Origin of the sequence: Limisphaera sp. 4302-co (assembly GCF_049537155.1) — a bacterium.
Taxonomy (GTDB): domain Bacteria; phylum Verrucomicrobiota; class Verrucomicrobiia; order Limisphaerales; family Limisphaeraceae; genus Limisphaera.
This window is the reverse complement of sequence record NZ_JBMVQZ010000002.1, coordinates 57,672-173,014: the sequence shown is the minus strand read 5'-3', so window position 1 is coordinate 173,014 and position 115,343 is coordinate 57,672. Positions and strand designations below refer to the sequence as shown.

76 protein-coding genes, 3 tRNA genes and 1 pseudogene (1 of these 80 only partly in view) are annotated in these 115,343 nt (G+C 65.7%); 24 read left to right on the top strand and 56 right to left on the bottom strand.

Annotated features, from left to right (window positions below; translation table 11 throughout):
- The first annotated feature begins 539 nt into the window (after positions 1-539).
- Positions 540-1,400 (top strand): STING domain-containing protein, encoded by an 861-nt coding sequence (locus tag ACPDIX_RS03010; RefSeq protein WP_423430295.1) that lies wholly within the window; start codon positions 540-542, stop codon positions 1,398-1,400.
- 174 nt (positions 1,401-1,574) lie between these two features.
- Here ACPDIX_RS03010 and ACPDIX_RS03005 read toward each other — a convergent pair whose 3' ends face one another.
- The 18 genes from ACPDIX_RS03005 to ACPDIX_RS02920 form a co-directional block, all read right to left on the bottom strand.
- A complete protein-coding gene (locus tag ACPDIX_RS03005) occupies positions 1,575-3,227 on the bottom strand; it encodes an aminotransferase class V-fold PLP-dependent enzyme (RefSeq protein ID WP_423430294.1) in 1,653 nt (550 codons plus the stop codon).
- A gap of 9 nt (positions 3,228-3,236) precedes the next feature.
- Positions 3,237-3,884, bottom strand: a complete 648-nt coding sequence (locus ACPDIX_RS03000) for a glycerol-3-phosphate acyltransferase (RefSeq protein WP_423430293.1) — start codon at positions 3,882-3,884, stop codon at positions 3,237-3,239.
- 692 nt (positions 3,885-4,576) lie between these two features.
- Entirely contained in the window at positions 4,577-6,772 is a 2,196-nt protein-coding gene (gene fusA, locus ACPDIX_RS02995) for an elongation factor G (RefSeq protein WP_423430292.1), read from the bottom strand.
- A 69-nt stretch (positions 6,773-6,841) separates the two neighbouring features.
- Positions 6,842-7,315 carry a 30S ribosomal protein S7 gene (gene rpsG / locus ACPDIX_RS02990; RefSeq protein WP_423430291.1) on the bottom strand — a complete coding sequence of 158 codons (474 nt, stop codon included), beginning with the start codon at positions 7,313-7,315 and terminating at the stop codon, positions 6,842-6,844.
- A 38-nt stretch (positions 7,316-7,353) separates the two neighbouring features.
- A complete protein-coding gene (gene rpsL, locus ACPDIX_RS02985; protein ID WP_423430290.1) occupies positions 7,354-7,746 on the bottom strand; it encodes a 30S ribosomal protein S12 in 393 nt (130 codons plus the stop codon).
- Between the two features lie 91 nt (positions 7,747-7,837).
- Positions 7,838-12,052: a DNA-directed RNA polymerase subunit beta' gene (gene rpoC, locus ACPDIX_RS02980; protein WP_423430289.1), complete on the bottom strand. Its 4,215-nt coding sequence runs from the start codon at positions 12,050-12,052 to the stop codon at positions 7,838-7,840.
- 57 nt (positions 12,053-12,109) lie between these two features.
- On the bottom strand, positions 12,110-16,003 hold the full coding sequence (gene rpoB / locus ACPDIX_RS02975; protein WP_423430288.1) for a DNA-directed RNA polymerase subunit beta: 3,894 nt from the start codon (positions 16,001-16,003) through the stop codon (positions 12,110-12,112).
- Positions 16,004-16,236: 233 nt separating this feature from the next.
- On the bottom strand, positions 16,237-16,629 hold the full coding sequence (gene rplL / locus ACPDIX_RS02970; protein ID WP_423430287.1) for a 50S ribosomal protein L7/L12: 393 nt from the start codon (positions 16,627-16,629) through the stop codon (positions 16,237-16,239).
- Positions 16,630-16,770: 141 nt separating this feature from the next.
- On the bottom strand, positions 16,771-17,301 hold the full coding sequence (gene rplJ / locus ACPDIX_RS02965) for a 50S ribosomal protein L10 (protein WP_423430286.1): 531 nt from the start codon (positions 17,299-17,301) through the stop codon (positions 16,771-16,773).
- Positions 17,302-17,347: 46 nt separating this feature from the next.
- Positions 17,348-18,055, bottom strand: a complete 708-nt coding sequence (rplA, locus tag ACPDIX_RS02960) for a 50S ribosomal protein L1 (RefSeq protein WP_423430285.1) — start codon at positions 18,053-18,055, stop codon at positions 17,348-17,350.
- 58 nt (positions 18,056-18,113) lie between these two features.
- Positions 18,114-18,539: a 50S ribosomal protein L11 gene (rplK, locus tag ACPDIX_RS02955; protein WP_423430284.1), complete on the bottom strand. Its 426-nt coding sequence runs from the start codon at positions 18,537-18,539 to the stop codon at positions 18,114-18,116.
- A 70-nt stretch (positions 18,540-18,609) separates the two neighbouring features.
- Positions 18,610-19,164: a transcription termination/antitermination protein NusG gene (gene nusG, locus ACPDIX_RS02950; protein WP_423430283.1), complete on the bottom strand. Its 555-nt coding sequence runs from the start codon at positions 19,162-19,164 to the stop codon at positions 18,610-18,612.
- Positions 19,165-19,170: 6 nt separating this feature from the next.
- Positions 19,171-19,431 (bottom strand): preprotein translocase subunit SecE, encoded by a 261-nt coding sequence (gene secE, locus ACPDIX_RS02945; protein ID WP_423430282.1) that lies wholly within the window; start codon positions 19,429-19,431, stop codon positions 19,171-19,173.
- A 12-nt stretch (positions 19,432-19,443) separates the two neighbouring features.
- Positions 19,444-19,533 (bottom strand) — tRNA-Ser (locus tag ACPDIX_RS02940).
- Between the two features lie 11 nt (positions 19,534-19,544).
- A tRNA-Trp gene (locus ACPDIX_RS02935) sits at positions 19,545-19,620 on the bottom strand.
- A gap of 70 nt (positions 19,621-19,690) precedes the next feature.
- A complete protein-coding gene (gene tuf, locus ACPDIX_RS02930) occupies positions 19,691-20,896 on the bottom strand; it encodes an elongation factor Tu (RefSeq protein WP_423430281.1) in 1,206 nt (401 codons plus the stop codon).
- A 48-nt stretch (positions 20,897-20,944) separates the two neighbouring features.
- Positions 20,945-21,020: transfer RNA gene (locus tag ACPDIX_RS02925), tRNA-Thr, on the bottom strand.
- A 339-nt stretch (positions 21,021-21,359) separates the two neighbouring features.
- Entirely contained in the window at positions 21,360-22,052 is a 693-nt protein-coding gene (locus ACPDIX_RS02920; RefSeq protein WP_423430280.1) for a hypothetical protein, read from the bottom strand.
- 1,003 nt (positions 22,053-23,055) lie between these two features.
- Between ACPDIX_RS02920 and ACPDIX_RS02915 the strand changes: the two genes are divergently transcribed.
- On the top strand, positions 23,056-23,682 hold the full coding sequence (locus ACPDIX_RS02915; RefSeq protein WP_423430279.1) for a riboflavin synthase: 627 nt from the start codon (positions 23,056-23,058) through the stop codon (positions 23,680-23,682).
- Between the two features lie 899 nt (positions 23,683-24,581).
- On the opposite strand, the gene ACPDIX_RS02910 is transcribed toward ACPDIX_RS02915, so the two are convergent.
- Genes ACPDIX_RS02910 through ACPDIX_RS02890 form a run of 5 tightly spaced genes read right to left on the bottom strand, consistent with a single transcriptional unit; the run spans position 24,582 to position 32,021 of the window.
- Positions 24,582-27,869, bottom strand: coding sequence for a molybdopterin-dependent oxidoreductase (locus tag ACPDIX_RS02910; RefSeq protein ID WP_423430278.1), 3,288 nt, complete (start codon positions 27,867-27,869; stop codon positions 24,582-24,584).
- A gap of 7 nt (positions 27,870-27,876) precedes the next feature.
- Positions 27,877-29,118 (bottom strand): NrfD/PsrC family molybdoenzyme membrane anchor subunit, encoded by a 1,242-nt coding sequence (nrfD, locus tag ACPDIX_RS02905; protein WP_423430277.1) that lies wholly within the window; start codon positions 29,116-29,118, stop codon positions 27,877-27,879.
- An 11-nt stretch (positions 29,119-29,129) separates the two neighbouring features.
- Positions 29,130-30,050, bottom strand: a complete 921-nt coding sequence (locus tag ACPDIX_RS02900) for a 4Fe-4S dicluster domain-containing protein (protein ID WP_423430276.1) — start codon at positions 30,048-30,050, stop codon at positions 29,130-29,132.
- Between the two features lie 8 nt (positions 30,051-30,058).
- Positions 30,059-31,462 carry a putative porin gene (locus ACPDIX_RS02895; protein WP_423430275.1) on the bottom strand — a complete coding sequence of 468 codons (1,404 nt, stop codon included), beginning with the start codon at positions 31,460-31,462 and terminating at the stop codon, positions 30,059-30,061.
- A gap of 31 nt (positions 31,463-31,493) precedes the next feature.
- Complete coding sequence (locus ACPDIX_RS02890; RefSeq protein ID WP_423430274.1) at positions 31,494-32,021, bottom strand: RrF2 family transcriptional regulator; 528 nt, start codon at positions 32,019-32,021, stop codon at positions 31,494-31,496.
- 288 nt (positions 32,022-32,309) lie between these two features.
- Between ACPDIX_RS02890 and ACPDIX_RS02885 the strand changes: the two genes are divergently transcribed.
- On the top strand, positions 32,310-34,109 hold the full coding sequence (locus ACPDIX_RS02885) for an SLC13 family permease (protein ID WP_423430273.1): 1,800 nt from the start codon (positions 32,310-32,312) through the stop codon (positions 34,107-34,109).
- Between the two features lie 131 nt (positions 34,110-34,240).
- Here the strand turns inward: ACPDIX_RS02885 and ACPDIX_RS02880 are convergent, their stop codons facing one another.
- A complete protein-coding gene (locus tag ACPDIX_RS02880) occupies positions 34,241-35,473 on the bottom strand; it encodes a TlpA family protein disulfide reductase (protein WP_423430272.1) in 1,233 nt (410 codons plus the stop codon).
- A gap of 286 nt (positions 35,474-35,759) precedes the next feature.
- On the opposite strand from ACPDIX_RS02880, the gene glnD reads away from it, so the two are divergent.
- Positions 35,760-38,534, top strand: coding sequence for a [protein-PII] uridylyltransferase (gene glnD, locus ACPDIX_RS02875; RefSeq protein WP_423430271.1), 2,775 nt, complete (start codon positions 35,760-35,762; stop codon positions 38,532-38,534).
- 21 nt (positions 38,535-38,555) lie between these two features.
- On the opposite strand, the gene ACPDIX_RS02870 is transcribed toward glnD, so the two are convergent.
- The 4 genes from ACPDIX_RS02870 to corA are packed head-to-tail and all read right to left on the bottom strand — an operon-like array spanning position 38,556 to position 44,193.
- A complete protein-coding gene (locus ACPDIX_RS02870) occupies positions 38,556-40,421 on the bottom strand; it encodes an ArnT family glycosyltransferase (protein ID WP_423430270.1) in 1,866 nt (621 codons plus the stop codon).
- 4 nt (positions 40,422-40,425) lie between these two features.
- Positions 40,426-41,808, bottom strand: a complete 1,383-nt coding sequence (locus ACPDIX_RS02865; RefSeq protein ID WP_423430269.1) for a sigma-54-dependent transcriptional regulator — start codon at positions 41,806-41,808, stop codon at positions 40,426-40,428.
- 58 nt (positions 41,809-41,866) lie between these two features.
- Positions 41,867-43,144 (bottom strand): two-component system sensor histidine kinase NtrB, encoded by a 1,278-nt coding sequence (locus tag ACPDIX_RS02860; RefSeq protein ID WP_423430268.1) that lies wholly within the window; start codon positions 43,142-43,144, stop codon positions 41,867-41,869.
- Positions 43,145-43,194: 50 nt separating this feature from the next.
- Positions 43,195-44,193 carry a magnesium/cobalt transporter CorA gene (gene corA / locus ACPDIX_RS02855; protein ID WP_423430267.1) on the bottom strand — a complete coding sequence of 333 codons (999 nt, stop codon included), beginning with the start codon at positions 44,191-44,193 and terminating at the stop codon, positions 43,195-43,197.
- A gap of 187 nt (positions 44,194-44,380) precedes the next feature.
- Between corA and ACPDIX_RS02850 the strand changes: the two genes are divergently transcribed.
- On the top strand, positions 44,381-45,568 hold the full coding sequence (locus ACPDIX_RS02850) for a hypothetical protein (protein WP_423430266.1): 1,188 nt from the start codon (positions 44,381-44,383) through the stop codon (positions 45,566-45,568).
- 24 nt (positions 45,569-45,592) lie between these two features.
- Here ACPDIX_RS02850 and ACPDIX_RS02845 read toward each other — a convergent pair whose 3' ends face one another.
- Positions 45,593-46,159 (bottom strand): FHA domain-containing protein, encoded by a 567-nt coding sequence (locus tag ACPDIX_RS02845; RefSeq protein ID WP_423430265.1) that lies wholly within the window; start codon positions 46,157-46,159, stop codon positions 45,593-45,595.
- Positions 46,160-46,278: 119 nt separating this feature from the next.
- On the opposite strand from ACPDIX_RS02845, the gene ACPDIX_RS02840 reads away from it, so the two are divergent.
- The 4 genes from ACPDIX_RS02840 (at position 46,279) to ACPDIX_RS02825 (ending at position 49,870) form a co-directional block, all read left to right on the top strand.
- Positions 46,279-47,097 (top strand): sugar phosphate isomerase/epimerase family protein, encoded by an 819-nt coding sequence (locus tag ACPDIX_RS02840; protein WP_423430264.1) that lies wholly within the window; start codon positions 46,279-46,281, stop codon positions 47,095-47,097.
- 65 nt (positions 47,098-47,162) lie between these two features.
- A complete protein-coding gene (gene rpe / locus ACPDIX_RS02835) occupies positions 47,163-47,882 on the top strand; it encodes a ribulose-phosphate 3-epimerase (protein ID WP_423430263.1) in 720 nt (239 codons plus the stop codon).
- Positions 47,879-49,321 carry a phosphoglucomutase/phosphomannomutase family protein gene (locus ACPDIX_RS02830; protein ID WP_423430262.1) on the top strand — a complete coding sequence of 481 codons (1,443 nt, stop codon included), beginning with the start codon at positions 47,879-47,881 and terminating at the stop codon, positions 49,319-49,321. Before rpe ends, ACPDIX_RS02830 begins: the two co-directional genes overlap by 4 nt.
- 99 nt (positions 49,322-49,420) lie before the next feature.
- Positions 49,421-49,870: a hypothetical protein gene (locus ACPDIX_RS02825; protein ID WP_423430261.1), complete on the top strand. Its 450-nt coding sequence runs from the start codon at positions 49,421-49,423 to the stop codon at positions 49,868-49,870.
- Positions 49,871-49,948: 78 nt separating this feature from the next.
- Here the strand turns inward: ACPDIX_RS02825 and rsfS are convergent, their stop codons facing one another.
- The 4 genes from rsfS to ACPDIX_RS02805 form a co-directional block, all read right to left on the bottom strand.
- Positions 49,949-50,317: a ribosome silencing factor gene (gene rsfS, locus ACPDIX_RS02820; protein ID WP_423430260.1), complete on the bottom strand. Its 369-nt coding sequence runs from the start codon at positions 50,315-50,317 to the stop codon at positions 49,949-49,951.
- A gap of 28 nt (positions 50,318-50,345) precedes the next feature.
- Positions 50,346-50,960, bottom strand: a complete 615-nt coding sequence (gene nadD, locus ACPDIX_RS02815) for a nicotinate-nucleotide adenylyltransferase (protein WP_423430259.1) — start codon at positions 50,958-50,960, stop codon at positions 50,346-50,348.
- Positions 50,957-52,216 carry an acetylxylan esterase gene (locus ACPDIX_RS02810; protein WP_423430258.1) on the bottom strand — a complete coding sequence of 420 codons (1,260 nt, stop codon included), beginning with the start codon at positions 52,214-52,216 and terminating at the stop codon, positions 50,957-50,959. The genes nadD and ACPDIX_RS02810 overlap by 4 nt, the downstream gene beginning before the upstream one ends.
- A 132-nt stretch (positions 52,217-52,348) precedes the next feature.
- Positions 52,349-54,733 carry a carbon starvation protein A gene (locus tag ACPDIX_RS02805; RefSeq protein ID WP_423430257.1) on the bottom strand — a complete coding sequence of 795 codons (2,385 nt, stop codon included), beginning with the start codon at positions 54,731-54,733 and terminating at the stop codon, positions 52,349-52,351.
- Between the two features lie 504 nt (positions 54,734-55,237).
- On the opposite strand from ACPDIX_RS02805, the gene ACPDIX_RS02800 reads away from it, so the two are divergent.
- Positions 55,238-58,078, top strand: coding sequence for an immunoglobulin domain-containing protein (locus tag ACPDIX_RS02800; RefSeq protein ID WP_423430256.1), 2,841 nt, complete (start codon positions 55,238-55,240; stop codon positions 58,076-58,078).
- Positions 58,079-58,275: 197 nt separating this feature from the next.
- Here the strand turns inward: ACPDIX_RS02800 and ACPDIX_RS02795 are convergent, their stop codons facing one another.
- The gene (locus ACPDIX_RS02795) at positions 58,276-59,319 is read right to left on the bottom strand and encodes a hypothetical protein (RefSeq protein ID WP_423430255.1); all 1,044 of its coding nucleotides are present in this window, start codon (positions 59,317-59,319) and stop codon (positions 58,276-58,278) included.
- A 338-nt stretch (positions 59,320-59,657) separates the two neighbouring features.
- Here ACPDIX_RS02795 and ACPDIX_RS02790 point away from each other — a divergent pair, with 338 nt between their 5' ends.
- Positions 59,658-61,778 (top strand): prolyl oligopeptidase family serine peptidase, encoded by a 2,121-nt coding sequence (locus tag ACPDIX_RS02790; protein ID WP_423430254.1) that lies wholly within the window; start codon positions 59,658-59,660, stop codon positions 61,776-61,778.
- The gene (locus ACPDIX_RS02785) at positions 61,775-62,494 is read left to right on the top strand and encodes an HAD-IA family hydrolase (protein ID WP_423430253.1); all 720 of its coding nucleotides are present in this window, start codon (positions 61,775-61,777) and stop codon (positions 62,492-62,494) included. Before ACPDIX_RS02790 ends, ACPDIX_RS02785 begins: the two co-directional genes overlap by 4 nt.
- Positions 62,495-62,507: 13 nt before the next feature.
- On the opposite strand, the gene ACPDIX_RS02780 is transcribed toward ACPDIX_RS02785, so the two are convergent.
- From ACPDIX_RS02780 to ACPDIX_RS02770, 3 genes are read right to left on the bottom strand one after another with little or no spacing between them, the layout of a single operon-like run.
- Positions 62,508-63,485: a glycosyltransferase family 4 protein gene (locus ACPDIX_RS02780; protein WP_423430252.1), complete on the bottom strand. Its 978-nt coding sequence runs from the start codon at positions 63,483-63,485 to the stop codon at positions 62,508-62,510.
- Complete coding sequence (locus tag ACPDIX_RS02775) at positions 63,485-64,687, bottom strand: glycosyltransferase family 4 protein (protein WP_423430251.1); 1,203 nt, start codon at positions 64,685-64,687, stop codon at positions 63,485-63,487. The genes ACPDIX_RS02780 and ACPDIX_RS02775 overlap by 1 nt, the downstream gene beginning before the upstream one ends.
- 10 nt (positions 64,688-64,697) lie before the next feature.
- Complete coding sequence (locus tag ACPDIX_RS02770) at positions 64,698-67,592, bottom strand: tetratricopeptide repeat protein (RefSeq protein ID WP_423430250.1); 2,895 nt, start codon at positions 67,590-67,592, stop codon at positions 64,698-64,700.
- A 154-nt stretch (positions 67,593-67,746) separates the two neighbouring features.
- On the opposite strand from ACPDIX_RS02770, the gene ACPDIX_RS02765 reads away from it, so the two are divergent.
- From ACPDIX_RS02765 to fsa, 3 genes are all read left to right on the top strand, one after another.
- On the top strand, positions 67,747-68,400 hold the full coding sequence (locus tag ACPDIX_RS02765; RefSeq protein ID WP_423430249.1) for a phosphoribosylanthranilate isomerase: 654 nt from the start codon (positions 67,747-67,749) through the stop codon (positions 68,398-68,400).
- A gap of 31 nt (positions 68,401-68,431) precedes the next feature.
- Entirely contained in the window at positions 68,432-69,457 is a 1,026-nt protein-coding gene (locus tag ACPDIX_RS02760) for a class I SAM-dependent methyltransferase (protein ID WP_423430248.1), read from the top strand.
- A gap of 260 nt (positions 69,458-69,717) precedes the next feature.
- The gene (gene fsa / locus ACPDIX_RS02755) at positions 69,718-70,386 is read left to right on the top strand and encodes a fructose-6-phosphate aldolase (protein WP_423430247.1); all 669 of its coding nucleotides are present in this window, start codon (positions 69,718-69,720) and stop codon (positions 70,384-70,386) included.
- Between the two features lie 154 nt (positions 70,387-70,540).
- On the opposite strand, the gene ACPDIX_RS02750 is transcribed toward fsa, so the two are convergent.
- The 4 genes and pseudogenes from ACPDIX_RS02750 to rpoD form a co-directional block, all read right to left on the bottom strand.
- Entirely contained in the window at positions 70,541-71,776 is a 1,236-nt protein-coding gene (locus ACPDIX_RS02750; RefSeq protein ID WP_423430246.1) for a rhamnogalacturonan acetylesterase, read from the bottom strand.
- Between the two features lie 268 nt (positions 71,777-72,044).
- Entirely contained in the window at positions 72,045-73,823 is a 1,779-nt protein-coding gene (locus ACPDIX_RS02745) for an exo-alpha-sialidase (RefSeq protein ID WP_423430245.1), read from the bottom strand.
- Positions 73,824-74,188: 365 nt separating this feature from the next.
- Positions 74,189-74,683 (bottom strand): annotated as a pseudogene (locus ACPDIX_RS02740) (sulfatase family protein); the annotation flags it as partial.
- A gap of 246 nt (positions 74,684-74,929) precedes the next feature.
- Positions 74,930-76,555 (bottom strand): RNA polymerase sigma factor RpoD, encoded by a 1,626-nt coding sequence (rpoD, locus tag ACPDIX_RS02735; RefSeq protein WP_423430462.1) that lies wholly within the window; start codon positions 76,553-76,555, stop codon positions 74,930-74,932.
- Positions 76,556-77,252: 697 nt separating this feature from the next.
- On the opposite strand from rpoD, the gene ACPDIX_RS02730 reads away from it, so the two are divergent.
- Positions 77,253-78,674 (top strand): Gfo/Idh/MocA family oxidoreductase, encoded by a 1,422-nt coding sequence (locus tag ACPDIX_RS02730; RefSeq protein WP_423430244.1) that lies wholly within the window; start codon positions 77,253-77,255, stop codon positions 78,672-78,674.
- A gap of 80 nt (positions 78,675-78,754) precedes the next feature.
- Here ACPDIX_RS02730 and alaS read toward each other — a convergent pair whose 3' ends face one another.
- Positions 78,755-81,478: an alanine--tRNA ligase gene (alaS, locus tag ACPDIX_RS02725; protein ID WP_423430461.1), complete on the bottom strand. Its 2,724-nt coding sequence runs from the start codon at positions 81,476-81,478 to the stop codon at positions 78,755-78,757.
- 333 nt (positions 81,479-81,811) lie between these two features.
- Here alaS and ACPDIX_RS02720 point away from each other — a divergent pair, with 333 nt between their 5' ends.
- Positions 81,812-82,609: an NIPSNAP family protein gene (locus ACPDIX_RS02720; protein ID WP_423430243.1), complete on the top strand. Its 798-nt coding sequence runs from the start codon at positions 81,812-81,814 to the stop codon at positions 82,607-82,609.
- A 295-nt stretch (positions 82,610-82,904) separates the two neighbouring features.
- Here ACPDIX_RS02720 and ACPDIX_RS02715 read toward each other — a convergent pair whose 3' ends face one another.
- The 5 genes from ACPDIX_RS02715 to ACPDIX_RS02695 form a co-directional block, all read right to left on the bottom strand.
- Positions 82,905-83,795, bottom strand: coding sequence for a sugar phosphate isomerase/epimerase family protein (locus ACPDIX_RS02715; protein WP_423430242.1), 891 nt, complete (start codon positions 83,793-83,795; stop codon positions 82,905-82,907).
- Between the two features lie 13 nt (positions 83,796-83,808).
- Positions 83,809-85,212, bottom strand: coding sequence for a Gfo/Idh/MocA family protein (locus ACPDIX_RS02710; protein WP_423430241.1), 1,404 nt, complete (start codon positions 85,210-85,212; stop codon positions 83,809-83,811).
- A gap of 106 nt (positions 85,213-85,318) precedes the next feature.
- On the bottom strand, positions 85,319-87,511 hold the full coding sequence (locus tag ACPDIX_RS02705) for an alpha-L-arabinofuranosidase (RefSeq protein ID WP_423430240.1): 2,193 nt from the start codon (positions 87,509-87,511) through the stop codon (positions 85,319-85,321).
- Positions 87,512-87,690: 179 nt separating this feature from the next.
- A complete protein-coding gene (locus ACPDIX_RS02700) occupies positions 87,691-89,604 on the bottom strand; it encodes a hypothetical protein (protein WP_423430239.1) in 1,914 nt (637 codons plus the stop codon).
- A gap of 269 nt (positions 89,605-89,873) precedes the next feature.
- A complete protein-coding gene (locus ACPDIX_RS02695; RefSeq protein WP_423430238.1) occupies positions 89,874-91,256 on the bottom strand; it encodes an NAD-dependent succinate-semialdehyde dehydrogenase in 1,383 nt (460 codons plus the stop codon).
- A gap of 291 nt (positions 91,257-91,547) precedes the next feature.
- On the opposite strand from ACPDIX_RS02695, the gene ACPDIX_RS02690 reads away from it, so the two are divergent.
- Entirely contained in the window at positions 91,548-92,543 is a 996-nt protein-coding gene (locus ACPDIX_RS02690; RefSeq protein WP_423430237.1) for a PEP-CTERM sorting domain-containing protein, read from the top strand.
- Positions 92,544-92,643: 100 nt separating this feature from the next.
- Here ACPDIX_RS02690 and ACPDIX_RS02685 read toward each other — a convergent pair whose 3' ends face one another.
- Entirely contained in the window at positions 92,644-95,010 is a 2,367-nt protein-coding gene (locus tag ACPDIX_RS02685; RefSeq protein WP_423430236.1) for a DUF4962 domain-containing protein, read from the bottom strand.
- A gap of 125 nt (positions 95,011-95,135) precedes the next feature.
- Here ACPDIX_RS02685 and ACPDIX_RS02680 point away from each other — a divergent pair, with 125 nt between their 5' ends.
- Positions 95,136-96,359: a 4-hydroxy-3-methylbut-2-enyl diphosphate reductase gene (locus tag ACPDIX_RS02680; protein ID WP_423430235.1), complete on the top strand. Its 1,224-nt coding sequence runs from the start codon at positions 95,136-95,138 to the stop codon at positions 96,357-96,359.
- 36 nt (positions 96,360-96,395) lie between these two features.
- On the opposite strand, the gene ACPDIX_RS02675 is transcribed toward ACPDIX_RS02680, so the two are convergent.
- From ACPDIX_RS02675 to ACPDIX_RS02665, 3 genes are all read right to left on the bottom strand, one after another.
- Entirely contained in the window at positions 96,396-97,283 is an 888-nt protein-coding gene (locus ACPDIX_RS02675; protein WP_423430234.1) for a carbonic anhydrase, read from the bottom strand.
- A 104-nt stretch (positions 97,284-97,387) separates the two neighbouring features.
- Positions 97,388-97,807: a c-type cytochrome domain-containing protein gene (locus tag ACPDIX_RS02670; RefSeq protein WP_423430233.1), complete on the bottom strand. Its 420-nt coding sequence runs from the start codon at positions 97,805-97,807 to the stop codon at positions 97,388-97,390.
- 219 nt (positions 97,808-98,026) lie between these two features.
- Positions 98,027-99,319, bottom strand: a complete 1,293-nt coding sequence (locus ACPDIX_RS02665) for a class I SAM-dependent rRNA methyltransferase (RefSeq protein WP_423430232.1) — start codon at positions 99,317-99,319, stop codon at positions 98,027-98,029.
- A 250-nt stretch (positions 99,320-99,569) separates the two neighbouring features.
- Between ACPDIX_RS02665 and ACPDIX_RS02660 the strand changes: the two genes are divergently transcribed.
- Both ACPDIX_RS02660 and ACPDIX_RS02655 read left to right on the top strand, forming a co-directional pair.
- Complete coding sequence (locus tag ACPDIX_RS02660) at positions 99,570-100,523, top strand: alkaline phosphatase family protein (RefSeq protein ID WP_423430231.1); 954 nt, start codon at positions 99,570-99,572, stop codon at positions 100,521-100,523.
- A 441-nt stretch (positions 100,524-100,964) separates the two neighbouring features.
- Positions 100,965-104,900: an autotransporter-associated beta strand repeat-containing protein gene (locus ACPDIX_RS02655; protein ID WP_423430230.1), complete on the top strand. Its 3,936-nt coding sequence runs from the start codon at positions 100,965-100,967 to the stop codon at positions 104,898-104,900.
- A gap of 252 nt (positions 104,901-105,152) precedes the next feature.
- Here the strand turns inward: ACPDIX_RS02655 and ACPDIX_RS02650 are convergent, their stop codons facing one another.
- On the bottom strand, positions 105,153-106,436 hold the full coding sequence (locus ACPDIX_RS02650) for a TIGR02710 family CRISPR-associated CARF protein (RefSeq protein ID WP_423430229.1): 1,284 nt from the start codon (positions 106,434-106,436) through the stop codon (positions 105,153-105,155).
- Between the two features lie 129 nt (positions 106,437-106,565).
- Complete coding sequence (locus tag ACPDIX_RS02645) at positions 106,566-107,747, bottom strand: phosphotriesterase family protein (RefSeq protein WP_423430228.1); 1,182 nt, start codon at positions 107,745-107,747, stop codon at positions 106,566-106,568.
- Positions 107,748-107,877: 130 nt separating this feature from the next.
- Between ACPDIX_RS02645 and ACPDIX_RS02640 the strand changes: the two genes are divergently transcribed.
- The gene (locus ACPDIX_RS02640) at positions 107,878-109,359 is read left to right on the top strand and encodes a nicotinate phosphoribosyltransferase (protein WP_423430227.1); all 1,482 of its coding nucleotides are present in this window, start codon (positions 107,878-107,880) and stop codon (positions 109,357-109,359) included.
- 82 nt (positions 109,360-109,441) lie between these two features.
- A complete protein-coding gene (locus tag ACPDIX_RS02635; protein ID WP_423430226.1) occupies positions 109,442-110,302 on the top strand; it encodes an MqnA/MqnD/SBP family protein in 861 nt (286 codons plus the stop codon).
- A 175-nt stretch (positions 110,303-110,477) separates the two neighbouring features.
- Here ACPDIX_RS02635 and ACPDIX_RS02630 read toward each other — a convergent pair whose 3' ends face one another.
- From ACPDIX_RS02630 to ACPDIX_RS02620, 3 genes are all read right to left on the bottom strand, one after another.
- Entirely contained in the window at positions 110,478-111,392 is a 915-nt protein-coding gene (locus tag ACPDIX_RS02630) for a glycosyltransferase family 2 protein (RefSeq protein WP_423430225.1), read from the bottom strand.
- 422 nt (positions 111,393-111,814) lie between these two features.
- Positions 111,815-112,789, bottom strand: a complete 975-nt coding sequence (locus ACPDIX_RS02625; RefSeq protein WP_423430224.1) for a glycosyltransferase family 2 protein — start codon at positions 112,787-112,789, stop codon at positions 111,815-111,817.
- Positions 112,789-113,826 carry a class I SAM-dependent methyltransferase gene (locus tag ACPDIX_RS02620; protein ID WP_423430223.1) on the bottom strand — a complete coding sequence of 346 codons (1,038 nt, stop codon included), beginning with the start codon at positions 113,824-113,826 and terminating at the stop codon, positions 112,789-112,791. Before ACPDIX_RS02620 ends, ACPDIX_RS02625 begins: the two co-directional genes overlap by 1 nt.
- Before the next feature lie 253 nt (positions 113,827-114,079).
- On the opposite strand from ACPDIX_RS02620, the gene ACPDIX_RS02615 reads away from it, so the two are divergent.
- Positions 114,080-115,343: the beginning of a hypothetical protein gene (locus ACPDIX_RS02615; RefSeq protein ID WP_423430222.1), read on the top strand. Its footprint extends 1,427 nt past the window's final position; only the first 1,264 of its 2,691 coding nucleotides appear in the window; its start codon is at positions 114,080-114,082; its stop codon lies off the right edge, out of view.

Here is a 115,343-nt window from a genome sequence, read left to right as displayed (position 1 = left end):
GCCCGTGACGGTTCGGACGCCCGTACGTTCCACACCGCCAGGCTCCCGCGGCCACGGCAAGCCACCGGCACGCTCATCCGGGGACCGACTGCGCGGACCGGAGGAATTGCCGCTGTAAGTCATATTCCGCCTGCGGGTTGGCTGATGAGGTCCCGGAAAGGTTTGCACCTGCACCAAGAGAATGCCCTCCAGACCACGCACAGGACCGCGCCCGGTGCATCGACCTCCAGGACCATCCAGCGCTCTTCCGTTTTCTCTCCCGGTTCGTGTCCGCAGGCTAAAGCGAAGGGCCCACACCGACCGGACCTTCTCGCCTTCGAGCGCAGGAGGGGAAGCCTTCCGCAACGATCTCGCGGTGTCCGCAGCCCACTCCATTTTTCGTCTCGACAATTCGCTTGTGTGCGCGTTGGGTGGGGCCGGACGATGGGCAGGGATCCGTGGAAGGACCGCTCGGGCAGGTCCCCTGTGTTTCCCGCGGTCCGTGGAAAACGGGCGCGAGCCGCTCGCCGACACCGGACCCACGAACGAACCGGTGAATCATGAGCTCCATGCGTTTGGGTACATTCCTGCGTGCGGTTGACCGGGCCTGGCCGCGACCGGCCGTGGTGTGTCTGCTGCTGTCTTTTGCCGCGACGTCTTGGTGGCTGTGGGCGAGTGTGCAGGAGTCACGTCAGACCCACACATGGGGCTTTCTCGAACCCTTGGCCGCCATCCTTGGAGGCTTGGGCGCGTTTTTGCTGGCGATGGTTCTCGTGTGTCGGCGGATCCGGTCGGCTGCGGATGATGCCGATTCCTACGGCCTGGCCCGCGGGTTGGCCACCGGTTACTACTTCAACTTCCTCCGTCCTCTGGTGTGCGCGCTGCGGGATCTCAACCATCCCGTGCACCAGCAGATTCGCCAGGCCGGAGCCGGGGAAGTTGCGGGTGTGGTGGTGGGCATACCGAGGGAACCGGAGGATTTCGATGCAGAGCGGCAGGAGGCATTGCTCAAGGACGTGGTGAAACGTGGTGGCCATCCATTCGACTGCCGGGGCATCAGGATCGCTGTGGCTGGTCGGACGCGGGCCCTGACGGCGTGGCTGGCCGTGAGCCGGGAAACCGGGAGGGCGGTGGTGTTGGACATCCCCTCCACGCTGGCGGTGATCCCGGACTTTGCCCGCTTCGTGGCCGGACGGGACGGAGAAGGTGCGGAGAGCGGGGATGAGCACGTGGAGGAGGCTCGCAAGCGGCTGGTGGCCTGGGCGGAACGCGATCGGTTTCACGGGATTCTCGAGGAGTTTGAGGGAGTGGTCACCCGGGCGGGGGCCGCCGAAACCCGGCCCTGGGCGGCCACCTCACTCGTGCATGTCGTGCCGCTTCCCCGCATGCACCGGCGCATGGACGAGCTGGCGGGGCATTGACCGTGGGATCGGAGGTGGGCGCACGAGCCGGGCCGGCTGTGGCGTGTGCCCGGCCGGTGCAAACGCCCCGGGATTCCATTCTCTCCAGAGCAGGCCGGCGCCGGCGAAGGCGGCCTCCACCGTCCCCGGGGCAGGCCATTCCCGGGCATGCAGAGGGTGCGGGTGGTCCCGTTTCTACTCCAGCGCCGCGACCGGGCGCCGCGCACCGGTGCCGTGGAAGGCCACGCGTTTGAGTACGTTGACCATGGAGAAGACCTTTTCCCGGGCGCATTCGCCCATCAGGGCAATCTGGATCCAGTTGCGGCGCCGGAGGTACTCGCTGTTGTAGCTGAGGAGGAACCCGTTTTCTTCCATGCGCCGGCCCAGTTCGACAGAGGACAGCTCCGGTGGCAGGACAATTGTGACGACGGCGGGTGCGGCGATGGACTCGGGGGCCAGGAGTTGGAAACCGGCTTCACGGAGGCGCCGCCGCAGTTCGGCTCCCAGTTCGGCGACCTGGGCGAAGCGGCGTTCCCAATCTGCGTGGCGGATGGCCACGCGCAGCGCATGGAGCAGGTTGGAGCTGAAAGTGAACGGCACGCCGTCCTGGGCGGCGTAATAGCCCAGGTCAAGGTACCGCGGCAACCGATCCGGTGCGGGCCGCAGTTCATGGTGATGGAACACCATGGAGAGACCGGGGTAACTGCGGAGGCCTTTGCCGCTGGCGCCCGTGGCCAGGTAAACGCCGTGTAGGTCCACCGGCACGGTGCCGAGGGAGCTGATGCAGTCGGCACAAAGCTTCAGTCCGAACTCGGCGCAGACGGCCTTCAACGCGTTCAGGTCGTTCAAAACGCCGGTGGAGGTTTCGCAATGCACGGCCCAGACCCAACGCAGCTCCGGCGTGTGTTCGATCCGGCGCCGGACCTCTGCGAGGTCGAATGGCGCGCCCCATGCGACCTCGTAGACATCGAAATCCAACCCCCAACGCCGGGCATGGTCCACCAGTCGGGTCCCGAACTCGCCGTTGTTCAGGACCAGGCCGCGCCCGCCTTCCAGGGCCAACTGGCCGCCGACCGCGTCGTTGGCCAGTGTACCGGAGCCGACCAGGATCTGGCAGTGAGCGGCCCCGGTCATTTCGCACAGGCACTGGCGTGTGGCGTGGAAATCGCTCATGAAAACCGGGCTCCGATGCGATTCGGGCGATTGCTCGAAGGCCCGGCGCACCTCCCGGCGGACGGCCACCGGACCGGGCAGGAAATTCACGGCCGAGGGATGGAAGGAACGGGCCGGCGCACTGCGAAGAAACTCGCGCGCGCGGACCTCGAACGTTTCCAAGGTGATGTACATCGGCTGGAACTGGGCTTCACCGGACCCGACCAGCGGGCCGAACGGCACGAACCCGAGGTGCCGGTAGAGCTTCTGTTGCCGGGTGGTTCCGGAGATGATGGCCAGGTCGTAACCTTTCTCAATACCGTGCTGCCAGAGCAGCGCCAGCAGACCGGCCAGGATCTGACCGCCGCGGGTTCCGCGGTACTTCTTCTCGATGGCCAGCAGGCGCACCTCACAAATCCGCCGGCCAGGGGGCAGGTAGCTGTCCAGGTTGGGCAGCTTCTGGTCCAGTGAAAACGGCCGGTTGCCCCGGACGGCCAGCATGCCGGCCAGTTCCCGCCCGCACAGGCAGATCAGGTAGGTGTTCTCGTTGTGGAATTTGTCCACCAGGCGCTGGGAGGGGGACCGTTCATGCTGCGGGATCTCCTCGACAAAGGTCTTGTAGTTCAGCCGGTGAATGGCCTCGAATTCCCAATCCTCCGAGGCGAATTTGAACACCAGAGGTTCACGCTCTTGCATAGGTTCACCTCACGATTTGTCGGAGTTCACCGCCGGACGCGAACCCCAGCCCAACGCGTGCCATTCCTCCACCAGGTTTCGCCGGTGGGCATACAACACCAGTGCCGAGGCGACGGTCAGGACGCTGACATGATACGGCTCTTTGTCCAGAAACCAGGCCGCCATCGGCAACAGCGCGTAAGCGATCATGCCCGGCAGGATGGTACGGCGCAACAGAGCCCACGGCGGCAAAAAAAGCAGCGCCAATGCGCCCAACAGTTCCGGGTCATAAACCAACAGCCCGCCCAGCGATGTGGCCACCCCCTTGCCTCCGCGAAACCCGAGCTGCAGCGGCCAAAGATGGCCGGCCAGGACAGCCAGCAGGGCCAGCCCCTCCAGACGCGGATCACCGGTGCCGACCCGGGTGCCCCACACGGCGAGCACGCCCTTCAGCACGTCCCAGATCAACGTGGCCACGAAGCCCTTGGGGCCGAGGACGGTGCTGACGTTTCGCGCGCCCACACTGCCGCTGCCGACCCGGCGCATGTCCTGCCCGGTGGTCCACCTGACCAGGTAATAGCCGCCGGCCAGGCAGCCGAGGGCGTACGCCCCGGCAGCCACGAGCAACGCCTGTCCCCAGCCCTCTGGGCTCTCCAGCCACGATGCCAGCCCGTTCATAGACACACCCCTGCTGCAATCGTTGCCCCACGACGGCAGCCGGATCGTTTGCGTAACCACTGTAGCCGGGCCACCGGCGGGCTGTGAATCGAAAAATGGCCCGTCGGAACCCCCTCAAGTCCGGGCCGTCGAACCAGTTGGAACGCAAGCAGGGTGGAGCCGGCATCCGTGCTGGAGCCGGTGGGACCGTCCGACCGATTACCAGAGCACCCGACGAACCTCGACAACCAACCGCGACCAGCACGATGATGCCCGGGGAAACACCCGACCCGCAAAGGGAGCGATGCCTCTCGAACAGGGGCGACAAGGGGCGCTGTGCGGGAGGTGTCCCTTCCTGAGGACGAGCACCTGCGCAGTGTCAAGGAGTCCGGCCCATCACCCCTGCCCTTGCCGGCGGCCCGGGTGTAGGGTGCCCTCTCCAAGAGGGTACAAACTTGGTGCCGAAGCGCGTGTTCCATGGCCCTGAAGCTCCGGGGGGCCTTCACTCGCTGGCGAAGCACGACCGGGGGGCCGGAAACGCAGGCGCAGGCAGCCAGGAGGAGCTTGGGCACCCGGGGATCCTGTCTTCCGGGCGCAAACTGCCCGGCAACGGTGCCCGGTGACGGCGCGTCCCCCGCCCGGGCCGTAAAGCGGCGCGCGTCGAACAATGCGATCCGGCCGGAAAGGCCGGTCCTGCCGGCCGGATGACCGGGTCAGCTTCGGGCCGCGGGCCGGTCCTTGGTCATGTCGAGGATCTTCTCCAGGATCTGGGCCGGCACGGGTTCGAACCGGAGCGGTTCCATGGAGTAGGATGCGCGACCTTTGGAGAGTGACCGGATGGCCGTGGCATAGCCGAACATCTCGGCCAGGGGCACCTCGGCGGAGATGACCATGGCGGTGTCCTTGGCCTCAATGCCGGTGATGCGGCCACGGCGCCGGTTCAGGTCGCCCATGATGTCGCCCTGGTACTCGTCCGGGGTGGTGACCTCCACCTTCATGACCGGCTCCAGGATGATGACGTTGGCCTTCTTGCAGGCGTCTTTGAGGGCGAAGATGCCGGCCATTTTGAACGCCAGCTCGCTGGAGTCCACCTCGTGGTACGACCCGTCCACGATGGCGATCTTGAGGTCCACCAGCGGGTAACCGGCCAGCACACCGCCCTGGATGCCCTCGTTCAGGCCGTCAATGACCGCGGGGATGTACTCCTTGGGAATGACGCCGCCGACAATCTTGTTTTCGATCTCGATGCCTTTGCCGCGTTCGTTGGGTGCGACCTCGATGATGACGTGACCGTACTGCCCGCGGCCGCCCGTTTGGCGGATGAACTTGCCCTCGCCGGTGGCGGTCTGGGTGATGGTCTCGCGGTAGGCGATCTGGGGCGCACCGGCCACGGCCTCGACCTTGAACTCGCGGAAAAGCCGGTCGCGAATGATCTCCAGGTGCAACTCGCCCATGCCGGCGATGATCAGCTGGCCGGTCTCCTCGTTGGTGAAGACGCGGAAGGTCGGATCCTCCTCGGCCAGGCGCTGGAGGCCTTCCATGAGACGGTCCCGGTCGCCCTTGGTCTTGGGCTCGATGGCCATGCTGATGACCGGCTCCGGGAAGGTGGGCGGCTCGAGAATGATCTCGAACTTCTCGTCGCAGAGGGTGTCGCCGGTGGTAATGTTGCGCAGGCCAACCAGGGCCGCGATGTCGCCGGCGAACACCTTTTCCACGTCGATCCGTTTGTCGGCCTGCACCATCATGACGCGGCTGACGCGCTCGCGTTTGCCGGTGCGGGGGTTGTAAATGACGTCGCCCTTCTTGAGCTGGCCGCTGTACACGCGGAAGAACACCAGCTTGCCCACGTAGGGATCGCTCCAGAGTTTGAAGGCCAGGGAGCAGAACGGGCCGTGGTCGGTGGTCGGGACCTCGACCTTCTCCTCGGTGCCGGGTTTCCAGCCCACGGCCGGTGGAATGTCCAGGGGCGAGGGCAGGTAGTCCACGACGGCGTCGATCAGCGGTTGAACACCCCGTTTGCGGAAGGCGGACCCTGCAAGCACCGGGACGAATTCCAGCGCGCAGGTGAGCCGCCGGATGGCCCGCTTGAGGAGCTCGGGGGGAACGGGTTTGTCCTCGATGACCAGCTCGGCGACCTGGTCATCCTTGTTGGCGACGGCCTCGATGAGTTCCTTCAACGCCTGCCGGGCGCGTTCCTTTTCCTCGGCCGGGATTTCGGTGATCTCGAATTTCATCCCGAATTCATCCTCGGGATCGTAGATGAGGGCGCGCTGGTTGATGACGTCAATGACGCCGCGCAGGTTGTCCTCCTTGCCCAGCGGGAGGACCACGGGCCACGCGTAGGCGCCCAGGCGCCGCCGCATTTCGTCCACGGCCTTTTCGAAGTTGGCGCCCACGCGGTCCATCTTGTTGACGAAGGCGATGCGGGGGACGCGGTATTTGGTGGCCTGGCGCCAGACGGTTTCGGACTGGGGCTGCACGCCGGCCACGCCGCAGAAGACGGCGATGGCGCCGTCCAACACGCGCATGGAACGTTCGACCTCCGCGGTGAAATCCACGTGACCCGGTGTGTCAATGATGTTGATCCGGTGCCCGATGCCGGGGAACAGTTTCACCAGGCCGTCCTCCTTCTGGGTCCAGTAGCAGGTGGTGGCGGCGGAGGTGATGGTGATGCCCCGCTCGCGTTCCTGTTCCATCCAGTCGGTCACGGTGTTGCCGTCGTCCACATCGCCCATGCGATGGGTGATGCCCGTGTAGAAAAGGATGCGCTCGGTGGTGGTGGTTTTGCCGGCATCGATGTGCGCGGCAATGCCGATGTTGCGCGTCCGTTCCAAAGGGTACGGACGGTCCGGCGCGTTGACACGGGCTTCGGATGCAACGGTCTTATGGTTTTCCACAGTGGATTCCATGGCCATATGCGACAAGAAAAGCGCCCCGGAAGGCCGGCGAGGGCGACGGGGCGCGAATCAGAAACCTCGTTACCAGCGGAAGTGTGCGAAAGCCTTGTTGGCCTGGGCCATTTTGTGAACCTCGTCCCGTTTCCGGATGGCGCTGCCCTGGCCCTGGAAGGCGTCCAGAATCTCGGCAGCGAGCGCGTCCTTCATCGGGATCCCCTTGCGCGCGTCGGCAAAACCGACGATCCAGCGCAAGGCCAGGGAAAGTTGCCGGTCGGGCGGCACTTCCATGGGCACCTGGTAGGTGGCACCGCCGACGCGACGGGCCTTGGTCTCGATGCGCGGTTTGGCATTTTCCACCGCCCGCTGCAGGACCTCGAGGGGATCGGGGTTGCCGCTTTTCTCGGCCACTTTGTCGAGGGCGGCGTACACGATGCGCATGGCGAGACTCTTCTTGCCCCGGCGCATGACCGTGTTAACCAGCCGCATGACCAGCGGGCTGTTGTACCGGGGATCCGGTGGAATGGGACGTTTGATGGCTCGACGACGTCGGGACATGGACAGGATCTCCGTTCAGATTCCGGGCCTATGGGCGTTCAGGCAGCGGGTTTGGCTGTGGACTTGGGCCGTTTGACGCCGTACTTGGAGCGGCTGACGCGCCGTTTCTCCACGCCGGCGCAGTCCAGGACGCCGCGCACGATGTGGTAGCGCACGCCGGGCAGGTCCTTCACACGCCCGCCCCGCACCAGCACAATCGAGTGCTCCTGCAGGTTGTGCCCCTCGTCCGGGATGTAGGCGATGACCTCGTAGCCGTTGGTGAGCCGGACCTTGGCCACTTTGCGCATGGCCGAGTTCGGCTTCTTGGGCGTTCGGGTCATGACCTGAATGCAGACGCCGCGACGAAACGGCGCCCCCTGCAGGGCCGGCGCCTTGCTCTTGGCCTTCAGCCGTTTGCGGCCTTTGCGAACCAGTTGATTGATCGTCGGCATGTTAGCTCTTCCGTCGTGCCGGGCGCGGGCTAGCCATTCCGCGACCCGAAGGAAACACCATTTTGGTCAAGCTTCGTTTCCCTGACAACTCCTAATTCTCGTTTTCCGGGGCCGGTTGGGAGTCTCCGTCGCCGCCCGGCGCCGGATTCTGGCCGCTCTCACCCAGCAGTGCCTCCTCCAGGGCGTTCGGCTGGGAGGGACCGGCTTCCGCCTCGGGTTCCTCGGCCGGGGGCGCGGTTGGCCGGACGCGGACCTTGCGGTATTTCTCGAATCCGGTGCCGGCCGGGATGATGTGCCCCATGATCACGTTTTCCTTGAAACCGCGGAGGTAATCCACCTTGGAGCGTGTGGCGGCATCGGTCAGCACCCGGGTGGTGTCCTGGAAGGAGGCGGCACTGAGCCAGCTCTCGGTCTCCAGCGAGGCCTTGGTGATGCCGAGCAACACCGGCTGGGCCTCGGCCGGTTTGCCGCCCATCTTTTCCACCCGGGCGTTTTCCTCCTCGAACTCGATGCGGTCCACCTGTTCGCCCCAGAGGAACTGGGTGTCGCCGGGTTCGGTGATGCGCACCTTGCGCAGCATCTGTCGGACGATGATCTCGATGTGTTTGTCGTTGATGGTGACGCCCTGGAGCCGGTAGACCTCCTGGACCTCGTTGACGAGGTGCTCCTGCAGTTCCTGGGCGCCACAGACCTCCAGGATCTCGTGCGGATCGAGCGGGCCCTCGGTCAACTGCTGGCCCTTCTTCACCATGTCCCCCTTGAAGACAATGATGTGCTTCCCGATGGGGACGAGGTGCTCCTCGGTCAGGCCGGTCTTGGGATCCCGGATGATGATGCAGCGTTTGCCGCGGACGCTGGGTCCGAAGTCCACGATACCGTCGATCTTGGAGATCTCGGCCGCGTCCTTGGGCCGGCGCGCCTCGAACAGCTCGGCCACGCGCGGCAGACCGCCGGTGATGTCCTTGGTCTTGGCCTGTTTGCGCGGGGTCTTGGCCAGGAGCGAGCCGGCCACGATTTCGTCGCCCTCCTCGACCACGATGTGGGCCTCGGCCGGGATGCCGTAGCTGGCCACCACCTCGCCGGCATCGTCCAACACGAGGATCTGCGGATGGAGATCCTCCTTGTGCTCGATGACGACCATGGCCTGCTGGCCGGTGGTTTCGTCCACCTCGTAGCGCATGGTGACGCCCTCGATGATGTCGTGGAACTTCACCCGCCCGGCCTTTTCGGAGAGGATGGGCACGTTGTGCGGGTCCCACTGGGCGAGGGTGTCGCCCTTCTTCACCCGCCCGCCCGGCGGCACCATGATGACCGCGCCGATGACGATGTTGTGGGTTTCCAGCTCGCGCCCGGTCTCGTCCGTGACGGTGATGTACCCGTTCTTGTTGAGGACGATGTTGTTGCCGTCCTGGAGGGTGACGTACCGCAGGTCGTGGTAGTGCAGGATGCCGTCGGACTTGGCCTTGATGATCGGCTGTTTGAACGTACCGGCGGCCACGCCCCCGATGTGGAAGGTGCGCATGGTCAACTGGGTGCCGGGCTCGCCGATGGACTGGGCGGCGATGATGCCGACGGCCTCGCCCAGGCCGACCATGCGTCCGGTGGCAAGGTTCCGGCCGTAGCAGAGCTGGCAGAGACCGCGCTTGGTCTCGCAGGTGAGCGGGGAACGGATCTTGACCCGTTCGATGCCCATCTGCTCGATCATCTTGGCGCGGTCCTCGTCAATTTCCTCGTTGGCGCGAACGAGGAACTCCTTCGGATTGTTTGGATTGGGGACGTCCTCGGCGGCCACGCGTCCGATGATGCGTTCGGACAGGCGGACCACCTCGTCCTCGCCCTCGTAAATGGCCTGGACCCAGATGCCGTTGGTGGTGCCGCAGTCGGCCTCGCGGATGATGACGTCCTGGGCCACGTCCACCAGCTTCCGCGTCAGATAGCCGGAGTCGGCCGTCTTCAGTGCGGTGTCGGCCAATCCCTTGCGGGCGCCGTGGGTGGAGATGAAGTACTCCAGCACGGTGAGGCCCTCGCGGAAGTTGGAGAGAATGGGTTTCTCGATGATGTCGCCGCTGGGCTTGGCCATCAGCCCGCGCAGACCGGCCAGCTGGCGCACCTGCTGGCGATTGCCGCGCGCGCCCGAGTCCATCATGAGCCAGATGGGGTTGTACTCGCGTTTGCCCTGGTTGGCCTCCAGGGTTTTCATCAGCGCGGCGGTGATTTCGTCGGTGGCGTGCGTCCAGATGTCCACGATTTTGTTGTAGCGCTCGCCCGAGGTGATGATGCCGCGGCGGTGTTGTTTTTCGACCTCCCGGATCTGCCGGAGGGATTCTTCGATGAGTTTCTGCTTCTCCTTCGGCACGATCATGTCATCGATGCCGATGGAGACACCGGCCCGTGTGGCCTCGCGGAAGCCCAGCTCCTTGAGCTTGTCGAGTGCCACGATGGTTTTCTCGTGGCCGCAGACCTTGTAACAGTTCCAGATGATGTCGCCCAGTTCGTTTTTCCCGGCGACCTTGTTGAAGAACCCGAGTTCCTCGGGCCAGACCTCGCTGAAGATGACGCGGCCGACGGTGGTTTCGATGACCTTCTTGTCGGGCACGCCATAGACGGTCTGGCGGCCGTAGTCCGGGTTGGCCAGCCGGACCCGGTCGTGGGTGCGGAGGGCGCCCTCGTCATAGGCGAAGAGGACCTCCTCCTTGGACGCGAACAGCGGCAGTCGCTGATCGGGTTTGCGCGGGGTGCGCGGTTCGGCCGTGAGATAGAAGCAGCCGAGGGTGATGTCCTGCGTGGGGGTGATGATGGGTTTGCCGCTGGAGGGGCTGAAGATGTTCAGCGGCGACATCATCAGCAACCGGGCCTCCAGCTGGGCCTCGATGGAGAGCGGCACGTGCACGGCCATCTGGTCACCGTCGAAGTCGGCGTTGTAGGCGGTGCAGACCAGTGGATGGATGCGGATGGCCTCGCCCTCGATGAGGACCGGTTCGAACGCCTGGATGGAGAGCCGGTGCAGCGTGGGCGCGCGGTTCAAGAGGACGGGATGCCCCTTGGTGACCTCCTCGAGGATGTCCCACACCTCCTTGGTTTGGCGTTCGATGAGTTTCTTGGCCGAGCGGACGGTGTGGACGTAGCCCAGTTCCTTGAGCCGCCGGATGATGAACGGCTCGAAGAGAACGAGGGCCATTTTCTTGGGCAGGCCGCACTGGTGCAGCTTCAGTTCCGGTCCGATCACGATGACCGAGCGACCGGAGTAGTCCACGCGTTTGCCGAGGAGGTTTTGACGGAACCGGCCGCTCTTGCCCTTGAGCATGTCGGAGAGGGACTTGAGCGGGCGGTTGCCGGCGCCGGTGACGGGGCGACCGTGCCGGCCGTTGTCGAACAGGGCGTCCACGGCCTCCTGCAGCATGCGTTTTTCGTTCCGGATGATGACCTCGGGGGTCTTGAGCTGCAGGAGGTTTTTGAGCCGGTTGTTCCGGTTGATGACGCGGCGGTAGAGATCGTTCAGGTCCGAGGTGGCAAACCGGCCGCCCTCCAGGGGGACCAGAGGTCGCAGGTCGGGCGGGATGACCGGCAGCACCGTCAGCACCATCCACTCGGGTTTGACGTTGGCCTGGACGAATGCCTGCAGCAGTTTGATCCGTTTGGCCAGTTTTTTGCGGGTTTGTTTGCTGCGCGTTTCATTCATTTCCTGCTGCAGCTTCTCGATGAGCTTGGGCAGGTCCACGCGCGCCAGGGCGTCGCGGATGGCTTCGGCGCCCATCTTGGCGACGAAGGCGTCGGCTCCGTAGGTTTCCCTGGCCTCACGCAACTCCTGCTCGGTGAGGAGCTGGTTGGGCTGGAGCGGGGTCTGACCGGGGTCCACCACCAGGTAGTCCTCGTAATAGATGACCCGTTCCAGGTCGCGGGCGGTCATGTCGAGGACCAAGCCGATGCGGGAGGGCATGCACTTGAAGAACCAGATGTGGACGACCGGCACGGCCAGTTCGATATGGCCCATGCGTTCCCTGCGGACGCGGGCCAGGGTGACCTCCACGCCGCAACGGTCACAAACCACGCCCCGGTGTTTGATGCGCTTGTACTTGCCGCAGGAGCATTCCCAGTCCTTGACCGGACCGAAGATGCGCTCGCAGAACAGGCCGCCTTTCTCCGGTTTGAAAGTGCGGTAGTTGATGGTCTCCGGGTTTTTGACCTCGCCCTTGGACCAGGAACGGATGGTCTCGGGGGAGGCGATGGAAATGGAGACGTATTCGACCTGGTTGACCCTGTCCAGGCCGAGGAGTTCACGGGCGCTTTCTTTGCTGGTGCTGATCATAGGTTGCCAATCACGGTGCCAAAGCTGTGCTCAACGGTGACCGGTCGCAACGCCTGCTCAGAGTGCACTGAGGAGGCGCGCCGGTTCCGGCGGGGCCTCGGCCGGGCGGGCCATGCCCACCCGGACGTCCAGGCCGAGGGCCTGCATTTCTTTGACCAGGACGTTGAAGGACTCGGGGATGCCGGCCTCCAACACATTGTCGCCCTTGACGATGCTCTCGTACACGCGGGTCCGGCCCTGCACGTCGTCGGATTTGACCGTGAGCAATTCCTGGAGGGAATAGGCCGCGCCGTAGGCTTCCATGGCCCAGACCTCCATTTCGCCGAACCGCTGGCCGCCGTACTGGGCCTTGCCACCCAGGGGCTGTTGGGTGACCAGGGAGTACGGTCCCACCGCGCGGGCGTGGATTTTGTCGGCAACGAGGTGCCCCAGCTTCATCATGTAGATGTAGCCCACGACGACCTCCTGATCGAACGGTTCGCCGGTGCGGCCGTCGTAGAGGATGGCCTTGCCGGCCTCGTTGACCAGCACGGGTTGACCGGCGGCCTTTTGTTTTTCGCCGGCCTGGCGGAGATACTCGCGGATCTCCTTTTCCTTGATCCCGTCGAAGACGGGCGTGCTGAACCTGAGGCCCAGGACGTGGGCGGCCCAGCCCAGGTGGGTTTCCAACAGCTGACCCACGTTCATACGGGAGGGCACGCCCAGCGGATTGAGCACGATGTCCACCGGCGTACCGTCGGCCAGGAAGGGCATGTCCTCCTCCGGCACGATCTTGGCGATGACGCCCTTGTTGCCGTGCCGGCCGGCCATTTTGTCGCCCACGGAAAGTTTCCGTTTGGAGGCGATGTAAACCTTGACGGACTTGATGATGCCGGTGTCCCGGCCCTCGCCCGATTCGAGGCGTTCCATCTCCTCGTCATACTGCATCTGGAGATCATCGAACTTCTTTTTGTAGGCGCCGATGATCTCGTTGATTTTGTTGCGGATGGGCGAGGGATCGATCTCGATCCGGTCGTACACCTCGGCCAGTTTCCGCAGGAGCGTTTTGGTGATCTTGCGGTTGGCCGGGATGATGATCTCGCCGGTTTCGCTGTTGACGACGTCCAGCGGGATTTTTTCGCCGAGGAGGATGTTGCTGAGGGCCTCGGTGAGCTGTTCTTTCAGCTCGGTTTGTTTCTGTTTGTATTCCTCCTCGATCTGTTTGGCCTGTCTCTGACTGTCCTCGATCTGGGCCTCTTTTTCGCTGTCCTTTTTCGAGGAGACCTTGACGTCCATGACGATACCGTAGGTGCCCGAGGGCACGCGGAGGGAGGTGTCTTTGACGTCGGCGGCCTTTTCGCCAAAGATGGCACGCAGGAGGCGTTCCTCGGGGGCCAGTTCGGTCTCGGATTTCGGCGTGATCTTGCCGACGAGGATGTCGCCGGGCCGGACCTCGGCACCCACGCGGATGACACCGTCCGGGCCGAGGTTTTTGAGGGCGTCCTCACCCACGTTGGGGATGTCGCGGGTGATCTCCTCCGGGCCGAGTTTGGTGTCCCGGGCGCTGACCTCGAACTCCTCGATGTGGATGGAGGTGAAGATGTCGTCCTTGACGATGCGGGAGCTGATCAGGATGGCGTCCTCGAAGTTGTATCCGTTCCAAGGCATGAACGCCACGAGGACGTTCCGGCCCAGGGCCAGTTCACCGTTGTGCGTGCACGGACCGTCGGCCAGGACCTGGCCCTTCTTCACCGGGTCACCCACCCGGACCAGGATTTTCTGGTTGATGCAGGTGGCCGCGTTGGAGCGCATGAACTTCCGGATCGGGTAGATCCAGATGCCCTTGTCCGGGTCGTGTTTGAGTTTGCGGCGTCCCTCGGGCAGCTTGCCGTCCTTGGTGACGATGATCAGGTTGCCGTTGACGGCGGCCACGCGTCCGGATTCCTCGGCCACCACGACCGCCCGGGAATCGCGGGCCACGCGTTCCTCCATGCCGGTGGCCACGTAGGGTGCCTCGGTGACGATGAGCGGCACGGCCTGCCGCTGCATGTTCGAGCCCATCAACGCGCGGTTGGCGTCGTCGTGTTCCAGGAAGGGAATGAGACTGGCCGCCACCGAGACGAGCTGTTTGGGTGAGACGTCCATGTAGTCCACCCGCTCGGGCTCGACCTCGACGAAGTCGCCGCGGGCGCGGCAGAGGATGCGGTCCACGAGGAACCGTCCTTTTTCGTCCACGGGCGTGTTGGCCTGGGCGATGAGGAACTGCTCCTCCTGATCGGCGGTGAGGTACTCGATCTTGTCGGTGACCCGGCCTTTCTCGACCTTGCGATAGGGGGTCTCGAGGAACCCGAATTCGTTGACGCGGGCGTAGGTGGCCAGCGAGGCGATCAAGCCGATGTTCGGCCCTTCCGGCGTCTCGATCGGGCAGATGCGGCCGTAGTGCGACGGGTGGACGTCGCGGACTTCGAAGCCGGCCCGGTCACGGGACAATCCGCCGGGGCCGAGTGCGGACAGACGCCGCTTGTGGGTCAGTTCGGCCAGCGGGTTGATCTGGTCCATGAACTGACTCAACTGGCTGCGGCCGAAGAAGTCGCGTATGACGGCGGAGAGGGCCTTGGGATTGATGAGTTTTTGGGGCGTCATGGGTTCGACCGTTTGGTCGAACAGGGTCATGCGCTCCTTGACCAGGCGTTCGGTGCGGGCCAGGCCCACGCGGCACTGGTTGGCCAGCAGTTCGCCGACGGTGCGGACGCGCCGGCTGCCGAGGTGGTCAATGTCGTCCAAGGTCCCCTCGCCCTGACGGAGGCGCAGGAGGTACTTGGTGGCGGCGACCAGATCCTCCTTGGTGAGGATCCGGACGTCTCCGGTTTTGAGTCCGAGTTTCTGGTTGATCTTGTAGCGGCCCACGCGGCCCAGGTCATAGCGCTTGGGATCGAAGAACAGGCGCTTGATCAGCGCGCGGGCGTTGGCGGGCGTGGGGGGATCGCCCGGACGCAACCGGCGGTAGATGTCGCGGAGGGCTTCCTCCTCGTTGCGGGCCGGGTCCTTGCGGATGCATTTGATGATGATGGCCTCGTCCACCGAGGTGTCCACCACGCGGATGCGCTGGACGCCGACCTCGGCGATCTGTTTGAGGACGGCCTTGGAAAGCGGTTCGAAGGCACGGGCCACGATGAGGTTGTTGGACGGGTCCACCACGTCATGGATGAGGACCAGGTTGGCGAGGTCGTCCCGTTTCTCGGCCTCCTTGAGGGTGAGCTCCTGGATGTCATAGAAGAGGCGCAGGATTTCCTCGTCGGTCCCGCGCACCTTTTCGGCGCCTTCCCGGCCCTTGGCGGGTTCGCCGTCCAGGAAGCTGATGGCCCGGAAGAAGGTGGTGATGAGGAACTTTCGACGCCGCTTCTTGCGGTCCAGGTAGACGTAGAGAAGATCGTTGGTGTCGAACTGGGCCTCGTACCAGGAGCCCCGGTCGGGAATGATACGGTACGAGTGCAGCGTCTTGCCGTTGGGGTGCTGGGTGGCTTCGAAGACCAGGCCGGGTGAACGGTGCAACTGGCTGACCACGACGCGCTCTGCGCCGTTGATGACGAAGGAGCCCTGCGGGGTCATGAGCGGGATTTCGCCCATGAAGACCCGTTCTTCCTTGACGCTCTTGTTCTCTTCGCGGAGGCGGAAGGTGACGTAGAGCGGAGCCCCGTAGGTCAGGCCCTCGCGAAGGGCCTCCAGCCAGTCCATCTTCGGCTCGGTGATCTCGTACGAGACGAAGTCGAGGACGAACTTCCCGTCGTAGCTTTCGATGGGAAAGATCTCCTTGAAGACCGCCTGTAACCCCGCCAGTTTGCGTTTGTTGGGGGGCACGTCCTTCTGCAGGAACTCCTCGTAGGAGGTGATCTGCAGTTCGATGAGGTTCGGCGGCGCAATGACTTCCTTGATGCGGCCGAAGTTGATTCGTTCAGTTGCTCGCGCTGGCATGTTGTTTGTTGACCTCTTCCCGGGGCCGTTTCACGGACCCCCGGGTCCCACACCCACTTCACCCACAATGGCACGGGGACGGGAGCCCCGCCTCCCGCCCTCGGCCCCACCTGGCCCCGGACCGGGCAGGGTTCCATCCGATCCGGCTGTGACCCGGCGTTGCCGGGACCGAAAAGAGCGTAACCGGGCGGCGGTCCGGTCGGACCGCCGCCGGCTCAGCTGCAAAGGGCCGATTACTTGAGCTCGACCTTGGCACCGGCATCCTCGAGCTTCTTCTTGGCCGCCTCGGCCTCCTCCTTGGAGACCCCTTCCAATACGGGTTTCGGGGCCCCCTCGACGAGCGCCTTGGCGTCGGCCAGGCCCAGTCCGGCCTTGATCTCGCGGACGGCCTTGATGACGGGGATCTTCTTGTCCGCCGGCAGGGAGACCAGGACCACGTCGAAGGTGGTCTTGGCTTCCGCGGCCGGAGCGGCCGCACCGGCGGCAGCGCCGGCGGCCGGGGCCGCTACGGCGACCGGGGCCGCAGCGCTGACCCCCCACTTTTCTTCGAGTTTCTTCACCAGCTCAGCGGCCTCCAGGACCGTGAGCTTGCTCAGTTCTTCCACCAGGTTTGCGATGTCTGCCATGGTACCTCTCTTCTCGTCGCCACCCGTGGCCACAGGTGATTTCAGTTCACGGCCTGTGAACCGACGAGGGATGTTGGTTTGTGTCCGATCTCATGTTGCCCGGGTGTCCCAACGCCCGGGAAAACCGTCTGTCCGGCCCGTTCAGGATCCTGCTGCCTGGCCGCCTTCCTTGTCGACCCGGGCTTGAAGAACGCGGGCCAGTTGGGCGGCCGGGGTTTGGATGAGACGCACCAAACGCGCGGCCGGTTCCTGCAGCAGACCCAGCAACTGGGCGCGCAGGACATCCAACGGCGGCAGTTCGGCCAGCTCCTGTAGTTGGGCCGCGTCCAACTGCTGGTTGCCCAGTAAGCCGACATGTAACTTGGGCTTGTCAAATTCGGCGGCGAAGGTTTTCAGGACCTTGGCCGCGGCGCAGATGTCGCGCCGGCCGGTCACGGCCGCCAGCTGGCCGGTGAGGAGGTCGCCGAGGTCGCCCAGGCCGGCCTCGCGGGCGGCGATGCGGAAGATGGTGTTTTTAATCACGTGGAGCTCGGCCTCGGCACCGCGCAGGCGCCGGCGCAGCTCGGTCATGGCGGCCACGTTGAGGCCGGTGTAGTTGACGAGGATGACGTAGGGCGAATTCTGCAGCCGCTGCAGATATTCCTGGGTCAAAGCTTGTTTTTCCGGGCGCATAGGCTTGGCAACGCTTTCAACGATGGGATTCCTGGGTCATTCCGGTTCAGGCGGTGATTCCGAGGTCCCGGAGGTCGAGTCGGACCGACGGACTCATCGTGCTGCTGATGGCGCAACTGTGGATGTAACGTCCCCGAACGGACGCCGGTTTGGCCTTCACCACGGCATCGATGGCGGCGCGGGCATTTTCCTCGATCTGTTCGGGCGTAAAGCTCGTCTTGCCAATGGCCATGTGCAGGTTGGCGGTCTTGTCCACCTTGAACTCGACGCGACCGGCCTTGACCTCGCGCACCGCCCGGGCGGTGTCCTCGGTCACGGTGCCGGTCTTCGGATTGGGCATGAGCCCGCGCGGCCCCAGGATCTTGCCCAGCTTGCGCACCTCGGTCATGGCCTCGGGCGTGGCGATGGCCACGTCGAAATCGGTCCAGCCGTCCTGGCATTTTTTGATGTATTCTTCGAAGCCGACGTAATCGGCGCCGGCGGCCTTGGCCGCCTCGGCCGCTTCGCCGGGCTTGGCAAAGACCAGCACCCGGACCTTCTTGCCGGTGCCGTGCGGCAAGGAGACCGTGCCCCGGACCATCTGGTCCGATTGCCTGGGGTCCACGCCCAGACGGAAGGCCAGTTCGACCGTCTCCTCAAAGCGGGCGCGCGGGAATTTTTTCACGATCTCCACCGCCGCCTTGAGCGGATAGGTCTGTTTCGGATCAACCAGTTCGAGTGCCTTCAGGTAACGTTTGCTGTGTTTTTTGCCCATGGTTCGTGGTTGCGGTGCCGGCGGGTCCGCCAGAGGGGACCCTCCCGCGGATTCAGCTTCAGTCCACCACTTCGATGCCCATGCTGCGAGCCGTACCGGCGATCATCCGGTAGGCGGCTTCCTCGGAATTGGCGTTCAAATCCTTGGCCTTGATCTTGATGATTTCCATGATCTGCTGGCGGGTGACCTTGCCCACCTTCTCCTTGTTCGGGGCCTTGGATCCGACGGCGATGCCGGCGGCCTTTTTCAGGAGGGCCGAGGCCGGCGGGGACTTGGTGATGAAGGTGAACGACTTGTCCTGGTAGACGGTGATGACCACCGGAATGATCATGCCGGCCTGGTCCTTGGTGGCGGCGTTGAACTCCTTGCAGAATGCCATGATGTTCACGCCGTGCTGACCCAGGGCCGGGCCGACCGGCGGAGCCGGGTTGGCCTGACCGGCCGGAATCTGCAATTTGATGACCGCTGTGACTTTCTTTGCCATGTGTGAATTCCACTTGTGACGCCGGGCCCGTCTGCGCCGGTTGGTTCCGCAGACCGGACGCCGGTTCGTTTCAGGCCTTCTCCACCTGCCAGTATTCCAGTTCCACCGGTGTGTTGCGGCCGAAGATGTTGACCACCACCTTCAGCTTGCCGCGTTCCGGCTCGATTTCCTGGATCACCCCGCTGAAGTTCAGGAACGGGCCGTTGTTGATCTTGACCGTTTCCCCCACTTCAAAGTTGACCTTGGGCCGCTCGACTTCCTCGGAGGCAGAAATCTGGGCCTTGATCTGTTCGACCTCCTCGTCGGGCGTGGCCTCGGGCCGGTCGCCGCTTTCGCTGGCGAAACCGAGCACGCCGGGGGTTTCCTTGATGAAATAGTAGGGCCGGGGCAGCAACTGGTCCTGGTCATCAAAGAGCACCATCCGCACGAACACATAGCCCGGCCAGAGCTTGCGCATGGAGGTGATCTTCTTCTGGTTGCGCACCTCGACGACGCGTTCCTCGGGGACCATGACCTCGAGGATGTAATCGGTCAGTTCCTCGGTCTTGGCGCGCTTTTCGATGCTCTCCTTGACCTTTTTCTCCTGACCGGCCAGCGTGTGCAGGATGTACCAACGGGGTTGCATGCAGGCTCAGCCCATGATGTGCCGCGCGAACAGCGCAAAGATGAAATCCACCAGCGCGGTGAAGAACCCCAGCAGCAGGGTGGCCACCGTCACCACCACGGTCGAACCTTTCAGTTCGTCCCATGTGGGCCAGGTGCACTTGCGCAACTCTTCGCGCGTCTCTCTGAGGTAGTTGGCGAACCGGGCCACATAGCCGAGGTACCAAAGCACCCCGAACGCGATCCCGAGAATCGCCAGCCAGATCAGCGTTTTGACCAGGTCGTTCACAGCCTAGTTGTTTGGCGGAGAGGGAGGGATTCGAACCCCCGTCGGGCTTGCGCCCGAAGCGGTTTTCAAGACCGCCGCAATCAACCACTCTGCCACCTCTCCGGTAGCCGCGTTGGCAGGGCGGGAGGGACTCGAACCCCCAACCAACGGTTTTGGAGACCGCTGCTCTACCAATTGAGCTACCGCCCTCCCCGCGGGCTGTGCGGTCGGTCCCGGGGACCACGGCCCTCCGGCCGTTCACCCCCGATTCCGCACCGCCCTATTCGATGATCTCGGTCACCCGACCGGCGCCGATGGTGCGGCCGCCCTCGCGGATGGCGAAGCGTTGGCCGCGCTCCATCGCGATCGGCGCAATGACCTTGACCTCCAAATTCACATTGTCACCGGGCATGACCATTTCAACCTTCTCGCCCGTGAGCGAGCGGATGTCCCGCACGTCACCCGTGACGTCCGTGGTGCGGAAATAGAACTGCGGCCGGTAGTTGACGAAGAAGGGGGTGTGCCGACCGCCCTCTTCCTTGGACAGGACGTACACCTCCGCCCGGAAATGGGTGTGCGGGGTGATGGAGCCCGGCTTGGCCAGCACCATGCCGCGTTCCACCTCGTCCTTCTTGATGCCGCGCAGCAGCACACCGACGTTGTCGCCCGCAACCGCCTTGTCGAGGATCTTGCGGAACATTTCGATGTCGGTGGCCACCGTCTTACGGGTCTCCCGCAATCCCACGATCTCGACCTCCTGCATGCGCTCCAGGACGCCGCGCTCGACGCGGCCGGTGACGACGGTGCCGCGACCTTCGATGTTGAACACGTCCTCGATGCTCATGAGGAACGGCTTGTCGATCTCGCGCGTCGGCAGCGGGATGTACTCGTCAACGGCGTTGAGCAGTTCCTGAATGGACTTTTCACCCTCCGGATCGCCGGCCAGGGCCTTCTTGGCGCTGCCCCGGATGATGGGGGCGTTGTCACCGTCGAAGCCGTACTTTTTGAGGAGGTCCCGCAGCTCCATCTCGACCAGATCGAGCAGCTCGGGATCGTCCACCAGATCCACCTTGTTCAGGAAGACCACGATGGCCGGCACGCCCACTTGGCGAGCCAACAGGATGTGCTCGCGGGTCTGGGGCATGGGACCCTCGGCGGCGTCCACCACCAGGATGGCGCCGTCCATCTGGGCCGCACCGGTGATCATGTTCTTGATGTAGTCGGCATGACCCGGGCAGTCCACGTGCGCGTAGTGGCGCTTGTCACTCTCGTACTCGACGTGGGAGACGGCGATGGTAACCGTCTTGGTCTCGTCACGGACGGTACCGCCCTTGGTGATTTCGGCGTAGCTGATCGGCTTGGCCAGCCCCTTGCGGGCCTGCGTGGCCACGATGGCGGCCGTCAGTGTGGACTTGCCGTGGTCAATGTGACCGATGGTGCCGACGTTGACGTGCGGCTTCGTACGCTGAAATTGCTCTTTACCCATTGCGATGTTCCGTTGATTTGGCTCGTTTTCGTTGTTCTCGACGAAAGCTGGAGCCCATGACCAGGATCGAACTGGTGACCTCGTCCTTACCAAGGACGCGCTCTACCGACTGAGCTACATGGGCTTCCGACCCATCCCATCTCGTCGATGCAGGTCGGGCTGCAAAAAACGACAACAACCCGCCGCCCCCACCCTTCCGGTTGCCGGGGCCAAGGGGGCTGGCACGGTGTTCCTTTCTTTGCGGCCCAATGACCAAGGCCGTAAACTAGAGAGCAGCCCGCCGCCTGTCAACCGGCATTTTTGCGCCCCGGCTTCCCGGCGAAAAGTGGGCAAGACACTGTACAGAATCGTATGGGAATTGCAAGGGAGGACGCAAGGCCGGGCGCATGATGCGCCTGCCTACGGTTCCCGGCCGTTTCAGCCCTCGAAAAAGCCACGACGGCACGCCTGTGCCGGCCAACTGTCAAACCTGGGGAGGCAGACGCGAGGTGCGCGCCAGACGTTGGAAGACCTCGTAAAACTCTCCCGGGAAAAATGTGGCCATGCCCGGAGCGAAGCCACACGCACCGTTCCACATTTCGAAAAACGCCCTCAATTCGGCCTCCAAGAACGCAGGGTCCAACAACATCCGGGCCAGCTCAAGGGCCTCCTGCCGGTTCAACGGTTTTTCATCACTCTCGTCCTGCCAGTCGCCCGTGATGGTCTTCTCAATTGCGGATTCCAAATCGGCCCGCACTCGATCCCACGGCCGGCCGGGGAACTTTCGAATGCTGGCGCCCAAGCTTCGTGCATCGGGGAACTGCTGCAACAGTTCGGCGTGAAGGGGAACAACCTGCTCGGCCTTCAATACCGAGCTGGGCAGTAACAGGCTCGGGCAGCCGCCGGTGATCCACCGGAAGGAGGCGCGCACCAACGATTCGGCCTCCCATCGCCCGTGCACGAGTTCTCCGACCTCGTGGAACTCCTGCTCGACGGGGTGCAGCATGAGGCTGAGGACCTTGAGCCGCGCGCCGTTCCTTTTCCGCCCGGCCAGAACCACCGCACTCAGGGTGGGGCCGAAAGGATTCAGGATGCCCGCTGCCGACAACGTAAGCAAAGGTGTGGCGAGAACTTTTTCCCGGCTCCACGTTTTGGGAAACGGATGGATCTCAAGCATGTCGGAACGTCTCCTTTCTCCTCTGCCGGTAGCAGCCCCGGGGTGTTCAGACCTGCAACTGCCCCGACCTGCAGCTGTCGGTTTCGCAGCCGACCTCGGGCGCCGCTGCCAACGACCGGCAGCGCACAGCAGGATGTGTGCCATTTATCCGGCAGCCAGACTCAGCATAAGAAACGCCATGAAGTCCGGGACATGGTTCCCTGAAGGGTCCGCACCTGGCGGTCCTTGGGGGAGAATCGCCCCTTCGTGCGGGCAAGATGTGCGCTTTGTAAAACGGCTTGTTGCTCATCAAAGGGCGGCTCACGCGGGACGTGTCTCAAACCGAGGCAGACAAAGGGTTCCCGCCACCGCCACGCCGGCGCTGCCAAGCATGAAACAGCGGCGAGCAAGCGACCCCAGTCGCGAGCCGCCCCTCTTGGTGGAGTGCACGGTGGGCTGATGGCAACACCCGGCGTTTTCTCACCGCGAGGCCATCGGGAGCCGAATCCGGGGCAAGCGATCCATGCAGGGGGCTGGATCCTCCGGGGGAGCCGGCGCGGTGGAGGTGCGCTGTCCGGGAAAACCACGGTCGGTTCCGACGTCAACAGCAAACTCCCACCGGCAGCCGGCGATTCCGGGGTCTGCCGCCGTATCCAGATCCGGGTTTTCGGGTCACCAAAGCGGGTCCTTGTTGCCCGGACTGCGCACCGCCGATCGGAAAAGCCCGGAGCGAGGACCGTTCCGGTGGGGAGGGTAACAGGGTGGCATACCCGTGTGGTCTCGGGCCGTGTGGCGGGTGCGCCGCGCCACTGGCACCTCGGCGAGGATGCGCCAGATCGGGCCGCCGGTCCGGTTCCCGTCTCCCTTTCTCGGTTTGACCGCTGACGGCACAGGTTTGCGAACACGGGTATGAATCGCTTGTCTGGGAGACCAAGGGAACCCTCTGGAGGCACGGGTTGCCCGGCGCACCCCGGGAATGCGGCCGTGCTTGCGGGTGCTGGGTTCAACCCACCACCATACCCGCATGTTCACGGGCATCGTGGAGGAAGCGGGGGAAGTGGTGAGGATCGAACCGGGGGATGAGGCCATTCGGTTGACGATCCGGGCAGGAAAAACCGGCAAGGGGTTGAAGCCCGGCGGGAGCCTTGCGGTGAACGGTTGTTGTCTGACGGCGGTGCAGTTGCGGCGTCGCGGGGGCAGCACGCTCGTGCAGTTCGACCTGCTGCAGGAGACGTGGCGGCGGACCAATTTTCAGTTTTTGGAACCCGGAAGTCTGGTCAACCTGGAGCGGCCGTTGCGGGCCGGCGGCGAGTTCGGCGGGCATTTCGTAACCGGTCACATCGACGGCGTGGGCCGCATCACGCGGTGGGAAAGGGTCGGCCGGGATCACCTGCTGGACATCGCGGCGCCGCCGGAAGTGATGCGGTACATCGTCTTCAAGGGGTCGGTGGCCGTGGACGGGATCAGCCTCACGGTGGCCGGCGTGCAGCGCGGCGGGTTTCGGATCTGGATCATCCCTCACACTTTCGAGGTGACGAATCTGCGCAGCCGGCGGGTCGGCGATGCGGTGAATCTGGAGGCCGATCTGCTGGGCAAATACGTGGAAAAGTTCCTCCGGGCTCGTCGAGCGCGGGGCCGCTCCTCGCAGTAGGCGCGCGAGTGCCGCAGGCCCCCGGTTTCTCCGCGAAAGTCACAAGCCGGCGCGTGCCGTTTCTTCCGGACGGCGCGCCATTTGCCAGGGTGGACCAAAGCCACACCTTTTCCTGCAAGGGCTCCCGAAGCACCCATACGCAGGCCAGCGCGATCAATCCCATGACCAGACCGGCGTTCCATTTGAGACCCACTCGCGCCGAACCAAGGGAGAGACGACCGCCAATGGGCACGGCCCGAAAAACCATCCTGTCGTCTTTCATGGTCGGATGCAGCTGAGGCGGTGGGGAGCCGGGATTGTCCGCGGCGGGCGCTTGTACGGCCCCGGCCATCCGCATGACGCCGCCGGCGGCGGCAACCAGCCTGGGAGCCGGCACCTGCCCTGGATTTCGGCCGCTGTGGAGCAAGGTCTCCGGCCGGTGACCCGCAGGGGCACAGACCTGCGCACATCGGTCAAGCCCCGGGGATCGAAGGCTGGGCGCGCAACCGCACGGCTGCGCCGACCATTCCGCCGGTTACATCCGGGGGACTCGGACGTGGCACAAGCCTGTGGAGCGTGCCCTGCCTGCGCTTCCCGCGGCGGGCGCACACCCGACGGGACGGCTGCGCCGACTGCCGGACCCCGGACCCAGCGTGGCACGAACCGTGTCTCCGGTCTCCATGTTACGGACAGACACCTTTGCACACCGACCTCCACTGCTGGGAGGGACGGCGCGCCAACGTTATTCCGCGGGGGTGCAGGAAGGGCGAAAAGGCCCGCAGGCGAGACCCTCCGCTCCGCGCCGGCGGGTGCTTAAAGGAGGGCTGATGTCCACCGCCGGCACGGGCGCGCGCACCGAGGCAGGTTTGGAGCCCGAGGGCTCCAGGCGGGCGCGGCCGCCCTGGCGGGCGGTCGGAGGCTCAGGCGTGGGTCTCCCGCAAGAGGCGTCCGCGCAGGGGTGGAAGCGTGCCCGGCGGCATCTTCACCAGACGAACGGAGGTATCGTAGAAGCTGACGCTACCCCCCACCGGGTCCACCAAGCAGGTGTTCTTCAAGGCCGGGTCGGTCCACATGGCCGCGTTGGCGTGGATACCGGTGGCGCGTCGCGGATCGCCCGGGATGCGTTGCCCGTCAATCACCACGTCCACGGCGCCCGTGGCCCAGTGTCCCCAACCGAGAGCAAAGCTGACGACGCCGGGCCGTATGGTCTCGGTCAACTGCACACGTCCGATCATGGGTTTGCGGATCCCGTCCGCGATCGGCCAGATGCCCTCCGGGTTGGTGGCGCTGACGATCTTGACCGCGTCCCCGTCGCGCAGGCCGAGACGGCGGGCATCGCGCGGGTTGAGCAGGATGGAGTTCTCCGGCATGAGAGGCCGGAGCCAGTAGTTGGAGATGGTCCGGCTCTTGGTGGCGTTGATGACGCGGTGGGTGATGAGCTGCAGGTCGTGGCCCTGCTGCAGACCTTCCAAGGAGCGGCCGAGGTAATCCGTCACCGGCACGTAGGCAGCGTGGGGGATGTAGGGCTGGCCGGTGCCGCTGTGACGGTATTCGCCGGTTTTTTCCTGATAGAGGCAGAGCAGTTTGCCGTAGGGATTGGGCAGGCGGGGTGCAGCCTTGCTCATGGCGGATGCATCCTGGTAACGCCCGCCGCGGTTGAGGACATAGACCACCTTGGGCCACCATCGCTCGCCGGCGGCATCGCGCCAGCGTTCCGGATCGAAGACCATCCGCGGCAGATGGCGCCGCGCCTTCAGGAAAAGCTCCTGTTCGCGTGCGTCGGCGTCCGGCACGGCGTCCGAACCGTCGGGACGGGTTCCGGCGGCCAGGTTGGCCACGCAACGCAGGTAGAAGTGATCATAGTGGGTCAGGGGTGCGCCCGGCCCGAGGGCATCAGGTCCGAAAGCCGGCAGACCGAGCTTTTCCGCCAGGGCCATCAGAAGCGATTCCAGGCAAATGGGCATTTCCTGGCCGTAGACGCGGCAGGTCTCGGGGACGGGACTCATGACCGGTTGACGCACGGGCTGGACGGTCAGGTTCATGTTCGGGTGCGAGCCATGAAACTCCCAGCGTTCCAGGTAACTGAGGTCAGGGAAGATGTAATCGGCGTACACCGACGTCGTGCCGATGAGGATGTCGCTGGCGATGAAGAGGGGCAGTTTGTTTACGTCTCGCAAGATTTCGATGTTGGTGTGACCTGCTGGCAGGGCATAGGTAGGCGCACCCATGTACAGCAGCAATGCCTTGACCGGATACGGATAGGCATCCCCGATGCTGGGGATGATCTCTTCGTAGATGTCGCTGGCTAAAGGGTACCAGTTACGCCGGGCCGGGTAGCCCTCGAACAGCGTGGTCTGCTCGTAGGCGACTCCGTGGCGGATGATACTGACTCCGAACGCAGGGATGGCACCGGGTACAGCGGTCAGGTTGTAAGGCCCGCCGTTGGCGCCGTCGTAGGGGTAGGTGTTGAGGGCCGACATCCCGCCCTGCCAGTCGAAGTTCCCCAGAAGAGCGTTCACGGTGTACCAGGCGAGGACGTTGTAGAAACCGTTGGTGTGCTGTGCGACGCCGCGGTGCAGATCCACGGCCGCCTGTTTGCCATGCCGCACCAACTCCGCGACGACCTCTTCCACGTCGGCAGCATCGAGTTCGCAGATCCGGCACCACTCCTCAAAAGAGTGTCTGAAGGCCTCCTCCCGGATGATCTGGAGAGCAGATTTGACCCGCGTGCCATCCGGCAAGGTGGTATCTACGAAAAGGTCGCCACTCACAGCGTTGGCCGTGTCGTTGGGATCGAACGCAATGAAGCGATCGCCCTGACGGACGAGCAGGAACTTTTCCTCATACTCGACTTCACCCTTATCTGTGGTGACCCTGCGTTTTTCGGGCCGGGCCAGGCCGTGCTCGGCAGCTCGGACGAAGGCACCGGGATGATCGTCGTGGATTTCGACCAACCAGGTGGCGTTGGTCCAGGTGCTCTCGCCGGCGGCCTGGGCGGCGGCTTTGTTGGCTGCTGAGAGGAGTCGAGCATCGTAGGCGCCGTGCTCGATCATCCAGCGCAGGAAAGCCATGGCCAGCGCACCGTCGGTGCCCGGTTTGATGGGCAACCACTTCCATGCTTTGCTTGCCAGCTTGGAGAAACGGGGGTCCACCACCGCGATGCGGGTCTTGCCCTGGACAATATTCTCAGTGAGCCGGACACTGCGATTGGGCGGGCCGTAGTTGGCCTCGAACAAGTTGGCGCCCACAAAGAGAATGAAACGTGCATTCTCGGTGTCAGCCTGAAAATAGAACTTCTGGCCTCCGCCGAAGCTTCCGGCCTGATATTGCTCGCTCATGGCCTTGCAGGTGAAATAGAGCGAGCCCTGGCAGACGGTGGTGTGCCCGTGGAGATTGGTTGTGCCGAAAGCGGCACCGAACCGCTTGATGAATTCGCTGCGCCCACCCTTCAGCCGGCCCCAGGCAATGACAAACTGGTTGTTCCGCGGGCCCAGGTCGGGATGGTCCGGATCGATCAACAGGTTCAAATGGGCGGCGAATTTTTGTTTGAAAGCGGCCACTCGATCGGCTTTTTTCTTGTGATCTTTCTCCTTCCAGATGGCCTCCACTTCTGCGCGCATGGCCTTGGCCAGGTCCGGATCACGCAGGCTGAACAGGGCACGCAACCCCTCCACTTGCCGGTTTTCTTCCCCGGGCACGTGCGCGAAGAGCTTGCCACCCTCAACAATCTCCCGGACCGCCTGGTCAAAGTCGATGGTAATCCACTTGTTCTCGCCCCGTTTTCCGGCCCGTTTGAGGACCTTGCGGATCCGGTAGGGATCATAGGCGGTCTGCAGACCGGCCTGGCCCTTCGGACAAATGCTGCCGTCCACGTAGACCGCATCGAAGGGAGAAGCCGACCCGGGCAGGTGAGGAAACAACGTCCAGGGGTTGTAAGGGTTGCCGTCGATCTTGGTGACCACGCCGTTCTGCACCTTGACCTTGATACCGCAACCGGTGTTGCAGTTGAGGCACACGCTGTAGAGGCAGTTTTCGGGTTTGGCGAAGTCGTAGGGTGCATCCGGACGGTTGCTGCTGAGGATCCGTCCCTCGGCAGCCTCGGCGTTCATGGCGCGGGCCAACAGAGAGCCGCCCAGCAGGGCACCGGAGCGTCCCAGGAACTCACGCCGCGACAGACCGGAAGGTGAAGGAGAAACTGAAGCTTTCATGGTTTGGTCAAGCTGAGGGTTGAGCGGTCTTGGATCCGGGCAGCAGGGGCAGAAACCGGTAGCCCAGGTAGAAGATGGCACTGCCCATGGCCAGTACGAAAATGACCACCTGCCATTCGAAAAAGCTGGGTACGTACCAAAAAACGAGTCTGTGATCGGTGAAAGCGTTCTGGAGACCGCGCAGATGCGGATCGAGCAAGCCCGGGATCACGATGTTAAGCCGGACCGCCATGAAGGTGACGGCCACCAACAGGCCTGCCCAACCCACGGCCTTCGGCTGGTCGCCCCGAAAGGTGAGTAGCAGTCCGGGGATGACGCAGCCGAGGCCGACGTGGATGATCCAGAACACCCACCAGAAGGGACCGAACAAGACCCGCATGAGCAGGTCGTATTCGTGCCCCACGCCGTACCACATGGGCACGGAGAATTCGGCCCATTCCAACACCACGTCAAAGATGAGCAACCCGAGCACGGCACGGCCGACGTACGTGACCATTTGCCGATACTCGTCGTCGCGGTGCGGATAGAGCGCCGCGACCACGAATGCCATCAGTGCCCCGCCGGAAACCAGGGCCCCCGTCAGGAACAGAATGGGCATCAGGGGCGTGTGCCAGAACGGCCGGGCCGAAAGCGTACTGAACAAGGCGCCCACCCCGCCGTGGAACGCCACCGCCAGTGGCACGCCGACAATGGCCAACACCTTCAGCCAGTGCCGGCATCGGGCCTCCTCTTCCGGTGAGAGTGGTCCGCGGTGGAACGCCAGAAGTCTACCGATCACCCCTCGGAAGCCGGGCTCACTCTGCCACCGGCACAAATCGGCCCGCATGGCCAGCCACAGCTCCACCAGCATCACCAGCGTGTAGTAGGAGTACAGCCACACCATCCAGGCCATCATGGACCCAAAGTTGGGACTGGTGAAAATCCGCCAGGCTCGAAACATCTGGCCCAGGTCGAACCAGATGGAGGTCAGCGCCATGCAGAGGGTCACGATGGCGGTGAACAGGGCCAGCCGGCCGATTTTCTCGAGCTTTTTGACGCCGAAGACGTAGATCATCGAGGAAAGCAAGAACGAACCGGCCGACAGCCCGATGAAGTAAATGTAGGCCGCCACCCACAGACCCCAAATGATATAGCTGCCATAGTTTGCGTGGCGATGACCTTCCAAAAGGCGGGTCAGGAATCCGTGCGTTCCGATCACCGCCGCAGCCAGCCACAGCAACCAGAGAAAAGCGCGTGTGACAGGTTTCATACTCAGGGTCCTCAGATCAGGTAGACGACATTGGGTTTGGTTCCCTTCTCCTCCAGGAGCCGGACGGCATTGGGCCGCGCCGCCAGTTCACTGACCAGGCTGTCGGCGTCATTGGCGTCGCCGAAATACGTGGCCCGGCCGATGCAGGAGGTGACGCACTCGGGCAACATGCCCACCTCCAGCCGGTGGAGGCAGAAATGGCATTTGCGAGCGTTCCCCACCGGGGACTTGTGGCCCTGGCGTTTCCAGTTCTTGCCGTACTCATGATTCGGCTGCTGCTCATAGGGCTGCAGGGCCGGGGTCTCCTCCGTGTAAAACTCGCCCGCGTCCCGCGTACGCGCGTTGTAGGGGCAGGCGGTGATGCAGTAACCGCAGCCGATGCACTTGTCGTAATCGATCGCCACGATGCCGTCCGGCCGTTTCCAGGTGGCCTTGACCGGGCATACGGGTGTGCAGGGCGGTTGATCGCACTGCATGCAGGGACGGGGGGTGAAGCGCAGCGCCACGTTGGGGAATGTCCCGAGTTCCTCCGTGACGACGGGCCGGTAGACCACGCCCGGTGGCAGCTTGTTTTCGGCCACACAGGCGATGGTGCAGGCGTGACAACCGACGCATTTGCGGGTGTCGATCACCATGATCCAGTGGCGCTGTTCGACCGGCTTGGCCATGGCACGGGCCAACTCCCGCTGCATGCGCAGCAGGGGATCGCTGTCCCTGCTGACCGGGACGGTGGGCAACGGGGTCAGTTTTCGAACCGAGGCTTCCCCCCGTGGCTCGTTACTGATGCGTGTGCGCTTGGCGGAGACCAGGGCCGCCGCACCCACGGCGGCGGAGGCGCCCAGGATCGCCGCCGCCTTCAGGAAGGCTGCGCGATCAACGGCCTCTCCCTCGGGGCGCGTTTCTTTGGGAACAGGTTTTGTGGTCGCATTCATGAGTCCCCTTAGAACCGGAGGTTCAGGTCGGCTTGGAAAAGCTGATAGTCGTCGAGCCACGCGGTGCCGGAGGATCCGCCCAGGTCGCCGACCGCACCCGTCGGAAGGGCCTTTTCCTTCCGCTCGGCGCGCGCGTAGGTCAGCGAGAGGCTGAGGAAATCCGTGAAGGCGTAGCTGGCCTGCCATGCGACGCCCCGCAGGTTCAGACGGGAATCGAAAAGGTCGGAATCGAGGAGGTTCGGATCGAGCGCAAAAAGGCCGGTCTCCTTGTAGAGGACCCGAACACTCCAGCCGCCTTTTTTGCGGGCCGATCCCAGTTCCACACCGGCCAACCAGGCATGGATTTCGTCGTCGTAGGCCGACTGTCCGGCAGCCCGGGCACGATCCGACCCGCTGAAGTTCACCGCGAAATCGCCCAGGAGCCGTACCGGTACGACCCATCCCGACCAGGCCAGTTCAATGGGGGTCTCGAGGATGCAGAGGTCGTTGATGCCGGTGGAGTCGCCGGGGGTCAGACCGGTGAAGGGGGTCCGGAATGAATCGCCCGCCCCGGAATAGAAGGTAAGCAACGGCGCCACGGTAAGCTTCCAATCCTTGTGCGGCGTCCAACGGATGCCCACCTGTTGCCCGAGGAGGAACGCGTCCGACCAGGACACGCCGCTTCCGAACGGGTTGTCCGGGTTGGCATCGTCGTAAAGGAATTGACCGAAGGTGGCGAACCATTCCACGGACCCGTTCCGGTAACGAACGCTTTCACTGAGCCCTTCCGGGGTCAGGTCGTGGTCCCAAGCAAGCACGGTGGTGATGAAGGGATTGGCCTGGCGGCCTGCCGTCAGGGTGGCCCACTCACAGGGTGTCCATTGCATGTAGAGAAGCCCCAGGAACAAACGGTCCGATTCCTTGCCCCACGGACCGCTGTCATCGCCGAAGGTCACGTTGCTGCTGCGTCCACCGGGGCCGGTCTCGACCCGGAGACCGGCGCGCCAGTTCTCTCCCAGGTCGAGGTTCGCTCCCGCTTGCAGACGGTATCGCCAACGGTTGCGTTCCATGCGATCGTCTCCGGTCGCCAAACCGTCTTCCCCGCCGCGGTGCTCGAAGCGCAGGCGCAGGTCTCCGTAAAGATCCAGTTTTTCGACCCAGCTCCGCAGACCCACCCGGTCGGGTTCCTTCTCGGCTGCTTGAGCGTCGCCCAGACGGCGGCTCAGTTCCTGCCGGGTCTGGGCGGCCTCCTGGGCGGTGATCAGTCCCTTTTGCTCCAGCAGGTTCAGTAGCACCTCGGCTTCCGAGGGGCCGGAGGACGGCTGGGGCTGTTGCCCGCCGGCTCCACAGACACCCAGCCAGGCGGCCAGGAGGGCACAGCCAGACATGCAGGTCCAACGCCTACCGAATCGCAGGTTGCCGGTTTGTTTCATAATTCGCTTTTTCGGATTGTGTGGGTGATGGTCAGGCAATGGCTTTTCGTTTCCGCAAAAAGCCGGGACAGGCTTGGGAATCCGTGACGGCAAGATCGCGGTTCACCACCTGCGCCAGATCGCTCAAGCGCGTCCGGTCCAGGACAGCCAGCAACTCCGCCCGGGCCCTCGCCCAACAGTCGTGAACGGGGCAAAGTCTCAGACTCTCCACGGGGTTCAGTCCCAACAGACAGTCAGGCAGCCAATCCCGGCCCTCGACTGCCTCGATGATTTGGAGCAGCGTGATCTCCGCAGCCGGTCGAGCCAGAGAGAACCCGCCCTTTCGCCCACGGAGAGAACGGACCAGACCTGCCCGAGTGAGGTGTTGCACCACCTTGGCCAGGTAGAATCGCGGCAGGCCGGCGCACCGAGCCAGGTCGCTCACCTGGCGGACCTTGCAGCTCCCTCCCGCCAGGCAGACCATCGCGTGCAGAGCGTACCGCACCTTTTCACTGCCGCCGATCATGTCGTTCTGTCGCTCTTCGGTTGCAATACCGTCACAGTCCGGTGACGTCTGCATAAAGAAGACATCGCTGTCCTCTTTTTGACGATACATTTCTTGTCCATTGTTTTACTGCTGTTGCCCCATCGCTGGGCGTGCCTGTGCCGGTGGCCGGCACGGGACCACCCATGCCCGGTAGGGATGGAGGAAGGGGCGCTCTTGGGAAGAAGTGGCCGCCCGCGGCTGGACAACGCGCGGGTGCACCCCGCAGACTGGGGCGCGTGCCGGGAAGGCGCCCCTCGGGTGCGATGGATCCTTGCCGGGGGCGATGGCGAACAGGAACACCCACCACAGGCCCGCAGGCATATGAACGCCGAATACCTTGTGCTGCTGCTGATCCTGGCGGGTGCGTTGTATCTGTTTTGGACGCAGAAGATCCGGATGGATCTGACGGCGCTGCTGGTGATGCTGGCGCTGGTGATACCGTGGCCGCGTTCGGACGGCCGGTGGCAGGGGATTCTGACTCCTGCGGAGGGTTTCTCCGGGTTCGGCAGCGTGGCGGTGGTGATGGTGGCGGCGATGTTTGTGTTCGGGGCGGCCCTGGCGCGGACGGGTGCCACGGAGCGCTGGGGGTTGCGGCTGCTGCGTGCGTGTGCCGGCAGTGAGCTCGGGCTGCAGGCGGCCGTGCTGGTGGCCACGACGCTGGTCTCGATGTTCATCAACGACACCACGGTGGTGATCCTGTTCCTGCCGCTGATCCTGACGTTGTGCCGGGAACGGGGTTGGTCGCCTTCGCGGTTTTTGATGATCGCGGCTTACGGGTCGCTGCTGGGGGGGCAGTGGACGCTCATTGGCACGCGGAGCAACATCATCATCAGCGACATCCTCCGGCAACAGACCGGTACGGGCCTGGGTTTTTTTGATCTGACACCGGTGGCGGCGGTGGTGTTCGTGGCCTCCGGGACGGCACTGGTGCTGCTGGGGCGGCGTTTCCTGCCGGGCGAGAAACCGGGCGAAACGTTGGAAGACCGGCTGGCCCAGCATTATTTGACGGAGGTGATGGTCACACCTCGTTCCGGCCTGTTGGGACGGCCGATTCGCGAAGTGGTGGAGTCTCTGGGGAGGGAGGTTTCCTGGATGGGGGTGGTCCGCGGCCAGGAACGGCTGCCACCGGCCGACTGGCTGCATTTGCAGGCCGGGGATGTACTGATCTTGCAGGGGCCGGTGCCGGTGATCGGGGGGCTGTTGAAATCACGGGATTTTCAATTGCAGGAAGAACTGGCCCTGAACGACCGCACGCTCCGGAGCGTGGACCTGGTCACGGTGGAGGCCATTTTGGCGCCGCGTTCCAACTACGTGGGACGTACGCTGGAGGAAGTGGGGTTCACCAAGGAATACGGCTTCACCGTGCTGGGAATTGCACGACGGGGTCGGAGCCTGGAGGAACGCCCGGCGCAAACGCCGCTGACGGAGGGCGACTCACTCTTGTTGCTGGGTCACGTCACGGCCCTGCCGCGGCTGGCATCCAACCCCGACCTGATCGTGCTGGCGCAGCAGGAATTCGTGCCGTTCAACCGGTCCCGGGCCATCCTGACGCTGGGGCTTCTGGCAGGCGTGGTGGTGACCGCCGTCACGGGTTGGCTCAGCCCTGCGGTCTCGATTCCTCTGGCGGCGTTGATCGTCGTGCTGACCGATTGCGTGAAGGTTCGTGACCTTTACCACGTGGTGGACTGGCAGGCGGTGGTCACGGCGGCGGGGTTGATCCCGTTCGGGCTGGCGGTGGAGAAGACCGGCGCGGCACGGGACCTGGCGGAGTGGGCGGTGGCCTGCCTGCAGGGCTGGGGTCCGACAGCTCTGCTGGGGGGGCTGTGTCTGTTGGCGCTGGCGATGACCCATTTCGTGGACAATTCCGCCGTGGGCATCATGTTGGCTCCGGTGGCCTACAACGTGGCGGTCATCATGGGCGTGGACCCGAAACCGTTCATGGTGGGCATGGCCATCTGCATTTCAGCCTCGTTTTGCACACCGTTTGCCCATGAGAGCACCATCCTGGTGATGGGCCCCGGCCGCTATCGCTTCCGGCATTACCTCCAGGTGGGAGGCCTGTTGGCGGTGTTGACCTGGTTGCTGGCCACCTGGATCACGCCCCTGGTGTGGCCGTTCTGATGCCGGGGCCCGAGGCAGGAGCGAAAGGGCACCCGGTGCACCGGGTGCGGCAAGCCCGGCCGGCGGATGATCGCCCCGTCCCTGCGCATGGCGGCCGCGGGCATCCGGTCCCCGCAGCAGGAAGCAGGCGGTTATTTCCGAGCCGCCCGGTTGGTGGCCGCGGCTTCGTATCGCTGCAGGACCTCGTGCAGCATCTGGCGCAGGTCTTCGTCCCTGGTGGCGGCCACGGCCTTCTTCTGGTACTCGATGGCCTCGTCCACCTTGCCGGTGTCGAAGAGGGCGCGTGCGTAGGTGTCCAGGACCGAGGCGTTGGTGCCGCCCGAGGCGTCGAGGGCGGCCTTGGCCAGGTGCAGGGCCAGGTCCGTGTCCCGCTGCTGGATCCGCTCGTCGGTCAACAGGGTCCAGGCCCATTCGTTGAGCTCTTCGGCGGTGGCACCTTTCAACTCGCGCAATTGACGGGCCAGCTCGGGCAGGTCATTGGTGGGGCTCATCCCCGCTGCGGCCCGCGCGTAGCGGGTGAAGAGGCGGGCGTTGGCCATGCGTTGCTTGAAGGTGGCCACGTCGAAGTCTTTCGGGGCCAGTTCGGTCAGCCGCTTCTCCAATTTCGCCACGGTCCCCTCTGGGGCCTCCTGGGCGAGGGCCTGTTGGTATTCATTGAGGGCCATGCGGAATTGCAGGAGCTTGCGGATTTCCTCCGCGTTGAATTTGCGGTCCGGCAGGATGGGCCCCACCTCGGCGTCCAGGGTCTCCAGTTCCTTGCCGAGTGTGCCGGCCTTTTCGTCGTCCCCGGTCAGCACGGCCTGGGCAAAGGCCTCCAGTTTGGTCATGGCCTCGGCCTGTTTCCGCGCCCGTTCCAGGCTGAACTTGCCGGAGTGCAAATCCTGCAGGACTGTTTCCAAGCGGTCCATGGGATGGCCGTGCCAGACGATGCGGCCCTCCTTGTCCACGACGAAGGCATGGGGGATGGCGTCGACGCCGAAGGCGCCCATGTAGCCTTCGCCGGTCTTGTTGTCCTTGTCCACCGCGACGCGGTAATCCATCTGGTCGCCCATTCGTTCGACGTAACGGCGGACGGTGGCGACCTCCTCGTCGCTGATCCCGATGATCACGACGTCTTTGAACTTCTTCTGCAGTTCGGTCAGATGCGGGATGCTGACCCGGCAGGGGCCGCACCAGGTGGCCCAAAATTCGACGACGGCCACCTTCTTGCCCTTGAGATCCGCCAGCTTGACCGGTTCACCTTTCACCCATTCGGCAATCTGCAGTTCGGGGGCCGGATCCCCCAGCTGGGCTGCGCGGGCCGGCGGGGTGAGGGAATTGAGAGAGAAGACCGCAACAGCGGCCGCCAGGATGGAGACTTTCATCGGAAACGTGTTGGTTCGATTGTTTTCAGCAGTGGCGGACGGTACCGCCCGCTGAGAGTCATGTCAAATCCGCCGCATCGCCGGCCCGGTCAGCCGGCGGATCTTCCGTGCGCCGGCGGCAATCGGAAGGCGGTCCCGGACGGATGGGGCGGAACCCGGACGGCGCTGTGGGGTTTGGCGAGACCCGACCCGCCTTGCCTTGGCCGCCGGATCCCCGCAAAGTCCCATCGGGCAGCATCGGCGGGGAGGCAGCCCCAAACAGCCCGGCAGGGCTTGGAAGACGCGCATGGAAGATTGGTTGGAACAGATTGAAGCAGAGGCTGCTGTGCGACTGCGGTTGCCCGCCGGCCACACGGTGGCCCAGGAGCTGGGTCGTTTTCGGACCTTCCTCCGGCGCCAATCGCAACGGCTCCGGATGTGGCATCGGCGGGGTGGCGGCGGCCGCGAGGTTTGTCAGGCGCGCGCGCACCTGTTCGATGTGCTGCTGCGCCAGCTCTGGGAGGCCGCGCTGCAGAAGCGGCTGGGCGACGGACCGCCGGTGGCACCCGAAATCACGCTGATCGCGCTGGGCGGCTATGGCCGGGGCGAGCTGAACCCGTTCAGTGACCTGGACATCATGTTGCTGCACAACGGGGCGGTGGCCAAGGGCGGGACCCCTTCGGAGCAGCTCCAGGAACTGCTGGACGGGGTGTTGTATCCCCTCTGGGATCTGGGTTTGAAGGTGGCTCATGCGGTACGGACGCTGGAGGAGGCCATCGAGGCGGCCAACAGCGACATGCAATCCAAGACGTCCCTGCTGGAATCGCGGTGGATCATCGGGGATCTGGCCCTCTTTGACCGGTTCCAGCGTGCCCTTCAGCGCAAGGCCATCCGCGGAAAGGAACGGGCCTACATTGCGGCGCGTCTGGAGGATCAGGCTGCCCGCCGCGCCCGGTACGGCAACTCCCCGTGCATGCAGGAACCCAACCTCAAGAGTGGCTGCGGGGGGTTGCGGGACTATCAAAACCTGCTCTGGATGGCCCGGGTCAAATTCGGCGTGCGGTCTCTGGGCGAGCTGGAGGCCACCGGCCGACTGACGGCCGGCGAACGCAAGGCCCTGGAGCAGGCCTATGACTTTCTGCTGCGGGTGCGGACGGAGCTGCACTACCAACTGGGCCGCGCCGGGGACGTGCTGACCAAGAACCTCCAGCCGGCGGTGGCCCTCGCGCTCGGCTACGGCGACCGCTCGCCCAGCCGGCGCATCGAGCGCTTCATGCGCGACCTTTACTCGCACACGCGCAACATCCACCTCATCACCCGCACGCTGGAGGAACAATGGGCATTGGCGCCCTCGCCGGCGGCCCGGTTGCGGCGGTTGCGACCCCGTTGGTTGCGCGGTGAATCGCAGGAAACGGTCGTGGACGGGTTCGTTTTCGAGGATGGCCAGGTGCGGGCCACTTCGGAGTGGGTGTTCCAACAGCAGCCCCGGCGTTTGATGCGGGTCTTTCTTCACGCCCAACAACGCGGCTGTCGGTTGCACCCGGATCTGATCCGGCTCGTCCGCCAGCATCTCCGGTATGTCAACCGGCCGTTTCTGCACGATCCGCACGTCAGTGAGACTTTTCTGACCATCCTGGACCAGCGCGGGACCGTGGGGGCCACGCTCCGGGCGATGCACGAGGTGGGGTTGTTGGGCAAGTACATCCCGGAATTCGGCCGGTTGACCTGCATGGTTCAGCACGAGTTTTATCACCAGTACACGGCGGACGAACACACGCTGGTGTGCATCGAGGAACTGGACCGGGTCTGGCACGCTTCCGCCGCTCCGCACCGCGCCTATGCACCGCTGTTGCAACAATTGGAACGGCCCTGGCTGTTGTACCTGGCGCTGCTGCTGCACGACACGGGCCGGCACGGCGGTGAGGAATCCCACGCCGTGCAGAGTGCCCTGCTGGCCGGGCGGGTCGCCCGGCGACTCGGGCTGGACCGTCCGACCACACAAGCCCTGCAGCGGCTGGTCGAGCAGCATCTGTTGATGGCCACGGTCTCGCAACGCCGGGACCTGGATGATCCGGCCGTCATCCGGCGATTCGCCACCCAGGTGGGCGATCTACCGACCCTGCAGCGGCTGACCCTGTTGACGTTTGTGGACGCCCGGGCCACCAGCGGGGATCTTTGGAACGGTTTCAAGGACGCCCTGTTGCGGACGTTGTACGAAAAGACCGTGCCGCTGCTCACGGGCGACACCCAGTTCCGCCTGGCCGCGCAAAAACAAAGGGAAGTCCTGCTCGATCAGGTCCGCCCATTGCGGCCGGCCTTCCTCCACGAGGACGAGATCGCCGCCCATTTCCAGGGTCTGCCGGCCCGGTACTTCGAGATCCGCACCGCGCCCGAGATCGTGGAGGACCTGGAGCTCGTTCACCGTTTCCTGCGATTGCAAATCGGACCGGAGGAGCGCGCCCTGGAACCGGTGGTGGGCTGGCGGAACGACGTGGACCGCGGCTGTGCGGTTGTGAAGGTTTGCACCTGGGATCGCGAACGCCTCTTCAGCCTTATCACGGGCGCCTTCAGCGCGGCCGGACTCAACATCCTCGCGGCCCGGATCTTCACCCGGGCCGACGACATTGCGCTGGACACCTTCCATGTCACCGACGCCCGGACGGGCGGCCTGCCGGATCGGGAACAATGCCGGCAGTTCCAGGAGATCCTGAGCCGCCTGCTGCGCGGGGAGGAAGTGGAGCTCCGCACCCTGATTGCCCGGCACCGCAGGCTCCGTCCCCTCTATCAGGGTTACGAGGGCGAACCGATCCCCACCCAGGTGCGGTTCGACAACGAGACGTCAGACGCCTATACGCTGGTGGAGATCGAGACCGAGGACCGCGTGGGGCTGCTGTACGACATCACGCATTTGCTGGCCGAGGCGGAGTTGAACATTGCCTCGGCGGTGATCTGCACCGAACGCGGCGCGGCCATTGACACCTTCTCGGTCACGGACCGGCACGGGCAGAAATGGGCCGACACCGCCGCCCAGCAACGGCTGGCACGCCGGCTGAGGAAGCTGTTGGACGGTGGCGCCGGCTGAGGTTCGGCTGCTTCCCCCGTCTCAAGGGCCGGTCGAAGCGCCGCCCGAGGAGGTTTGGGCACCGGGTCGCCAGCGCGCCCAGTCTGCCAGGAACAACTGTTCGGGCAGGAACCCGTTGGGGGCCGCCCGCAACGGGCACCAGGGCGGCACGCTGCGACTGACCAGGGCGTCAATGATCAGGTTGGCCCAACTCCGTTCGCCGGCCCAGACCCAGTCGGTCAGGAACTTCGCGTTGGTGCTGCGGGGCGTCAGGTAGAGTGCGTTGATCGGCTTCAAATAATCGTTGATGGCGAAAAAGGTGTCCGGCGAGGACGCCTCTTGCGGTGGTGGAAGGAAATGCCGCGTCAGGAGCACCGCCTGGCGTTTTCCGTACCAGGCCACCGCCCAGGGCACGTCCGTCATCATGAGCTCGTTCGGTCGCAACCAGGCCGATGCCCGCTGGATGACCAGCGGATTGTAGGGAGGGTACGAGGTGCGGGTGGGCCGCGGAGGCAGGAAGACCAGCAGCATCGGCAGGCCCACCACGGTCACGAACAACCCCATCACCGTCAGCCGCAGCGAATAGAAGGGCAGCTCCAGCTGGTCCAGCAGCGTCAGGAAGAACGCCACGCCGTACATCACCACCAGCGGGGCGGCCAGCACCAGCAGGTTTTCCGTGTTGATCTCCGGCGTTTCGTCCGAGAGGTAGGTGCGCCCCAGCGCCTGTACCACCACCAACACCGGCAGACAAAGGACCACGAACCACCGGAGACGCTGCCGGGCCGGATGCAGGAACGGCACCAGCAACCCGGCCAGGAACAGTGCCGCCACCCAACTGCCGCCGAAGCGGAGGGCGTCCTGGGTCATGATCAGTTTCAGGTTTGCAAAAAACTTGTTCCAGAGCGGCGACAACGGCGCCACGCCCACCGGCACCTCGAAACGCGGCTGCAACGACCGGGCCAGGCGGTCGTCCGGCCACACGTAGGTACCGTCCAGCACCGTGTACGTGGCGGCTCCGAACGGCAGGCCGCTCCAGTACCAGTTGCGAATCAGCCAGGGCGTCATCACCAACACGAACACCGCCAGCGACACCAGTGCCGCCGGGCGCCGCCGCGGTCCGCCCACCCACCACACGTACAGCACCACCGGCACGATCAGCCACCCGAAGCCGTACTGCGTCAGGCAACCCAGGGCCACGATCAGCCCCGCCAGGGCCGCCCAACCGAACACCCGGCCGGCCCGCTCCGGCGACTCCCGACCCCCTTCCTCCAGCCGGACCAGGCAGATGGCCAGTGCCACGAACCAAACCCACAACAGGACGGTCGGAAGGCCCGACAGGGCAAACCGCCAGAAGACCTCCGAGACCACCAGCACCATCGCGGACAACCATGCCACCGAATGGTCGAACAATCGCCGGGCCAGCCAGAACACCATCCCCACCAGGGCGAAAAACAGCACCTGGCTGAACGCCACCACTGCCAGCTCCGGCGCGTAACGGAAGGGCGGTTCGGCCTGCACCTCCTCCGGCAGCGGCAGGACCTTGAACAAACCGGCCAGCAACACCGGCCAGACCGGCGGATTCACGATGTCCGGGTGTCCGGTGTACAGCCGCGCGTCGTCGCGGATGCCGCCCTCGATCACCGGGCCGCGGCCGTGCTGTTCGCTGGTGGTTTTGACCAGGTGGATGGTGACGGGCCGGATGCACAGGGTGGTGTAGCCACGGCCTTCGGCTAGGTTCCGCGCCAGCTGCGCCATGTCCATGGCCTCCGGTGCGTAAAAGTTCTTGAAGGCCCGCAGATTGTAGCCCACGGCGAGCACGGCCACGCCCAGCACTGCCAGGGCCACCCGCACGTACCGCAGGCCCGGTCCCTGCTCCAACTGGTGAATCAGATCCTGCAAGAATGGCATGGGTTCAGTCCTTCCGGGAATCCTCGATCTGGTACTGTTTGAGCTTGCGGTACAGGGTGCGCCGGCTGATCCCGATCTTGCGGGCCGCCAGGCTGCGGTTGCCGCCGGTTTCGCGGAGCGCGCGCAGGATCAGCTCCCTCTCCGCATCCTTCAAAGTGAGGTCGGCCGTGGGAAGAGCGGCCGGGGCGGGCGCCGGCACGGGCACCACCACCGCCTCCCGCACCGAGGCCGGCAGGTCGCGCAGGGTGATGCGGTCTCCGCGGCACAGCACGACCGCGTGCTCGATGGCGGTTCGCAGCTCGCGCACGTTGCCCGGCCAGGAGTACTTCAGCAGCGCCTCCATGGCGTCCACGGTGAAGTCGCGGACCGGTTTCTGGTTCTCGGCGGCGAACTCGCGCAGGAACCGGTGGGCCAGCAGCGGGATGTCCTCCCGGCGTTCCCGCAACGGGGGCAGCCGGATCTCCACCACACGCAGCCGGAAATAGAGGTCCTCGCGGAATTTTCCCTCGCGGACCATCCGGGCCAGGTCCTTGTTGGTGGCGGCGATCAGGCGGACGTCGGCGGTGAGGGTTTTGTTGGAACCCACGCGCTCGAACGTCCGCTCGCCCAGGAACCGGAGCAGTTTGATCTGCAGGGTGGCGTCAATCTCGCCGATCTCGTCCAGGAACAGCGTGCCGCCGTGGGCTTGTTCGAACCGCCCGATGCGCCGCTCGTGTGCGCCGGTGAAGGCGCCCTTTTCATGTCCGAACAGTTCGCTTTCCAGCAACGTGGGGGCCAGCGCGGCACAGTGCACGATGACCATCGGCATGCGGGCCCGCGGACTGAGCTGGTGGATGGCCCGTGCGAGGACCTCCTTGCCGGTGCCGCTTTCGCCCAGCAACAAGACCGTGGCGCGCGTCGGAGCCACCTGCCGGACGATGTCGAACACCTCCCTCATGGCGGGCGATTCGCCCACGAGATGCTCCAAGCCGTACCGCTGGTTGAGCTGCTGGTGCAACGCGACGTTTTCCGATTCCAGATTCCGCTGGCGCAGTGCGCGGTTGATGCGCATCTCCAGCTCTTCGATCTGCATCCGGCCCTTGGGGATGTAATCGTCCGCCCCCTGCTTCATCGCCTCCACGGCCAGTTCCTCCGAGCCGTAGGCGGTCATGAGGATGCAGACCGGGGGGCGCGAAAGGCTCTTGGCGCGGCGGATCAGCTTCATGCCGTCCTCCAGCGGGAGGCGGAAATCCGTCAGCAGCACGTCCACCGGCTCGCGTTCCAGCAGGTCCATGGCCGCGTGGGCGTCCTCGGCCACGTACACTTCGAACCGGTCCTCCAGGGCCGCCCGCAATCCCTCCCGGGTCGGCTTTTCGTCGTCCACGATCAACACCGTAGGCTTGTTCATCCCGCGCTGCTCAGAATGCGGATGGAGAGGGTTGCGGCACAAGCTCCGGCATGAGGGCCTACGCGGCGGAGGTGGCCTCCCCGGCCGGGGGCGTCTCCGCGGGGGGTTCCAGCAGGCGGGGGCGTCGCTCGTGCAGCGGCAACCAGATGCGGAAGGAGGTGCCGCGTCCCACGTGACTTTCGACCTCGATGCGCCCGCGGTGGGCCCGCACGATCCGTTGTACGATCATCAGTCCCAGGCCGGAACCCTTCTTCTTGGTGGTGAAGAAGGGCTCGAAAATCCGCTGCAACCGTTCCGGCGGGATGCCGCTGCCGGTGTCGCTGACCAGGACCCAGACCCCTTCCGAGTCCGAGCCGGTCTGCAGGGTGAGGGTGCCGCCGCGGGTCATGGCCTGCATCGCGTTTTTCACCAGGTTGACCAGCACCTGCTGCATCTGCGCCGGATCAAGCGGGGCTTCCGGGAGGGTGCGGGACAGTTGTACGCGCACGTTGATCCCGCGGTCTTCCAGTTCCGGTCGCAGCAGCTCCACCGTCCTGCGCACCACGTCGTTCAGTGAGGCGGGGCGGAGCTGGGGCGGCGTGGGCCGCAGCGCCTGCAGGAACTGGGTGACAATGTAGTCCAGGCGGTTCACCTCCCCGTGGGCCACCTGGAGGAACCGGTCCATCCGGTCCAGCACCGGGGCCACCTCCACCGCCAAAGCACCGGCCGCCCCGGCGGCCGGGGCCGGGGACGCCTCCGCGGGCGCCGGTGTTTGGAGGGCCTTTTTCAGTTTCCGGAGTTCGCGTTCGAGCAGTTGCAGATGGATGTGGAGGGCGTTGAGAGGATTGCCGATCTCGTGCGCCACGCTGGCCGCCAGCAAGGTCAGCGCCTGGAGACGCTCGCTCTCGATGGCTTCGAATGTCTGCTGGCGTGCCTCCGTGGCGTCATGCAGGATCAGGGCCACCCCGCTGCTTCCCGTCTGACGGCCGTCCAAGGGCGCGGCCAACAACCGCACGAAACGCGGCCGGGGATACTGGATTTCGAATTCCTGGCGGACGAAGCGGCGTCCGCCCGCGGTGTCGAGCCGGGCCAGTTGTTCCCAATCCACCTCCGGGACGCATTCGCTGACGTGGCGGCCTTCCACGTCCTCGCCCAGGCCCAGCATCCGGCGGGCGGCCTGGTTGAAGTAGAGGATGCGCCCCTGTTCGTCGGTGACGAGGATGCCGTCCTCGATGGTGTTGAAGAGCGTCTCCAGGAAGGATCGCTCCCGGGCCAGCCGCTGGACCACTGCCTGGAGACCTTCGGCGTCCAGCCGGCCGATCCGTCCCAGGACCTTGTCCAGAAAACCGGGTTTCACCGCTGCCACTGTGTGTTTTCTCCTCCAATTGTTGCGCCGGGCCCGTCCACTCAGAGCCAGCGCCGCCGTTTCATCCACCAGACCATCAGACCCGTGCTCACCACGGTGAGGCCGAATGCCCACAGGTAACCGTGGCGCCATTGGAACTCGGCGATGGACTCGAAATTCATTCCGTACCAGGTACCCACGATCATGACCGGGGTGGTCAGCACGGTGATCAGGGTCAGCACCTTGACCACCTCGGCCGTCTGGTTCGAGGACATGTTCAAATAGACCTGCAGGGTGCCGGTGAGTGAATCCGCGTATCCCTGGGCCAGTTCCGAGATGCGGAACAGCGCGTCATAGACGTCCCGAAAGTACGGCACCAGATGCGCCCGGATGAGCTTGAACTCTCCGCGGGCCAGCCGCGCCAGCACCTCCCGCTGCGGTCCGATGATCTGCCGCAGGTGCAACACCTCCTTCTTCACCTGGAGGATCTTGTTTAGCGTCTCCCGCGTGGGCCGTTGGAGTGCCTGTTGCTCCAGCTCGGCAATCTCCATGGCCAGTTCGTCCAAGGCCGGCTTGTAGTTGTCCACGATGCTGTCCAGCAGGTTGTAAGCCACCCGGTCCGGCGCCCGCGCGATCCCGCCGGTGCCGCGCACGGCCCGTTCCTCGGTGAGCTGGACGCTGCGGGCCGGGCCCTCGTGATAGGTCACCAGGAAGTTGCGGCCCAGAAAAAAGTTCAACTCCGTCGTGGCAAACACGCCGTCCTTGCGGCTGTAGTCCACCGCGTGAATCACCATGAAGAGGTAGGGCGGGAACAGGTCGCCCTCGCGGGGCTGGTACTCCTCGATCTTGGGCGACTCGCTCACCATCACGCAGTCCTCGATGGAGAGCGGGTGGAAATGAAACACGTCTTCCAACACCCGCTTGGTCTCTTCGGGTGTCGGATCCTCCAGGTCCACCCACAAAAACAGGTTCGTGTCGTTCAGCACGGTGGGCATGAGGAAGACCTCGATGTCCCGACTGTGCAACCGACCCTGGTTCGTGAACACGAGGGACCGAATCATGCGCCCTGCCCTTTCTTCACTGTGCCACGCTTTCGCAAGCACCCCAGTGTGCGAAGCGTCGCCCTTGCCTGGCAAGCGTGCGCGGGCGCGTCCCTCGGCATGGGGCTGTGCGCTTTCAGGCCCCATGGAAGAGCCGGCCGGACCGGTGCCGTTGCACGGTTGCCGGTTCCTGTGCTACGCTTGCCCCATGGCGTTCCAAATCGGTGACGCGGTCCAGCACGGGTTTGTGGACAACCGCCAAAAGGGCCGCGTCTTCGGCAAGATCTGGCTGCGCGGTCGCGCCCGCCCGTTGGTGCTGGAGTTGGCAGGCAATGCCCGACCCGACCTGGCCGGCCGCCGCGTCCATTTCCGCCGGAAGACCACGCCGTTGATCCTGCCGGCCAGCCCTTCCCTGTCCGATCGACAGTGTGGACGAGTGGGCGATCTGACCGCTTTGCGCCCCATCGAGGTCCCTGAAGTATCGCTGGAAACCCTGCTGGGCTGGCCGGAAGATGGCGAGCCCCCTCCGACGCAGGCCATCCCCTCCTTCTACCTTGAGTGGTTCACGCCCGAGCGGGGTCGCATCGTCCTGCAGGGCCTGGACTTCAGGTTGCGCCGCTCCCGTCCCGTGTGGCAACCCACCCCGGAGGAGGAAGCCGAACGGGTCCGGCAGGTCGAGTCTGCCTGGCAACAGTACCTGGCCGAGTGGGATTCGTTCATCGAACGGCTCGATCGCACGGTCAAGGATCCGGAGGAACCCTGGGACGAATACGACTACGAACGCTTCCTTCAGGTCTGCGAAGCGCGCGGCGAAAAGTACAACGAACTCATGGAAAAATACGGCGACTCCCCCGAGGGCCGCGCGCGGATCGCCGAGGCGATGGGCTGGGGTTTCGACGACGCCCTCCTGGAGGACGAAGAAGAAGACGAGGACGTCGAGCTTGCCGGGTTTCTGGAGGAACCGCCCGATCCCGATCCTGCCCGGGAGGGACATGACTGGGTACGTTCTCCTTCGGGCGAGATCTGGCATCCGGTGGAACAGCGCTGGTGGGAGCTGCTCCGGCGGGTGGAACAGACCTTTCAAGGGCGGATGGGCAAGAGCGGGTTTCTGGATCATCCGGAGGCGGTGGCCCTGCTGGTGCAGTTCCGGGCGACGGCCGGCCGACTGGGGGCCGCGTTGCGCGGGGTGGCCTGGGGTGAACCCGGGATGGAAGGGCCGCTGGTGGTGGCCTGCCTGAAACGTGCCCTGCACTCGCTGCACGAGACCCAGCGTTGTTTCCGCGCCGCCTGGGAGGCCACCGGCCTGCCCGCCGCCCAGGCGCAGCGCCTCCAACACGAGCTGTTCCTGATCCGCGAGAAGATCCTCCAACTGATGCAGGAATACCGCCGGCGTTGAATGCCCCCGGCCGGACCGTGGATCTCACTCACCCTGGAAGGGATGGCGCAGGGTCCGCTTCTTCAGCAGGCGATCCATCATCCCCTTGAGCAGGCCCCTGGCTCCGCCGGGCACCACCGTGAGGGGCACGCAATGCCCGCTGCAGACCGGGCACAACCGCAGGTACTGACCGCCCTGGCGCCGGATCAGATGCACGCAACTGCCGCAGAAGACGCGGTGGCACTGGGTGCATTCCATGCTGGCCGGGAAGGTCGGATGGATCGAACACATTGGCACCTGATCAGCCGGGGGCGGTTCCGGTGCCTCCCGCACCTCCATCCGCACGTCTCCCAGGCGCAGGACCTGGCCCTTGTGCAACTGCACCGGCTCGGTCCCCACGGGTGTGTCGTCCACAAACGTGCCATTGGCCGAGTCCAGGTCGCGGACCCACATCCCCTCGGGCCGCACTTCGATCTCGCAGTGGAAACGGGAAACGGTGGAATCGAACACCACGAAGTCGTTTGTGGAGGACCGTCCAAACCGGTGCACCCCTTCCTTCAAGGTCAGGACTTCGTCCCGGCCGTTCGGTCCTTTCACCACCAGTTTGGCCATGTTCGCACCGTCGGTCCCGCGGCCTGAACCGCGCTGAAGGGCTCTGTGCAAAGGATCATTAGCAGTTCATGACCGGCTTTCAACCTTGAAAACCGTGGCAACCCCCGGATCATGCGGGCGTGCGATTCGCCATCTGCAACGAGATCTACCAGGGTTGGAAACTCGAGGACGCATTCGAACACGCCGCCCGAACCGGTTATGACGGGGTGGAGCTGGCGCCCTTCACCCTGGCCGAGTCGGTGACCGACCTCGGTCCGGCCGATCGCCGGCGCATCCGGGACCTGGCGGCCCGCCACGGCCTGGCCGTGGTGGGCTTGCACTGGTTGCTGGTCAAGCCCGAGGGACTGCATCTGAACCATCCCGACGCGGCCATCCGGGAACGCACCGCCCGCTACTTCGTCGAGCTGGTCCGATGCTGTGCCGACCTGGGCGGCCGGATACTCGTCCTCGGTTCACCCAGGCAGCGGAGCCTCCTGCCCGGCGTTTCCCGTGAACAGGCCGAAGAATGGACACGCGCCACCCTGCGCGATGCCGTTCGCGCCGCCGAAGATCTCGAGGTGATCCTTTGCCTGGAACCGCTCTCCCCGGCGGAGACCAACTTTCTGAACACGGCCCGGGAGACCATCGCCTTCGTCCAAACCTTCCGGTCGCCGGCCTGCCGGATCATTCTCGACGTCAAGGCGATGTGTTCCGAACCGGAGCCCATCCCGGACATCATCCGCTCTGCCTGGCCGCATTTCGCCCATTTCCACGCCAACGATCGGAACCTCAAGGGCCCGGGGTTCGGCGACGTGGATTTCCGGCCGATCGCGGCCGCGCTGCATGCGGTGGGTTACAACGGCTTCGTCTCCGTGGAGGTGTTCAATTTCGACGAAGGGCCGGACCTGATCGCCCGCCGGAGCCTGGCCTACCTGCGCCAGACCTTTGGCATGGGTTGAACACCGGAGAATCGTCCGGTCCCGCCGTTGACGCCGGCCGGATCCTTCTCCCAAGTTGGATTCGCATGATCATTGCGCCGTCATTGCTGGCCGCCAATTACGGTCGCCTGGCCCGTGAGGTGACCCGGCACAAGGTGTCCGGAGCCGAATGGCTGCACCTGGACATCATGGACGGGCACTTCGTGCCCAATCTTTCGTTCGGACCGGGCATCGTGAAGGCGCTCCGGCCGCTGACGCGCACCTTTTTCGACGTCCACCTGATGTGCAGCAAACCCGAGGTGTTGCTGCCGCTGTTCGCCGACGCGGGCGCCGACCAGATCACCGTCCACGTGGAGCTGGGCGACCGGGTCAGTCATCTGCTGTGGAAGATTCGCAGCCTGGGGTTGAAGGTGGGCCTGGCCATCAACCCGCCCACCCAGCTCGCCACCGTGCGCCCCTTCCTGTCGCGGATCGACACCCTGCTGATCATGACCGTCAACCCGGGATTCGGTGGCCAGGAATTCATCGAAGAATGCCTGCCCAAAATCCAGCAGGCCCATGCCTGGCGCCTGACCGGCGCCCACGCTTTTCACATCGAGGTGGACGGCGGCATCAACGAACACACCGCCGCCGACTGCGCCCGGGCCGGCGCAGACGTCTTCGTGGCCGGCACCGCCCTGTTCGGCCGTCCCAATCTCAAGGCCGCCGTGGCCAAACTTCGCCGGGCCGTCCACCAAGCAGTGGCGCCGGCCCCGGTCCGGCCCTCGAGAGCACACAAGCCCGGCAAACTTCCCTCCCAGCGATGAGCGCATCAACTTCCCCCTCCACGCAAGCCATCCGGTTCGGCACGGACGGCTGGCGCGCGGTCATTGCCGAAGGCTTCACCTTCGAAAACGTCGCCCGGGTGGCCCAGGCGGCGGCCGATTACTGGCGCGACCACCCCACGCCCGGCCGCCAGAACCGGGTGGCCATCGGGTATGACCGGCGGTTCTTTTCCGACCGCTTTGCCGAGTGCGCCGCCGAGGTCTTTGCCGCCAACGAGTTCGAGGTCATACTCACGCCGGTGGCCACGCCCACACCGGCGGTCTCCCTGGCCGTGCGCGACCGCTCGTGCATCGGCGGCGTCATGATCACGGCCAGTCACAACCCCCCCATGTTCAACGGGTTCAAACTCAAGTCCCACTACGGCGGCTCCTCCGACCCGGAAACCTGCCAGGCTGTCGAGAAATACCTGGACCGCTCGCCCGTCCGGCGCATGCCCGCCGCGGAGGCCGCCGCCCAAGGCCGCCTGGACAAGCTCGATCTGCGCCCCGCTCACGCACGCGCCATCCGCAAGCTGGTGGATTTCGACCTGCTGGGAAGCGCCCGACTGCGCCTGGCCCATGACGCCCTCTTTGGCGCGGCGGCCGGCGCATTCGAAGACCTCCTGAAAAACACGCGCTGCAAGGTGACCTCGTTGCACACGGAACACGACGTCCTCTTCGGCGGACTCAGTCCCGAACCGATTCCACGCAACTACGGGCCGGCCATCGAGTTTCTCCGACGCCGTCCGCACGATCTCTGTCTGGTCAATGACGGAGACGCCGACCGCCTGGGCGCGCTGGACGGGCGCGGCCGGCCCCTGACCACCCACCAGGTCGTCTGCCTGATTCTTTATCATCTCCACGAAAACCGGGGTCTGACCGGGCGGGTGGTCAAAACCCTCACGCTCACCTCCATGGTGGACAAGATGTGCGCCGCCTGGGGGTTGCCGCTGCTCGAAACGGGCGTGGGCTTCAAATACATCTGCCCGGAGATGATCAAGGGCGACGTCCTGCTGGGTGCCGAGGAAAGCGGCGGCATCGGCCTGCCCGGCCACATTCCCGAGCGGGACGGCCTTGCCGCCGGGTTGGTGCTGCTGGAGCTGCTGGCCCGGACGGGCCGATCCGTGGGGCAACTGCTGCGCCAGTTGGAGCGCCGGTTCGGCCCCCACCGGTACGGCCGGCAGGACCTTCACCTCCCCCAGGACCGAACCGCCCGGTTGCTCGAAAAACTCCGCTCGCAACCCCCCGATCGGTTGGGCCGGACACCGGTGTCCGACATCAAGACCTTTGACGGCGTCAAGATCATCGCCAACAATGGCGCCTGGCTGATGCTGCGCGGCTCCGGCACGGAACCGGTCCTGCGCATCTACGCCGAGGCCGCCACCGAAAGCGAGGTGGAGCGGCTGCTCCGGCTGGGCCTGCGTTGGACCCGCCAGGTCTGAACGGGCGGGTTCCCGGCCGGGCGCGGCGGCCCCGGCAGAAACGAGTTTGACAAGCAGGGGCGGCCCTCGAAACCGTCCCGCGCAAGTCGTTTCAATTCTATGATCGCGAATTTGACCGAAGAACAACGCCAACAGGTGGCCCGTTGGTTGGCCGAAGGAGCCAAGCTTTCCGAGGTCCAAGATCGCCTGGCCAAGGAGTTCGGGCTACGCCTCACATACATGGAGGTCCGCCTCCTGGTGGACGATCTCAAACTCCAGGTCAAAGATCCGGAGCCCGAGCCCGACCAGGCGACCGCCCAGACCGCCCCCGCCGGCCAGCCCGGCCCGGGGACCAAGGGTGTGCAGGTCACCGTGGACGAGCTCACCAAACCCGGCGCGGTCCTCAGCGGCAAGGTCACCTTCAGCGACGGGCAAAAGGCCGAGTGGTACCTCGACCAGATGGGGCGCCTCGGTCTGGCCACCGAGAAACCCGGTTACCGCCCCTCAGCCGCGGATCTGCAGGAATTCCAACAGCAACTCGATCGGGAGCTCACCCGCTACGGATTCTGAACCGGGCCCGCTCGGGAAACAGTCTGGGGAAGAAGCCCGACCCGGCAGGCTCAATCCGGGCAGGGCGATCCCCGCCGGTCAGGAGGTCACCTTGCGGCGGCGGCGTGCCCCCACACGGGGCGCGTCCCCCCACAGCCCCTCCAGATCGTAGTGCGCCCGCACGTCGCTGCGCATCAGGTGCACCACCACGTCGAAATAATCCAAAACCACCCAGCCCGTTGCCTGGTGCCCGTCCACACCGAACGGGCGCACCCCGTGTTCCTGTTCGAGCTTTTCCGTGACCTCTTCCAGCACGGCGCGCAGATGCGGTTCACTCGTCGCCGAGGCGATGACGAAGTAATCCGCCACCGACGAGAGCTTGCGCATGTCCAGCACCACGATGTCTTCGGCCTTCTTGTTGTCCGCCAGTTTCCGACAGAGCAGGGCCAGTTTCTTGGAGTCCATCATTCGCCTCGAACCACGACTCGACGCACCGTTACGCTCCTCCTGCGTACAGGCACCGCAGCCGGATGGCTTCGGCCACCGCCGGCGGCACCAACCATTCGATGGATTTGCCCTGGCGCACCCGCGCCCGGATCAACGAGGACGACAAACCCACCGGAAATCCCGTGACGCTGACACCCCGGAAGGGTTCGGGAAACGCGGGAGGAGCCTCGCCCGGCCGCATCAACGCCACGAACGTCGCCCGGCGCGCCACTTCCGCGGCCTCACGCCAGCGCGGCAGGGTGGGGACATGGTCCGCCCCCACCAGGTAAAACAGTTGCGCGCCGGGATGACGCTGCGCGTACTGCCGCAACGTCTCCACGGTGTAGGAGATCCCGCCGCGGCGGACCTCGCAATCGTCCACCTCGAATTCCGGCCGCCCGGCCAATGCCAGCCGCAGCATCCGAACCCGTTCCTCGGCCGGTGCCACCGGCGGTTGCCCCGCCTTGAACGGCGATTGGGAGGCCGGAACGAACACCACACGGTCCAGTCCCAGTTCCTCCATCGCCGCCTGGGCCACCCACAAATGTCCCCAGTGCACGGGATCGAAACTGCCCCCGAACAGGCCCAACCGCAACCCCGCCGCACTGGAATCGTCCCGCTTCATCGCCCCCGCAGGTGCCGGTCGGCAAAGTCCAGGTACCTTTCCCAGTCCCACGCAGTCAGATCGTGCCGGCCCTCACGCACATGATAGCCAATGTAGCGGCCGACCGACCGCCCCACCGGTGGCCATTCCGTGACCCCCAGACCCTCCAACCCGTACAACCGGTACACCGGCTCCGCATGCACGCCCGCCAGGAATTCGCCCCGAGGATCCGCCCAGCGATCCTCCACCGCGCTGCCGATGTAAACCGGCCGCGGCGCCATCAGGGCGATCAGCTCGTGGGCGTCCACCGGCAGGTCGTCCTCCCGGTCGTCATAGCTCTTGTATCGCCCGCAGAACCAGTGCGGAAAACGCCGGTTCAAATCCGCAATCCGTTCGCCGTATCGACGCCGGGTCAGGGCCGCCCCGCCCTCGCCCGATTCGTTCGAAATCACGATGGCAAATCGACGATCCCGCGCCCCCGCCCACAGGGCCGTCTTGCCCAGGCGCGAATGCCCGATCAACACCACCCGCCGCGCATCCACGTCGCGGTCGCCTTCCAGGTAGTCCATCGCCCGGCTCAACCCCCAGGCCCAGGCCGCAATCGCACCCCATTCGTCCGGCCGAAACACGTGGTTCGTTCCATCGGGACTCAACGCCGCGCGCACCCCCAACTTCCAACCCTCCGGATGGTCCGGTTCCAGATCCCCACAATAGGCGGTCACCAGGCCGTAGCCGCGCTCCAGGATCCGTTCCACCGGCCATCGTGAGGCGGCCCATCCACGTGAGGCCGCCGTGGCACGATTGCTCACCACCGTGCCGGCGCGGTCGTTGGGCACCCATGCCGTGGTGATGCGGATGCCGGGATCCGGATGCACCGTGTGATTGCCCATGAAATTGAGCCCCAGGAAGACCGGCACCGGGCCGCGGCGCCCGCGCGGCAGGTACAACAAAAGGTCCATTTTCGGCCCACCGCGGTCGCCTCGCAGCCAGAGGGTCACCTCGCGGCGGGTTGCCCGGCCCCCCAGCGCGTAGGCGTCCTCGCCCGCCCGCTCGAACCACATTCCGGGCGGGGCCGTGGGCGCCCGTCCGTAAACATGCTCTTCGAACAACCAGAGCAGCTCCGGACGCCTCCGCCTTTCCCAGTCCCGGCGATTCCGCACGGGCGTGCCATCCTCGCAGATCAGCGGATCCGGCAACTTGTACGCCGGGACCTTCGACTCGTCATAGTTCGGTTCGGCACCGCTGACCCGGCCGGCCCACGCCACCATGACGAGCATGCCGGCAACTACCAACCGTCCGACGGGGCGGGTCGGGCCGCGACGATTTCCCCGCGAACGCCCGCTCCTCACCCGATCGCAGTGGGGAAGCCCTTGCCCGGCAACATCCCTTCTCATGCCCTCGCTCCAGCGTTAACAACAACGTCGCACGCCATGAAACCGTTCTTCCAACACCTGAAGGTACAACCTGGCCTCGGCAGGCCGACCCGACCTGGCATGCCCGCCGCAGCACCATCCTGCACAGGCAGCCCGGGACCGCGTTTCGGCTCGAGCCAGGGCGGCCTCGCCGGAGAGCTCCCGGCTCAACGCCAGCGCCAGCGCCGCCGCCCCGGCCACGCCGACCGGCAAACCGCCCGCGCGCTCGCGGGCCAGGTGAGCCTCCAGCCACACCGGCGCCGTCTCGTGCAGCACCGCGGCCTTGCGCCCCGTCCACAACCGCCACCATTCCCGCGCGCTCAGGCCCAACACCAGTCCCACCAGCGCCAGAAACATCCCGGCCACCACGGCGTCCAGCCGGTTGTTGAACTGCAGGACACGATTCGTACGCAACGCGCGTTCAGCCTCCTCCACCGCGCCGGCATCGCCGCGGGCCCGGGCCTCCGCCAGCGCAGCCTCCAGCTCAGGGACCCGCCCGGCCAACTCACGGGCCTGTGCCAGGAATCCAATGCGCGGGTCCGGATGCGCGATCTTTTGCAGACCGGCCGTGAAGGTCACCGCCACCAACCAGACCAGCGGGAGCAGCGTGACCAACGCCAGGGCAGGCCGGCCCGGACGTCGCACCGGCGTTTCATCCGGCGGTGCCGGATCGGGCTGCTCGCGCCGGCGCAGTTCCAACTTCAGGATGACCGTGGTTCCGAGGCAGAGCGCGATGGCCGCCAGCATCTGGTTGGCGATGCCAAACAACGGCCAAAGCGAATTGATGCCCCCCAGCGGATCCCGCACACCCTGGATCAGGAAATACCCCCACGCACCCACCATCAGGGAACTGACGAACAGGTTCGCCCCCAGGCTGCGCGTGTTGCCCAACGGCCGCCACAGATGGCCCAGGAAATCGTGCAGGATGTAGCGCGCCACCCGTGTCCCCGCGTCAATGGTCGTCAGAATGAAGAGCGCCTCGAACATGATGGCGAAGTGGTACCACAGATCGAGCCAACGCCGGCCCACCGCATGCGAAAAGATCTGGGCCATCCCCACGGCCAACGTCGCCGCCCCGCCGGTGCGCCCGAACAATGTGTGTTCGCCCACGGATTGCGCCAACTCCTCCATGTGCTCCACTGTCACGGGATAGCCCGCCGCCGTCACCCGGGCCGCCACCGCCGCGGGTTCACCCTTCATGTTCATCGAGAAATACACCCCGGGTTCCATCGTACAGGCCGCCACCATCGCCATGATGGCCACGAACGACTCCAGACACATCGCACCATACCCCACCGGCCGCGCATAACTTTCCCGAGTGATCAGCTTGGGCGTCGTCCCGCTGGAGATCAGGGAGTGGAAACCCGAAATCGCCCCGCACGCGATGGTGATGAAACAAAACGGGAACAACTTGCCCGCCACGACCGGACCGGTGCCGTCCACGAACGAGGTCACCGGCGGCAGTTTCAGATCCGGCAACACCACCAGAATCCCCAACGCCAACAACACGATCGTCCCCAGCTTCATGAACGTGCTGAGGTAATCCCGCGGCGCCAGCAGCAGCCACACCGGCAACACGCTGGCCAACAAACCGTAACCAATGATGGCCCAGGCCAGCGTCTCCCCGCTCAGCGTCAGCGCGCCCGAAAGCGTGGGGTGTTCGAACACCCACTTGCCGCCCCACACCGCCAGCAACAGCCCCGCCACACCCAGGACCGAAGCCTCCCGGACGCGGCCCACACGCCAAAACCTCAGGTACAGCCCCATGGCCATCGCCAGCGGAATCGTCGCCCCCACGGTGAACACCCCCCAGGGGCTTTCCGCCAGCGCCTTCACCACCACCAGCGCCAACACCGCCAGCAGAATCGTCAGAATCGCCAGAATCGCCACCAGCGCCACCAGCCCCGCCGGGCGGTTCAGCTCCTCCCGGACCATCTCGCCGAGCGACCGCCCTCCGCGCCGCATCGAACAAAACAGGATCACGAAATCCTGCACCGCACCCCCCAACACGCAGCCGATCAACAACCACAACGTCCCTGGCAGGTAACCGAACTGTGCCGCCAGCACCGGCCCCACCAGCGGACCCGGACCCGAAATGGCCGCGAAGTGATGGCCGAACACGATCCATTTGTGGGTGCGGACGTAGTCCTTTCCGTCCTCCATCACCTCCGCCGGCGTGGCCCGCCGGTCGTTCAGGGCCATGACGCGCGCCGCCACCCACTTGGAATAGAACCGGTACCCGAGTGCGTAAGAACAGACGGCCGCTATGAGGATGGTGGCTGCATTGACGGATTCACCTCGGGGCAGGGCCAATGAGACGTAAGCCGCAGCACCCGCCACCGCGACCAACACCCAGACCAACGCACGCCAACCACTTTTCATCACCGCCATCCCTTTTTCCATCAAACCCCGGCCAGCGTAAAGCCCGGAATGCCGCGGGCCGAACCGCTTCCGCGCCCGGACCGGCTCCCGGACACCCGGGCTGCAAGACTCCACCGGGGAACACGGCCCGTGCCTGCTCCAGGCGGGTGCACACGTACACATTTTTCAAACTGCCGTGCACAGAATCGGTGTGGCGGGTTTTTTCATCCCGGGTTATAAGGAACGCTGGCCACAAGACTCGCCATGACAAACGCTCTCCTCCACCTCCACTCACTCGCCGTCGGTCCTCACCCTCGTCCGGCGCGGCGCACGGGCACGGGGATGGCCTGCCAACTGCCGGGGCAGGGTTTGAATTTCTTTCTCCCCGCTTTCCCTAAAATGCGTGGCGGGCCGCAGACCAGCGAAGTGCAATCGTCGGAGCATCGCTCGTGCACCCCGGCCGTCCCCACGGGTTTCGAGTCCGCTGCCTCGGGAAGTCCCGGGAGCTCTCGCCCGGCCGTCCCCATGGGCGAGCGGGGCCCTTGCAAATGCCGCCGCGGCGCTGGGCTGTTCCTGATTTGCGCCCTCCTGAGTGCGCCGAGCGCCGGCCCGTCCGCCCGGGCTGCGGTGGCCCTGCCGTTTCACGATCCATTCGCCTACGACGAAGGGCGGCTCAACGATGTGGGCAGCCCCGTCTGGGCCGCCGGGAGTACCGGCTGGGAGTTGGCTGTCAGCAACAGTGCCGCTCTGGCGGCTCCGGAGGGGTTCATGCCCGCCACAGGGCGCGGCGTCCGGCGCGCCCCATCCGGCACGGCCCGGCGGTCGGTTTTGGAATTCGAGAGTGTGCCGGCGCAGGACGGCCGGGAGGTGTTTGTCTCCCTGCTCATCCAGGTTGCCAACCCGCCCCCTGCCACGCAACTGATCGCCTTCCTGGACAATAACTCCTCCAGTCAAAGCGCTCCGCAGGCCGGGTTGTTCCTCACCGCGGACGGCCGACTCGGTGTCGGAAAGAAGACTTCGCAGCCGGGATTTGTAACCGAAGCGCCTCTCGGTACGGCCGTGCACCTGGTGGTGATGCGATACCGATTCGAATCCGGCAACGACCGCGTGGATCTCTGGGTGGACCCGGACCCTTCCACATACGAATCAGCTGCGGTTCCGCCCTCTCTGGGGTTTGTGACGGGCGGCACCGACCCTGCTTTTCTGCGGTACTTCCAGATTTACTCCTCTCCGCAGGCCGGTGGAGTCCAGTACTTGGACGAACTCCGGATCGGTCCCAGCTGGGCTGAGGCGGTCCCCTCGGGGGCCCCTCCGGCAGCCGGGCGGGTGGCTTTCGTCTCCCAACCGACCGACGGTTATACCAACCAACCGCTGCCCGCCGTGGTGGTTCAAGTCCAGTCCCTTGCAGGCACACCAGTCCGCATCGAAGGTGTGCCCATCACCCTGTTTCTGGCACCCGACACCGTCCCATGGACAGGCACTGCAACCCGCCTCACCGATGCCACAGGTCGCGCAGTGTTCGATGATCTGCAGGTGCTCGCACCCGCAACCTACCTTCAGCTCCGCGCCATTGCCGGTCCGCCGGGTGAATCCTGGCTGGAAGCCCTGAGCCGACCCTTTGCCGTTCATCTGCCGCCTCTTTTTGAGGAGTGGCGGTTCACCGGCGTTTGGCTGGATGGGGACTCCGTTCGCCTCTCGGGCGGCGGTCCTGAACCCGGGCAGTTTGTCCAACTACTCGCCTCGACGGAACCGGCCGCGGCATCATCGTGGTTGTTGGTGGATTACGGCAATCTCGGCCCGGAGGGTTCCATTCATTTCCGGGTGCCCCGCTCACCCGCTCTTCCGCGCGCGTTCTACCGACTGCGGTCCGGCGACACCGGCACGAAGCTTGAACCTCCGTCCATCGGTGCGGCCCCCGCCCCGCTCACAGTTTCCCCGGGGTCCCCTGCCGAGTTCCGCACCGTGGGCATCGGGCCGCAGCTTCACTACTTGTGGCTCTCAAACGGCGTCCCCCTGCCCGGCCGAACCAATCCCGTCTTTCTCATCCCCGAAGCCCACCCCCATCACGAGGCCGATTACCAGGTCATCGTGGCCAACGTCGTCAATGCCATCACCAGCGCGCCGGCCCGACTGCGAGTTGCCAATCTTCCACCGGAGATCCTCAGCGAACCGGGTGACCTCGAGGTCGTTGTTGGTGACACTGCTGTTTTCTCCGTCCACGCCGGCGGCACGGTGCCCCTGAGCTATCAATGGTTCCACAACGGAATCGCCCTGCCGGGTGCCACCAGTGCCGTACTGGTCCTGTCGGACGTCAGCAACACGCATGAAGGTTCCTATCAGGTCCTTCTCAGTAACGCCTGGGGAACCATCTGGAGCCGGCCCGCCACGCTCGCCGTGTCCGAAATCCCAACCGCCCCACCCGTTACCAACCTGATGGGATTCGCCATGGGCGTGACCGGAGGCGCGGGCGGCTCCATCACCAATGTGTCGACCTATCCCCAGCTGCGCGCCGCCTGCAGGCTCTCCGGCCCCTGGATCATCCGCGTCCACGGGACCATCACCGTCACGGACGACTACTGCTACATCACGCAGCCCAACAAAACAATCGTCGGGATCGGCACCAACGCAGCCATCGTGGGCGGCGGGCTTCGCGTCGCCACCACCAATGTCGTGATCGCCAATCTCTTTTTCCAGGCCACCAACCATTCGAACGCTGACGGGATCACCATCGACACGAGCAGCCACGGCACCGGTAAATACGTCTGGATCGATCACTGCACGTTCTTCAACTGCCGGGATGGTTCGGTGGATATCACCAAGGGAGCCGATTTCGTCACAGTTTCCTGGTGCAAATTCTTCTACCCGCCCGTTCCCCGCGGAACGGTCAACCACGAGTTCGTGAATCTGATCGCCTCAAGCGACAGCGACCGCGGAGACTACCATGTGACCTTCCATCACAATTGGTACGGCCCTTACTGCCGCGAGCGCATGCCCTCGGTCCGGTTCGGGCGCGTCCACGTCTTTAACAACTACTACGACTGCTTCGACAACAACTACTGCATCCGGACGCGTATTGACGCCGAGGTCCTGGTGGAGAACAACTATTTCCTCGGAGTTCAAAACCCTTGGGAGCGCTACGTCACCTCCGGCAATCCGGGCCGTCTGAAGGCGCGCGGCAACATCACCCGCGACTGCACCTGGCGGGTCTGGACGCGTGGTGTCGAGCTGATTGACGGGAATGATGAGCTGACCGATCCCGCTCTCACCACGGAGCTGTACCCCTATACGCTGACCCCGACAGAACACGTGCCCCATTATGTGCAAACCTACGCCGGCGCGGGAAAGTATCCCTACGTTCAGCCTTAGCCGGCGCCTCGAAAGTCGCGACGTTCGGTTCTAAACCCTTTTCGCTGCCCGGTGAAAGCCGGCCGCCAACGGGCCGCGGGACATGGATGGTTCCCCGGATCAGTAGCAATTCCCCGCCGAAAATCCGTCGCCCCGCGCCACCGCCGGTCCGCCGGTCTTTCAGATCTCCGGACAATCCGGGCGGCAGGTTCCCCGCCTCAGTTGAGCCGGTTCCGGAGCAGATTCAAAAACCGTGCCACCCCGGTCCGCTCGACGTCGAACGAAGACGCGTCCCAATCCCTGCCCGTAAAATGCCGCGCCACCATCGCGGCCCGTACTGCACAGGCGTGGTACAGCGCGACCAACATCCCCGGACGATGGGCCAGAGCGGGCAGGAAACAGCTGAAGTTCAGGAAACCCTCACGATGCGAGTAACTGCCATAACCGTATCCCCACGGTTGCCGGATCAGTTCACGTTCATTCATGGCAAGAGCCAGGCGGATACCCTCGGCCTCGTCCCTGGTCATGACCGGAAAGGTCTGCACAATCAACAAGCCCGGCCCGTACTCGGGGTGGGAAACATCGGCACCAAACTGGCAAAGCGACGATTCGTCCCCGAAAGGGAACTCAACCGTCAAACTCCTCTCGTCGCCCGTGGCCAGCAAAGCCGGGGGTACCGATGCCTCCCGCCGGCCCAACTGTTTCAGCTCCGGCCCCTTCCAACGGGAACCTGTCAGGGCACTCGCCAGAATCATCAAGGGCACCCCCTCCACCAACTCGTCCGGAGTTTCCCGGACCGGCTTCCCCTGCGGGGCACTCCATGCCTCCTCGGCCCCGAGCGCCTCCGCCAACAGCGGGCCCGCTTTCCGCGCCTCGAGCACCTGCAGCATGGCGGCCAGTCCGATCAACGGACGCATCCAGGACACGTTGCCCTCGTAGACCCGGACCAGACTCGCCAGTTCGAGCGTACCGTTCTCAGCGTGGTAGGTCGGGCCGGCCATGGAAGCCGGCGTCATCAGCAGATCGCGGATCGGCTCGAGATGTTCGTCCCGCAACTGCGGCAGCCGGACCACTTCGGTACGCACCGAAATCCACCAGCCCTCCTCGCCTGCCGGACCGGTTTCCCGTCCGGTCACTTCGATCGTTTGTGCGTGCTGGTCCGGCCACCAGCGGAAACCGTGGGGTGTCTTCACCGACCATTCCGCATCCACCCGAAGTTGCTCCCGGTAGAGCCAGTCCACAGCGGCCTCTCCCGTATTCATCTTGCTTCCCTCCGTGCTGACACCGTTCTGTCCGTGATCCGGGCCGACATGGTAGGAATCGGCCGAAAGTCGGTCCGCCTTGAGTGCCGGCAAAGGTCTGGCCCGGGCAGTGACCGGCCGCGAGGGGCGAGGGCGGCAGCCGGATGGCCGCTCCCCGGCCGGCGCCCTCTGCCCACGGCGATTTCCGCCGCAGCCGCAGCGGCGCCGGATCCGAAGGCCCGCCCACACCGTCCCGAGCTTCCGGGTCTCCGTCCCCGCCCCTCGGCTCACACCGTCCCCGGCGGGCGTTTGGCGGAAGTCTTTGACCACGCGGCGAGGTTCCCCTCAATCTGACGGACATGTGGACGGTCAAACTGGTTGTCGCCTGTGCACTGCTACTGGCCCTGCTGGCCTGTGTGAGTCCCGGCCCGCGCATCCGCTACCCGGTGACCACCAAGAAGCCCGTGGTGGACGATTACCACGGTACCCGGATCGAGGATCCCTACCGCTGGCTCGAAGACGATCATTCGCCCGAGACAAAGGCCTGGGTCGAAGCGCAGAACCGCGTGACGTTCGATTATCTGGCCCGGCTGCCGGAACGGGAACCACTCCGCGAACGACTGACCGAGCTGTGGAACTTCGAACGTTTCAGCCCGCCCGTGCGCCGCGGCAACCACTATTTCTTCAGCAAAAACGACGGCCTGCAGAACCAGTCCGTGCTGTACGTGGCCGATTCCCTCGAAAGCGCTCCCCGGCCGCTGCTGGATCCGAACGAATGGTCATCCGATGGCACCGTGGCCCTCACCGGCGCCACCGCCACCGAGGACGGTCGCCTGCTGGCCTACGGGCGGTCCGTGGCCGGCAGCGACTGGCAGGAATGGTACGTCCGCGACGTGGAATCCGGACGCGACCTTCCCGACCGCATTCGCTGGGTCAAGTTCAGTTCGGCCTCCTGGTTGAAGGACGGATCCGGCTTTTTCTACAGCCGGTTCGACGAACCGGACGAGAAAACGCGGCTCACCGGGGTCAACTACTACCACAAACTCTACTTCCACCGCCTCGGCACCCCTCAGGGCGAGGACCGCCTGATCTACCACCGGCCGGACCAGAAGGAATGGGGATTCTACGGCGAGGTGACCGACGATGGCTCGTATCTCGTCATCACCGTCACGCGTGGCACCGATCCGAAGAACTGCATTTTCTATCTCCACCTCCGCCAGCCCGACAGTCCGGTCGTGGAACTGCTCCCGGATTTCCAGGCCGATTTCACCTTCCTGGACAACGACGGGCCGGTGTTCTGGTTCCGCACCGACCTGGATGCGCCGCGTGGCCGGATCGTCGCCATTGACATCCGGCAACCGGACCGCCGTCACTGGCGCGAGCTGGTGCCGCAGTCGGAGGACACCCTCCGGCAGGTGCGCGTCGTCGGCAACCGTTTCGTCGCCGAATATCTGCACCACGCCAGCAGCCGGCTGCGGCTCTTCACGCTGGACGGCCGGCCCGACGGTGAAATCGAGCTCCCGGGCTTCGGCACCGTCAGCGGCCTCTCGGGCCGGCGAGCCGACACCGAACTCTTCTTTCACTACACCAGTTACACCGTGCCGGGTCGGGTCTACCGTTACGATCTCTCCACCCGGCAACTTTCCGTCTGGCGCCAACCGAAACTGCCCTTCAACCCGGACGACTTCGAGACGCAGCAGGTCTTTTACACCAGCAAGGACGGCACCCGCGTGCCGATGTTCCTGTCCCATCGCAAGGGCCTGAAACCCAACGGGCGGATCCCCACCCTGCTCTACGGCTACGGCGGGTTCAACATCAGCCTCACACCGTCCTTCAGCGTGGCGAACCTCGTCTGGATGGAACAGGGCGGCCTCTACGCCGTGCCCAACCTCCGTGGCGGGGGCGAGTACGGCGAGACCTGGCACCAGGCGGGAATGAAACACAACAAGCAAAACGTCTTCGACGATTTCATCGCGGCGGCCGAGTGGCTCATCTCCCGGGGCTACACCTCGCCGCGTCACCTGGCCATCGCCGGAGGGAGCAACGGGGGGCTGCTCGTCGGTGCGTGCATGACGCAGCGACCCGACCTGTTCGCCGTCGCCCTGCCCGCCGTGGGCGTCATGGACATGCTGCGCTTCCACAAATTCACCATCGGCTGGGCATGGACTGCCGAGTACGGCTCTGCGGACAATCCCGAGGATTTCCCCCACCTGCTGGCCTACTCGCCGCTGCACAACCTGCGCCCGGGCGTCCGTTACCCGGCCACCCTGATCACCACGGCCGATCACGACGATCGGGTCGTCCCGGCCCACAGTTTCAAATTCGCCGCCCGTCTTCAGGAATGCCAGGCCCGCAACGGCCCGCCCGTGCTCATCCGCATTGAAACCCGGGCCGGACACGGCGCCGGCAAACCGACGGCCAAACAGATCGAGGAAGCCACCGATCGGCTGGCCTTTGCCCTTCATCACACCCGGCCATGAGACCCGACCGGCACCAGCCCCCCGCCACGCTGCGCGCCGTCACCTTCGACGTGGGTTGGACCTTCCTCAGCGTCCGGCCCTCCGTCGGACATGTCTACGCCCGGGTGGCACGGGATTGGACCGGCCAAACTTTCGACCCGCACCGGCTCAACCGCCGGTTCCAAACCGCGTGGCGTGGCTGTGCCGACTTCGACCATTCCCGCGCCGGTTGGATGGCCCTCGTGGATGCCACCTTTGCAGGTCTGGTGACCGAACCGCCCAGCCGCACCTTCTTTGGCGACCTCTACCGCCGGTTCGGGCAACCGGGCGTCTGGCGCGTGGACCCGCACCTACCCGAAGTGCTGACCCGCCTGCGATCACACGGGCTGCGCCTCGGGATCGTTTCCAACTGGGATCTCCGGCTCCGACCCCTCCTCCGGGCCCTCGACCTGGAGAGGCAATTCGACGTGGTGATCATCTCGGCCGAGGTCGGTTTCAGCAAGCCTTCGCCGGCCATCTTCCTGCGGGCGGCCGACGTGCTGGGGCTGGCCCCGCAGGAGATCCTCCACGTGGGGGACGACCCCCGGCAGGACTACCAGGGCGCGCGCCACGCCGGTTTCCAAGCCGTGACGCTGCACCGGGGCCTGCGCAGGCCGGAACCGCGACGCATCGGGTCCCTGCGCCAACTGCTGCCCTGGATCCGCAGGGCGGGGTTTCTCGGCACCCGGGGGTTGTAACGCTGCCGGCCCGCTACCAGAGCAGGGCCACCGCACCTGTTGCAGCCGCCACCAACCACAAGAGCAGGACGGCCCGAACCGGGCTCAGGCCGCAACGGACCAGCAGGTGCGAGAAATGCTGCGTGTCGCCCACGTAGAAAGGCTGTCCCCTGCGCCACCGCCGGATCACCACCTGCACCAGGTCCGCCAACGGCACCCCCACCACCCACAACGGCGAAAGCACGGCATATCCGCGTGGGTGCACCTCGCTGTAAAAATGCGGCAGTATGGCCAGCACGGCCACCCAGTAGCCCACCAGATGACTGCCGCTGTCTCCCAGAAAAACGCGGGCGCGCGGAAAGTTCCAGGGCAGAAACCCCGCCAATGCACCACAAACCGCAAAGCCGCAAGCCGCCACCAGATACTGCCCCTGCCGCGCGGCGCTCATGGCAAAGTACCACGAGGCAATCAGGCCGAGACCCGCGCACAGACCGTTCATGTTGTCCGTGAAATTGAATGCGTTGACCAGCGTGAGGATCCACAACACGGTCAGCGCATAACTGAAGAACGGATCGGGCACGAACAACGTGATGCGGATGCCGGCCAGGGCCACCGCGCTGGCCACCACCCACTGGCCCACAAACTTCGCCGCCGGGCGCAGCTCATGACGATCGTCCAGAGCGCCCAGGATCGTCATGGCCACCGCGCCACCCACCAGGACCGCCAACTGCCCCGCCCGGCGCCCCACCCCGTGCCAGAGGGCCGCCTGGGTGGCGGGGTCCCACCAGAACGTCCGCACCGCCACAACACCCGCCGCCAACGCCACCAGCCAGCCCGTCAACACCGCCACGCCACCGGCCAACGGCGTCGGCTCGGCGTGGATCTTACGGTGGCCGGGATCGTCCACCATCCCCAGCCGCACCACCACTCCACGCCAGAGCCTCATGCTGCAGGCCGTGCCCGCGCAGGCCACCAGGGCCGGCAGGGCATAGATGCCGAACGTCGTGTCCATCAGTTTCCCGTCGCGAGTCCCGGGCGGGGCAAGCCTGTGATCCCGCCGGAGCTCCCCAGCAACCGCAGATACAGTTCGTGCAACCGGTCCACCATGAGCCGAACATCGAAATGTTGCTTCACCCACTCGCGACCCCGCCAGCCCCAACGCTCCCGCAGCGACGCATCACTCAACAACTGCGTCAGAGCCGACTCTAATCCGGCCAGGTCTCCGGGCTCGACCAGAAGGCCGGTCTCCCCGGGCCGACACACCTCCGGGGCGCCGTCGCACGCGTAGGCCACCACGGGTTTGCCCGCCGCCAGTGCCTGCGGGAGAGCGCGCGGCAATCCTTCGCGTCGCGACAGGTGCACCACCACGTCCATGACGCCCATCCAATGAGGCATGCTTTCGGGAGGCACCAACCCCACGAAACGAACCGCGCCGTCCACTCCCAGGGCGCGGGCCCGTGCCTCCAGACGGGCCCGCCAGGCGCCGTCGCCCACGAAGAGGAAACGCAGGTGGGGAAACCGTCGCAACAGGGCGGGCGCCACCGCCAACAGGTCGTCATGGCCCTTCAGCTTGAACAACCGGGCCACCTTGCCCACGACCAGGTCTCCGGGGTTCAGTCCGGCCCGCGCGCGCCATGCCGGGTCGTTGGTCGCGCGCAGGAACGGTTCGAGATCGAAGCCGCTGTAGATCAGACTGTACTGCTCCGGCCGGCCGATCCCCGCCTCCAGGTACCGCCGGGCCATCGCCTCGGCCACCACCACGAAATGCGTGGTCACCCGACCGGCCCGGCGTTCGGCCCACCGGAAAAGTGCGTTGGGCAACGGACCCTGAAAGGGTCCGAACGACGGTCCGTGGATGGTGTGCACGATCACCGGAACGCCCGCCCGATGCGCCGCCAGACGGCCCAGGAACCCGGCCTTGCCGCTGTGGGTGTGCACCAGATCGGGTCGCAACCTGCGAAACCGCCGGGTCAAACTCCGCCAAGCCAGCACGTCCCGCCACGGGTGGACCGGCCGAATCAGGTGCCGCTCCAGCTCCAGCAATCCCGGCACGGCCGCCGCCACCGGCTCCAACGAACCTTCCGGTCCGTACGTGGGCCCTGAAATCAGGTGCACGCTCCAGCCGTGGCGCTGGCGCAGCCCGATCACGCTGGCCAGCGTATTTTCCTGCGCCCCGCCCACGATCAGGCGGGTGATCACGTGCACCACGCGCATGCTCGCCGGGCTACGATCCCCCACCTCGCAACGACCGCAACCGTTCCATGACGTTGGTGTACTCGGCCGTCTGCCGCGGCGCGGTTTCCAGATACGCCTCGTAGTGCTGGATGGCCGTGTTCGTGTCCCGACGGCGCCAGGCGATTTCGGCCAGCCCGTAATGAATGGTGTGCACGCGCGGATAGAGCTTGAGCAACCGCTGATAATCCTGCCATGCGTCGTCCAGCCGGCCCAGCCGGAGCTGTGCAATGGCCCGGTTCAGCCATGCCGGATGATTGTTCGGCTGCAACGTCAGGAGCCGGTTCAGCACCTCCACGGCTTCCTCGAACCGGCCGGCCTGCAGGCAGGCGTAACCCTTGTTCATCATCGCGTCGGTGTCCTGGGGCATCACCTCCAACTGGCGATCGAACAGCGGGATGGCGTTTGTCCAGTCGCCGGCCCGCAGGTACACCTGTGCGCACACGGCCAGCAGATAATGGTTGGTCGGACCCGTGCCCACGGCCTGTTGCAGGAGCTTGTGCACCTGTTCGGGCTGGCCCAACTGCATGCGGGCCATCCCTTCGAGGCCGAGCAGCTCGATCTGATTGGTGAAGGTCAGGCCGAACCGCTCCGGTGCCACCTTCAGCTCCTCCACCACGGCCAGGGCGTGCCTCGGGCGCTGTACGGTCAGGTACAGTTGCGCCAGCCAGAGGCGCGAAGGCAGGTCCTGCGGGTCCAACTGGCGCACGCGGTCGAATTCACGAATGGCCTGGCGGAACAGAAATCCCTGGGCGAACACCCGGCCCTGTTCGTAACAAAACGTGGGTTCATCAAACGGACCATTGTCGCCGATCAGCTGGTCCCAGGTGCGGTATCGCCGGAACAGGTCTTCCACCGGTCCGCTCAACGTGATGCGCGTGGGATTTCCCTCCCGCACGGTGCGATTGTACTCGGCATTGATCCGCGCCACCACGTTGTCGGGATTCAGTTCCAGCGCCAGCCGGAAACAGTCCGCCGCCTCCTCCCAGCGCCCGGCGCGTTGCAGGTCCACGCCGAACCACGTGAGGGCCCGCGCGTAGCTCAACGCCACCAGCCGGGCATCCGTGAGCACCGGGCGGCCCACCCGCAGCCGGGAGAGCAACCGGTCCAGCAGGTTGGTCGCTCCGGAGCGACCCAGGGCCCGGCGCAGCCCGTCCATCGCGCCGCCGGCCGTTTCCCGCCAGAACCGCAGGTTTTCAGCCACCGCATTCGTGTCCAGCGGCGGGGGCAGGACCGTCTCGGCGTCGTAGGGCTGCATTTCCCACACCAGACCGTGCGGCAGCGGCCGGAAGTTCTCGAAGTAGTAACCGAAGCTCGGATGCAGGTAGTAGACGGGGCGCACCTGGGCCACGCGCAGCAGGCGGTCCACCAACCAGACCGGGTTCAACGGTCCGGGCGGTGTGTTGGTGGGCGGTTCGGGCCACACGCCGTCGCTCCACCGTCGCAGCGCCTGATGATACTCCGGGAAACTCAACAACCGCGTGTCCACACCCAGATGCGGCGGGGTGTCCGGCGTGGATTGCAGGACCGAAAGCACCGGCCAGAGCCGCAGCGGATCATCGCTCAGCAACACGGCCGCCTGCGCGGGCAGACCCTCCCGCGCCAGCCGCCCGTACTGGGTCAGCCAGCGCCCGTCGGCGGTGCGGATGACGGGGAAGTTGCGATAGAACAGCAGCGCGCCGCTGGCCACCAGCAGGACATACACGCCCGCCACCACCGCGCGGTTGCGCCGTTGCAAGCCCGGGTTCCACCGGTGGGAACGCCGCCTCTCGCCGAAAACCACGAGAAAGTATCCCGTCGAGTACCCCACCACCAGCGCGCCCAGCCAGTGCAGGGGCAGAAACGCCGTGCTCAACCCGAGCCGTGAGGCGGCAAAGGGCGGCTCCAGCGCCACCCAAAGGCCGCCCACAAGAAAGATCCCGCGCAGGACGTGGAAACTGAAGTTGGTGAGATTGGATCCCACCCGGCTGATGTCGCCGCTGAGCGGCCGGAACCGCACGGCCAGAATCGCCAGGGGGATCAGGGAAAAGAGTGCGGCCAGGACCAGGGCCTCCCGCGCATACAACACGTGTGCCACGACCTGGTTCTTCTGCTCGGCCAGCACCATCTTCACCGCCGGCCAGAACGGGACGGTCATCTCCGGATGCAGCCTGGCCAGCAGGGGCGTGGCGAGGTAAAAGGCGCATCCGGCCAGTCCCAGCAGCCAGGCCCGGGTCAGGAACCGCGCGCGGAAAAACGACCAGCCCATCACCCACATCAACGCGCCCACGAACGCCGGCAACAACAGGACCTGGACCCAGTTCTCCACCATCCCGAGCGCGTACACGAAGACGGCCTGATCCAACCAGCCCTCGCGCGCGTCCACGCGGTACTCCAACAGACACCGCACCACCCAGGCAAACAACAGCAGGTCGAACATCGCCGGCCCGCCGTCGCGCGCACGGTCCCAAAACGGAAAGTGCAGCCCGCCCACCACACAGGCCGCCACCACCGGAATCCACGCGCGGCGCCCCGTCAACCAGCCCCATTCATTCCTTTGCACCACCTGTTCCAGCGGTGTCCGGTCGTACGGCAACAGCGCCACACACCGCGCCAGCAATCCCAACACGCCCGCGGCGCACAACGCTGAAAAGGCGCTCAAGACCACCGGCACCACGCCCGCCGGCAACCCGCGCAACGGCCAGGTCAGAAGGGTGTAAACGGGCGAGGCCAGACCCGGCTGCCACTGCAGCCCCGTCAGGCCCGCCACACTCAGGATGTTCCCGACCGTCAAGCCCCGGTTGAGGGTGAGGAGGTAAAGGACCCACGCTGTCCCAGCCACGGCCCAGGGCAGGGTCACGGAGACGAAACGCCGTTCCTGCTGCATCGCTAACGGTTGGGTCGTCATGCAGACCGCGCCCAGATTGTCCCACCGGCCCCGTGCTTGGCAAGCATCGCCATCTCCTCGCGCCGATCCGTCACCCAAGGTTCACGCAAATGTCGCCGCTGCGGGCACTCTTTCATCCCCGGCCTCCGGTGCCTGTGCTATGTTCGCGCCGGTCATGAGCGCAAGGGACGTTCGCATCAAAATCTGCGGGATCACCACCCCCGAAGACGCCATCGCCGCGGCCGAAGCCGGGGCGGACATGGTCGGGTTGATGTTTGCCGAGGCCAGTCCCCGTTACCTGCCGCCCCCCGCGGCGGCGGCCGTGGCCCGCGTCCTGCCCCCGCACGTGGTGCGTGTGGGCGTGTTCGTGGATCCCGATCCGGCGCTGGTCTGGCAGGCGATCACCGCCTGCAGCCTGGGCATGCTGCAGTTTCACGGGCAGGAACCCCCGGAGTTCTGCCGGCAATTCGGCCTGCTGACCATCAAGGCCTTTCGCATCCGCGACGAATCCTCGCTGGAACTGCTCCGGGCCTACCCGACCGACGCGTGGTTGTTGGACGCCTGGGTGCCGGGCAAGCCCGGCGGAACCGGCCGGACTTTCAACTGGGATTTGGCACGACGTGCCCGCGACTGGGGCCGCCCCATCATCCTGGCCGGTGGACTCAACCCCGACAACGTGGGCGAGGCCATCCGAATCGTCCAACCCTTCGCCGTGGATGTCTCCAGCGGAGTGGAACTCGCCCCGGGACGCAAATGTCCCGTGAGAATGCGGGCCTTCGTGGAAGCCGTCCGCCGCGCGGCAGCCGAGCCGGCCCCGGGCCCCTCCTGAACCCCGTCACCAACTTCCCCGGCACCCGCGCATGGACGAGTCGCTGCACACGGAAACCGAACGGCTCCGCCACGCATGGGATCGGCATGACCCTGCCTGGCTCGGCCAATACCTGGTCCAGGACGTCGAGGACCCGCGCCGCAACATCCAGAGCATCCTCACGCGCCATTTCCTCCTGGCCGCCCTCCAGCGTTCCGAGTGGGAACCGCTCTTCCAGGCCGAACTGGAGTTCGCTGCCGCGTTGAACTGGTTGCTGGAACCCCGGCACGGGGTGGAAACCGCAGAAGACCGTCGCCTGCTGCACTTCGCCCTCCGAACCGGCGCCCCGGACGCCGAGGGCATCCAGGTCCCCACTTTCCTCCACCGCCTCTTCCGCCAATTGCCCCGGACGATCGGGACCGTGACAGTGCCCCATTACCTGGAGCGGTTCCTCTCGTCGTCCCGGTCTGCCGGACCAGACCCCTCGGCGAGCGACGATCTGCTGGACACCTTCGCGCGGTTGTGGTTCGAACGGCTCTCCCCGCTGCCGCCTGCCGGCCTGAGCGTGCTCGAACCGGCCTGCGGCTCCGCAAACGACGCGCGATTCCTCGACCGCTTCGGTCTGTTGCAGCTCTTCGACTACACGGGGTTCGACCTCTGCCCGGCCAACGTGGCAAATGCCCGGCGGCTCTGTCCGCGCGGCCGGTTCCTCGAAGCCAACCTGTTCGAACTCCCCTTCGCCGATCGCAGCTTCGACTTCGCGTTCGTCCACGACCTTTTCGAACACCTCTCGCCCCGCGCCCTGCCCGTGGCCGTGCACGAACTCTGCCGCGTCGTGCGCCAGGGTCTCTGCGTCCACTTCTTTCACATGGACGAAATCCCGGAGACCCGGGTTCAACCCCTCGGCCCTTATCACTGGAACCTCCTCAGCCTCGAACAGACGTGGAATCTCTTCACCGCCGAGGGATTCGACGGGGCACCGCTCCACATCGGATCCTATCTGCGGCAGCGCACCGGTTCGCCCTGGACCCACAACCCCGCGGCGTACACCTTTCTGCTCTACCGCACTCGCCCGTGATTCCCGGCCCCCGGCCTTGACGGACTTGCACACGGCCGCGGCCCGTGGAAATTGTGGCTGCCCAGCGCCCCCGGCCGTCCCTCAAGGGCCGCCTCTGGAGGGTAAAGAAGCGCGCCCGGCAGGTTGGCCGAACCGGTGGCGGCGAACCTGCAGACGGAACGCGTCCGGCCGGACAAGCCGGGCCTGGCGTGGCAAGCCAAATGAACAGTCACTGAGAACGTTCACACAAACACCCAACTGATCGGAGGCAGATCGAACCCATGAAATTCTTCCTGGACACAGCGGACCTGAACGAGATCCGGCAGGCGGTGAGCCTGGGCATTCTGGACGGCGTGACCACCAATCCCACGCTGATCCGCAAGGCCGGTGCGCGCGACTTTCACGAGCACATCCGGCAGATCTGCGAGCTGGTGCCGGGCGACGTCTCGGCCGAGGTGACCGCCGTGGATTACGAGGGCATGCTGCGGGAGGCACGCCAACTGGCCAAAATCCACGAACGCGTCGTGGTCAAGATCCCGCTCATCCCCGAGGGCATCCGCGCCATCAAGACGCTCTCGGAAGAGGGCGTCCGCACCAATTGCACGCTCTGTTTTTCGGCCACGCAGGCCCTGGTGGCTGCCAAGGCCGGGGCCACCTACATCAGCCCCTTCGTCGGCCGCCTCGACGACATCTCCTCGGAGGGGATGACCTTGATCGGCCAGGTGGTCCAGATCTACCGCAACTACGATTTTCGTACACAGGTGCTGGCTGCATCGCTGCGTCATCCCATGCACGTGCTGGATGCCGCCCTGGTGGGGGCCGACGTGGCCACCATGCCCTTCCCCGTGATGATGCAGTTGCTGAAGCATCCGCTCACCGACATTGGCCTGGAACGGTTCCTCAAAGACTGGGAGGCCTACCTGCAGGCTCAGAAATCCGCCGGGGCGTGAAAACGCGCCGGGTTCTCCCCCGGCAGGCCGGGGTATTGCCAGAACCTGCCGGGCCAACCGGGCCCGGTTTCCTCTCAGGCGCTTGCGCGGTGCCTCCGCAGCCGTGATGCAAGCACCGCGCGGCGCACAGGAGCACGCGCAGGCCCGGCCCGGGTCAGCTTCCCTCGGGTTTTACCTCCGATCGTTGCGGACTGGGCGGAATGCGCACCGCGTCCGGCCCGGGCGGATGAAGAGCGTCGAAAGGTTCGAGGTCGGGCACCAGGAACCGTGCGATCGGCAACCGGGCCTCACGCAGCCCCTCCACCACGCAGCGGGCCAGCAACCAGGCGCCGTACACCGTGTGGTGCGACCCGTCCACGAAAGCGCGGTCGAGATCCGGCCCCAGCGCCCGATAGAGCCCCGTGCTCGCCCGATTCAGATCCACCAGGGGCACCCGCCACTCTCGCGCCACCCGGCGCATCGCCTCAGGGTACTCGCCCAGGGTCGGCCGATCCACACCCGCCTTCCGTTCCATGGAGGTCACCAGGACCGGTTCGGCCCCGCGCGCACGCACGGCCTCCACCAGCCGGATCAGGTTGGTCCGGTAGTTCGCGTGCGGGCCGGTGCCCTCGCCTTTCTCCTTCTGATCGTTGTGGCCGAATTGGATCAGAACCGTGTCCCCGGGTTTGAGCTCGTTGAGGACCTTCTCGATTCGAAGGGCACGGAAGGAGCTGGTGAGAGACTCTCCCGACTCCGCATGATTCGCCACCGCCAGCCCGAAGCGGAAAAACCTTGGAAGGATCTGTCCCCAACTGCACCACGGTTCGCGCGGTTGATCGGTCACGGTGGAATCTCCCAACAGGAACACGGTGGGCGCGTCGGGTTCCGGCACGATTTCCAGTGCCACCACCGCGGGTTGCACGCCGTTGAACTCCAACGTGAGTTTGTCGTCCCAGTGCAGAACGCCGTGCTCGCGCGCTTTCAAGCGCACCGAACGGCCGTCCGGCAGCCGCGGGGTCCGGACGTTCACCGTGAAAGCCACCGTCAAGAACCGGCCGGGCTGCGTCGCCACCTGCTCCACCATCAGCCGGCGGGACTCCGCCTTGATACAGGCGGACGAGCCCCGGCCGGCGTGACCCAGCGTCAACAGCACACGGTAATTCCCCTCCGGTACCCGTACGGAAAAGAAGAATGGCGTGTCGGACGTCACCCCGTCGGCCAGCAGCTCCGTGGGACCGTCCTCCCGAAAGCCCGAGGGTTCCGACCCGAGGTCGAATCCCCACCCCCGCTCCGGCGTGTAACGGTCCGACGAAACCACCCGCACGCAACCCCCCGCGCACGGGCCGCTGCCAAAATCGAATCGCCACGGTCCGTCCGCATGTGCGGTCGCAAAAGCAAGGAAGATCGCCATCCCCGTCAGGCGCCATCTCTTCCACCCCGACGCTGCTGTCCGGCCAAGGTTCGAAGCGGTTCGCCGGCGCGTCGCCGTGCGTGGTCGTGCCCGCCGGCTCCTGCTGATTGTGCATGCCATGGGAACTCCCTCTTTTTGAATACTGTCGTGTTGCCCTCCGACGGGTGTCCGCTGCGCCCTTTCGGGCCTCGACCTGCGGACCCCACTCTTTGCAGCCCGCCCGCCGGGCACCGGCTGCCGGCCCATCCCCGGACGCGGCGCCGCCGCCTCACTCCGCATGCAACCAGTAAAACCGTGACACATCGGAACGTGCAGGTTCCCGGATGCGGTTTTGGCCGTCCTGCCGGATCACCGGGTCCATGACGCGCTGCCCGGGACCGCCGGGGTCCCTTCCGGCGTACAACCGGACATTGGCGGCGGTTTCCGGCCACACAACCTCCCGGATCCCTGCGTCCTGCCGGAGTTCCAGCCGCAGAGGGACGGCATTCGAAAACGTCACATTGTCGAACTGCGCGTCACATTGATGGGCGCGGACGCCGATCTGCCCCCGCAGAAACGTCGCGTCGCGAACCACCAGCCGCGGTGTGACGAGGTTGTTGACGAAGACCCGGATTTCCTCACCGTCGAAGGCAACACGCAGCCGGTACCAGGTCTGTGTCTGCACCGGCATCGGCCGGTTGGTCAGCAACGTCCATGCGTTGTTCATCCGGCCCAGCAGCACGAAACCCGAGGTGTCCAGGCCGGCGTAATAACCGAAGGCATGATCCGGCCCCTCGTAATCCGGGTTGGTCACCCGAAACATCAGACCGGCGTTGCCCGGCGAAGACAGCAGCACATCCGCATCCAAGACGCCATTGCTCCAGAAGGCATCCCCGGTGAGAGCCTTGCCGGTCGCGCCCTCGTTCTCCAACACGTAACGCCCCTCGCGAACCGCAATCCGCCCGCCGTAGCGCGTCCAACCGGCGTCGGTGCCGTCGTCGAACGTCGCCGTCCACGGATTCGGCCACCTTGGCCGCGGCAAGAGGGTGCCGAACCGGATGCGCACCCCGTTGGTGACTGCGAACACGGCCACCTCGTCGCCGCGCGTTTGATAGATCGCCGGCCACGTATGGGCAAACCCCACCTCCCACGCGGGCGGTTCGATCCTCTGCCAGGTCCGGCCGTAATCCTCGCTGAACGACACCTCGTTTTCGCAGGACGTGACCAGCACCAGGCCGTTGCTCAGGCTGGTCACGAACGGCCCGCAATGATGGCACGGAATGCGGGTTCCGATGCCCTCCGGCCAGTTCACCCCGTCGGCAGACACCTTGCTGTAGACATCCGCACGGCCCAGGTTCACCACCTCGTAGACCAGCAGGTACTCTCCGTTGTCCATCCGGGTCATTTGCGACATGCCGGGACGAAGGTTGCTCCCCGCGGGCGGTGTCACGACCCACTGTTCCGGTCCCCAGGTCCGACCCTCGTCGGTGGACACCCGCAAGGAGATCAACTGGCTGTACCCGGAGTGCTTCTCGTTGGAATAGGTCACCACCAGGCGGCCGTCGTCCAGCACCCAAAAGTCCGGTTCCCACAGTCCCCGCCCCTGTTGGGCGGTGAGTCCTTCGCTGGCGTCTATGGTGCTGCGGTACACCCAGGTGCGCCCCCCGTCGGTGCTCGCGTACACCGGGAGCCGGTACGATCGGTTGGGGATGAGCGAACGCATCGTCAGCAACAACGTCCCGTCCGGCAACGCCACCAGCTCGCCGTTGTCCAGTGTGCGACCCGGTTCGCGCACCTCGGCCAGCGTGCTCCAGGCACGTGCGGCATCCGTGCTCAACGAAATGCGAAGGTAACTGTTTGTCCCGGCCGGATACCGCGTGGTGACGGCCAGCCATTGTCCGTTGGTGTACCGGATCATGCGGCCCCACCCGCCGCCCAGGTACAGAGCCGGTCCCCATGCGATCGGTCCGGCAGGGCCGGCTTGCAAACCCGGCGCCAGCAACAAGGCCAGCATGCCCACCCGCCACCGCCAGCCTGCGCGGCGGCCGTCCTTCGCCGTTCCTTCCATCTTCGCCCAGCTTGTTTCCCGGGGATCCGGCGGGCAAGAAAACGCGGCCCGCACCGTTCCCGTCCGAAAACCGTTGCTACCGGACACAGTTACCGGCCACGTGTCGCGCAGTGCGCGGTTGCCGGGGCAGAGGCCCAAAGAGAGAGCCTGCACGCAGCCGCGGGGAAGCCCACGGGGGCTCGGGCTGCGAAAACCGGGCACCGGCCGGTGCCGCATCCCGCCGCTCGGGTTGCACGGGATTCTCCATGAGTGTCGCACCCCTGTGAAGGGCCACGGGACGGAGCGCGTTGTTCATGGACCCGAGCGGTGCCAGGCCCGAACCAGCCCGGTCGGTCCGAGCCCGGAGCATGTCGGCGGGGCGGCCGGCCGTCGTGGGCATCGCACAGCGGCAGCAACCGCGGGCCGAGCCCCTCGAACTGGGTCGGCATTTCTTCGAACCCGTACTCGGTAATCAGAGGTGCGTCGGCCACGTCGCGCTGGCCGCCCAGGTGCCATTTGCCAAAATGGCCGGTGGCATATCCCGCCCGATGCAGATATCGGGCCAGCGTGGGCGCACGCGGGTCCAGCCACTGAGCCATCCCGCGACGTTCATTGGCGGCGCGGCTGTCGAGATAGGAAAGGATCCGCCAACGGTGGGGATACTGGCCCGTCGTCAGCGCGGCCCGTGAAGGCGAACAGATGGGTGAATTGACGTAGAACTGCCGGAATCGCAGCCCCTCCGCTGCCAGCCGGTCCATGTGGGGCGTGCGCACTTCGCGGTTGCCGAAGCAGGACGGGTCCCCCCACCCCCTGTCGTCCACGAAGATCACGACAAAGTTCGGCCGGGACGCGGCGGTTCTTCCGATGGCGCCGCCGCGCATCCGAGCAAACCGAGCAGCAGCAAGCAAAGACGACCCCCAAGGACCGCAACCGGGGCGGGAAAGAAACGGGCCGCGTTAGGGAAGGTTTGCGTGACGGGAAGGCCGTGCAACCGGTTCTCACCGGGCCGAGCATGGACCGGTCCGGGGTCGCGGGCAAACCGATTCCGCCGAGTGTCCACCGGCGTTTTGCAGCGCCCCGGACGTTTTCCGCCCCGGTACGGCGGGCCGGGCCTTCAACCTGGGGCCTCAGCTGCCCGGCGCGGAGAGAGCGGACCACGCATCGCCCTCGAGGAACCCGTGCAACAGCCGCAACCGGGTGGGATGCCGCATCTTCCGGAGGGCCTTGGCCTCGATCTGGCGGATCCGTTCGCGCGTCACATTGAACTGTTTGCCCACCTCCTCGAGCGTGCGCGCGTACCCGTCCTGCAAACCGAAACGCAGTTCGAGCACCTTCCGCTCGCGCTCACCCAGACTGGCCAGGACCTTCTGCAACCGTTCCCGCAGGAGACTGTAACTGGTCAGATCCGCCGGGTCCTCGGCATTGCGATCCTCGATGAAATCCCCGAACGTGGCGTCGTCGTCCTCGCCCACGGCCGCCTGGAGCGACAGCGGCTGCTGCGCCATGCGCAAAAGACTTTGCACACGGCTCAGGGGCATCTGCAGGTCATCGGCCAGCTCTTCCGGGAGGGGCTCCCGGCCCAGCACCTGGGAGAGCCGTTTCTGGGCCCGCAAGACGCGGTTGATCACGTCAATCATGTGGACCGGAATGCGAATGGTGCGCGCCTGGTCCGCGATACACCGGGTGATGGCCTGCCGGATCCACCAGGTGGCGTAGGTCGAAAACTTGTAACCGCGCCGGTATTCGAACTTCTCCACCGCCCGCATCAGGCCCATGTTGCCCTCCTGAATCAGGTCCAGGAACGAGAGACCGCGGTTGGTGTAGCGCTTGGCGATGGAGATGACCAGGCGCAGATTGGCCTCCACCATGTGGATCTTCGCGCGGACGGCGCGTTCGGCGGCCTCCTGGAGTTTGCGGTGCGCCTCGAGAAAATCCGACGCGGGCATGCGCACCAAGTCTTCCAGCGCGGTCAGGCGGTCGCGGTCACTCTGCAACACCTGCTGGAGCTCGGGCGTGCAAGGCCGGCTCCCGGCCTCCGCGATGCGCTGGGAACACCGCCGGAGCTCTTCCGCTATGTTGCGCGCCACCAGCAGCATCTCCTCGTGCACCTTCTGTTTGAAGGCAAACCGGGGGTAGAGCGCCCGGAGCTGAGCCTGCAGTTGTGCGCAGCGGTGCAGGGCGCGCGTGCGAACGGAGGCGCTGGCCGCCTGCCGGGCCAGTTTCCACTGGTGATCCGCCGCGCTGTCCAGTTCGCGCGCCCGGCGCAACAAACGACGCAACAGAACCAGGTGCCGGTTCCGCTGCTCGAGTTTCTGATCCATGACCACGCGGTCGAACCGTTCCTTGGGCGGCACACTCAGCAGCTTCTCGGCCAGCGCGATGTACTCCTTGGCGGTGAAACCAAGACCATAAAGGATGTCGCGCATCTCCGTCTCCGCCGCCTCGATGCGCTTGCAGATCTCGATTTCCTCCTCCCGGGTCAACAGCGGAACGGCACCCATTTGACGGAGATAGACGCGGACCGGATCGTCCAGGCTGTCCAGGTGTTTCTCTTCCGAAATCGGTTCCTCCTCGCCTTCGGTCTCCTCCGGGTCTGCGTGGTCCTCGTCCTGAATCCGGATCTCCAGGTTTTGCAGCTCCTGCCAGAGACGATCCGCCTCGTCCGGACCGAGCCCGTTCTGGGTCACCACGTCCTGAAAATCGGATTCGGTCAACGTCCCCTGCTCGCGCGCCAGTTGCAACAGCATCTTCAGCGCGGCAGACCGGGCGCAACCGTTGTTGCCCGGTTCAGCAGGAGGAGAAAGCGCCGCTGACGGGGCCTCTGCCGCATGGTCGGACGGCTGCCGCGACGATGGGGCCTTTCCCTTTCGACGTTGGGTGCGGGTTTCGCTGGAGGTTGAACGGGCTGCCGACGTCCTGAGATTCGTCCTGGCCATAAGGATGGGGAGCTTGCGCACCACCACGTGGTGGTGCGGCGGAATATGCGACGCCACTTCCCAACCGTCAAGAGATGCTTGCTCCGCGACCAAAAAATACCCTGTCGCAGCGATCCTCCCTGCTCCATCCCAAACAAAGGCTCGCACAAGGGCGGGCCCACCGTGCGTCCGGGGTGGCACGGTGACTCCGACGCCATCCACCAGCCGCACCCGGCCGGGCCGACGCCCATTTCATCCGCCCGCCTGTGTCAGATTGTCCTTCAAACGTTAACCGCGACCCTGTGTCGGATGAACCGAAACGCCGCGGCACCTTTCCGGTTCGTGCGCGCTGCTTTTGCCATTTACGCGCGAGGGTGCCGAAGGGCAAACTGCGGTCCGAAGATCGGAACGCGAGTGACAGGCTGATGAACCGACAGATTCCCCACGGCTCCATGGCGCATGCTGAAAACCGCGCGCCTCGCGTTTTCCGGTGCGACCCGGACGAGCCGTGGTCATCCGCTGAAACAGATCAACCATGAAAACGTCCCTGACCCGACGTGCGTTTCTCCGGCGTGCCGCCCGGACGGCCGGTGGTGTGGCCGCGGCCACCCTGTGGCGCCCCAACCTTCTTTTCAGCCAGGGAGCAGGGCGCAAGTTGAACTGCGCCGTGATCGGTTGCGGCGGACGCGGCATGAGCCATCTCAACGCCATCGCGACGGAGAACATTGTTGCGGTGGCGGACGTGGACGAAAACCGCTTCGCCGAAGTGACCCGATGGCTGAAGAGCAGGAATCTCGACCCTCAAAAGGTTCAGTTCTTCACCGATTACCGCCGGTTGTTCGAAAAGGTGGGCCGGAGTCTGGACGCCGTTTTCGTGGCCACGCCCAATCATCAGCATGCCCTGCCGGCCATGATCGCCATGCAACTGGGCAAGGCCGTTTACGTGGAAAAGCCCGTCTGCCACAACATCGGCGAGGCCCGCGCACTGCGGGAGATGGCGCGCCGGACAGGCGTGGCCACCCAGATGGGCAATCAGGGACACAACGAAGAAGGGTACCGCCGCCTGTGCGAGTACATCTGGGCCGGGGTGATCGGGCCCATCCGCGAAACCCACAGTTGGACCGACCGCTGCAACGGCGGGGAAGGCCCGCGCCCGCCGGCCCGGCCGGTCCCGCCGGGACTGCACTGGGACGAGTGGATCGGCCCGGCGCCGTACCGCGATTTCCATGAAGATCTCCATCCGCATTCGTGGCACGGCTGGTACGATTTCGGGAATGGATCGATCGGCAACATGGGTTGCCACGTGCTGGACGGCGTCTTCTGGGCGCTGAAGATCGAGCATCCCACCAGCGTCGAGGTGGAGTACCTCCGGGGCGGCAGCGATGAACGCTATCCGCTGGGCTCGCGCATCCGCTGGGACATTCCGGCCCGCGGCGATCTGCCGCCGCTGAAGGTCTACTGGTACGAGGGGCTGAATCCCACCACGAAGGAAAAACCGCAGGGCCGCCTGCGTGCAGCCGTCGGTGACGCCCGCAACCTGCCGCCGCTGCTGCTGGAGCTGCGCCGCCAGTACCCGGAGGAAGAGCTGGACCGCGGCGACAGCGGCACGCTGTACGTGGGCGAAAAGGGCATCATCTTCACGGGCACCTACGGCGAGCGCATGCACGTCATCCCCTGGGCGAAGATGCGCGAGATCCCCGAACCACCCCGGACACTGCCGCGGCCCAAGAACATCTTCGTCGATTTCCTGGATGCGGTTCGCGAGGGTCGGACGGACACGGCCGCCGGGTTCGAGTACGGCACGCGGCTGACCGAGTTCTGTGCTCTGGGCAATCTGGCGCAAATGGCCGGCGTGGGGCGGAAAGTGGAATGGGACGGCCCCAACATGCGCGTGACCAACATCCCGGAACTCAACGCGCGCGTGCAACGTGAAAACCGGCCCGGCTGGCGGATCTGATTCCCCGGCCGGGGCGTGACCTCACACACGCACCGGCCGTCAGACCGCCGTCTGCACCGGCTGCTGCGGGCCGCTCCGTGTCAGCCCACCAGCTCGCGCGCCCGCACCAGCGCCTCGTCCAGCCGGGCCGCGTCCCGGCCGCCGCCGCGGGCATGATCCGGTCTCCCACCACCGCGTCCCCCCACCAGTGGGGCAAGTTGCTGGATGAGCCGGCCGGCATGAACGCGTGCGGTGTGGGGCCCGGTCACGGCCGCCACCAAGGTCACCGCGCCATCGGCCACGCCCCCGAGCAGGATCAGCCCTTCGAACCGGGACTTCAGGGTGTTGACCATCTCCTGCAGCGTGTCCGCATCGGCGTCGTACCGCGCGATCAACACCGGCAGCTCACCCCGCCGCTCGGCCCGCGACAGGAGCGTCTCCGCCGCGGCAGCCGATTGCCTCTGCTGAAGCGCCCGGAGTTGTTTTTCCAGGGCCTTCTGCTGTTCGAGCAACGATTCGAGTTTCCGTTCCAGTTCCCCCACCGGAGCGTTCACCCGCGCCGCCGCGGCGCGCAGCAATCCTTCGGCCTCCAGGACCCGTTCCCAGGCTGCCAGACCCGCCACGGCCTCCACGCGCCGGATCCCGGCCGCCACGGCGCTCTCGCCCAGGATGTGGAACAGGCCGATCTCACCGGTGGCCCTGGTGTGCGTGCCGCCGCACAGTTCCATGGAGAAACCATCCAGGCCGCCGGGCGTGCCTCCGATCTGCACCACCCGCACCCATTCGCCGTATTTCTCGCCGAAGAACTGGAGGATGTCCGGCCGGTGCCGGACGTGCTCGTACTTCACCTCGATGGCCGACACCGGCGCGTTTTCCAGGATCCGTTCGTTGACCAGACGCTCGATCTGGCGCAACTGCTCCGGTCGCAGGGGCGCGCTGTTGAAGTCGAACGTGAGTTTGTCCGGCCCCACGTATGATCCTTTCTGCATCGTCTCCCTGCCCACCACCTCGCGCAACGCCCAATGGAACAGATGCGTCACGGTGTGATGCCGCTGCACGGCCCGACGCCGGTCCTCGTCCACCCGCAGCCGCGCCGGACCGCCCACCTCCGGCAGGGCCGGTGCTTCGGCGTCCCCGGGTAGGTCAAGGAAATGCAACCACACGGATCCCGCCTTGCGCGTGTCCGTGATCCGCCAGGAACGGTCCCCCTGCCGCAGCTCTCCCGTGTCACCCACCTGGCCCCCCATCTCGGCGTAGAACGGACTCACGTCGAGGATCACGGCCCAGCGATCCTGCACCCGCGTCAACTGCATCACGCGCGATTCGGATTCCAATTGTTCATAACCCACAAACCGGGTGGGCCGATCGGTCTCGAGCCGTGCGACCTCGACCACGGTCTTTTTTTGCGCGGCGCGCGCCCGGGCACGTTGCTCCTCCATCAGCTCCTCGAACCGGGCGGTGTCCACCGCCAGTCCGCGTTCCCGGGCCAGCAACCCGGTCAGATCCAGCGGGAACCCATAGGTGTCGTACAGTTTGAACGCGAAATCGCCGGAGATCCGTCCCCCGCCTGCGCCCCCGGCAGCGGCCTGCAGGCGCCCGATCTCCTCCTCGAACAGTTGCAGGCCGCGGTCGAGCGTGCGGTTGAATGCCTCTTCTTCCTGTCGGATGACCTCTTCGACCTGTTCCCGCCGGGCCCGGATCTCCGGGAAGACCTCGCCCATGGTGTCGGCCAGCACACTCACCAACCGGTAAAAGAAGGGCTGGCGGAACCCGAGGTTCCGGCCGTACCGGACGGCCCGGCGCAGAATGCGCCGCAGCACGTAGCCGCGACCCTCGTTGGAGGGCAGAATCCCGTCCGCGATGGCGAAACTCAGCGTGCGAATGTGATCGGCAATGACCCGGAAGGCCACGTCCGCCCGTTCCTGTTCGGTCGCCCCGGCGGTGCCCGGCCGCGGCAGGGTGGAACCGTATCGCCGGCCGCTCAGCCGCTCCAACGCGCTGAACAACGGTCGGAAAATGTCGGTCTCGTAATTGGAAATCCGCGCGCCCGCGAAATGCCGCAGTCCCTCCGTACCCTGGATGATGGCCGTGACCCGTTCGAATCCCATCCCCGTGTCCACGTGGCGCGCCGGCAGGGGCGAGAAGCTGCCGTCCGGATGGGCGTTGAACTGGATGAAAACCAGGTTCCAGATCTCGATGCACTGCGGATGGCCCTGATTCACCAGCGCACCCCGCGTGTTCCCCTCGGGCGTCAGGTCCACGTGGATTTCCGAACAGGGTCCGCACGGGCCGGTGTCGCCCATCATCCAGAAGTTGTCCTTCTTCCCTCCGAACCGGATGTGGACCTCCGGGTCCAGACCGGCTGCACGGAACAGCCGCGCCCAGTGTTCCCATGCCTCCTCGTCGAACTCGGCCGGGTCACCCGGCCCCGGGCGGTAAACCGTGGCGTACAACCGTTCCCTGGGAAAGCGCCAAACCTCCGTGACCAGTTCCCAGGCCCACTCGATGGCCTCGCGCTTGAAGTAATCGCCGAACGACCAGTTGCCCAACATCTCGAAGAACGTGTGGTGATAGGTGTCCAGCCCCACGTCCTCCAGATCGTTGTGTTTGCCACCGGCACGGATGCATTTCTGCGTGTCAGCCGCGCGCGGAGGCTGATAGGGACACGGCTGCAGGCCCAAAAAAATGGGCACGAACTGGTTCATCCCCGCATTGGTGAACAGGAGATTGGGCGAGTCCGGCAAAAGACTCGACGAGGGCACAATGGTGTGCCCCTTCGACCGGAAAAAGTCGAGGAACGACTGGCGAATCTCGGCTGATGTCATCACACGCATGGCTTCTGGCCGGACCCGCAAAAGGTGGAAACGGATTCCCGCGGTCGCTCCGCCGAAAATCCCCGGCGCCTTCCACCGTCGCGGGGCCGGACAGCGGCACAACCTACGACAACACCTGCCACCGAAGCGAGCCCAACTTTGGCCCCGCGCAGGCGCCCGACCCGCCACCGCGTGGCGCGAACGACTCTCAGCAGCCCCCTTGAAACTCTCCCGATCGCCCGGCCTGCGGTTCAAGCATGGCTCCCCGGCCCGAGAACCCTCCGCAGCCCGGGCGGAAGGTTTTGCGCATTGCCCCGGAAACGTGCCGGTGCCAATCTGCCGCGCATGCAACGGCGTGAATTCCTCCAATCACTCGGCCTGGCGGGGCTCGGCCTCTCCCTGGGAACCCTCCGCACCGCGGCCGCCGAGGCCGCCGGCCAGGAAGACCGCCAGATCTACGAACTGCGCCGGTATGAGCTCCGGCGCGGCCCGATGGTGCGCAGACTGGACGATTTCCTGGCCGAAGCGGCGCTGCCCGCCTGGAACCGCGCCGGGGTCCGGCCCGTGGGCGTATTCGACGCGGCCGTGGGCCCCGAGAACCCCACTCGTTATGTCCTGCTCCCCTGCCGATCGCTGGCACACTGGCTGGAGGCACGGCAGGTCGAAGCTTCCGACGCCAAAATCCTCTCCCACCCTTTCACCCAGGCGCCTCCGGGCGACCCGCCCTACGTGCGTTACGAGAGCTCCCTCATGATCGCCTTCGCGGGCATGCCCGCCCTGGAACCGCCGCCACAAACCGCCGCGGGCAAACCCCGCCTCTTCGAGCTCCGGATTTACGAGAGCCACAGCGACCGCGCCCACCGCAAGAAGGTGGAAATGTTCAATGTGGGCGAAATCGCCCTGTTCAAACGGACGGGGCTCCGCCCCGTGTTCTTCGGATCCACGCTGATCGGCGCACGGCTCCCCAACCTGACGTACATGCTGGTCTTCGATGATTTGAACGCGCGGGAGACCGCCTGGCGCACCTTCGTGGGCGACCCCGAATGGAAAAAGCTCAGCACCACGCCCGGGTACACCGACGCCGAGATCGTCACCAACATCACCAACCATCTGCTGCGTCCGGTGAGCAGCTCCCAAATCTGATCTCCCCCGCCCTGCTGGATCGGATCTTCGACCCGGCCGTATTTCCCGAAAGTTTGGCCAACTGCGCAGACCGGGGCCGTGCCGGGCGCGCGCTGTCAGCCGGGTGAAGCCCCGGGGTGCGCCGGTTGTGCCGGTCCGGCCGGCCCCGAAGCGGTGGCACGGGCAGCGAACGGGCGGTTTTCCGTGCGTCCCGCCGCAGGACTCGGAGATCGAAAACCCACACGAAAACCGCCTCCCCACTGGGAAACACCCGGCGTGCGGGAAACAGGCACCGGCGAAGCCGTCGCCCAAGGGGTCAGAGGGCAAGGATCCGGTCCACGCGCTCGGCCAGGTCGCGAAGCTCTTCCTGGGTGCGGGAGTCGCCCTGCTCGGTGATCACCCAGTCCCGATACCCCACTTCATCGAGAGCCCGCATGATGGCCGGCCAATCGTTGTCACCCTCGAGCAGGCGGACGTCGAAGCCCTTCCACAACCCCTCGGCGTCGCGTTTCTTGCGGCTGAACTCCTTGATGTGAACCTTGCAGATCCGCGGGCCAAGGATGCGGATCCACTGCTCGGGCCAGCCGTAGTTGAGGACGTTACCGCAGTCGAAGTGCCAGCCCACCCACGGACTCTCCAACTCGTCCACGTACCGCGCAGCCTCCAGCGGGCTGAGCAGGAACTGGTTCCAGACGTTTTCGATGGCAATGCGGACCTTCAGCTCGGCCGCCAGGGGCAACACCTCGCGGAGGGCCGCCTGCGAGCGTGCCCATGCCTGGTCATACGAGACTTCCTTGTTGACCACGGCGGGGACCAGCAGGACCGACGTCGCCCCGTACGCTTGAGCGTCCCGCAAGGTTCGTTCGAGCGCATCGATGCCTTCGCGACGGACCCGGGGATCGGGATGGGAAAGGGGCTTGCTCCAGTGATGGGCACCGCAGACGCTGGGAATGGCCAGACCGGTTTCGTCGCGGGCGGCCTTCACCTCCTCCACGTCCATGTGGCTCATCATCTCCACACCGTCGAAACCCGCCGCCCGGACCGCGGCCATTTTGTCGCGGACGGACCCGGGCAGGCCGATCGTGGCCCACATGATGCCCTTTTTGAGCCTGCGCCGTTCGGCGGCGCGCACGAGACCGTGCCGGGCAAGGTCGGTGGCTGCCGTGAGGGCGACCGCGGTTGTGGCAAGGAAACGTCTGCGATTCATCGGCAGGGGCGGATCAAACAAACTTGGTTTGCCCCGGAATGGCCATCGGAGCCACGGGGAGTTTCATGTCCCAGCTCAACGGATCCGGGACGAGCCGCTCCTGGGAGTTCTGGATCATCTCCCAGGTGATTTCCTGGCCGGTATAGGCGGCCATCCGGCCCATGAGGGCCACCCAGGTGCTTTGCACCTGCCATTCGCCGTCGTTGATGGGCTCGCCCCTCCGGATGGAGGCAAACAACTCGTCGTGTTCCTGCTGGTACATGTCGTTGTTGGGGCCGGTGAACCGCCAGCGGTTTTCGCCCTTGATGTACACGGCGCGCCAACCGTCAATGACGCCCTCGCCCCGGCTGCCCATGAGGAAATCGGAGTTCTGGTTGAAACAGCCCGCGATCTGGCGCTGGCCCAGAAAGGCGCGAACGCCGTTGGACCATTCGTACACCACGTGCATGTGATCGTAGATGTTGCCCTCGTGATTGGGGGTTTGACGGCCGCCGGTGGCCACGGCCCTGGCAGGCGGCACGTCCCGCATGGCCCACAGGATCTTGTCCACGCTGTGGCACGCCTGTTCCACCAGCCCGTCTCCGGAAAGCCAGACGAAGTTGTACCAGTTGCGGATCTGCCATTCCACGTCGCCCATGCCGGGCGGCCGCGCCGAAGGGGGTGGCATGGGTTTGACCGGACCGGTGTAGTAGGTGGCATAGATGGCGCGGATGTCGCCGATGGCCCCGTCGTGGATCCGACGATAAAACTCCCGGCGCGCGCGGTCGTAACGCCAACAAAAGCCCGCCACCCAGGCCAGGTTCTTCTCCCGGGCCATCCGCACCGACTCGAGGACGGATCGAACGCCCGCCACGTCGGTGGCCACCGGCTTCTCCACAAACTGATGTTTGCCGGCCTCGACGGCCGCCCGGACGTGCTGCGGGCGGAAACCCGGCGGGGCGGCCTGGAGCACGACATCCACGCCCGATTCGATGAGCCGCTGGTAAGCGTCCAAACCGACAAATCGCCGTTCCGGAGGCACCTGCACGCGGTCGGCAATCGCCGGGTCCTGGGTCAACGATTTGAGTGCGGTCTCGATCTGCTCCGGAAAGACGTCCGCCATCGCCACCAGGACGGCTTTCGAATCGGCCTTCAATGCCTGGCCGGCGGCTCCGGTGCCGCGTCCGCCGCAACCGATCAGACCCACGCGAAGTGTCTCTCCCTGTCCGGCGTCGGGTTGAGAGCTGAGCACCGCGGGTGCAAGGGATGAGGCACCGGCTGGGGATGAGCGTCCGGCCGTGGTTCCGCATCCGCTCAGGACCGCTGGTGCGGCCAGGGCGCCCCCGGCCAGGACGGTCGTACGCAGGAAACTGCGGCGGGAGGTGCCCCGGACCGGGGAGGGTCGGGACGGGTCGGGCGCATGGTTCGGATCTGCCATGAGCGCGAAGCTAGGCCCGGGTGCGATCCAAGGTCAAGGGCGACCAGCCGGGAAACTCCTACAGCTTGCCAGTCAGGTCGGGGCTCCCCAACCGGCCAGCGGGTCTTCAGGGCCGGGCAAGAGCACGCCAGTATCGGGCCGGCTGATCGGGCTGGGGTGTGATCTCAACCATCCAGCGGCCGTCGGCAGGGCGATTGGTCGCCAGCGCCGACCAGGAGGCCAGGTCAGAAGAAGCCTCCAAAACGAGTGCCCCGCCAGGGGTGCCGGTGATTTCCAGCTGCCACGGGCCGGCGCTTTCGAACCGATGCAGACGGAGTCGGGGTGCCGCCGGTTCCGCCGGCGCAAAGGAGAACAAGGTGAGCGAAAGCGGCGGAAAGGCGTGGGTGAATACCGGACCCGGGATCTCGAGCGTGTCCTCTTGGAGATCCTGCGCGGCCGAAGGCGCGTTGGTCCGCGCCGCTTCATCCTGGGGAATGCCGTAGAACCGGACCGTGACCGCAGGTTGGGGGAGAAAACCCCGGAGGTCGAGCTGGCCGGTGAGGGTGCCTTGGGTGGCCTTGTTGAGGACCAGGACCGTGAGGGTGCCGTCCGTTCGACGCGCGGCGTGGACGGCCAGCCACGGGTTGGCGGAGGCCGTTTCCACGATGGCATCGCCCGCACGGGCAAAGTGGCTCATCAGTTTGAAAGCGTAAAAGACCGGGTGTCGCGTGTCCGGCCCGTTGATCACTCCCAGGTCACCATAGTCGCGCCACCCGTACAGGGTGGGATCGAAACTGCCGCTTCGGTCGGTACCGTTGCGGAGGTCCCACCAGACAAAGGCGTTGAACTCGGTACGCATGAGTTGGCCGAGGCTGTCGGCATAATAGAGCGCATTCACCAGGCTGGTGGATTGCCGGCCCTGGGCGCCGGCGTCGATGTTGTTTTCCGTGACGACCAACTCGATGGCCTCCCCCTCCGGGCCGAAGTAGTCGAGGATCTGCTGACGCAGATTGGCGGCGTCCCGGGCCCAGTTCTCCGTGGAGAACAGGGCCAGCGGGTCGCTGACCGGACTGTGAACGGGCTGTTCCGGTGTCCACTGGGGATAGTGATGGTGCACGAGGAAGTCGGGCCGGACGCCCAGCTGGCGCAGGGCGACCAGCATGCGCGGGGTCCAACCATAATGGGTTTCGCCGGTGCGCGGGTTCACCGCCGGATGGTCGCGATAACCGTTGTCGTAGCTGTCCTCGCCCGGCACGGCCACCACCCCGACACGAACGGTGGGGTCCACGGCCTTCATCTGGCGGATGTACTCGGCGGCCCGGACGGCGTAGGTGTAGGCGTCGTGGGGACGTGCGTTGGTGTCGTACTCCCACGGTCCGTAACATTCGTTGCCGATCTCCCAGTAACGGATGCCGTAACCGTTGACCACGTTGGCGTGGTGCACCCAGGCGGCGGCCTCTTCCGGGGTGCCGCTCCCGTAGTTGACCGTGATGAAGATCTCGCCGCCGAGGTTGGTCGCCACGCTCATGAATTCGGCAAAGCTCGTGTTCCACTGCCAGGTGTTGGTAAGGCTGCGGTTCGACGCCCAGTGATACTGGTCCGAGAGCGAGCCGCCCGGGAAACGCAGGGTGGTCACCCCCATCTCGCGCAACAGCCCGAGCGTGCGGGCACGTTCGGTGGAGTTGTCGGCAAAGTAGTTGTCCCAGATGGCCGTGTTGATGCCGAACCAGCGGGTGTCGGCCGTCCGGAGAATCCGGTCGGCGTGCACCGTCAGCGCAACCGGTGAAGGCACGGCCCGGGGGACAAGGCGGACCTCATCCACGTAAAAGGCACCCGAGCTTCCGTCGGCGCGCAACTGCAGGTTGATGCGTTCCAGGGTGGTACTGGCGGCCTTGCCCAACACGTCCAGCGGGATGACGTACGTGCGCCACTGGCCGGCCGGCAACGGGGTCGGCAACACATACGCAGGGCCCGTGCCGTCGGCGTCCTGCAGGGTCACTTGGAGTCGCTGTCCCCCGGTGGTGCCGCCGTGGGCCTCGAAGACCAGTGCCTGCCAGGGACGGGCGTCGAAGGGGGCGTGTCGGAACGAGAGACCGGGCCACTGGTTTGCGTTGCCCGAGGCACGGATGGCAGCCGAACCCGAGGCCACCATGGAGGTCTGGAACAGGTCCCGGTCTATCCAGCTCCAGTCCTCGAAGCCATTCACTAGGCGATCGGTGTAGATGGCCAGGGGCGCCTGGGCACAGAGGATCGCCGGGCCCAGCACCGCAGTGGCTCCGGCCCGGAGGGCAACTCGTAGGAACCCCTCACAAATTCGCATGGGCAGAAAATGCAGACACACGCTCACCCAGGAAAGAGCTCACCAATGAAAGAATGCTTCGCCATGGCTCGCACAGGCAGCACGGGTGCACGAGTTGGGAAAAGGGAGCTTGCAAACGAGGCACGGGACGATGGCCGGAGCCATCGTCCCGTGCCGATCGGAGCATGCACGGCAGCCGATTACTGGGGCAGACCCACTTGGACCGGGCTGCTGGTGCCGGTCTTGGTGGGATCGTCCACGCTGGTGGCCGTGATCGTGAAGGTGCCTTCGTTGCCGAAGTAGACACCCGGGAAGGTGGCCGTGCCGTTGACCATCTGCACGTCGCCGGCGAAGGTGAAAGCGAGGTCGTCACTGCTCAAAGTGATGACATGATTGACCCCGCGAACCGGGTACCAATTGTCGTCCACGGCAATGACCGTCAGATCGAAGGGCGTCCAGACCATCTGGGGATTGGGCGTGCCGCTTCGACCGGTGGCCGTGCCGGGGGCCGAACTTTCACCCGGGAGCAGGACCAGCAGCTTGGTGAAGACCCGCTTGCCCAGCGCCAGGAAGAGGGTGGGACTGTCCGGGAGGTTCTGCGATGTGAGGAGCACCTGACGCGCCCCGCCCACGCTGACGGGCGCACCGGTGGCCAATTCCAACCAGCCGCCCTGGGTGAGGTTGGTCCGGGCCATCACGATGGCATCCGAATCCGCCGGCAGGGTCCACCGGAACCAGTAACGCGCGGTGGGAGGCACGACCAGAACCCCGGCCGGGTTTTCGGCCGCGATGCCCCACAGACCGGTATTGAGTTGGCCGGCTGAGAAATCGTCATCCAACGGACTGGGCACGCCGGTGATCTGCACCCGGCTCAGAACGACGGACCGACCAAGGTTGGCAAACGAATTGGGTTGCGCACCCACGTGTACCACGGCCGGACCGTTGAAATACTGCACCCATTCGGCCGGGATGGTGAAATTGGTCGTGGTCCCGCTCGGCGTAATGATGGTCACGTCCGTGTTGTTGTTGAACACCACCTGCCAGGTGCCTTCGCTGACCTCGCTGTCCACCGTGGCCAGCGTGCCTTCGCCCCAGAGCATGCTGTTGCCCGAGCCCTGGTTGGTCTTGATCATGAACCGCGCGGTGGCACCGGGTCCCGCGCCGCCGGAGATCTGGACAAACACGACGTTGGTCGCGTTCCAGTCGATCGCTGAATCTCCCGCGCCCCACGGGAGGTTGTCCTGGGTCGGGGCAATGAAGAGGTGGACCTGGAACCCGTTCCACCCTCCCACTGGCGGACGCTTGATGGTCACCGAATAGGTCACCGGCCCGGACGCACCCACCCAGCCATAGGTGTCGCCCATCGTGTAAATACTCTGCCGCTGGTACTGGCCCGCGCCCGAAGCGATGAGGTTAAGCCCGCCCTCGGCCGGGACGACCGAGACCGTCGGCGGCGGTGGTGGTGCCACCGCGGCCTGCAGTTCGATGTTGTCAATCCAGAAGGCGATCGTGTGCCCCAGGTTCTCCGACGGGTCCCAGCGCTTGAACACCAATGCGGTGGCCTCCTCGATGCCGGCCAGTTGGGGATTGATGGGCACGTCAATGCGCACCCACCGGTTGGAGGCTTCGAAAGGAACGGTCACCGTACCCAGCGAGACCAACCGGCCGCCGTCCCAGTTGGCACTCATCGGATGGATCATCACGCCCAGGCGGTCACCGGAATTGTTGAAGACGTCCAACGGCATGGAAGAGTTCTGGCTGTCCCACTTGAGCCAGATTTGCAGGTTGGTAAACAAGGTGAAGTTGACCGGTCTGGAATTGTCCCATGCCCAACCGCCGAACGAACGGGCGACGACATATGTGTTCTGCCCCTGGATCGTATCGGCGGTGATGTAGGCGGAGCCGGAGCTGGGATCGCCGTTGGCATCCTGGCTGGAATCCCAGTTGATCGCACCGTTGCCCCACCAGGTGGCCCACCATTGGCTGGGCACGCCCGTATCGAAGGTGTCGATCACGTAGTTGGTGTTCTGCGCGAGGGCCGTGACGACCGCCAGCAACAAGGCGGCGGCACTTCGGGTCAAAACCCGGAGGAAGGTCGGATACGTCGCTTTCATAAGAGGTCTCGGTCTGGTTTCAAACAACTCCGACGCGGCCGTGCTGCCGGGCCGGTCCCGGCCCACCCGCGGTGGGCGGCTTCCGCCCTGCTGCTCCGGCACGGCGCCGTCGTTGCCGGTGTTTCCACCAGTTTGGGTTTCTCTTGACAGTTACCGTAGCAGGCTCGGCCGGGTTGTCATGTCCCCAATCTTCATGACACGACACTTTCCAGCGGCCACGACCGGACCGGAGGCCCGGTGCGTCCCGTGAGGCATGTCGTCCCGGTCTGTCAGCGGATACAGACGCTCTTGATGTTGACGAATTCGCGTAGTCCGAAGAGGCCCAGTTCGCGGCCGTACCCGGAATCCTTGATCCCGCCGAAAGGCAGGCGCGGATCGGACCGCACGTAGTCGTTGACCACGCAAACGCCCGCTTCGAGGTGCTCGCGAGCCATGCGTTCGCCGCGGGCGACGTCGCGGGTGAACACCGCGGCTCCCAGACCGTACGGACTCAGGTTGGCCAAGCGAATGGCATCGTTCTCATCCCTTGCCGGCACCACCGCGGCCACCGGACCGAATGTTTCCTCGTCGAAGACCGGCATGCCCGGACGCACATCCGTCAGGACCGTGGGCGGGTAAAAGGCGCCGGGACCCTCCGGGACCCGCCCACCGCAGAGGCATCGAGCACCCATCCGCAGACTGGCCTCCACCTGGGCATGCAACTGGTCGCGCAGGTCCCGTCGGGCCAGGGGGCCGACGGTGGTTTGCTCGTCCATCGGGTCGCCGGGGGAGCGAGCGCGCATGTACTCGGTCAGCCGGGCCTCGAACCGGGCACGGACGCCCTCGACCACGATGAACCGTTTGGCCGCGATGCAACTCTGACCCGTGTTGATGAGTCGGGCGAGGGCACAGGTTTCCGCCGCGCGGTCGAGGTCGGCATCCTCGAGGATCACGTAGGGATCGCTCCCTCCCAGTTCGAGCACGGTCTTCTTGAGGGCCGCTCCGGCGCGCGCCGCCACGGCGCGACCGGCCGCAGTGCTTCCGGTGACCGTGACTCCGCGAACCACCGGATGTTCGATGACCTGACCGACCTGGTCCGAGCGAATCGGCAACACCTGAAAGACACCTTCCGGAAGGTGCGCCTGCCGGACAAGGTCGGCCACGGCTTGCGCACAACCGGGCACGTTCGAAGCGTGTTTGAGCAGGAGGACGTTGCCCGCAGCCAGGGCCGGCGCAGCCGCGCGAAACACCTGCCAGAACGGGAAGTTCCACGGCATCACACCCAGCACGGGACCCAAAGGCACGAAGGCCACATAGCTGCGAGGCCAGTCGGTCGTCACCGATTCCTCCTGCAGGAAGTCAGCCCCGTGTTCGGCATAGTACTCGCAGACCCACGCGCATTTCTCCACCTCGGCCCGCCCCTGCACCACCGGTTTGCCCATTTCCCCGGCCATCAGCCGCGCCAGTTCGTCTTTCCAGGCCCGGAGTCGCCCGGCCAGGGATCGCAAGGCAGCTGATCGTTCCGCCGGCGAGGTTCTCCGCCATGCATCGAACGCCTGCGCGGCGGCCCGCAGGCGGCGTTCGAGTTCTGCCGGTGTCAACACCGGCAGGCGCCGCAGCACACGGCCCGTGCTCGGTTCCACAGCCTCCAATGGGGGCAGGTTGTTCTCCATGGCGGTTCGGCGGGCTCTTGCGGTTGCCGGTTTGGACCCGTGCTCCCGGGGCGGCCCCGCCTGGTGCACGCGCTGTTCCGCACCACGCGGCGATTCTACCCAGGCCGTGCCCCGGATTCCAAGTTCATGAGCAATTGCGCAAATCCGCAGACTGTTGCGCCAGATGAAGGCCGCCGGTCCCCTTTTGCGTCACGAGCCTGTAACCAAGGAGAGGCTTGCCACCGTACCCGCCGCGGGGGAGAATGCGGTCACCAAACAAGATCGAGTACACTCCCAAACTCAACTCGGCTTATGAAAACAACCACCTGGTTTCCCCTCCTGGTCTCTCTGACAGCCACGGGTGCGCTGGCCCAGACCGTGACAGAGGTCATCATCCCCCGTTACGGAGTGAGCGGTTCCACCACCGCCCTGCGCGCGCCCTCGGCCGTGCGGTTGACCCTCGAGGGCCTGCAACCCAATGCCACTTACCGGTATTACGTCTCCGGCGATACCAACAGCCCGCCGGGCAACGGCGCGGGGAACTATTTCGGCATCAACAACGCGGCCAACAACGCCGGTTACATCCAGGGTTACACCACGCAAAAGGGCCTGGGCGGATCGCTGCTGGCCAACGATGAATTCGCCACCGCCAACCGCTACTCCGAGTTCACCACCGACGCTTCGGGTTCTTACACCGGTTGGTTCGCCCTGGTTCCGACCGGCAATCAGCGGTTCAGCGTCGGTAACGAGGTCCAGGTGGGTGTCATTGTCAATGACGGCGCCGGCGGCACCAGCATCGCCAACCTGTTGTACACCACCAGCACCCTGTTGATGCTCGGGCCCGGGACCGGAGTAGGCGTCAACCAGGGGACCTTCCTGGTCGGCGATTCCCTGGGAGCGCCGGGCGAGACCATGGTCGTGATCTACGACAACGTGGCCGGGGCCGGCCGCCCGATCTGGGCTTGCTGGGTGGAATCGGACGGTATTGACGGTGTACCCGGCTCCCTGTGGGATACCAATGTCACCGCGGGCCGCTGGGGAGCCTATGTGCCGAACGACCTGGAGAACGGCATCCGGCGCGTGGAATACTGGGACATCGGCAGCGGCAGCCTGCTCGGTGTGGCGACGGACGACGACGGGATCTGGACGCCCATCAACGAGCCGCAGTTCCTCACCGCCAATGGCGACACCCGTTACAACGGCGGCACGACCACGTTGATCGGCATCATCGCCCCGATTCCCGAACCTTCGACCCTGACGCTCCTCCTGGCAGGCGGTCTGGGACTGGCCTGGCTGCGCCGGCGCTGAAGGCAATTCCCCAAAGGAACCGGAACCCATCGGGCCGTCCCGGGCCGGGACGGCTTTATTGTGTCCGTAACGATTCCGGCGGCAGACCGGTCGGCCGGGTTCACTCTTCCCACACCATCACAGGCTGGTCGAACTCCCGGTTGCCCAACCGTGCCCACCCGTCGTCAGCCAATCGGAAACCGATGCACAAGGTCTCCGAGCTGCTCCGCAGGCGCACGCCCACAGCGGTGGATGAATCCAGCCGTTCCACCACGGACCAGCGTTCCGCCGCCCCGGGCCGCAAAGGTTGCAGGACCGCCAGCATCAGGACCCTGGACCGGGGCTCGATCGTGGAGGCTTCCACATGCCACTGATTGGGGAACTTGCGGTCGGGTGGTGGATCGTATCCGTCCCATTGCCGGAACCGGAGGGGCACGGGTGAGAGGTAACGGGCGGTCAGGCCCGCGCGGGGCCGGTTCAGCTCGAGCCTGGCGTTCTGCTCGTCCACCCGGAACGGCCCGAGCGCGTGCAGCAGGAATTGGTAGGTGGCCGGGCGAGGTGCCGCCACGTCGTCACACACCACGATCACGTCCGGCTTGTGAAAGAGGATCTTGCGCCGGGCGCGGGTCAGACGTCCCCCGTAGGCACCCACGGCGTCGCCCTCCACATAATCCCACCGCGGAGTCAACCGGACGCTCACCACCCGTCCGGTGGAGAGCGCCGAGTGAGGGATCTGACCCTCGCCGTTCACCAGAACGGCGTTGTGCGCGCGTGTGCTCCAGGCCCAACGCGTGTGAAAGGCGCTCCCGTGTAAATCCCGGTACACGCAGGTGGTCAGGAGCGCCTCGCCGTACGCGTTCAATTGAAAACTGTTTTGGGGATTGTGCCCGTGACTCTGGGAGCCGAACGGGCTGGATTTGAAGAGCAGGTGCACATCGTCGGCGCTGTCAAGGAGGGAGGTGTGCAGGCTGGCCACGCCGATGCCCCTGAACACCCGGGAGGGTGGCAGGTTCGTGGGCGGCAGGGCCGGCGGTGCCTCGGGCAGCCGGGCCCGGTACAGGAAACCCAACACACCATCGGCCTCCGCAAGCTTCCATTGTTCGGCCCACCAGCGCCATTGTGGGGCGTGGACCGCGGCCGGGGTGCCGTTCAATCGCCGCAGGAAGTACTCCATGAAACCGCCCCAACTGCGGGAGGGCGTGCCGTGGGAGAGGTCGCCAAAACCCATGTTGGGAGAGCCCGGCGGCGCCATGTACAGGGCGAAATCCCCCACCCGCGAAAAAAACGGTTTGCGCCACCATTCGATTCCGAGGGCGGTCTCTGCCACCTGACACCACCACACCGCCTTGGCCATGTAACCGCCCCAGTAACTCAGACCTTCGTGCCATCCACCGTCCTCATCGGACCAGACCGGGTAGGCGGCGTAGAACTTGTGCACGGCATAGTCGAGCCACAGTTCCGCCTCCGGGATCTCGCCATAAAAGGCGATGGCGGTCTCGGCCAGTTTGTGCCAGGTCCGGTTGCCGTGGGAGTTGTAGGGACGTTCCAAGTGACCGACGCCGTGCCGGACCTCGCCGCTTTCCCACGCATCGCGCGCGCGCCGGGCCATCACCCGCCGGACCTGTTCTCGTTCCGGTTCGGTCAGCGTGTCCCAAGCCCAGTCGTAGGCCCGGGCCGGGCGGTGCAGCATAACCTTGGCAGCCTCACAATTGAGTCGGAAGTTGGTGGGCCCATCCGGGTCCCACGATGCCAGATGCAGAATCCAGCGCCGGGCAGCCTCGCCGTACCGGGGCTCGCGCGTGATCAGATGGACGAATGCGATCGTCTCGGCCTCCCGACAGGCCCGCAACGCCTGTTCGCGATTCGGCCACCAATACCGGATTCGTTCGCGATCGGTCTTGTCATGAGCCGAACCCAGGTGGGTCGGTTCGGGTGTCGGCCCGGCCGCAATGTACCGGTCGGCCTCGGCCCGGAGGGCGTCGAAGGCCGCCTTTTCCCGTCCCTCCGCCAGCACACGCAAACGGGGAAGGTCCTCGGGCCGCAGGAACAGGCGCGGATGCCCCCGGGGCAACCGGGCGCGTTGCTCGGCCCGGGTCGGCATCGGAAACGGGACCGCATCAGGCGGGACGACGAAGCTTCGCACGCGGCTCCAGGTGGAGGTCCGCCCGTCATCCGTCAGGAACCGGTACCGCCAATAGTAGCGTCCGGGCGACCACGGACGTGCGTCCACGTAAACGTTGAACGGAAGATCGGCGGCTGTAACGGGCGTGTGGAACTCGGGATCCGTGCTCCACTGAACGGTCCAGCGGCGGGCCTCGCGATCCACCAACCACGTCAGGGCCGGCGGGTTCAGCCGCACGACCTCGCCATCGGCCGGCCGGTAGCCGATTTCGTCCGGCCCGGCCGGGCGATCGCTGACCTCGAGCGGCGCCGCGACCAGGGCCGCCACCCCCATCGGGACCAGCACAATCGGAGAGATCCTGCACATGCGCCCTGCCACCGCCCATCCTGGCAAGCCCCGCGTTTCCACAACATCGAACGAACGGCCGATCCATCAGGGCGGCGTCACCGCGGCGCTCGACCCCGACTGAACCTGTGCTATCCTTGCCGCTGATGACGAGTCCCGCAACATCGAACAAGGGCAAGATCAATTTGCGCCGGCCGGACATCATGGAAGCCGTCCAGGCGCAGGTGATGTCCCACTACCGCAGCGAGCTGGTGGAACGAATCCGCGCACGCGGCCATGAAATCTCCGCCGGCGGTCTGACGGTCAAACTGGCCAAGGAATTCGGCTTCTGTTACGGCGTCGAGCGCGCCATCGACCTGGCCTACGCCGCACGCAAGGTCTTCCCGGATCGGCCCCTCTACATCCTCGGGGAAATCATTCACAACCCCGAGGTCAACGACCAGATCCGCGCCATGGGCATCAAGTTCCTCACCGGCTTGCAGAAAGACGCGGACATCGAGGACCTCCAACCCGGTGACATCGTCATCATCCCGGCATTCGGTACCGACGTGGCCACACGCCGGCGCCTGGAAGAAATCGGGTGCCAGTTCGTGGACACCACCTGTGGCGACGTGATGAGCGTCTGGAAACGCGTGCGCCAGTACTCGCGCGAGGGCGTCACCAGCATCATCCACGGCAAGGCCTGGCACGAGGAGACCAAGGCCACCAGTTCCCAGGCCCGCGCCTACGGCCAGGGGCATTACCTCGTCGTCTACAACCTCGAAGAGACCGATTACGTCTGCCGCTACATTGTCCACGGCGGGAACAAGGAGGAGTTCCTCAAGAAATTCGCCGGCGCCTACTCCGAGGGATTCGATCCCGACGTGCATCTGCAGGCCATCGGAGTGGCCAACCAGACCACCATGTTGCGGGGCGAGACCGAAGAGGTCCAGCGCCGCCTCCGCAACGCCATGATCCAAAAGTACGGCGAGGCCAACCTCCACCGGCACTTCCGATACTTCGACACCATCTGCGGGGCCACACAGGACCGACAGGACGCCCTCCAAAAGCTCCTGCAGGAACCGCTCGACCTGCTGCTGGTCATCGGCGGTTACAACTCCTCCAACACCTCACACCTGGCGGAGATGGGCGAGGCCAAACTGCCCACCTACTTCATCAAAAACGCCAGCAAACTGGTCTCCAGCAATCTGATCCGGCACTACAGCCTGCAGCGGCAGGAAGAGATCGAAACGCGCAACTGGTTCCCCGACGGCCCGGTGACCGTGGGCGTCACGGCGGGTGCTTCCTGTCCGAACAACCTCATCGAGGACGTCATCCGCCGGCTCTTCGAGCTGCGCGGCATCTCCGTTCAGGAACTCCTGGCCGCATGAGCCCCCGGGCCGCCCTGTCGCGGGCGGCCTTTTCGTCTATCTGCCCTTGCCGCGCCACTGCGAAACCGGCGGCGGCACGGGAATGGTCCGGTCCGCTCCGGATGGGTCCGGCGACGGCGCATCCGGCCGCGTCGAAGATTCGGCCGCGGGAGGAGCACCGGTGCCGGAGCCCCGGGAATCCGGCACCGTGTGGAAAGCCTGTTCCAGTTTCCCCAGCTTTTGCTCCAACAGGTCCACCGCATCCGCAACGGTTCGGCCGATGGGCAGATCGGACAACGCCGCCGATCCCACACGGAAATCCATCCACTCACCCACCCGTCCCAGCGTCTCCCGCACCGAAGCCACGGTGGCTTGAATGGTTTCCGGCACCGCGGGCAGGTTGGCATAGCCGTTGACGAGCCAGTCCAACCGGCCCGTCTCCAGATCCACCATCAACCCGTGCACGGGAATCCGGGGCGGAATGAGCGGACTCTTTCGCAGGATCTCGCACGCGGTGTGCACGTTCTGGGGCTCGCTGGCAAACAGGCCGAAAGACTCCAGCAGATTGTCCGGCAGAAGATCCCGGGAAACGCCCAGGGAGCGGAACCGTTCCAACAGACCCAGGACCGACTGACGCGCCACGCGACAGTCCGTGTGGCCGATGACAAGAATCTCGCGCGCCCCCTCCAACAAACAGGCCATCGCCAACGACCGCGCCGCGCTGCTCAACGGTCCACCCACCACGTTGCCCGCGTTGCGGACCCACAAAAACTGCTCCTCGGGAATGCCCAACACCTCCGGCAGGACGGGATTCAACCGCGCGTCCAAACAGCTCAGCGCCACCACCGGCAGCGAATCCGCATGTTCGGCGGGCCGGAGCCCCGCCTGCGCATCACCCGACAACGCCCGGTGATTGGCGTCCACGATCGCCTCGACCAATCGCATGGCTGGTTCCTCCATGCACGGTCCGGGCCTGCCGGCTCGGACGCCCGTGGTGCCCGGAAGCGCAACCCGCACGCCGGCGGGTCGCCGGCTCCCTGCCCACGGTCTTACCGGGCACCCTGATCAATCCAGGCCCGGATCAACCCGATCTGTTCCGGTGTCAAAGGCTCGCCCTTGTCCGGCGGCGGCATCCAATGGTCCTCATCCCCCAGCCGCGCCACACTGTGGACCAAGGGGCTCCGGGCACTGTCTCCCACCTCGATCACCTTGCCTTCGCGGCTGCCCTTCAACACCCCCTCCCGACTGTCCAGACGAAGCCGCGCCTTGGGTTTTTCCTCCCCGTGACACTTGAAGCAGTGCTTCTCAAAAATGGGGCGGATGTCCTTCTCGTAGGTCACGCCGGTTTGTTGGGCCGGGGGCGGCAGCTTGCTCACATCCACTTTTTCCGCCGCATGAAGCATGCAACCTGCGGCGGCCAGGGCCGTGCCGAATCGAACTCCCGTGCGGACAAGTGGCGAGGTGTTCATGGTCAAAGCACCGTCACTTTCATCATGCGCGGCCACACGGACCGGTCCAGCGGCCGCGTTTGTACAGCGTGGAACCGCCCGTGCCCACCCGTCCTTCCCCCGGGCCGGTCCACGTGCCGAAACTCTACTGCCGGCCACCGCCCGACTCAACCGCAAACGGTGCCGGTCAACGACCGGCGCCATTGCCGGCGGCAGGCGGCCCCGACCCGCCCCGCCGACTCAACGCACCAGTTCGAAGGCGTAGCCCTTCAGATATTCGGATTCCGGTATCATGGGAATGACGGGATGATCCGGTCCCTGGGTGAACACGGCGATGCGTCGCAGGATCCTCCGCGTGTCGAACGCCGCCGAGAGGATCACGTCCAGGAAGGTGCGCGCGTCCACATGATGCGAACAACAGAACGTGGCCAGCACCCCGCCGGGACGCAGCAGTTTCAGCGCACGCACATGAATCTCCTTGTAACCGCGGAGGGCGTCCGGAACGGACGCCCGCGTGCGCGTGAACGACGGCGGATCGAGAATGATCAGGTCGAACTGCGGGACCAGTCTTTCGCCCGGACCCGTCCGGGTGCGAGCCTTCAGCCAGTCGAACACGTTGGCCGCTTCACCGGTGCAACGATCGGCCAGACCGTTTCGCTCCGCGTTGCGCAGCGCCGTTTGCACCGCTGCGGCGCTCTGATCAATCATGTGCACGTGCGACGCGCCGGCGCGAGCGGCGTGCAGGCCGAAACCGCCCCAGAAACAGAAGGCGTCCAAAACGCGCGCGCCCCGGGCCCAGCCGGCCACCTGCCGGTAATTCAACTGCTGATCGAGATACAGCCCGGTCTTGTGCCCGGCCCAGAGGTCCACCTCGAAGATCAAATCGTTGATCCGCACCGGCAGCAGCGCCCGGGGCGAATCCGACACGACACCCGTTTCAACGGCGTCGTTCTGGCCGTCCCCGGAATCGGCCGGTCCCGGCCGGGGCGGCGGCGGCGGCCAGTCACCCGCCAGCACGCCTTCGGCAGGGGGAAGTCCCTCGAACTTCCGCGCCGCACCGTCGCTGCGTTCCAAAATGGCCCGTGGCGCGAACACCCGCTGCAACGCCTCCACGATCTGAGGCTTCCGCTGCTCCATCCCCAACGCCGTGATCTGCAACACCAGCACGTCCTCGTATTTGTCCACGATCAGTCCGCTGAGGAAATCCCCCTCGGCATGGACCACACGATAACTCGTGGCCTCCGGCAGATGCCGCCGCCGCACTTCCAGCGCCGCCCGGATCCGTTCCTCGAAAAACGCGGAGTCCACCGTGACACGTTCGGGCGCGATCAATCGCACGCGGATTTTGGAGCCCGAATGATAGAAGCCCACCCCCAGGAAGCGCCGCCGATGATCCCGGACCTGCACCAGTGCGCCGTCGGGCACGTCGGCCGTCACCTTCAACACCGAATTGTCGTACAACCAGGGATGACCGGCCACCAGCCGGTCCGCCTCGCCCGGTTTCACATACACCGTCGCCAGTTCCGTCTCCATTCCGTCCATTCGCCTTTCGCCGCTTGTAAACAGGTTTGTCCCCCGCCTTCCGGCCCGCCGCCGCGGCACCAGCCCGCGCCCGGCCGAAAGGACAAGGTGGCCAACATAGACGGCCCAACCGCCCGCTTCAACTCGCGGGACCGAAGCGGTACCACACCGGACCGTCCCAGGCTCGCATCGCCACCCTTTTCGCATTCGTCACACAACCTTCGCTTGCGATCGGTCCGGTTGTAAGCACAATGCGCGTATCATGGAACGATTCACAAGGAGTTGGTCCTCGCTGGTCTTCTGGTTGTGGGGAACCCTGGCGCTCGCATGGGCGGATCCCCGGGTGGCGCATGTCGTGATCGTGAGCATGGACGGCGCCGCGCCCTGGGTGTTGCGACACACGTCCATGCCCGTGCTCCATCAGCTCTACCGGGAAGGCGCAGCCACCTGGGACGCCGAAACCATCCGGCCACCGGTCACGCTGCCCTCCCACACCTCGATGCTCACGGGCGTGCACCCGTCCCGACACCGCATCACCTGGAACGACTGGCGCCCCACCAACGGTGTGGTCCGCGTGCCCACCATATTCGCCGCCGCCAAACGGGCAGGCCTCACCACCGCCATGTTCGTGGGCAAGGAAAAGTTGCAACACCTCTTTCAGCCCGGCACGGTGGATCACTTTGATTACGGCGGGGAGGTCCTAGCAGGTGCACGGATCAGCCCCGACGGCACGGCGGGTGAAGATTGTTACACCACCGTGCCGGACGAGAGCCGACGGGCCCGCTCGGTGGCCCGGCGCGCCGCCGCCTACATCCGGCAGAACCGGCCGAACCTTTGTTTCATTCATCTGGCGGATCCGGACGTCGTGGGGCACAAGCACGGCTGGGGCTCTCCCGAACAACGGCGTTGCCTCCAGGACGTGGACGCGGCACTCAACGAGATCCTGGGCGCCATCCGCCGGGCCGGCCTGCGCCGCAACACCGTCCTCATCGTCACAGCCGATCACGGCGGCCACGGCAAGGGACACAGCTCCGATGTCCCGGAAAACGTCCGCATCCCGTGGATTGCCTGGGGCGCGGACGTCCGCAACGGCACGGAGTTGAACGAACCCATCAGCACCTGCGACACTGCGGCCACCGCATTGTGGCTGCTGGACGTGCCGTCCCCGGGGCCGTTGGACGGCCGGCCTGTCCGCGTGGCGTTCCGCCACCCATGAGCTGCGTCGGCCAGGCATTTCCGGGCACCGCCACAGGACCCGTCTTTCCACCGCCCATCCCGCAACCCAGACTCACGCCCGGTCCGGAGCACCCGCAGGTCTGAACCGGCCGAACCATCATCGGATGGGATCCTCCACCATACCCGGAAAAACCGTCTGAATCGAAGACGGCCGGGCCGGGGCGCCCGCGCACCACTCCCCCCCTGTGAGGCGTTCCCACCGGGCATCTTGTCGGATTCGTCGAACAAATGTTCGATAGTGAGAGCCCGCCATCGGGTGCATGCTGGCGGTGATCATGACCCGGAACCAGGCACGGCAGCGTGCAATGGCGCGGCCCTGGAGCCCGAACCCGCGGGAGCGGGGGACCCTGCGCCCATCGAAGCCGACTGCCTGCCTTCCTCCGGGTCGGGTCCTCAGCAACGCGATTCCACGGAGGTTCCCATGCTGTCTCGATCCCTCGCCTCGTCTCCTCGGACCCGCTCGTGCGCCCCGTTTGCGATCGCCGGACTCCTGCTCGGCATCTGCAGCCACTCCGGCCCGATGCAGGCCGCGGTCTACGAATGGACCGGCACGGCCGGCGACTCGTTCTGGTCCAACCCCGCCAACTGGGTGCCCGAGGGCGTGCCCGGTCCCGGCGACGACGCCCGGCTCTTCGATCGGGGGGCCGCATCGGACGACCTGACCCCGACGGTTCGCATTTCCACCGACACCGTTCTGCAGTCCCTCTGGATCGGCCAGACCAACGGCCACCACCGACTCGAGCTGCAGAACGGGGCCACCCTCACGTTGGAGGGCACAACCGCGCAAAACGTGCTGGTCGTGGGAACAGAAACCGACAACGGCAACGCGCAGACGGTCGCCGCTGCCGTCGGAGGCACCGGAGCACGCCTGATGGTGACGAATCCCTCCGGCACGGTGGCGGTGCGGCAGTCCAGCGCCAACTCCGGTTCCGCCCTGCGCGCCACCCTCGACCTGTCCGGCCTGCAGGAGGTGACCCTGGACGTGGGCCGGTTGCTGGTTGGATCGGAGTCACCCGTCGCACCGCGGCCGTCGGGCATCCTCTGGTTGGGCGCCACCAACCGGATCCATCTCTCCGGGGCCGCCCCGGCGCTGGCCATCGGCGGCCGCGGCGGAAACAACAACGGGGGAAACTCCAGCTACCTTTACCTGGGCGCCGTCAATGAAATCTTTGCCGACAGCATCATGGTCGGCCGGGGCAAACAGGGCGGTGACAGCTCCATCCTTTTCCAAACCAACCTGTTTGCCGCGCCTTCGGCGGTCTTCCGCGCCGCGGACGGCCAGAGCCGCGTCGGCTACTGGTCGGTGGCGGATTCCGAGGGAATCAGCGGGACGGTGAACACGCGTGGGTCGTGTCAGTTTCTCGGCGGCTGGGTGGACGCCCTGGTGGACACGCTCTTCATTGCACGCAGCAGCACCGGCAGCGGCAGCGGGACACCGGCCGGTTACTTCGTGATGGACCGGGGCACGCTTGACGTGAACCGGTTGTACGTGGGCTACCAGAGCCAGCCGGGCAACAACGCCGCACGCGGAACGCTGCATCTGGTGGGACCGGGCCTGATCCGGGTGAACGAATGGCTGGAACTCGCCCACGTCAGCGGGGGCGCCGGCGCCGCCCAGGTGGAAGGCACGCTCAACATCACACAAGGGCGGGTGGAAGTGCTGGGTGCGTTCGTATCGGGCGGCGGCCGGATCACCGTCACCGTCACCAACGGCAGCCTCACCCTGCCCGAAAACGCCGAATTGCACGCCGACACCCTCATCCTCGACGGCGGGCGACTGACCAACCTGGCCGTGCTTGCCGTGAGCAACCAGTGCCTGGCCCTCAACGGCAGCCGGTTGGAAGGCGTGCAAAGCTGCGACCTGGGCAACACCGGGTTGGCATACTGGGACCTGAGCGGACTCGAAAATCCGCTGACCCTCGCCGGCGGCCTGACCGGATCCGGTACCCTCATCGGCGAGGTGGCCCTTCAGCCCGGAGCGGTGCTGGACCCGGCCGGCACGGGTCAGGCCGGCTACCTCACCCTGAGTCATCCCCTCACCCTTGACCGGGCCGTGCTCGCATTCGACCTGGCCGCCAGCGCCATGGGTCTGAACGACCTGATCCAAACCTTCGATCAACTCCGGCTCCGCGGCAAACAACTGGTCAGGCTCAACGCCCTCGAAGGGACATTCGACACCACCACGGCCTACACCCTCTTCACCGCCACCCAGGTCGCACAGGAAAACGCCAGTTTCGAGGTCGTCGGCCCGCTGGCCCGCAGCCGGTACACCTTCCACTTCGACACTTCCCAGCCCGGAGCCGTTCGTTTGATCGTCAGCGGCGATCCACCCCGGTCGCTCACGTGGGTGGGCGACGGCATTGCCAACCGCTGGAACGTCCAGGGCGACGCCAACTGGAACAACGGTTTGGGCGCCGACCGCTTTTACAACCTCGACTCCGTCCTGTTTGACGACACAGGCAACGCCCAGGCTCCGATCCGGCTCGAGGGGGCGTTGGTGCCGGGCACCTTCACCCTGGCCGCCGCCACCCGGACCTACGTGTTCACCGGGGCCGGTGCGTGGGAGGGAGGTCAGCTCATCGTCAACGGACCGGCGGTGACCCGCATCGAAAACAGCGGCACCAACCGGTTCGACTCCCTCACCCTCAACAGCGGGACGCTGATCTTCGCCGGCGACAACCTCAACGCCATCGGTGGCAGCATGCTTGCCATTGCGCCCGGCAGCACCCTGGTCCTGAGCAACACCGGTCCCAACGAGTTGCCTGCCGCCGTGGGGTTGGAAGGGACCCTGGTATGGGCGCCCACGGGCGAGGCAACCTTCAATGGCACCCTCACAGGCATGGGCAAACTCGTCAAGGACGGCCCCGGCCAACTGACCTTGTCGGGAGACAACACCGGACTGGTCGGCACGGAACCGGTCGAAATCCGCAACGGCATTCTGCAGGTGACCTCCCTCGACAGCCTGCCGGTGGCGGGTGCCGTGGTTCATCCCGGCGGCACCCTGGACGTCAACGGCGTGAATCTGCAGGACCGGCCCATCGTGCTCGCCGGCTGGGGCGCCAACGATCAGGGGGCTCTCGTGAACAACAACGGCAACCCCAACTACGTCAGCCCCAACGTGCGTGACGTGACCCTCACGGCAGACACGGCCGTGGGCGGCACCGGCCGCCTCGACATCCGGTCGCCCGGCGGCAGTTCAGGTGACCCGGCCACCGCACGGCTCAGCACCGGCGGACAACCCTTCAACCTTCACAAGGTCGGACCCAACGGAGTGTACATCGTCAGCGTGACGTTCGACCCCGCCCTGGCGGACATCGAGATCCATCAGGGGCTCCTGGCATTCGAAGGCACCACCACCTCCATGGGCGATCCGAACCGCACCCTGAGGGTCCATCCCGGCGCCACGCTCCAGTTCTACCGCACCACCAACGCGTGGAACAAACAGTTCGTGTTCCACGGCTCGGGCACCAACATCACCGTCAACAATGCCAGTTGGACCAACCGCCTGGTCGGACCCATCACCCTCCACGGCCCCTGCTGGTTCAACGCCGGCGGCAACCTCCTCATCGTGGACAGCCCCATCAGCGGTGAAGGCGACCTCATCAAGCAGGGCGGGTCCACCCTGCGACTCGGCGGCGTCAGCACTCACACCGGCGAAACGGTCGTCAGCAACGGCACCTTCCAACTCGAGGGTCGTCTGGAACAAACCCGTCGCATGCTCGTGGCCGGCGGCACGCTCTCCGGCCGGGGCACCATCCTCGCTCCGCTGGAGGTCCTGCCCGGAGGCACCGTGGCACCCGCCGGAACCGACCGCGGCACGCTCACCGTCAATGGAGTCGTGACCCTGAACGGCACCGCCGAGTTTGACGTGTTCCGCTCCGACACAGGCAGCATCGACTCCGACCGCCTCCAGGGCGCAACCGAAATCCGATTCGGCGGCATCCTCCGGCTGAACCTCTCCGGCCAACCCCTCGCTGAGGGCGATGTCCTGACCTTGTTCGACGCCGCCACCTACACCGGCCGCTTCGACGCGATCGAACCTCCCGTGCCCGGCCCGGACCTGGCCTGGGATGCTTCGCGTCTGGCCGTGGACGGCACCTTGCGCGTGGGACCGCCCGCCCCGGCCCAGCCCACCATCGAGCAGGTGCAACTGACCGGTGCCGAACTGCGCCTGCTGGGTTCCGGTGGCGTCCCGGGAGCCGCCTACACCGTGCGTGCCTCCACCAATCTCATGCTCCCCGCCGCACAGTGGTGGCCGGTCCTGACCAACAACTTCGATCCCTCCGGCCGGTTCGAACTGACCCTGCCCGTGGACCCGGCACTCTCGCCGCTGTTCTACCGCCTGAGCATTCCGTGAGGCGGCACCATCAGGGGCACACCGGGCCGCGGTCCGGCACGAGTGACGTCATCCGCCCGGCCCGGCCCGGTCAGGCTCCCATCGGGATGGAATCTGCCGGAACCCTTCGCCCGCCACGGAAAGCCGGCCGGCTTGAGCCCGCCGCCGGGCCACCCGGCCGCCGCTGACAGGGCTCCACCCATCGGCCGGCCCTGCCGGATCGGCATCCCGACACACGATCGCGATATCCCGGCACCGCACCGAGCCGCGGACTTACTCCAGCCACCGCAGGTCGAACTTCGGTATCGGATGAAACTCCCGGGTCAGGTCGAACCCCAGGAACTCCGTGGCCAGCTGTTTCATCTCCACAAACCCCTCCCGACCCACGGGCGTGATCCCATGCGCCAGGATCCCGGCATTCCTTTTCTCGGTGGCCCGCCGCCAGCGACTGTGCACACCCTGTTCGAGGTCCGCCACAATCCCCCGCGCCCGCTCATCCCCCAGGGCTGCCAGTGCACGAAAGACCTGTTCGAGTGACAACCTGACGCTCCCGCCCTCGTCGGGCCGACAGAAGGGCAACGCCTTCAGAGCCTCCGGCAGGGCCGGCCATTTCTCCGCCGGACAACGCCCGTGACGCATCAGACCCTCCGTCGCCCCTTCCAACCACAACTGCCCCTGCAGCTCCATGGCCCGATAGAGCCGCGCCGCCGCGTCTTCATACCGACCCTGGCCCGCCGTCCGCAGCGCATTGTCGAGCAACTCCCGCAGCAGCAGCTCGCCGTCCCCACCCTCCGCACATCTGTCGCAGATCTCCAACGCCGTCCCCACCATCTCCAGCAAACCTCCATCCTCCCGGCCTTCAAACATCGGCCGCAGCCGCCCGCGCGCACCGTGCAGATGGGACCTGGCTCCGCCGAAGTCCATGCGATGTCGAGCGGCCATGCCGCGCGCCACCTCCGCAAGGGCTTCGAACCGCAGTCGCCTTGCAACCCGCGGAGCCGTCTCGCTGAGAACACCGGCCGCAGCCTCGTAATGATGCTGATCCCAAAGCACCTTGGCCCGTTCGCCCTCCCGCACCGCCAGCTCTTCCCACGGATTACCCTGATAAAGACAGCGCTCGGTGCCCCCGACCACGATCCCCAACCCTCCCTTGTCGCGCTTCTCACCGCCGATGTAACTGAACCGGTGGAACCATTCCACCGCCGCCAACACCAGCGCGGCACTCATCGTCTTGCTGCCACCGGTGTAATCCACCAGCACCTCGGACCGGGGAATCTTCGACTCCGCCAGCAACTCCGGAATCTTCCGCCGCAGCTCCCGATAACACGGATTCAGCTCCTCGAACCGTTCGACCTCGACATAGCGCGCCAACGGCCGCCATTCGAGCTGCGCTTGAACCTCCTCCGCCACGGACCGGGTGTCGCCGGAACAGAAATACCAGACCTGCTCGGGCCGGTGCCGGCGAAGAATCACAAGCAAAGGCTCGGGCGACCCACCCACGGACATCAACACCGCCCGCACCTTCATCTCTGTTTGATTCGTGTCTGCTTCCTTCATGGCCGGTTGCAAACGTGAGGACTTTTGTCCGGGCACACAAGTTCGCCCCTCCACCTCCGCAGGCGGTCCTGACCTCCAGCGGTCCGAACCCGCCGGGGCCCGCCCCTGCAAAACGGCCCGCCGCGTCTCTTAAACCCGTCTCACACGCACGGCAAACGCCGCCGCCGGATGATCGCGCAAAAGCCGCTCCAGATCCGCGCCCGAACACCCGGAGGCCAGCAGGTCCGGCCACAACCGCTCGAACACACTGGCGTAGGGTCGGGGGTTTCCGTTGTTGAAAAGCCTCAGGCTCGCGCCGTGCAGTGCTTCCCCCTCCACCGCCCAACCATCGTCATGCGAGACCAGCACCCGATGCCAGACACCCGCGGCCTTCAATGCCAGAAGGGCGTCGCGATACCGTTCAGGTTGCTCCGGAGCCACGCTGTAACCATCCAGGCTGATCCACGCACCCCGTCGCGCGGCCTCGATGCGTTCCGCATCCGTCCCGTTCTGCGCGTGCACCCAGACAAACGCCTCCGGAGACACCCCCTCGGATTCGAGGATGCGCAACTGATCCAGCGCCGCCACACCGTCGCCGCTGTGACCGCAAATCGTCAGGCCGGTCTCCAGATGCACACGGGCAGCCGCCCGCAGCAGCTTGACATGCAGCGGTGGAAGCGGACCGCGGTCCGTCCCCAGCTTGATGAACCCCGGGCGGATTCCCGTGCCTTCGATCCCGCCTTCCCATTCCGCGATCCAGCGCCGGGCCAGTTGCTCCTCGCTCTCCTGATGGGCGTGCCGCGGCAGGTAACGGTTCCCCGCCGCACCGTAATACCCCGTGTTGGTCACCACATGCAGGCCGCTGAGCTCGCTCAGGCGCCGCAACAGGAGCACGTGGCGCCCGATGTAACGCGGCGTGCACTCGAACAACGCATCCACACCCCTGGCCCGCAGCGCCTGCAGATGGGGCAGAACCACGCGGATGGCGGTTCCGGCTTCATAACGCGGCCCCGGCGCCTGTTCGGCCCCGATGAAGTCCGTCACGACATGCTCGTGCGTGAGGGCCCGGCCCAGCTCGACAGCCGGCACAGGACCGCGCACCGTGACGATCACCGGCCCGGTCGCCCACCCGCTGTCCGTCCGCGGGCCGACCCCGGGAAACCGTGCACAACCGGCCGCGGCCAACAGCGTCCACCCGAGAAAGGCACGGCGGGAACAGCAGTTCAGCCGGTCGGGCGCGCGGAGCGGTTGGGGCCACGCACGTTGCACCCCCACGCCACGCACCTCCCCACGGGCCCGCTCAACCGAATCCGGCCGGAATTCGCGCATCATTTGTGTCGAGGGTAGGTCGCCGCCGCCATGCCGCAAGTCCGGACCCCGGCCAGCCGGATGCACCCGGCCGCAGCCCCGCTGGCAGGACACCGGCTTGCCTGCTCCTGCAAGAAATGCTGTGGTAAAGCCCATGGAACCGCCGGATCTGACCCGGAGCGGCTGTCCGCTGCTCACGGACCTCTATCAACTGACGATGGCCCAGGCCTTCTGGAAATCGGGCCGCGCCACCCAGGAGGCCGTGTATCACCTCTTTTTCCGCGAAAACCCGTTCGGCGGTGGATTCACCCTGGCCTGCGGCCTTGCGCACGTGGTGGAGTATCTCGAGCACTGGAGATTCACGGGGGATGACCTCGCATACCTCGCCTCGCTCCGGACGCCCGCGGGACGGCCTTTGTTCGACCCGGCGTTTCTCGAGTATCTGGCGGGCCTGCAATTCGCATGCGACCTGGACGCCGTTCCGGAAGGGACGGTGGTCTTTCCCCACGAACCTTTGCTGCGGGTCCAGGGCCCCATCCTGCAGGCGCAACTGATCGAGACGGCGCTGCTCTACTGGATCAACTTTCCGACCCTTGTTGCCACCAAGGCAGCCCGCATCTGCCTGGCAGCCGGCAATGCCCCGGTGTGGGAGTTCGGCCTGCGACGCGCCCAGGGGGGAGAGGGCGGCCTGGTGGCGGCACGCGCTGCTTACGTCGGCGGCTGCGCCGGCACCTCCAACGTGCTGGCGGCCCGCCGCTGGGGCCTGCCCGTGCGCGGTACACACGCGCACAGTTGGGTCATGGCGTTCGAATCCGAGTTGGATGCCTTTCTGGCCTTCGCCGACGCCATGCCCGACTCCTGCGTGCTGCTGGTGGATACATACGACAGCCTCACCGGCGTCCAGCACGCCATCGAGGTGGGCCGCCGCCTGCGCGCCCGCGGCCTGGAACTGGCCGGGATCCGGCTCGACTCCGGCGACCTCACCTGGCTGAGCCGACAGGCGCGGCAGATGCTCGACCAGGCGGGCTTTGCCTCCACGCGCATCCTCGCCAGCAACGACCTGGATGAACATCAGATTGCCCGGCTCCGGCAGGAAGGCGCCTGCATCGATGCCTGGGGCGTGGGCACCCGACTGGTCACCGGATGGGAACAACCCGCCCTCGGCGGCGTGTACAAACTCACCGCCATCCGCGACTCCGAAGGCCGGTGGCGCCCTCGCATCAAGGTATCCGAGTCCGCCGTCAAAACCACCACCCCCGGCCGATTGCAGGTCCGGCGTTTCGAAGCCGACGGGCGCTTCGTGGCCGACGCCATCCACGACCTGGATGCACCCTGCCCGGATGCCTGGGAGATCGTGGACCCGGCGGACGCCACCCGGCGCAAGCGCATCCCGGCCGGTTGCACGGCCGCCGACCTCCTGCAGCCCGTGTTCCGGAGCGGACGCAAGGTCGTTGCCTTGCCCGATCTGGAAAACATCCGCCGGCGCACACGCGACCAGTTGGCACGATTGGACCCCGGTGTCCTGCGCCTGGTCCAACCCTATCCCTATCCGGCAGGGCTTGAACGCGGCCTGCACGAGCGCAAACTCCGGATGATCCTGGCCGCGCGCAGCGCGCACAACGACGGGCGGTCCTGAGCCGAACGGCATCCCGCCGCCACCTGCACCCGCGCGGCCTTTTGACTCGACTTTGGCCGCGCCCCGGAGACATTGGCGCCCCATGCAGGAAACGGTACTGACCCTGGGGCATTCACCCGACGCGGACGATGCCTTCATGTTTTACGCGCTGGCCGAGGGCAGGGTCCACACGCCGGGACTGCGCTTCGAGCACGTCCTGCAGGACATCCAAACCCTCAACGAGCGCGCCCTGCGCGGCGAGCTGGACATCACCGCCATCAGCTTCGCCGCATATCCGGCCGTCGCTGCGCACTATGCCCTGCTGCCCAGCGGCGCCAGCATGGGTGACGGTTACGGCCCGCTGGTGGTGGCCCACCGGCGCCTGGGCCGCGAGGAACTGCTGCGCTGCAAGATCGCCGTCCCCGGCCTGCTCACCTCGGCCTTCCTGGCCCTGCAACTCTGGCTGGAACGACCCGCCTGCGAACTGGACTACATTGTGGTGCCTTTCGACCGGATCTTCGACGCCCTGGCGGAAGGCCGGGCCGAGGCCGGCCTGCTGATTCACGAGGGGCAGTTGACCTACGGTCGCTCCGGACTGGAGGTTTGCGTGGACCTGGGCCGTTGGTGGGCGGAGACACAGGATGGCCTGCCCCTGCCCCTCGGCGGCAATGTCATTCACAAGCGGCACCCGGATCCGCTCCGGAGCCGCGTGGCCCGCATTCTCACCGCCAGCATCCGGTACGCCCTGGACCATCGTCCGGAGGCCCTCGCCCACGCACTACGCTATGGCCGAGGCCTGGATCCCGAGCTGGCCGATCGTTTCGTGGGTATGTACGTCAATCACTGGACGCTCGACTACGGCCCGAAAGGCCGGGAAGCCATTCGCCGGTTCCTCGGCCTGGCCCACCAACGCGGCCTGTTAGCCTCGCAGCCGCAGCTGGAGTTTGTCGAGCTCGGGTCGTAAGGTCCGTACGATACCGGACCAGCATCCCCACGACGAGGCGTCCCACCCGCGAGGCGCCCGTCGGGCCGGGATACGGGAAGCCCGGCCGCAGCCCGCCTCGCGGCGCGCCGATTTCAAGCGCCCCGCGCCGCCGGCCATCGCACACCGTAGCCACGCAGCAGACACGGCCCGATCTTCAGTCCGCGTAATGTTCCTCGTACCAGCCGAATCGGCCCAGGCGCCAGTCCCGGATTCCGCGCCAGATGCCCCGTGCATTGGCCCAACGCCCCAGCGCAACAAACAGCAGCATCTTGGCCGGACAGACAAGTCCGAGGTAGGCCGCCCGGATCAATGGTTTCCCCACGCTCGCATGCCGATCCAACAGGTGCAGGTTGTTCCGCGTACTGTAGTAGAGCTGCACCGGCCGGTTCTTGGCGAGCGTCGTGGATGTCTTGTGCCACATCCGCGCGGTTGGCAGGTACACCACGCGCCAGCCCGCCTCGCGAATCCGCAGACAAAGCTCCGCGTCTTCCGAGTAAAAAACGTACCGTTCGTCAAAAAAGCCGACTTTCTTCAAAGCCTCGCTGCGCAGTAAAAAACCGCATCCCGTGACAAAGGTGCATTCCCGGACCCGGCTGTATCGGGGACCGTCCCTCTGCAGGAAACCGTGGTGCCAGGGGTGCCCCAGAAAGAAAAACCCCCCCGCGCTCCAGAGCCGGTCGGCAGGCTCGTGAAAAAAGATCTTGCAGCCAACCACTCCCACCTCGGGATGCGCCTCCGCGTATTCGACCAGAAGCCGGATCATGTCCGGCGCCACCAGAACGTCATTGGTGGTGCTGAACACGTACCGGGTCTCGTTCACGACGCTTGCCAGGGCAAGACTGGCGGCCTTGGCATAACCCAGTCCCCGCTCGTGCGCCAGAAGTCTCACCTCGGGAAACTCCCGGCGGACCATTTCCTGCGAACCATCGGTGGAGGCATTGTCCGAAACCACGATCCGGAGATCCGGATAATCCACCGCCCGGAATGACAGCAGGGTCTCGCGAAGTGAATCGCGAAGGTTCCAGTTCACAATGACCACCCCTACGGGCGGAAGCGATGACTGATTCATCGGAATCACTCCTTGCACCTACCTCACCAGAATCGCCAGCACACGTCGGTCCCGGCCATCGGCCACCCACCGTATGGTCGCGCATGACTGGCTCGCCCGAACAGTGGCCGAACATCGCCCCGGCTTGCGATGCATCCGCGGTCGGGTTCGTCCGAACGGAACCATGCTGCGTTTGGGATCCCGGCACCCACCGGAGCGAGGTCCGGCATCGTGCGAGCTTGCACGGATTCGCACCGGCCGGTCGGGTGTTCCCGATGGTCCGGCTTCGCTGCCCCGGCAGTCCACCCGTCTTTCTCGGTCCGGCCCCCGCACCCCTCCGGCTGGCACGCTCCGGGTGCATGTCGCCCAACCACACGAACGGGAACCACCTTCCGGGCCCTCAAAGCGAAGCCGAATCCTCCTCACGTCGGGGAGCGCCGTTCTCAGGAGCAAGTCCGTTCCCGGCGGGAAGCTTCGCCCGTATCGGCCGGCAGGAACTCGGGCCCCGCGAGACGTCCCGGCGGAAGTACCCGGATCCCCCGCCGGCCGGAAAGCCCGTCCCGGATGCCCTGCATCATCCACCTCACGCATTCCTTTCGTTCCTTCTCCAGCAACCCTGCCTTCAGTCCGTCGAGCAAGAACCAGAAAAGGTCATGCAGACACCACACGGGGTCCGCGACCCAGAACCGACGATACATCAGGATCCGGTTTCGAAAGATGTAATAGTATCGCCAGGGTCGGTGACCGCGGATGCGGAGGCGGCACGGTCCCAGGCGGACGACCCGGCCCTCCCCGAGGCTGTGGCTCACCCGAATCCCAGGAACCCGGCCGAGCACGTAACCCGCCCGTCGAAGACGAAGACAAAAATCAAAATCCACATAATCAATGAACAGCGATTCGTCGAATCCGCCCACCGCTCGATAGGCCCGAGCGCAAACCAGCGAGCCCGAGCTGATCGCTGTCCGGACCAACCGGCAGGTCGAGCCCAAGGCGGGCCGAAGGGGCAAATCCTCTCCGCTTCCCCTCTGCACATGATCCGGCGCCAGCAAGCCCAGCCGCTCCGCCTGCGGACAGAGCCGCCAGGTTTCCAGCATGGCCGTGAGGTATCCGGGCGGAATCCAGGTGTCCTGATCGAAAAGCGCCACCCACCGGGCCCCGCAATCGAGCAGCTGGGTCATCCCCACGTTCAATGCAGCAGCGATTCCCCAATTGGAGGGAAGCCGCACTAGGGTGGTGGAAGGGAGCCGCGCCAGCTCGTTCAAAACCCCGTCGAACGCAGGCCCGGACCCGTTGTCCACAATCCATACGCGCCGGAATTGCCCGGCCAGAAGGGTGGCACTGGCTCGGACTTCACCAGGGGGGTGATGGGTCACCATCACGGCGCCGGCCTTTGCCAGATCATCTTCACCCGCGTTCATCACAGTTTCTCGGCCACCAACAAACATTCCTCCCCGCAGGAGCGCCCCTTTCGAATCAGCCGGTGCTCGGCAAACTGGAGCGCCAATGCACGCAGGGTGCGGACGAGGGAAACAGGCGGCGGATCCGAGACCGGCCGGCCACGCGCTCCGGCCAGGCTCAGGCTTGCCCCCAGGATGACGTCGGCGTGCGCTGCGGAGGAAAGACAGAGCCGAATCGCGTAGCCCGCCTCGCGGACCAGCCTCGCCAGCAGCCCGGGATGGTAGAGACAGAAGTGCCTGGGCGGTTCCAGACCGCGCCAACAACGCCCGAAGCGGTCGTGCCCCAGACTGCGTGTGTTCGGCGTGACGATCACCAGCCGGCCGGCCGGCCGGAGCATCTGCCGCGCCTTCTCAAAAACCGGGCGGGGATCGGGAAGATGCTCCACGACATGGTGCAGGGTGACGGCATCGTAGGCGCCCTGCGGCAGATCCAGTGCCGCGAAATCTCCCGTGTGAACGACCAGACCTTTCTCACGCGCGAGGCCCGCGGCACCCGCATCCACCTCACAACCCTCCACCTCCCACCCCCTCCTCCGCATGGCTTGCAGAAAGGCGCCGTCGCCGCACCCGACGTCGAACACCCTCCCCGGAGGCAGGTCGTCCAGCCCGGCCCCGCGGAACAACCGGATCTCACCACCCAAACCGGTGAACCCCGCCAGGATGGAATGAACCCCGCGATACACCTCGTACAGGCTGTCTCTCAGAGGGGTCGCATGCGGGGCGGCCGCACGATGCGTGTAGTATCTGCCGTAGAGAAGCGGCACATCCTCCGGCACAGGAATCGGGTCCAACCACATCAGTCCGCACCCGGCCGAGGGACACTCTCGCAGCGTCCACAGACCGCCCACCCCGTACAGAAGATCCCGTAATCGCTCATGGCGGACCCGGCCCGGTTGACCACACAGCGGACAGGTTGGACGCGGCCGGGTTCGCACGGTTCGACCGCCGCCCGGCTCGCTTCCCACCGCATGTTCGGCTCCCACGCCACACGGATTCACCGGTGCCAATCTACCGGCGCTTCAAACGCGGTTGTCAATGGCGATCCGTCGTCCAACAACGGGACGCAAGCCCGGGTGCTCGCACGCTGCCGGAGGGTTGGGTTCATCAGGCCAACAGACATGCTTCTCCCCGCTCTCTCGAGCCTCGCAAAGAGAACCCGGGCCGGACCCTCACATCCCGGTTCCTGCACCGCCGGCGCCGGGGTTTGCTCTTGGCGCACCTTGCAGACCACACCTATGCTCCGCCGCAAACATGGAGAAGAGGAACCGTCGGCATTCGCCCAAGCTCCCGGCCACAGCAGCGGGTCTGGCGGCCTTGGTCGTCGCCTTTGGCGCGTTGTTCTGGGATGACCTTCACCCGGATCGGGTCTTGTTTTCCAACGACGGACCGTACGGAGCCATGGAGGCCGACCATGCCAACCCATGGAAAACTCTCACCGGCTACTGGCACGACCTGAACTGGCTCGGCTACAGCGCGCCGGCCACCACACCCGGCATCACGACGTTCCTGCGCCTGATGACAAGCACGTTGACTTTCTCCAAACTCTATGCGCCGTTTTCGTTGTTGTTCGTCGGTTGGGCAGCCTGGGTGTGGGCCCGGCAGATGCGGTGGTCCCCTTGGGTGGGCGCGCTGTTGGCCGTCCTGACCAGCCTCAACGGCGATTTCTTCGCCACCGCCAGCTGGGGCGTGTGCGCCCAACCGATCGCCTTCGGCTGCAACTTCCTCGCGCTGGCCGCCCTGGCCCGACCCGACGCGCCCCGGCCCTGGTTGCGACTGGCCCTGGCGGGTTTTGCCGTCGGTCTGGGCGTCACCGAAGCCTACGACATCGGAGCCTTGTTCAGTCTGGTCGTGGCCGCCTATGTCGCTTTTCAGGCCTGGCAAACGGCCGGTTCACCAGCCGCACGCGCCGGTCGGGCCATGGGCCGGTTGATCCTCGTAGCGGGGTGCGCGGCTTTCATCGCCGCCTCCACCCTGAGCACGCTGGTGGCCACGCAGCTCCGCGGGGTCGTACAGGTGCAGGAAGAAGCCACTTCGAGGGAGGAACGCTGGGCCTGGGCCACCCAGTGGAGTCTGCCCAAGGCGGAGTTCTTCAGCCTGTTGGTGCCCGGGTTGTTCGGATACCGCATGGACACGCCGGGCGGCGGCGATTACTGGGGACGGGGCGGCAGCGACCCCGCCTGGGATGACTATCTGGCAGGCGACCGGCAGGGCCCGCCACCGGGCGGGTTCTTCCGCTACGGCATGGGTAGCGGTTATGCCGGCATGCTGGTCTGGGTGCTGGTGGCCGCCGCGTTGGCCCAGACCCTGCGCCGGCAAGGTTCCATCTTCGGCAGGGACGAACGACGTGCCATCCTCTTCTGGACCTGCGTGGCCATCCTGGCCACGCTCCTGATGTTCGGCAGGTTCGCCCCCTTTTATCAGTTCTTCTTTGCACTACCCTACGCCTCTTCGATCCGGAATCCGGCCAAGTTCATGCACATCCTGGAGTGGGCCCTGCTGATCCTTTCAGGCTACG

Bases quoted from the DNA above. Each gene is read 5' to 3' on its own strand.
- ACPDIX_RS02870 (WP_423430270.1), bottom strand. From the start codon at position 40,421: ATGCCATTCTTGCAGGATCTGATTCACCAGTTGGAGCAGGGACCGGGC.
- ACPDIX_RS02805 (WP_423430257.1), bottom strand. From the start codon at position 54,733: ATGAAAAGTGGTTGGCGTGCGTTGGTCTGGGTGTTGGTCGCGGTGGCG.
- ACPDIX_RS02890 (WP_423430274.1), bottom strand. From the start codon at position 32,021: ATGCAGACGTCACCGGACTGTGACGGTATTGCAACCGAAGAGCGACAG.
- ACPDIX_RS02795 (WP_423430255.1), bottom strand. From the start codon at position 59,319: ATGAATACGGGAGAGGCCGCTGTGGACTGGCTCTACCGGGAGCAACTT.
- ACPDIX_RS02695 (WP_423430238.1), bottom strand. From the start codon at position 91,256: ATGGAGAACAACCTGCCCCCATTGGAGGCTGTGGAACCGAGCACGGGC.
- rpsG (WP_423430291.1), bottom strand. From the start codon at position 7,315: ATGTCCCGACGTCGTCGAGCCATCAAACGTCCCATTCCACCGGATCCC.
- tuf (WP_423430281.1), bottom strand. From the start codon at position 20,896: ATGGGTAAAGAGCAATTTCAGCGTACGAAGCCGCACGTCAACGTCGGC.
- rpoC (WP_423430289.1), bottom strand. From the start codon at position 12,052: ATGATCAGCACCAGCAAAGAAAGCGCCCGTGAACTCCTCGGCCTGGAC.
- ACPDIX_RS02630 (WP_423430225.1), bottom strand. From the start codon at position 111,392: ATGAATCAGTCATCGCTTCCGCCCGTAGGGGTGGTCATTGTGAACTGG.
- rplA (WP_423430285.1), bottom strand. From the start codon at position 18,055: ATGGGCAAAAAACACAGCAAACGTTACCTGAAGGCACTCGAACTGGTT.
- ACPDIX_RS02660 (WP_423430231.1), top strand. From the start codon at position 99,570: ATGGAACGATTCACAAGGAGTTGGTCCTCGCTGGTCTTCTGGTTGTGG.
- ACPDIX_RS02700 (WP_423430239.1), bottom strand. From the start codon at position 89,604: ATGAAAGCGACGTATCCGACCTTCCTCCGGGTTTTGACCCGAAGTGCC.
- ACPDIX_RS02770 (WP_423430250.1), bottom strand. From the start codon at position 67,592: ATGACGACCCAACCGTTAGCGATGCAGCAGGAACGGCGTTTCGTCTCC.
- ACPDIX_RS02915 (WP_423430279.1), top strand. From the start codon at position 23,056: ATGTTCACGGGCATCGTGGAGGAAGCGGGGGAAGTGGTGAGGATCGAA.
- ACPDIX_RS02710 (WP_423430241.1), bottom strand. From the start codon at position 85,212: ATGGCAGATCCGAACCATGCGCCCGACCCGTCCCGACCCTCCCCGGTC.
- ACPDIX_RS02645 (WP_423430228.1), bottom strand. From the start codon at position 107,747: ATGATGCGCGAATTCCGGCCGGATTCGGTTGAGCGGGCCCGTGGGGAG.
- ACPDIX_RS02900 (WP_423430276.1), bottom strand. From the start codon at position 30,050: ATGAATGCGACCACAAAACCTGTTCCCAAAGAAACGCGCCCCGAGGGA.
- ACPDIX_RS03005 (WP_423430294.1), bottom strand. From the start codon at position 3,227: ATGCAAGAGCGTGAACCTCTGGTGTTCAAATTCGCCTCGGAGGATTGG.
- ACPDIX_RS02635 (WP_423430226.1), top strand. From the start codon at position 109,442: ATGCAGGAAACGGTACTGACCCTGGGGCATTCACCCGACGCGGACGAT.
- ACPDIX_RS02730 (WP_423430244.1), top strand. From the start codon at position 77,253: ATGAAAACGTCCCTGACCCGACGTGCGTTTCTCCGGCGTGCCGCCCGG.
- ACPDIX_RS02675 (WP_423430234.1), bottom strand. From the start codon at position 97,283: ATGCGATTGGTCGAGGCGATCGTGGACGCCAATCACCGGGCGTTGTCG.
- rplK (WP_423430284.1), bottom strand. From the start codon at position 18,539: ATGGCAAAGAAAGTCACAGCGGTCATCAAATTGCAGATTCCGGCCGGT.
- rpoB (WP_423430288.1), bottom strand. From the start codon at position 16,003: ATGCCAGCGCGAGCAACTGAACGAATCAACTTCGGCCGCATCAAGGAA.
- ACPDIX_RS02690 (WP_423430237.1), top strand. From the start codon at position 91,548: ATGAAAACAACCACCTGGTTTCCCCTCCTGGTCTCTCTGACAGCCACG.
- ACPDIX_RS02720 (WP_423430243.1), top strand. From the start codon at position 81,812: ATGCAACGGCGTGAATTCCTCCAATCACTCGGCCTGGCGGGGCTCGGC.
- fsa (WP_423430247.1), top strand. From the start codon at position 69,718: ATGAAATTCTTCCTGGACACAGCGGACCTGAACGAGATCCGGCAGGCG.
- ACPDIX_RS02650 (WP_423430229.1), bottom strand. From the start codon at position 106,436: ATGAAGGAAGCAGACACGAATCAAACAGAGATGAAGGTGCGGGCGGTG.
- ACPDIX_RS02830 (WP_423430262.1), top strand. From the start codon at position 47,879: ATGAGCGCATCAACTTCCCCCTCCACGCAAGCCATCCGGTTCGGCACG.
- corA (WP_423430267.1), bottom strand. From the start codon at position 44,193: ATGATTCGGTCCCTCGTGTTCACGAACCAGGGTCGGTTGCACAGTCGG.
- ACPDIX_RS02845 (WP_423430265.1), bottom strand. From the start codon at position 46,159: ATGGCCAAACTGGTGGTGAAAGGACCGAACGGCCGGGACGAAGTCCTG.
- rplL (WP_423430287.1), bottom strand. From the start codon at position 16,629: ATGGCAGACATCGCAAACCTGGTGGAAGAACTGAGCAAGCTCACGGTC.
- ACPDIX_RS02885 (WP_423430273.1), top strand. From the start codon at position 32,310: ATGAACGCCGAATACCTTGTGCTGCTGCTGATCCTGGCGGGTGCGTTG.
- ACPDIX_RS02785 (WP_423430253.1), top strand. From the start codon at position 61,775: ATGAGACCCGACCGGCACCAGCCCCCCGCCACGCTGCGCGCCGTCACC.
- ACPDIX_RS02765 (WP_423430249.1), top strand. From the start codon at position 67,747: ATGAGCGCAAGGGACGTTCGCATCAAAATCTGCGGGATCACCACCCCC.
- rsfS (WP_423430260.1), bottom strand. From the start codon at position 50,317: ATGATGGACTCCAAGAAACTGGCCCTGCTCTGTCGGAAACTGGCGGAC.
- ACPDIX_RS02800 (WP_423430256.1), top strand. From the start codon at position 55,238: ATGGGCGAGCGGGGCCCTTGCAAATGCCGCCGCGGCGCTGGGCTGTTC.
- ACPDIX_RS02825 (WP_423430261.1), top strand. From the start codon at position 49,421: ATGATCGCGAATTTGACCGAAGAACAACGCCAACAGGTGGCCCGTTGG.
- alaS (WP_423430461.1), bottom strand. From the start codon at position 81,478: ATGACATCAGCCGAGATTCGCCAGTCGTTCCTCGACTTTTTCCGGTCG.
- ACPDIX_RS03010 (WP_423430295.1), top strand. From the start codon at position 540: ATGAGCTCCATGCGTTTGGGTACATTCCTGCGTGCGGTTGACCGGGCC.
- rpsL (WP_423430290.1), bottom strand. From the start codon at position 7,746: ATGCCGACGATCAATCAACTGGTTCGCAAAGGCCGCAAACGGCTGAAG.
- ACPDIX_RS02880 (WP_423430272.1), bottom strand. From the start codon at position 35,473: ATGAAAGTCTCCATCCTGGCGGCCGCTGTTGCGGTCTTCTCTCTCAAT.
- ACPDIX_RS02895 (WP_423430275.1), bottom strand. From the start codon at position 31,462: ATGAAACAAACCGGCAACCTGCGATTCGGTAGGCGTTGGACCTGCATG.
- ACPDIX_RS02750 (WP_423430246.1), bottom strand. From the start codon at position 71,776: ATGGCGATCTTCCTTGCTTTTGCGACCGCACATGCGGACGGACCGTGG.
- ACPDIX_RS02715 (WP_423430242.1), bottom strand. From the start codon at position 83,795: ATGAATCGCAGACGTTTCCTTGCCACAACCGCGGTCGCCCTCACGGCA.
- ACPDIX_RS02745 (WP_423430245.1), bottom strand. From the start codon at position 73,823: ATGGAAGGAACGGCGAAGGACGGCCGCCGCGCAGGCTGGCGGTGGCGG.
- ACPDIX_RS02780 (WP_423430252.1), bottom strand. From the start codon at position 63,485: ATGGACACGACGTTCGGCATCTATGCCCTGCCGGCCCTGGTGGCCTGC.
- ACPDIX_RS02685 (WP_423430236.1), bottom strand. From the start codon at position 95,010: ATGTGCAGGATCTCTCCGATTGTGCTGGTCCCGATGGGGGTGGCGGCC.
- ACPDIX_RS02670 (WP_423430233.1), bottom strand. From the start codon at position 97,807: ATGAACACCTCGCCACTTGTCCGCACGGGAGTTCGATTCGGCACGGCC.
- fusA (WP_423430292.1), bottom strand. From the start codon at position 6,772: ATGGAATCCACTGTGGAAAACCATAAGACCGTTGCATCCGAAGCCCGT.
- ACPDIX_RS02865 (WP_423430269.1), bottom strand. From the start codon at position 41,808: ATGAACAAGCCTACGGTGTTGATCGTGGACGACGAAAAGCCGACCCGG.
- ACPDIX_RS02920 (WP_423430280.1), bottom strand. From the start codon at position 22,052: ATGCTTGAGATCCATCCGTTTCCCAAAACGTGGAGCCGGGAAAAAGTT.
- ACPDIX_RS02760 (WP_423430248.1), top strand. From the start codon at position 68,432: ATGGACGAGTCGCTGCACACGGAAACCGAACGGCTCCGCCACGCATGG.
- rplJ (WP_423430286.1), bottom strand. From the start codon at position 17,301: ATGCGCCCGGAAAAACAAGCTTTGACCCAGGAATATCTGCAGCGGCTG.
- nrfD (WP_423430277.1), bottom strand. From the start codon at position 29,118: ATGAAACCTGTCACACGCGCTTTTCTCTGGTTGCTGTGGCTGGCTGCG.
- ACPDIX_RS02665 (WP_423430232.1), bottom strand. From the start codon at position 99,319: ATGGAGACGGAACTGGCGACGGTGTATGTGAAACCGGGCGAGGCGGAC.
- ACPDIX_RS02625 (WP_423430224.1), bottom strand. From the start codon at position 112,789: ATGAACGCGGGTGAAGATGATCTGGCAAAGGCCGGCGCCGTGATGGTG.
- ACPDIX_RS02910 (WP_423430278.1), bottom strand. From the start codon at position 27,869: ATGAAAGCTTCAGTTTCTCCTTCACCTTCCGGTCTGTCGCGGCGTGAG.
- nadD (WP_423430259.1), bottom strand. From the start codon at position 50,960: ATGAAGCGGGACGATTCCAGTGCGGCGGGGTTGCGGTTGGGCCTGTTC.
- ACPDIX_RS02850 (WP_423430266.1), top strand. From the start codon at position 44,381: ATGGCGTTCCAAATCGGTGACGCGGTCCAGCACGGGTTTGTGGACAAC.
- ACPDIX_RS02680 (WP_423430235.1), top strand. From the start codon at position 95,136: ATGACGAGTCCCGCAACATCGAACAAGGGCAAGATCAATTTGCGCCGG.
- ACPDIX_RS02790 (WP_423430254.1), top strand. From the start codon at position 59,658: ATGTGGACGGTCAAACTGGTTGTCGCCTGTGCACTGCTACTGGCCCTG.
- ACPDIX_RS02775 (WP_423430251.1), bottom strand. From the start codon at position 64,687: ATGCGCGTGGTGCACGTGATCACCCGCCTGATCGTGGGCGGGGCGCAG.
- ACPDIX_RS02705 (WP_423430240.1), bottom strand. From the start codon at position 87,511: ATGCGAATTTGTGAGGGGTTCCTACGAGTTGCCCTCCGGGCCGGAGCC.
- ACPDIX_RS02655 (WP_423430230.1), top strand. From the start codon at position 100,965: ATGCTGTCTCGATCCCTCGCCTCGTCTCCTCGGACCCGCTCGTGCGCC.
- nusG (WP_423430283.1), bottom strand. From the start codon at position 19,164: ATGCAACCCCGTTGGTACATCCTGCACACGCTGGCCGGTCAGGAGAAA.
- glnD (WP_423430271.1), top strand. From the start codon at position 35,760: ATGGAAGATTGGTTGGAACAGATTGAAGCAGAGGCTGCTGTGCGACTG.
- rpe (WP_423430263.1), top strand. From the start codon at position 47,163: ATGATCATTGCGCCGTCATTGCTGGCCGCCAATTACGGTCGCCTGGCC.
- ACPDIX_RS02640 (WP_423430227.1), top strand. From the start codon at position 107,878: ATGGAACCGCCGGATCTGACCCGGAGCGGCTGTCCGCTGCTCACGGAC.
- ACPDIX_RS03000 (WP_423430293.1), bottom strand. From the start codon at position 3,884: ATGAACGGGCTGGCATCGTGGCTGGAGAGCCCAGAGGGCTGGGGACAG.
- ACPDIX_RS02810 (WP_423430258.1), bottom strand. From the start codon at position 52,216: ATGCTCGTCATGGTGGCGTGGGCCGGCCGGGTCAGCGGTGCCGAACCG.